Origin of the sequence: Nonomuraea fuscirosea, from assembly GCF_035917475.1 — a bacterium.
In the GTDB taxonomy this organism is placed as follows: Bacteria; Actinomycetota; Actinomycetes; order Streptosporangiales; family Streptosporangiaceae; genus Nonomuraea; species Nonomuraea fuscirosea.
This window is the reverse complement of the sequence record NZ_CP109074.1, coordinates 6,645,883-6,760,285: the sequence shown is the minus strand read 5'-3', so window position 1 is coordinate 6,760,285 and position 114,403 is coordinate 6,645,883. Positions and strand designations below refer to the sequence as shown.

Sequence of the window (114,403 nt, the reverse complement as noted above, 5' to 3'; positions counted from 1 at the left end):
GGACCGGGATGGGGTCCCCCGCGAACGTGGTGGTCGTCCGGGCGGCGTGGGCCACGCCGAGACCGGAACCGGCGAGTACGGATGCCATCACTGCGGCTGACACGAGCAGGCGTTCGAACATCGGAATCACTCCAGTGACGCGATGAGAACCATGGCAGATATCGGCTGAGCGGGCGTCGACGCGGCCCGTGAAACACCTCCAACGCTAGCGGAGCGGCACCGCGCGGTCTCTCCGCCTGAGGCAAAGCCTTCCCCAGCGCCCAGGTCAGCCGGTGATGCGGAACGTGGCGTCGGCCCGGTCGGTCGTGGTGCTGATCGGGTCGATGCGCAGCAGGTAGTCGGCGTGGCGCAGGTGGCGGTCGGGGAAGTTGTACGACTGGAACGACGTCGCCGACGCGTCCGCCAGCCCGGCCACCCGCCGGAACGTGGCGTCCGCCCGGAACGTGGCGCTGCCGTCGTTCCTGGCCAGCACGAGGTCGTAGTTCCAGTGCCGCAGGTAGTAGCCGGGGAAGTTCGCCGCCTCGAACGACACGTACGCACTGCCCGTGTCGGCCAGGCCCGGCACCACCCGCCACTGCGCGTCCGCCGCCGGACTCACGTCCGGGTCGATCCGCACGTCGTAGTCGGCATGCCGGACGTACCGGTCGGGGAAGTTGTACGACTGCAGCCGGCTGGCGGCGATCGACGGCGTGCCGACCCCGGCGCTCGTCTGCGTCACCCGGCCGATCGTGCCGTCGGCGTTGTAGGACAGGTACTCCATCGCGAGCGACCGCTTGTACGTGCCGCCCCCGGCGCGGGCGTTGCGGTGGTAGGCGATGTACCACCGGCCCTGGTACTCGGCGATCGCGTGGTGGTTGGTGTTGACGTTGACACTGTCGAGGATGACGCCGCGGTAGGTGAACGGGCCGAGCGGGCTGCTCGCCGTGGCGTAGGCGATCTGCCCGGGCCAGCCCGTGGAGTAGGAGAAGTAGTAGACGCCGTTCCGCTTGTGCATGAAGCCGGCCTCGGCGAAGCCGCTGCCGCCGTTGATCGTCACGTTCTGGACGGCGCCCGTGGTGGAGATCATGTCCGCGTTCAGCCGGACCACCTTCGGCGCGCGGGCGCCGCCGAAGTACAGGTACGCCTGCCCGTTGTCATCGACGAACGCCGCCGGGTCGATGGGCTCCTCACCGGTGTTGGCGTCCCGCCCCTTCTCGATCAGCGGGGTGCCGCGCGGATCGCTGAACCCGCCGGTGGGTGACGTGCTGCGGGCCACCCCGATCTTGGTCCGGTCGGTCGGCAGGTACAGGTAGTAGTAGCCGTTCCGCTGCGCCGCCGACGGCGCCCACGCGTACCGTGTCGCCCAGCGGAACCCGGTGACCGCGAACGGCGCGCCGTGGTCGGTCCAGTTCACCAGGTCGGCCGAGGAGTACACGCGCCACGCGCTGGAGTCCCAGTACGTGCCGCTGTTGCTCTCGTCGTCCGTGGCGTACACGTAGGCGCGGTTGCCGTAGACGTGCAGGGACGGATCGGCGGCGAACCGGTGCACCAGCGGGTTCGACGCGTGCGCGGGTGCGGCGATCAGCGCCGCCGCCAGCAGCGTGCACACCGCGAGCAGGTGCGCCGCGACCCGGCCCGGGACGGTGCGTGCGTGTCTGGTCATGGCATTCCTCTCGCCGATGCGGGCCGACGCGGCCGGTGCGGCCGGTGCTCGCGTCAGACCTGGGTACGGGACCACTGCTGGTTGGTGCCGGCGCCGCACGCGTACTGCTGGATGTCGGCCCCGTCGGCGGTGGAGGCGTTGACGACGTCCAGGCACTTGCCGCTGTGCCGGGCCCTGAGCTGGAAGTAACCGCCGGTGGCCACCCACTGCCACTGCTGGTTGGCGCCGCCGCCGCAGGTGTACTGGATGACGTTCGCCCCGTCGGCGGTCGAGGCGCTTGCGACGTCCAGGCACTTGCCGCTGGTCTGGTTGACCAGCCGGTAGTAGCCGCCGCCGGTGTCCTGGAACTGCCATCTCTGGTTCCCGCCGCCGTTCCACGGGTACTGCTTCACCTCGGCGTTGTTCGCCGTGGACGCGCCGACGACGTCCATCACCTTTCCGCTGCCGCGCGCGGTGATCCGGTAGTACGGGGAGGAGCCGCCGCCGGAGACGACGCCGGTGGCGGCGTCGACGGTGATCTCGGGGTACCAGGTCAGGCTCATGCTGGTGGCGGAGGGGAACGTGATCGGCAGCCAGACGTACTGGGAGTCGTTCACCGGACCGCCCCACGCCCCGGCCCAGCGATCGCCCATGTAGAGGTAACCCGTGGTGGACGAGCCCTGGATCGGCAGCACGTACGTCGGCTGGGAGCCGAACGTGGTGCCGTCGCCGACGTTCGTCCATCCGGTCCACGGCCCGGAGATGCTCGACGCGGTCGCGTAGCGTGCCTGGTTCGGATTCCAGCCCGTCGCCGCCGACGTCAGCAGGAAATAGACGTTTCCCCGTTTGAAGAGGGCCGGGGCTTCCCGGTGGGCGTCGTTCCAGAAATTGCCCACCAGCGTGCTGACGTTCAGATAATCGGCGGTGAGCCGGTAGATGTGCAGGTCGTAGTTCTCGTCCGCGGCCGAGATCATGTACGCGGTGCCGCTGTCGTTGTAGAGGGTGATGTCCCTCGACATGTGCTGCCCGAGCGGACGGAAACTGCCGTGGTAGGTGTAGTCGCCGTCCACGGTCGCGGAGGAGGCGACGGCGGCGCGGGCCTCGCTGTAGTTCGAGCCGTTCTCCTTGTGCATCCACATGACGAATCTGCCGGTGGAGCCGTTGTAGATGACCTTCGGCCGCTCGATGTTCGCGACGTCGAGCTCGGGATGGGACGACCGGGTGAGGACGTCGTTGCGAAATTCCCAGTTCTTCAGGTCCGTGGACCGGTAGACCGAGACCGCGCGGAAGGTGTTGTCGGGATTGCGGTTCTCGCCGAACCAGTAGTAGTGACCACCCTCGCGCAGGACGCCGCCGCCATGGGCGTGCAGCACGTTGCCGCTGGTGTCGCGGAACTGGGTGCCGTTCGCGATGGTCACCGGAGCCGCCTGAGCCGGAGCCGCCTGAGCCGGAGCCGCCTGACTGACGAAGGCGGCGGCGAGGAGGAGGGCGGCGGCGATCGAGTGGCGTAAGCGTAGCGGAAACACAGCAATCACCCTTCTATGCGGGAATGGCGAACAGAACGCGCGGCGGACCATCACCCCGATAATCTTCACAAGATCAATGTTTGCGTTAACATCACCGCCCTGGAGGTGATAGGCAGGTTTACGGGGTGTTTCGCAGATGGTTGACGCCGGCGGCCCGGATGTCAATACTTCGCCGCGAGTTGCTTCTGGTCACGCTGCCGCTGAAGCCCGGCAGAGCCGGCCCTGGCATCGCCTGCCACCTGCCCTTTCGGGCGATCCGGAGGCTCGCCGTATCGCCGTCTGCGGCTGTGAAACCAATCATGGGTATTGACCGGCCCGGCGTGAGTGCACACACTGATTTGACGCCGACGTAACCGCCCGCCTTCCCCCTGATTACGGGCCGCACGTTTGGCACGCCACCCACGATCAAAGGCTCACGCCCGCAGATCGGCCGCAAATGTTAGCGCTAACAGCTAATCGGCGAATGGACGGAGACATGACGCACTCGTACCGACCTCGCAGGTCATCGTGAAGGAATGGCCGGCCCGGCTCTGCCTCGTGGCGCTCACCGTCGCCACCACCGCGGTGGCCGTCGCCGCACCCGCACAGGCCGCTCCCGGCTACGTCTACACCACGTTCAAGGGAGACGCCGCCGCAGACCAGGAGCTCTGGGTCTACTCCTCGGCCGACGGCACGAACTTCGGCGTGCTGGCCGACACCGGCTACCGCGGCCCGTCCGGAGTGCTGCGCGACCCCAGCGTCATCCAGCACGGCGGGCTCTACTACGTCGCCCACACCGTCCAGTCATGGACCACGAACTCGACCTACTTCAACATCGCCTCCAGCCCCGACCTGGTCAACTGGACGCACGTGACCAGCGTGAACTCCGGCATCGCCGACACGCGCTTCACGTGGGCGCCCGAGTTCTACGTCGAGGGCGGCACCGTCCGGATCATCGTGAGCATCGCCCAGACGACGTGCTCCGACTGTTTCCGCCCCTACGTCTTCACCGCCCAGAACACGTCGCTGACCTCCTGGAGCGGACCGGCGCAACTGGGCGGCCTCGGCTTCAACCACATCGACACGTACGTGGTGAAGTCGGGGAGCACGTACCACGCGTTCACCAAGAACGAGACCTCCAAGTACATCGAGCACTGGACCAGCACCAGCCTCACCAGCGGGTGGAGCGACCAGGGCCGGTTGTGGAGCTCGGGTTACGAGGGGCCGGCCGTGCTGCGGATGGGCGACGGCTCCTGGCGCGTCTGGATCGACAAGTACACCAACGGCGGCATCTGGACCGCCACCAGCACGGACCTGAACTCCTGGTCGGGCCTGAGCCAGATCACCTGCCCCGGCTGCCGCCACGGCACGATCCTGCCGGTGGCCGACGTGCCCGGCCCGGCGCCGGCGTACCGCGTGACCAACCGGAACAGCGGCAAGGTGATGGACGTCGTGTCCGCATCCACCGCGAACAACGCCGAGATCAAACAGTGGACCTGGAACGGCGGCGGCAACCAGAAATGGGACTTCCAGGACACCGGCGGCGGCTACTTCCGCATCGTCAACCGCAACAGCGGCAAGTGCCTGGACGTGGCGAGCGGCTCCACCGGCGACGGAGCCAACATCATCCAGTACACCTGCGGCGGCGGCACCAACCAGCAATGGCAGTGGCAGGCCGCCGGCGGCTACTTCCGGCTCGTCGCACGGCACAGCGGCAAGTGCCTCGACGTCGTCGGCTCCGGCACCGGCGACGGCGCCGACATCCAGCAGTACGCCTGCGGCGGCGGCGTCAACCAGCAGTGGAGCCGCACCCAGGTCTGACCCACCGGCAACTGGTACTACCTGGCCACGACGTGGTCCTCGCGGATCGTCATGCGCAGGTCGTCCACCATGGCCGGCCTGAAGACGGCGGCGGAGCAGACGGTGTTCACCCGGGCCCCGGGCCCCTCCGGCGACTCGTGACACCCCTCGCAGTGGGCCGCCCGAGAACTCAGCTCCACGCTCCAGTGATGGGAAATCTCATGACACTGATCACCTCGTCCGACGGTCGCTCATCGTCGCGAAACACCCGGTCGCTGATCGCCCTGCTGGCGACCGCGCTCGTCGCGGCCGCCGGCCTCATCGTCTCGGCGCCACCGGCTCAGGCCGCCACCAGCCAGTTCCGCGGCATGAACTGGGCCGTCCTGGGCGACAACTTCAGCACCGGCACGCTCGTCGTCCAGGGCCTGAGCCAGTCCGACAGCAACGCGACCGTACGCGCCAAGGCCAACGCCCTCTATGACGACATGGCCTCCACCATGGGCGTCAACACCGTCCGGCTGCCCATCAACACGCACACCGTGGCCAACACCACCTGGTGGAACGCCTACCGCGGCGCCATCGACGCCGCCACCGCGCGCGGCTTCAAGGTCATCCTCGCCTACTGGGAGGACGGCGCCGCCTCCGGCGGCCGGATCACGAACCTCGCCGCGTGGAACACGATGTGGTCCAGCGTGACCAGCACGTACGGCTCCAACGGCAACGTCTACTTCGAGCCGATGAACGAGCCGCACGGCTACACCTCGGCGGAATGGCGCGACGTCGCGGCGAACTGGCTCGGCTACCACACCTCGGCCGTACCTGGCCGGGTGCTCATCGGTGGCACCGGCTACAGCCAGGACCTGCGCGACGTCTGCGCCGACAGCCGCTTCAACGCCACGCTGCTCTCCTTCCACCACTACGCCTTCTTCTACAGCGCGATGACGTACGACGCCTTCCGCACCCACATCCAGACCCGCCTCGGCAACTGCGCCTCCCGCGCGGTCGCGACCGAGTTCGGCGCGCCGATGGCCACCGGCCTCGACTACGGCGACGCGAACAGCACCGACAACTTCGTCCGCCACATCCGCGCCATGGCCCAGGTCATGCGGGACAACAACATGGGCGGCACCTACTGGCCCGCCCTCGGCGGCAAACCGACCGGAGGCCTCGGCTACGACCACTACTCGATGTACGCCCTGAGCGGCAGCGGCACCAGTCTCGACCTGACCGTGCGCAACCCCTCCGGCGCCGACCGGATCCGCTACGCCTGGGGCGACAGCATCGGCGACCCGACCCCGCCGGTCACGTACCGGATCAACGTGCGGCACAGCGGCAAGGCCATGGACGTCCAGCAGCCGAACACCGACAACGGCGCACGCGTCGGCCAGTACACCTACCTCGGCAACGCCTGGCAGCAGTGGCGCTTCCAGGACGCCGGCGGCGGCTACTGGCGTATCGTCAGCCGTCACAGCGGAAAGTGCCTCGACGTGGTGAGCGCCTCGACCGCCGACGGCGCCGAACTCGTCCAGTACACCTGCGGCACCGGCGCCAACCAGCAGTTCCAGCTGGTCGCGAACGGCGGCTACTTCCAGCTTCGGGCTCGCCACAGCGGCAAGTGCGTGGACGTGCCGTCCGCGTCGACCGCGGACGGCGCGATCCTCAAGCAGTACCCCTGCAACACCGGCACCAACCAGCAGTGGTCCCGCACGACCGTCTGACCACCGTCCCGCCCCTCGCGCTCCGCGCGAGTTCTCACCTGGATGCGCATCGGTCGCCGCCCTCGTCGTATCGCGCCCAGCCTTCGTCGAGCAGCCGGAACCCCGCGTCGACGGTCGGCTCCGGATCGGCCTCGTGGGTGGCGCTGAGCTGGATCTGCAGGGCGAAACGGACGTAGAACCGGATCTCTTCGGTCGGCTCCGTGAGCCCGAACTCCTCGACGATCGCGGCGACCAGAGCGTCCTCGTGGCGGAACCACATCTTCTCCGCGTAATCGATGAGGGCCGGCGTCTCCTCCATGAGAGCGAGGATCCGGCGTTGGGGCCCGGTCCTCATCGCGGCGATCTCGGCGAGATAGTGCGCCTTGAGCGCGTCGGAGATCGAACTCCCCGGCGGCCGGTCGCGGACCGCCGCCACGAGGCGCTCGTGCCGTTCGTCCTCGTCACCGAAGACGAGCGCCTCCTTCTGCGGAAAGTGCGTGAAGACCGTCTTGGGGGAGACGTCCGCCTGGTCGGCGATCTCGCGGACGCTGACCTCGTCGAAGCCGCGCTCGAGGAAGAGCGCCGTCGCCGCGTCGAGGATCGCCGCCCGCGTCGCCGCCTTCTTGCGTTCCCGCCGTCCCACGGCCATGCCGTCAACCATGGGCAGAGCCTACTACTGCCGGACTACAACTACATTGACGATAAAAGTAGTCTCGGTGTAGTAAGTGACCGAGTGAAGCTAGTGTGTCGGACGAACCCGTACCGACCACAGCGCCCACCACCGGAAGGAACCAGAATCATGGCCGGCGACACCAACCCGCCCCCGAGCCTCGAACAGGCCGGAGCCGCGAACGACGCAGCGCCCGAAGCGCTCACCCCCGACACGCGCCGGCCTCCACGGCAACAGCGCCGAACCGCGGGAGCCCTGCTCGCCGCGGGGCCGATGATCTTCCTGCTGACCGAGTTCATCGCCGCCGCGGCCTGGACGGATCCGCCCTACAGCTACACGTACCACTTCATCAGCAACCTCGGCGTCCACGGGCCCTCGACGCTGTTCGGGCAGTACATGTACTCACCGCTGGCCTGGGTGATGAACACCGGCTTCTTCCTGTTCGGGATCACGATCCTGGCCGGTGTGGCCGCGCTGCGCGGCCTGCCCGGCCGGCGCCGCTGGGCGGCGCTCGTGCCCGCGACGCTGCTGGCCGCCGGCGGTGTCCTGCTCGGCTTGTTCCCCGGATCCGGCGAGGCGATGAACGACGGCACCGGCGACTTCCACGCCTGGGGCGCCTTGGCGGGCTTCGTCGGCGGCAACGTCCTGGCCATCGCGCTCGGGAGCATGCACCGGCGCGCCGGGCTCTCGCCGAGACTCGGGCGGACGCTGGTCGCGGCCGGCGTGATCGGCCTGGTGTCGATGGTGGCCTACTTCGCCGACGTCATCTCCGGGGCCAACGTCCTCGTCGGCCTCGTCGAACGCGGCGCCACCCACCCGTTCCTGCTCACCCTCGCCTGCGCGGGAGTCGCCCTCTGGGGACCGCTGCGGGATCGCCCGGGGGCGGTGGCGACTCGGTAACATCACCCCAGAAGCAACAGAGGTCGAACGGCTCGGCACAGGACCTTGGGAGCGATCAATCATCGTGGGCGGAGACATTTCACGAGAAGCCGCCACGGATGACAGTGCCGAGCACCGATGAGCGACCGGTCCCCGTCGAGCGACGATCAGCGCCCTCCGGAAAGCAGCACCGCCGCTGAGGGAGACCGTTCCCTGGCCGTCGGCGGCGACCTCAACGGCATCGCGTCGACCGGCGAAGGCGCGACGAACGTGCTGATCCAGGCTGACCAGGCATCCGTGCTGCCGGCCGAGGCATTCATCCGGATGGCGGACCTCCCGCCACCGCCGCGGCTGACCAACGTGCCCTTGCACACAGGTCTGTTCGTGGGCCGCCTCCAGGCCCTGGCCCGCCTGGACGAGGCGCTGGAAGGACCGGGCGGGGCCGTCGTGCAGGCGGTGCACGGGCTGGGCGGGATCGGGAAGAGCACGCTCGCGGCGCAGTGGGCCGCCACCCGTGGCGCCGCCCGCCACTGCCCGATCTGGTGGATCACCGCCGACAACGCCGCCGGCATCGACGCCGGTCTGGCGAAGCTGGCCACCGCACTGCAGCCCGCGCTGTCCAACGTGCTTCCGCTGGAGGCGCTCAAGGAGCAGGCGCTGCAGTGGCTGGCCTCCCACGAGGGCTGGCTGGTCGTCCTCGACAACGTCGACAACCCCGCCGACGTCCAGCCACTGCTGGCCAGGGCGCCCCACGGCCGCTTCCTGATCACCAGCCGCCGTGCCACCGGCTGGCATCGTCTGGCCACACCCATCGCCTTGGACGTCCTCGACCAGGCGGAAGCGGTGGAACTGCTCAGCGGCATCCTCACCCACGGGGGCGAGCGAGACCTCACCGGGATCGACGAACTCTGCACGGAGCTGGGCGGCCTGCCGCTGGCCATCGAGCAGGCCGGCGCCTACATGACGCAGGCCGACCTCACCCCCGGTGAGTATGCGGCACTGCTCGCCGACCATCCGGGCACCATGTACCGGGGCAGAGCCGAAGGAACCGACCCCGCGCGCACCGTCGCCCGCGTGTGGCATGTGACCCTGGACCGCCTCGCCGACGACCCCCTGCCCGGCCGGATTCTGCGGATCCTGGCCTGGTACGCCCCCGACGACATTCCCCGCGCTCTCCTCGGACATCTCTTCAGCGGCCCGGAGCTGATCTCAGCAGTGGGCCGGCTCGCCGCGTACAGCATGATCACCGTGCGCCGGGACACCTTGGCGGTCCATCGCCTGGTCGGCGCCGTCGCCCGTACTCCTGACCCGGACGACCCGCACCGCCGGCCCGAGGACATCGCCGAGGCCCGCGAACAGGCCGCCACCGCCCTGACCAGGGCCCTTCCCGACCGGAAGGAGTTCGGCCTGTGGCCCGTCTGGAGGATTCTCCTTCCACACGTCGACGCGGTGACCCACCAGGCGGAGCCGCAACCGGGCAGCTTCCTGCATCTCCTGATGAAGGAAGCCCTGCTCCTTCGCATCACCTTGCATGCGGTGGCCGGCAAGATCGAAGATCGGCAACGAGCACTGTCCGAATCCGTACGCGATCTGGGCGAAGACCATCCGGACACTCTGACCGCCCGAGACGCCCTCGCCTACGGCTATGAGTACGTCGGCGAATGGGATCACTCGATTCCCCTGCACGAACGCAACCTCGAAGCACGCCTACGACTCCTCGGCCCCGACCACCCCGACACCGTCCGCTCCCGCCGCGACCTCACGGACGCTCGCCGGTGGCCCCAGACCTACGCATCCCTGCCCCGCTCGACTCAACAGCTCCTCGACATCTATCGCGGAATCCCGGGGAGCAGGGAGGACGGGTAGCGGCGGGGGTTCCCGCCGTAGAGTCACCAGTCCGCGGTGAGTGCGATCTTGCCGTGGCGCGGGCCCCGTGCGGCGGCCGAGTGGGCTGCCGTCGCCCTGGTCATCGGGTACGCCTCCCGTACGGGGACCTGGAACCGGCCCTCCCCGGACAGCGCCGCCGCGACGGCCAGGCCGTGCCGCCCGCCGGGCTCGCCGCCCAGTTCCCCGACCGAGACCCGGACCCCGAGCTCCGGCCCGGTGAAGTCGGCGAGGGTGAGCACGGAGGACGGCGTACCCGTGATCGAGGCGAGCTCCGGCAGTGAGCCCGCGCCCGCGATGTCGAGCGCCAGGTCGACCCGCTCGACGCCCAGCGCCCGCACCCGTTCCGGCAGCCCCGGACCATAGGCGACGGGGACCGCGCCGAGCCCGGTGAGGAAGGCCGCGCTTTCGGGGCGGCCCGTTCCGATCACCCGGGCGCCACGCGCGGCCGCGAGTTGCACGGCGACGCTGCCGACCCCGCCCGCCGCGCCGTCGATCAGCAGTGTCGTCCCCTCCCGCACGCCGAGCACGTCGAGCGCGCGGGTCGCGGTCTCGACGCTGGTGCCCGCCGCTCCGGCCTCCGTCCAGGACAGCGAGGGGGGTTTCGCGGCCCAGTACGCGAGCACGGCGAACTCGGCGCTCGCCCCGCCCAGCCGGGCCACCTCCACCACGCCGAACACCTCGTCGCCGACGGCCTGGCCGGTGACGCCCGTGCCGATCTCGTCGATCACCCCGGCGGCGTCCACCCCCGGGATGTGCGGCAGCGCGAGCCTTTCGCTGGAGGGGGAGCGGCCGGCGCGGAGCGCGAGGTCGACGGGGGAGACGCCGGCGGCCCGGACCCTGACGCGGACCTGGCCGGGGCCCGCGTGCGGCTCGGGCAGCGTACCGACCGTGAGCACATCGGGCGGACCGAAGCGGTCGAAGTGGACAGCGAACATCATCACCTTCCGGCATCAGATAGGGGGAAACGCGCACTACCGTAGCCATGAGGCCGGAGCCGGGGATCCGATCCGGGGCGAAGTGAGAGGCGTGCGCACGACGATGACTCGGAAACCGCGGGCCGACGCGGCGCACAACCGGCGGCACATCGTGACCGTCGCCCGGGACGCGTTCGCCGCCGACGGGGTGGACCTGACCATGCGGGAGATCGCCCGCCGCGCCGGCCTGGGCCCGGCGACGGTCCACCGGCACTTCCCCTCCCGTACGGACCTCGTCGCCGCGGTGCTCACCGAGCACGTCGCCCGCTGCCGCGCCGACATGCGGGCCGCGCTCGACGACCCCGACCCCTGGCGGGCGCTGCGCACCACCATCCGCCACTTCGCCGAACGCCAGCTCAGGGACCGCGGGCTGAACGAGGTGCTGTTCGGCCCGCGCGCGGCGCTGGGAACCACGTTCGCCGACGACCGGCTCGCCCAGGCGGAAGCGCTGGCCCAGCTCGTCCGGCGCGCCCGCCGCAGCGGCGCCGTACGCGCGGACGTGTCGGTCGAGGACGTCCGCGTGGGCCTGGCGGCGCTCTCGTCCTTCCGCTCGCTGCCTCGGGAACGGGCGCTCACGTCGATGCGGCGCCTGGAGCACCTCCTGCTCGCCGGCCTGTCCCCGCCTCCGAAGGACTAGTGGGCGCCCTCGCTGACCCAGCGCAGCGGGCGGGCGAAGGCGAGTCGCACCGCCCGGTCCGTCAGGAACCCGCACGCGCCCAGGCTGACCATCGCCGCGATCACGTAGTCGAAGCGAAACCGGTTGTAGGAGTCGATCAGCACGTACCCCAGCCCCGACCTGGCCCCCAGGATCACCGCGATCACCATGGTCGTCCAGGCGATGGCGGCGGCCACCCGCAGCCCGACCGCGATGGACGGCAGCGCGGCCGGGAGCACGACCCTGCGGATCACCTCGCCGCGCGTCGCGCCGAGCATGCGGGCGGCGCGGATCATCCGCTCCTCCACGTACCGCGTGCCGGACAGCGCGTTGACGTAGACGGGGAGGAAGGTGGCCAGCGCGGTGAGGAAGATCGCCGGCTGGTCGCCGATGCCGAACAGGACCAGCGCGAGCGGCACCCAGCCGGTGATCGAGATCGGCCGGACGGCGTTGATCGTCCGGTCGAAGGCGCGCCGGGCCAGGGCCGAGACGCCGCCGACCAGGCCGAGGACGACGGCGGGAACAGGCCGTCGGCGAGCAGCCGCTGCCGGCCGGCGTACTCCCAGATCGTGAGCGCGACCAGCGGCAGGACGACCGGTACGAGGGAGCGCGCGACCCGGGGTGTCAGGTCCGCTGCATGGTTTCTGGGGAATCCGGCGTGACCTGCGGCTCGACAAGTTAGTCCGGACGGGGGGCTCATGGCCGTCCGAACTAACTTGTCGGTTTCTGCTGTCCGTTCCCAGATGATCTGTTTCAGCTCCTGGCCCGCGCTCACAACGCGATGGGGCGATATTTGAGATCCGCTACCGGCACCTCGGGGCGATGTCCCCCGTCGATATGTCCGCGCGTCCGGGGGCACGGCCAGCGCGGCCAACGCGACTCCGAGCCGTCGTTCCGTCGCGAGGGAGCGGCCAACGTGCCAAGATAAATCACGTCAAGCCGTAACTCGCGTGGGCCGGTATCGCAGGGCGACCGCCCCCGACCGGAACTCACGGCGGTCCACGGGCTCGAGCTGGATGCGCTCGCGCAGACCGGCGAGCAACGTCGGCCCGTGTCCGGCAAGGACCGGCTGCACAAGGAACTCGTACTCGTCGATCAGTCCCAGATCTGCCAACGCCAGGGGGAGCGTCACGCCACCCACCCACAGGCCCTCGCCTGACTCCTGCTTGAGCCGCTGAACCGCTTGCCCGAAGTCGCCTCGCACCAGCTCGGCATTCCAATCGACCGCGCTCAGCGTGCTCGACACAACGTACTTCTCCGCCCGGTCGATGGTCTCGGCGAACGGGATCTGCCACTCATCCATCCAGTCAGGCCACGTGTCCGTGGCCGGCTTCCGCCACGCCGACTTCATCATCTCGTAGGTCACCCGGCCGAATAGCAGGGCATCGGCTCGCTCCATCTCAGCGGTCCAGTAACGCATCGACTCCTCGTCCGGGGGGAGCCCTGCCTCGTGATGGCAGCAGCCGTCGAGCGTGACGTTGATCGAGTATCGAAGTGGTCTCATCTCGTTGCTCTCCCTTGATGCGCGCAGCGCGTTTTCACCGGACATCTACTTAGACGACTGTCGGCGCCATTTCTCATCGGCGCCCGAGCTGTAAGTTCCGGCAGTGAATGGCCGGGAATCGTTTTCTGCTGGGATTGAGGAGTTCACGTGGTTTGAGGTGAATCCGCTTTCCCCGCTCCGGGTCGCACGTCTGGCCGCGCGGGACAAAGCCGATGTCGGCGTTCACCCCGAGGTCCTTCAGATCCTGTTCAAGCCGCTCGGACTCTCTGAGCTCCTCGAACTCCGTCGCTGACGTTCCACGAAAGCGAGCCGGCCATTGCCGGCTGTGAGTCAGGCGACAGATCCCTTGGACACAGTTCGGCCGGCAGCCGTGCGGACTTTGGCCGTCGGCTGCTTGGTCGTCGAAAACCTAGCGTCCCACTAGCGCGCTCCGAGTGGTCTGATTGGGATATACCTCCGCCATACCGCGTCTCCGTATGGTCTCACCTCGACGGAAAATCAACGGAGGGAACCCCTATGGAGATCATGCGTACCGCGGTCGTCGTCGGGGCCATGGGCGCCGTGGCCATGATGGGCGTGCCCGCGCATGCGTCGGCGTCGGTGACCGCGTCCGCCTCGGCGTCCGCGCCGGCGGCGTCGGTGACCACGTCGGCAGCCAAGGCCCTCGTCGCGACCTGTTCGAAGGGGTCCTACAGGCTGAAGGTGACCGTCACCTACATCAACACGACGTATGGGCACCGCTTCAGCCGTGTCCACTGGACGGCCTCCGGAGGCCCCACCACGGTCAAGGTCAGCCTCGTCCAGGATCGGGGCGGCCGTCCGGACGCCGAGTTCCTGGCGACCGTGATCACGGGCAACTCCGGCAGCAGGGCGATCTCGGCGACCCGGCCGATGGCGCATCGGGTCTTCGTGAAGCTGGCCGGTAGGAAGGGTGTCACGAGCTGCGTCGGGCAGAGCGGCGTCATCTGATCCGGACCGCTCGGTGCCCGCCGTCGCGAGAGACGGCGGGCACCGAGCGGTCAGGGCGAGGGGTGGGGGAGTTCGAGGTCGGCCACGATGGGGAAGTGGCCGGAGGCCTCGGTGCCGATGACGGCCACCAAGGTCGTTTTGATGTCGCGAGAGGTCATGACGTAGTCGATGCGCTGGTACGGCCTGCTCACGCTGTAGGTGAAGCCGTCGCCCCGTCGCCCGCACCTCCCCCACGTACGCGGCGACAGCCATTACCTCAGAACTCCGACATCCCATCCGACAGGTTCATCCGGACACCGACAGGCCACATGGACCGGACACGGGGGAGGGCGGCCGGCACCACGGAGCGGGTGATCACCGTCAGTCGCCGCATCTCACGCCTTCTCCAGCTACGCGGCCGTCCGCCCGGTGGCCTTCTCCAGGAACGTGTAGTCCAGCCGCTCCATCAGCTCCGCGGTGGTGTCCCGGGGGATCTCGCCCAGGCGTGCCAGCGTGCGCGGCACCTGCCGGATCTGCTGGGCGTCAAGGTTGGGGTACCAGAGCACGTGCCCGGCCTCCAGCGCCCGCGTCAGCGGCTCCGGATTCCCGCCCGCCGCCGCGTACTGCTGGAACTCGCGCACCCACGCGCCCTTGTCCGCGTCGAGCCTGGCGCCCTGCGCGAGGTAGGCGTCGATGACCTTCTGCACGTCCCCAAGCCGCTCCTTGATCAGCGTGTCCGTGGCGAGCACCCCACTGGCGACGAAGAACGACCCGTCGTACAGACCGGACAGGATGGCCGGCACGATCTCGCCGTACCCGCCGTCCACGGCCAGACCCGAGTTCGGCGGGAACGTGACCATCGCGTCGATGTCGCCGCGCTGGAGCGCCAGGTTCAGCTCGTTGAAGCTCTGGATGTTGACGAAGCCGGCGTCCTTGTTGAGGTCGAGGCCGTGGGCGGCCATGGCGGTGACGAGGTTCACGTATTGGGTGGAGCCGCGTACCGAACCGATGCGTTTGCCCTTCAGATCGGCCCAGCCGGTGACGTCCGCGTCCTTGCGGGCCACGAACACCGAGCCGTTGGCGCTGATCCCGCCCACGAACCGGGCCCGCAGCCGCTGCCCGGCCAGGATCGAGGTGACGTTGTTGTAGCCGGCCGTGTTGGTGGCGACCATGCCGCCGACCGACGGGCTGGAGCCCTGCGCTCCGAGGCCGTACGGGCCGACCGGCTCGAGGCCCGCCACTAGCTTCGTGGGAGGCACCTCATGCGCACATGGATCGCGTAACTGCTGGTGGCCGTGGGGCTGACCGCCTGCGGCTCGTCGGGCCCCACCGCCACCTATGCCGTACACCTGTCCGTGGACCGGCCGCGCACCGGCGCCAACACGTTCGACATCGAGGTCGAGGGCCGCAAGGGAGGCACGCTCACCGAGGTCGGCCTCGAACCCGTGATGCCCCAGATGGGACACGCGTACCCGCCTGTCACCGCCACACCGCTCGGGGCGGGCCGCTTCCGCGCGGCCGGCACCGTGCTGACCATGCCGGGCATGTGGCGGATCACCGTCACGGTACGCGGCGCGAACGGTGCGGAACAGGCTGTTTTCCCCCTGGTGGTGGGACGTACATGGACCTCACCGCGCCGGCCGCTCAGACGGCCGGGACGATCACGACCGAGCGGAAAGGGCTGACGGCGGCCGGCCTCCTGCTCGGCGGGACACTGCTGTCGCTGGCCGGGCTCGTCTGGGACATTCAGTGGCACTACAACGTCGGCGCCGACACCTTTTTCACGCTGCCGCACCTCCTGCTGTACGCGGGCAGCGCGGTGGCCGGAGTGACGAGCCTGGTCGTGGTGCTGTCGGCCACCGCCGCCGACCGGGCCGGACGCCCGGTAGACCCCGCCGTCGGCGGCCCCGCGGTCGGCGTGTTCGGCCGCACCTTCGCCGCCCCGCTCGGCTATCTGGTCTCGGGAGTCGGCGCCGCGCTGTTCCTGGTCTACGGCTTATGGGACCAGTGGTGGCACGGTTTGTACGGTTTTCGACGCGGTGCTGGAGTCGCCGCCGCACATGGGGTTCCTGCTCTCCATCACGCTGACCATGACCGGAGCCGTGATGGTGTCCTCGGCCGCCAAGGGCCGCGGGTGGAGCGTGCCCGTCACGATCGCCGGCCTGGCCGTGCTCCTCGGGTTCAGCACGGCGACCACGAACGGGCTCAGCGCGCTGGGCGGCGGCGTGGTCGATCTCCCGACGGCCGGAATGGCCTTCATGTCCGTGCTGACCGTGGTGATGGGCGCCCACGCGCTCGACCGGTGGGGGCGGCGCGCTCGCCGTCGCCGGGGTGCCGGCGGCGTGCCAGGCGTTCTTCTGGTGGTTCGCCCCGTGGGCCACCCGGCTGTACGCGGACTCGCTCGGGCTGCCGATGCGCGACTACGTCACCGGCGTACCGGTGATGCCGGCGATGATGCCGCTCTGCCTGGCGCTGGTCGCCGGGCGGTGGAGCTGCTATTCGCCCGTGCCTGGCGCCGCGGCCGGTCCCTCGCTCGCTCCGGCCTGGTGGCCGGGGGCATCGGTGGCCTCGCCTTCACGGTGACGGCGCCTTTGCAGGCGTTCCTGCTCCTGGGCGCTCCCGCCGGCGGCGAAGGCTTGGGCGGCGGGGACATGGGCGGCGGAACAGCCGTCGACCTGATCCTCACGGTGGTGTGCGCCGTGGCGGCGGGCGCGGCGGCCGGCTTCCTCGGTATCCGCTTCGGTGAGATGCTGCGGCACCTCGCGCCGGCGCGGGAAGGGCGGTGATGTCATGACCAGGACCGTCCAAGCACTGTTTCACCTCTTCGGCGTGATCGGCCTCGTCGCCGCGATGTCCGGCACGCCGGCGGCGGCGCAGCCGTACGAACGGGTGCAGGTCGTGCCCAGTGAGCAGCCGTACGAGCCGGTGAAGGTTGTGCCCAGCGAGCAGGTGCAGGCCGGGCCGTACCGGCTCGCCGTCGGTTTCAGCACCTGGCCGCTGAGAGCGATGCAGTCGCTCGACTTCTCCTTCCTCCCCGAGGGCGGCATCGGCGGCAAGAACGGGACGCTCACCCTGATCGCGCCCGACGGCGCCGAGCACCAGGGTCGGCTCGTCCGCCACCCCCGCAAGCGCGAGGTGTGGGGCCTGGACATCGTGGCCTTACCGGAACAAGGACGCTGGACCCTCCGCTTCGCCGTCAACGGCCCGGGAACGGGCGACGCGGTGATCAACGTGCCGGAGCAGCCGGGCCCGCCCCTGGGGATCAGCTGGGCGATCAGCTCCGTACCCGTGATCGGGCTCGTCGCCCTGATCGTCACCGCGTGGCGGCGGACCCGTCCGCGGCTGAGCCGTCCCTGACGTGAGCGCTCGTCCCCGGACGGCCGTTACGGCCGCCGTCAGGGGACGAGCCGTCCGCCGAGGGCCCCTGGTGCTGAGGCCCGTCAGTGGCGCTGGACGCCGGTTCAGGCGCGTGCCGCCTCGCGTTCGAGTGAGATGTCCCGGAGCAGCGCGGTGTCCTGGTAGAACGAGCGCTTTCTGGTGATCTTGCCGTGCACCACGTCGACCAGTTCGAGCACGGTCATCCGCCACGGGTTGCCGTGCAGGTCGGCGCCGCTGTTCGTGGCCACCACGACGACGCGGGTGGGACCGTCGGCGATGAGTTCGTCGATGGTGATGGCCGAGAGGTCCAGCCCGGTCAGCTCGTGCATCCGGTGCCGGGCCGGCCCGATGGCGGCTCCCCGGTGGACGCCGCTGTCGGGGTGACCCCAGTTCAGCTCGACCTCCTGCTCGTCGGTCAGCTCTTTGATCGTGGCGAAGTCCGGGCCACCGGGTGTCCGGAGGACGGCTTCGTAGAAGCGGCGGACCACTTCCTTGTTCAGCTCGGGCTGGGTCGGCATGGGGGTTCACGCTTTCTGAATCGGAACGGATCCGGCCCGCGGGGGCTGGTACGCCCGCCGCGTGCCGGTCGGCTTCTGCGGTGTTCGGTCAGGGTGTCGGGTCGCCGAGCCAGCGGGTCACGGCATCCCGGAACGCCTCGACGTCGGGGGAGTGGTCGTCGGCCCAGGCGACGATGCCGTCAGGGCGGATCAGCAGGGCGCCGAAGCCGAGGTCGTCCCGCACCGGTCCGGCCGCGTAGCGGAGCCTGCTCTTCCAGGTCGTCGCGGCGTCGTGCAGGCGCCCGCCAGCGGTGAAGTCGAGGGCGACACCGTGTCCTTCGCGGAGCAGGTCGCCGAGGCGGGTGCCGTCGGCGAGGCGGAAGTCCGGGGCGGTCCGGCCGACGAGCGGCCGATCGTCGCCCAGGTCGTAGCGGTGGGACAGCCCCGAGGTGCTCCGATACACGTGGGTGGTGCCCTCGCGGGTGCCGAGCAGGTGGTGCAGCAGCCGGCGCAGAGCCGGGGCGTTGGGGCCGGGGTTCATGGTCGCGACCTGGGCGCGGGACCAGTCGAGGACGGCCGCGCCGACGGGGTGACGTTCGGCGGTGTAGGTGTCGAGCAGGCCGTCCGGGGCGGTGCCGTGGACGGTGGCGGCGAGTTTCCAGCCGAGGTTCACGGCGTCGCCGATGCCGAGGTTGAGGCCCTGGCCGCCGAGCGGGGAGTGGATGTGGGCGGCGTCGCCGGCGAGCAGGATGCGGCCGTCGCGGTAGGTCGTGGCCTGCATCGCGCGGTCGGTGAAACTGGAGGCGCGATGGACCTCGGTGATCGTGGCGTCGGTGCCGGAGACGCGGCGCAGGACCGTCTGCAGGTGCTCACGGGTCAGCGGCTGAGAGCGGTCGAACGTACCTCCGTCGAAGTCCATCATGCCGAGGTGCCCCTCGAAGGGCGTGCGCAGGTACATGCCGGTCGGCGTCAGGTTGAAGCCCAGGCTCAGCTGCTGTGGATCGGCGAGCGTGACGTGGGCGGTGTAGCCGGTGAACAGCGGCTCGGTGCCGGTGAAGGTGAAGCCCGCCAGTTGCCGTACCGTGCTGCGTCCGCCGTCGCATCCCACGAGCCAGCGCGCCCGGTGCTCGCGCCCGCCGGCTCGGGCGACGACGGTGTCGCCTTCCTGGCTCACGGCTTCGACGGCGGCACCCCGCAGGATCTGTACGCCGAGCGCGGCCGCCCGCTCCGCCAGCACCGTCTCGACCGCGTCGAGGCTGGTCATGATGCCCTCCATCGCCGGGCTGGGCAGCCGGAACGGCAGGGCGGCGGTGTCGATGCCGGCCGGGTCGAGCCGCATGCCCGCGAAGTGGCTCACCCCACGAGGGGCCGGCGCTTCGTGCGCGCCGGGATCCGCGCCGACCGTCTTCCCGTCGGCGCGGGAGGCTTTCAGCAGCTCGTCCAGCATCCCCCGGCGGTAGAACGTCTCCATCGATCCGGCGTTCAGCCCCCGCAACCCCAGCGGGAGCGCCTTCCACGGCGAGCTCTTCTCCTGATCCCGCTCCAGCACCAGGACCGAGCAGCCCGCCAGCGCCAGCTCGCCGGCGAGGAACAGGCCCACGGGGCCCGCACCCACGATCACCACGTCGTTCACGTTGAGCCTCCTTCGATCACGACCGCCCGGTGAGACGCCAGGCAGCTTCTGGAGCACTGCTCCATGGATGGAACGGTACTCCATGTTGGACCACTGCTCCAAACCTGCGAGAATGACCGGCATGGCCCCACGGACACGTCAGTCAGAGCGACGCAGGCAGGTGCTCACCCGCGAACGCATCATCGAGACCGCTGTCGAGCTGCTCGACGCGGAGGGCGAGGACGCCCTGACGGTCCGGGCGCTGACCAGCCGGTTGGCCACCGGCTCAGGCGCGATCTACTGGCACATCGGCAACATGAGCGAACTGCTGGAAGCCGCGACCGACGCCGTCGTCGCCACCGCCCTGGACGCCCACCCCGCCGAAGCTGCCCTGGATGCGCACCCCGCCGAAACCACCTCGGACACGCGTCCTGCCGCAACCACCCGGGCGGGCGGGCCCGCCGGAATCGTCCGGGCGCGCGAAACCGCCGGCACGCCCCAGGACGACATCCGCGCCGTCGCGCTCGGCCTCTTCGACGCGGTCACCGCACACTCATGGCTCGCCGCCCAGCTCGCGACCCAGTTCACCCGCAACCCCTGGGGCCCGGTGACCCTGCGGATCTTCGAACGCATCGGCCGGCCGGTCCGCGCGCTCGGCGTACCGCGAGCCGACTGGTTCACCACGGCCTCGACGCTGGTCCACTACCTGCTCGGCGCCACCACCCAGACCCGCCAGAGCGACGACACCGCCCCCGCATCAGCAGCGGACCGCGCCGCGTTCCTCGACACCGCGTCCAGCGCCTGGCAGGAGCTCGACCCCGATGACTACCCGTTCATCCGGGCCATCGCGGAGCAGATGCGCGACCACGACGACCGCGAACAGTTCCTCACCGGCATCGACCTCGTCCTCACCGGCATCACCACCCTCCACCCCGCCCCCGCCGCGAAGCCCCGGTGAGCGCCTGCCCAGCCCCGGGTAGATCTCCGCCGGATCAGCCGCCCCGACGCTCCGCCGAGGTCAGCGGCGCCACCGCCGCGTACAGCTCGGCGGCGGCCTGGCCGACCAGCTCGGAGAAGACCGCGTCCGGGTCGGTCAGCCAGCGCGGGCGTCGGCCACACCCGTAAGCCCACCGCACGAACCGGAGTCCTGGATCAGGGAAGTCGGCGGGCAAGGCGTGGCCGTTGACCCGGCGCACCGGTCACCGTCATGTTTCCCGCTGACCGCGTCAACGTCGAGGTGCGCAACGCGCCGCCGCGGCGCAGCGCCGATCCCACGCTGATCGACGCCGGCCCCCGAATGTGCCTGACGGGGCTGCGCCGCCGGTGACCCCGCCCGGCGGCAGATTCAGCGCCGGGGAAGACGGCGGTCGCTGCCGGCTCGTCCTTCAGCGGCCATAGGCCTGCCACGTGCCGGAGTTGCTCGCGCGCGCCGGCCGCGTCCAGCCGTGTGGCGGGGTTCTTGTCGAGCAGGCCGGCGAGCACGGCCGCGAGCGGTCCAGCCCGCTGGAAGGGGTCCGGTGGGTCGGCGAGCACGGCGACGAGCGTATGAATCGTCGTGTCACGGCAGAAGGGGGGCCGCCCTTCGACGGCCATGAAAAGGGTGGCGCCCAGCGACCACAGGTCCGACTGCTGGCGAGTATCGCCGGTGACCCGCTCGGGAGCCAGGTAAGCCATGGTGCCCGTCAGCGTTCCGGCCGGGGTGAGGGAGGCATCGCCGTCCATCACGGCGATACCGAAGTCCGTCAGGACCACGCGGCCGTCATGAGCCAGCAGCACGTTGTCCGGCTTGACGTCCAGGTGCACGATCCCGGCCGCGTGAGCGGCGCACAACCCTCGCAGCAGCTCCAGCCCGATCTTCGCCACCGTGCGGGGAGACAGCGGCCCGTCCTGGGCCACCGTTTGACCGAGCGTTCGAGAACGCACCAGTTCCAGCACGATCCAGGGCTGACCGGACACCTCGACGACGTCGTACACGGCCGCGACATTGGGATGGCTGATGCGGGCCGTGACGCGTGCCTCCTGACGTGTGCGCTCGGCCACGATCGTCCGTTCGGGCCCGTCGGGCAGCGGCACTTCCTTGATCGCGACCTCGCGGGTCAGGAGCTCGTCATGACCGTGCCAGACCGTTCCCATGCCGCCCCGCCCAAGAGGTCGGAGCAGACGGTAGCGGTCGGCGAGAAGCGAGGCGTCCAACGGTGCATCGAGTCTGCGACAGCCATCTGCCGCATCGACGTGACACTTGGGCGCGAGGTCGAGGACAGGCCTCTTACGGCTGGGGACGCCGACACCGGTCATGAGCGCCATCCGATCGTGATCGCCGGTCGGTAGCGGCCTGGTCTCCGGCGCCTGGTCAGTCCTCGCCATGGCCGCCCTCCCGTCCGCTGGCCGGCGCTCGGGCGTCGCTGCCGACGCCCATCGCCCCAAGACGGGCAGCCAGACAGCCCCAGCCAATACCGCTGGCCGGCGGACAGCCACCGGCGCTCCGAGCAAAGCTCATCACCCTAGCTGATCACCGCTCAGATCCCTCCGGCAGGCCGATCCCTCCGGCAGGCCCATACCGGCGACGCCGGACGGAGCCGACCGATCCGGGCCGCCTGCCGTACCACCGCCGGACGGCTTCGACGTCGTGCCGCGGCCTCGGTGATCGGCTGTGCTGATGAACTCTTCCGGAATCGGCTGTGTCCGTACCGCACGTGGGGAGGTTGGCTCAAGAAGTACGGCTCCGACAGGCGGCCCGGCGAGTCCACGGGAGGCTGGCCCGCTGCTGCATCTCGTCTCCGGGAGGCAGACCTGACCGGCATGACCTGGTACCTGGTGATCCTGGCCAGCGCCTCCCATCGTCCTGCGACGAGGACCGCCCGCCACCAGCCGCCGGTGCCCGTGACCGCCACCCCACCTGCACGGCGACTCAAGAGAGCTGATCGCATGAACATGGGCGACGACGAAGAGCGTCTCGACGACGCCACCGCCGTACCTCCACCCCGGCCCGCGTCGGCCCGAGAACCCGACAGGCCGCTGTCCGTCACCTCTGATGAACTCGTCTTCGACCCGGCGGCCGAGCCCGCGCCGCCACAACACGGCTCGTTGCTCGGCAGCGACTCCAGCGATGTCCTGCAGCGCTGGCACGATCTCCAAGCGTTCTTCGTGGACGACCCGCGCGAAGCCGTCCAGCGAGCCGACGAGCTCGTGGACGAAGTGATGACCGCCGTCCACGAGACGCTGGAACGCCGCCTGGGTGAGCTCCGGGAGCCCTGGAAGAACACCGACCAGGACGCTACGGAGACCGAGCGGCTGAGGATGGCCCTGCGCGCCTACCGCAACGTCTTGCACAGGCTCATGCCGCTCGCCGCTGACCACGCGATGCGGTGAGGTCCCCGTCACGGCCATCGTCTTCGCGATCGGGTCCGCCACTCGACCAGTCCATCGCCACCCGCCCGGTCTTCCTCTGCACGAAGGCGGCCTTCAGCAGGTTGTGCGTGGCCTTCGCATCGAGGCCACGTCTTCCATGGAGGTAGGGACATGCGCCACGCAGCTGTGATCGTGAATCCCACCAAGGTGCCCGATCTGGACCTGCGCCGGGCTGAGGTGATCGCTGAGCTGGCCAAGCACGACTGGGCCGAGCCGCTCTGGTTCGAGACCACGATCGAGGACAACGGGCAGGGCCTGGCCCGGCGGGCCGTGGACGAACAGGTGGACCTGGTCTTCACCTGCGGGGGTGATGGCACCGTGCGGGCGGTCATTCACGGGCTGGTGGGCAGCGGGGTGCCGGTGGCAGTGCTCTCCGCCGGTACGGGCAATCTGCTGGCCCAGAACCTCGCCCTGGGCACGACGCTGGCCGAAGGCATCGCCACCGGTGTCACCGGACGCACTCGCGCCGTCGACCTGGGCGAGATCGACGGTGAGACGTTCGCGGTCATGGCAGGCATCGGGCTGGACGCGGCGATGCTGGAGAGCACCACGGAGACGTCCAAGAGCCGCTTTGGTGCCCTCGCCTACGTCTTCGGTGCGCTGTCGCGGCTGCGCGATCGGCCATTCCGGGTCACTCTGCGTCTGGACGACGGCCCGCCCTTCCGCCGGCGGGTCAGGATGGTGCTGGTCGGGAACGTCGGCCGGGTACAGGGTGGGCTGCATCTGTTCCCCGCCGCCGAACCGGACGACGGCCGCCTCGACGTCTTGGTGCTCTCCCCGTACGGTCTGCGGGACTGGCTGGGCGTCGCCGTCCGCCTTTTTACCCGATCGCGGCGCGAGGACCGCCGCATCGAGCGGTTCACCGCCCGGACGATCCGGGTGGACACCGCACGGCCCATGCCCAGGCAGTACGACGGAGACCTGATCAAGCCCGGCACCACCACCCGCATCGCGGTCGCCCCCGAGGCTCTGCTGATCCGCGTCCCGGCCAAGACGGCACAGTGAGTGCTCGACGCGGGAAAACACCGCGCCTGCCGAAACCAGGAAGTGCAGGAGTCAGTAACGGTGACGTTCGATGTGCCCTTCGAACAGCAGGCACGGCGCCGGCTCGTCCCCGTAGGGGGATCGGGGATCAGGATCGGGGTCGGCGCGTTCGGCCGGGCACGGCGGCAGCGTGACGAGTTCGCGGGCGCGGATGTCCCAGCGGATCCAGATGAACCTGTCGGGTCCGGGCAGCAGCTGGACGTGCGCCGCGTGGGCGCCCGTGTGGCCGGGCTGCAACTCGCACCCGTAGACGGCCTTGCGTTCGTGTCGGCCGTTCTCTGCCAGCGGTGCCCACTCGGCGTCGGTGAGTACGTTGTAGTGCGGGCAGTCCTGCTCGCCGGTGTGCCGTTGCAGCCCGGTGGCGAGTGCGCCCGCCAGCCCTGCCGCGGTGAAAACCTGATGGACGGCCTGGTGAACCAGCTCGACGTCATCGTCGCTCAGCTCCACCGCGCCGAGCTGGTCGGCCAACAACCGCACGTGGGTGGCGAAGTGCCGACAGGCGTCGACCAGCGCGGCAACCGGAGCCACCGCGTCGTGTGGCGGGTCGTTCGGCGTGTCTTGATGCGTCACCTTGATTACGCTACGCGAAGTCAATGCGGCGGGTGAGGTTGCTCTCGATGATGGGGTCGCCGACGTGCCGGCTCCGTACGGGCAGGCCTGGGGTGTCGTCTTCCTCCAGCTCGCCGCCGCGAACGACGGTCCATCGTGTGTCGCCGGCGAACACCCGTCGGCAGGCGTCCACCCGGTCATTCGGATCGACGTCAAGGCGAGTGCCAGGAAACCTCCGATGCGTACTGCGTGCAACACCGGGCAGGTATCTCTTGCGGATTCTGGCGAAGGGAGCCGGCCGTGTCCGAGAATGTCGTGCTGATCATTCGATTCCACCTGGTGGGCGGTGAAGACGTCTCCGTGACGAGCGGGGACTTCGACGGGGAGCCGGAGGCGGTGACGGCGATCGCTCGTGCTGTGGACGAGCGGCGCAGTCTGGTGTTGATGCGGGCGAGATACGACAGTGAGGCCGAGTTGCACGGCATGGTCGTCAACCTCGCCAACGTGGTGTCGGTGCGTGTATCGAAGACGGACAGCGCCGAGGCGGGCCAGTACCTGTAGCGGGTCAAGAAGCCTCAAACATCGCCTGACGCCGGCCGGCCGGACAGTGTCCTCGGCCAATTCCACGCCAAAAGAGGCCGGTGCTGGTTCAAGGCCGGGTACCGGCAGAAAGGAATCTGCTACGGGGGGACTGAATCAGTTATGACAGGACGTGCGCCGGGGAGCCCCAAAGGGGCCCGGCTTGTGGTGGACCGGTCGGAAGGTTTCGGCGAGCGGTTGCTGGGGCAATTGCTGGACCGGGCTCACACTATGCCGCCACAGCTCATCGCTCCGCTGGTCGCGGAGGAGGTACGCAAGATCGGTGGCTGGGATGTGTCGATCCTGCTGCAGGACTACGACCAGGTGATGTTGGTGCCGCTGCCGGGCAGGGGGCTCACGGGCGGCGATCCCTTGCCCATTGACGGGTCGTGGGCAGGTGAGGCCTTTGTCAGCGAGACGAGGGTGGAGCATCCGGTGAGCGACGGCATCCGGATGTTCCTGCCGCTCCTCGATGGCAGTGACGAGGTCGGGGTGATGGCGCTGACGCTCAGCACCGTCGACGACGACGACCGCCGATTGCTGCGACGGCTGGCCGGTCTGGTCGCCGACATGCTCGTCACCAAGAACAGTTATACGGATCAGTTCTTCATGGCACGGCGTCGCGAGCCGATGAGCGTGTCCGCGGAAATCCAATGGTCGCTGTTGCCCCCGTTGTCCATGGTGACCCCACAGGTCGCGGTCGCCGGCATCCTGGAGCCCGCCTATGACGTCGCCGGGGACAGCCTGGACTACGCCCTCAACGACGAAGTCCTGAACATGGCCGTCATCGACGCGATGGGCCATGGCATGAACGCGGCTGTGCTGGCGACCGTGGCCATCGGCGCCTATCGGCACGCCAGACGCGCTGATGTCGCACTTGCCGAACTGTACGAATTCATGGACGCGGCCATCAACGACCAGTTCGGCCCCGACCAGTTCGTCACGGCGCAGATGGCGCGTCTTGACATCGGGTCGGGCTACTTGGAATGGGTCAACGCAGGGCACCCGGCGCCGTTGCTGATCCGCGGCAACCGGGTCATCGAGGCGTTGGAGGGTGCGGGCACCCTACCGGTCGGCTTTGGCGGTGCCACCCCGCAGATCAACACGCGCCAGCTCGCGCGTCATGATCGGGTGCTGTTCTACACCGATGGTCTCGTCGAAGAGCACGAGACCGGCGGTGAGCAGTTCGGCGAAGAACGTCTGATCAAGTCCATCGAGCACGTCGGCCCCATGACGAAAACTGCGCAGCAGATGGTACGAAGCCTCTCTCACTCACTGATGCGCCAAAGGCAGGGGACGACAAGTGATGACGCGAGCCTCTTCCTGGTCGAATGGCGCGGCGGGAACGCCGACCACCTCGCCGAGGTCGACCTCTGACATGACTGAACGCGTTCCCGGCCACTTACGTGCTCCAGGAGAAGTGAGCCTCGACCGAAGAGCTGTACCCCGGCGGCGAACGAACGCGAGGACACCTCCGCGGCCGGGGCGGGTTCGCCAGCCCGGTCCGGGGCCGGCGACATGGCGAGACCCCGGACGGAGGCCGCATCGGGCCGTGAGAGCCTCCTGGCACAGCAGTCACCATTCACGGTGTGACCAGCGCAGATGGGCGATCGACCTGGCCTTCGCCACCAAGGGCGAACTGGCCATCGGCAGAAAGCGAGGGTGCGTGTCTAATCGACCATGACGAACGACGGCTGCTGCTGTTCTGTCGCTGCGACGACGATCAGAGCTACCGGCTAGCGGCCTTGGCGACACTCGCCCGTACGTGGCCGGGCCGGCGGGTGGAGTGGGCCTATGGCGGCCTTGAGCAGCTCAAGGTGGCTGCCGGCCTCGCCGCGACAGGCTCTGAGTCTCCACTGGCGGGCGAAGAACTCCTGCCCCGGCCAGGTCGTCGCCGGTGTCCACCTCGACTTCGACGACCAGATGCCAGGGCGGCGGGGATACCGGCCCGCCCGCACACGAACAACGCCTTCACCCACCGTCCCATGGACCTGTCCGGCGAGGAGAAGGCTTTGGTCCACGCCGCGATCGCCGATCTCATGGCGTGAGGACGTCGTTCGATACAGTGGCACCGTGTACGGTTCCATGCACACGACAGGGCGGAAAGCCGCTCGTATCGAGAATGCGAATAGGTTCCTGATCGTGTCGTCGTCCTTACCGCGAGACGATGACACGATCCAGAATTTCAGTGGGCTCGTGCTCACCCTGGACGACTTTCTCGCCAACGGGCCCGGCTTGAGCCAGAAGACCGTATACCTGTGCGGCGACATATCCAGAATCAGCGGTCATGAAATCGACGCGGCCGCGCGGGTGCTCGTCGTCCGGGACCTTTCGTACGGCTACGACGAGGAGGCCCACCGGCCGTGGCGACCGGTGGACCTCGGCCAGGTTCCCGTCGGTGTGCACGGCGTCGGCGTGTATTACCGCCGCTTCTTCGATCCCGGCTCCGACCACTTCACCCGCATCTGTTCGGAGCACGCCTTCCAGTCACTCACGGAGTCCACCAAACCGGGTACGGCCCATCGCACCGGAATCTATCTGACCCCCGTCACGCGAGACGGCGACGACCTGCACTTCCGCCTGCTGCGATGCTCCACGAACCTCTCGGGACCGACCGAGAACTTCTCCGCGACGGACACACGGATCGTCGAAGCCCTGAACGACGAGGCCGACGCTGTATTCCGGGACCACGCACCGCTGAATCACGTCCTCGCGCAGATCTACCACAACACCCCGGCCGACGCCGAGCGCAAGCAGGCCAAGGCCAGGATCTCGTCCCATGCCGACAAGACCAAGGACATGCCCGTCAACGGCATCATGGCCTTCTGCACCTTCTACGACCAGCTCGACAAACTGCGCCCCTTGGACGCCTTCGACCACGGTCTGAACGGTGTCAGCGGCCTGACCAAGCTCCACTTCCGCCTCAAAGAACCGGCCGCAGACCGCGCTCTTCCCCAGCAGTTCACCCTCACGCTCTATCCCGGCTCCGTCTTCTTCATGCCGCTGTCCACCAACCGCCTCTACACGCATGAAGTCCGGCCCTCGGCCCTGGACGCCGACCTGCTCCCGACCCGCCTGGGTTATGTGGTCCGCTGTTCTCACGCCGAAGCCGTGCACAAGAACGGCCAGACGTACCTCAAGAGAAGCGGCGGCCTGACAAAGCTGGAACCCCCTACTCCCGAGGGCAGGAACGAACTGCGCAAGCTGTACGCCGAGGAGAACAGGACCCAGTCCTTCATCGATTACGGCGACGGATTTCTCTTCAGCATGAACATGGGAGACTACCTTGCCCCCCGAGCGTAGGGCTCTGGAAGAGATCCGCTCGTACATCCTGCCGATTCAAGGCGATCTCTTCGCGGAGCTGAGCGCATCGACGTGCTTCGAGGACGTGGGAAAAGGACGGTCGGGAGCCGTCCTGGTCAAGGTGGACGAGACGGGTGGCGTACCTCTCGTACGCACCACCACCCGATACGACACGCCGGCACAACGTTTCCAGGCGGTGCACGAGCGACTGGCCCAGCAGATCGAACAATGCACGTCACCGGCGGCCGGATTCAACAACGCCCTCATCGAGATCTACACCGACGCCTACACGACCATGGGCAGCCATTCCGACCAGGCCCTCGATCTGGCGGACGAGTCGTCCATCGCCGTCTTCTCCTGCTACGAGCATCTCGAGGCGAATCCACCGAGAAAGCTGATCGTCGAATCGAAAGAGCCCGACGGCGACATCGTCGAGATTCCCTTGACTCACAACAGCGCCGTCGTCTTCTCCGTGGGCCTGAACCGCCGCCACAAACACAAAATCGTGTTGGACAAGTCCACCCACCCGGCCGAGAACCGCTGGCTGGGCGTGACCTTCCGAACCTCGAAAACCTTGGTGCGCTTTCGCGACGGCCAGCCTCGCTTCGCGGACGGCGCACGCCTCACCTCGGCCGACGACGACCAGAAGCGCGAGTTCTACCAACTACGGCGCCGCGAGAACCAAGAGACGGACTTCACCTACCCCGCGCTTACGTACACCATCAGCGATAGCGACTTGATGCCGCCCGTCTGACGGAGGCGGGTATCAAGGGTTCCACGCACCCATCGGGATGACGTATCGCGTGTGCTCGGCCCGCAGCCAGTCGGCGCTCAACTGCTCGCCGGTCACCCGGCCGATCAGAGCGAACGCGGCGTCCGAGATGGTGTCCGGGTCGTGGTCGGCTCCCAGCGCGAGCCCCTTCATGTGGGCGTTGAGGGCGTCCGGCTCGCGGCCGGCCCGCACGTCGGGGGCGACCAGGCAGACGGTGGTCGTCGGCCGGCCGTCGGCCACGTACTCAAGATCGTCCATACCTTCGGTCTCGTACAGGGGCCATCCGAGGTAGAGCAGCTCGCCGCCGTTCGCCGTCAGTGACTGTTGCGGCTCGGGAAGCGCCAAGTGGTAACCCTCGTAGGCGATGATCTGCACCCAGCCCGGTGCCTGCTCGCCGATCCAGACCACTCCTTCGCGCGGCGACGCCGGGTCAAGGCCGTCCTCGATGCGCTCCCAGGTGCATGGTGTGGCCGAAGCCAGGTCGGCCCGCAGTCGCGTCGCCGCCTCCGCCACGCTCAGTCCGCTGCACCACGCGCTGACGAGACTGTCGTCCATGCCGTAGGCGCGCAGCAGTTCCCAGCTCTCCTCGGAAAGGTTCATCGACGTCCGCTCCGGTCAGAGGCCGAGGTCGCGGCCGATGAGTTCCTTCATGATCTCGTTCGAGCCCGCCCAGATCTAGGTGACGCGGGCGTCGGTCCAGGCGGTACTCGGTCATGCAGCCGTACCCGCCGTGCAGTTGCACTCGCCGGCCGCGCGCCAGGCGGCCCGGCCGATGCGCCGTTCGGCGGCGAAACGTTCCTGGTGAGGCAGCAGCTCGCGCGCGGCGAACGCGGCCACTGAGGCCCTGAACAGGTCGTGCTCGTCGTCGAACAACAGTCGGTCCATAGGCGGATGGCCTTTCGGGCGAAACGTGGGGGTCTCTGCCGCTGCCTCGGCCGCGGGTCAGGAGTCGCGTTCGGCGCCGATCAGGACGTAGCACATCAGCGCCGGCCGGTCGCCGCGGTTGTGCCAGGCGTGGCGGGTGCCCTGCTGGACCACGACGGCGCCGGGGGTCAGCTTGACCTCCTGGCCGTCGTCGAGCTCCAGGTGCAGCTCGCCCTCCAGGCAGATGCCGTAGTCGACGGTGTCGGTGGTGTGCATGCCGGGGTTGTCGGGCTCGAACACGTCCATCAGGCCCGGCAGTTTCCCGGCGGCCTCGGCGGCCAGCTCGCCGGGGTCGCCGAGCTGCTCGGGGGCGGAGGAGTCGGGGGCCCAGCGCAGGAACAGGATGCGGGTGCCGCCGGCGCCGGGGAAGAACGGGAAGGTCGTCGGCTGCCGCGGCTTGGTGCCGACCGTGGCGGTGCCGTCCTCGGTGCCCCACATCAGGTAGAACTCCGAGCCGGGGATGGCGCCGACGGAGATCGGCTCGGCGGGCCGGTCGGTGACGAACACCGAGGTGCCGTCGGGCTCCCGGCCGGTGACGATGAGACGAGGCTGGATGGGCATGGTGGCTCACTCCTGTGGGGGGTTGTCGTCGGACCGGCGCTGCAGGCGGAGCTGTCGTTTGGAGAACTTCCCGGTCGCCGTCTTCGGGATCTCGGGGACGAAGTGCACCTCCTCGGGGATCCACCAGCGGGCGACGTGCGCGGTCAGATGCTCGCGTACGTCGTCGGCGGTGAGGTCGGCATCGGGCCGGCGGACCACGTACGCGACGGGCCGTTCCCCCCAGCGGGGGTGGGGCACGCCGATCACGGCCGCCTCGGCGACCCGGGGGTCGGCCATGATGGCGCCCTCCAGCTCGACCGAGGAGATCCACTCGCCTCCCGACTTCACCAGGTCCTTCGTCCGGTCGACGATGCGCACGTAGCCGTGGGCGTCGATGGTGGCCACGTCGCCGGTCCTGAGCCAGCCGTCGTCGGTGAACGCCGGGCCCGGCCGCTCCTCGCCCACGTACCGGGCGGCGATGGTGGGGCCGGACACCTGCAGCTCGCCCGGTGTGACACCGTCCCACGCGATCTCCGTGCCGTCGTCGGCGGCCAGCCGCAGCTCGGTGAGCGGGATCGCCGGGCCGGGCGTGCCGATGACCGCGCGCCGCGCGTCCGGGTCCAGGTCGTCGTGCACGGTGGACAGCCGCGCCACCGTCACCACCGGGCTGGTCTCCGTCATCCCCCAGGCGTTGGTGAGGGGGATCCCGATGGCCTCCTCGTACGAGCGCGACAGCGCTCCGTCCACCGCGCCGCCGCCGCAGATGATCGTCCGCAGGCTGGACAGGTCGTGCTCCTTCAGCAGCGGCTCCAGGCTGCGCCACACCGTGGGCACCGCGCCGGTGAAGGTGACGCGATGCCGTTCCATCTGCGCGATCAGCTCCACGGGCCGCATCGCCGGACCGGGCAGGACGAGGTCCGCGCCGCACAACATCGCCGCGTACGGGAGCCCCCAGGCGTTGACGTGGAACATCGGCACCACCGGCATCACCACGTCGCGCTCGTTGATCCCGAAGGTGTCGACCATGAGCAGCAGCAGGGAGTGCAGGACCATGGACCGGTGGCTGTAGAGGACGCCCTTCGGGTCGCCGGTGGTGCCGGAGGTGTAGCAGAGCGCCGCCGCGGTGTTCTCGTCTGCGATGGAGAAGTCGCCGGCGTGCGGCGTGACCTCGGCGAGCAACGTGTCGTAGTCGAGGATCCTCGGGTCGTCGGGCAGCGGGGCGTCGGCGCCGTCGTCCATGACCACGATGTGACGGGGGCCGGCCAGCTTCCCGACCGACGGCCACACCACGGGCAGCAGCGAACGGTCGACGAAGAGCACGTCGTCGGCGGCGTCGTCGACGATGTAGCGGATCTGCTCGTGGAAGAGCCGGTGGTTGATCGTGTGCAGGACCCGCCCGGCGCACGGCACCGCGAGATACAGCTCGACGTGCTGCCGGCTGTTCCAGCCGAACGTGCCGACCCGGGCGCCGATGGGGACGCCGAGCCGGTCCAGCGCCGCCGCCAGCCGCCGGGTGCGCGCGCAGATCTCGGCCCAGGTCGCGGTGGTCTCGCCGTCCACGCGGCCCGTCACCACCCGCTTGTGCCCGAATTGGCGCTCCACCCGGCGGAAGATCAGGGGGAGGGCCAGGGCGTGCTCCTGCATCAAGCCGTGCATCTCGTTCGGCAGCCTTTCTGGAGCCGGGCGGGACCTCATCGCTTACTGAGCGCATAGTTAGTAACGAGAGCGGTGCTTGTCAAGCACGAAGCGGGCGCTACGCGCTCGTGGGGCGACGGCCGCGGACGGCGGCGGTCATGTGGACGGCCAGGTCGGCGTAGAACGCGCCGAGCGAGGCCGGGGTGTCGGTGCCGCCCAGCCGGTACCAGCGGACCAGGTCGACCCCCAGCGACAGGATCGAGCGCGCCAGGCGGCTGACGTCGTCCTGGTCGGCCGTCGCGCCGTCGACGATCCGGCCGACCGCGTCCCTGAAGATGGCGTTGAACTGCCCGCGCAGGTCGAGGATCTCCGCGTAGTGCTCGGCCGAGAGCGGGGTCAGCTCGTACTGGCAGACCCGCGCCGTCGTGTGGTGCTCGGCGTGCCACTCCACGAACACCGCGACCACCTGCCGCAGGTGGGTCTCCGGGTCGTCGCCCGGCAGCGTCGCCCGCAGCGCCTCCAGGGCCCGGCGGTGACCGCTGCGCACGATCTCGAACAGCACCTCCTCCTTGGTGGAGAAGTGCACGTAAAGGGCGCCGGGGGTGAGCCCGACCTTGCCCGTGATGTCGCGGGTCGTCGTCGCCTGGAACCCCTTCTCGGCGAAGCAGAGGACCGCGGAGCCCAGCAGGGCCTTGGTCACGTCCGAGAGGTCTTCGTCCCAGAGATCGCTGGAGGGTTCGTCCAGCCAGACGAGCGGGGGATTGCCACCCCGCCGCGGACCGCGACGCTTCGCGACCATCCCCGATCCTCCCCGATGCCGACCTCGACGCGCTGACATTACCGTCCCGTCCTACGTTCACGCGCACATCTTGACACCTCTCGCGCTCGCAGTAACTATGCGCTCAGTAAGTAGGTCCTGGCTCGCAATCGAGGAGATGCGGCATGCGCAAGGGCATCGTGGTCACGGCCAAGCCAGGGGTGGAAGACCTGGCGGCCAAGGCGGAGGAACTCGGGTACGACAGCTTCTGGGTCTACGACACGCCCATGGTCAACGGGGATCCCTTCGTCGGCCTGGCCCTGTGCGCCAAGGCCACCAGCCGCATCCGGCTCGGCATCGGCGTCACCTCGCCCGCCCTGCGCTCGGCCCCCGCCTGCGCGGCGGCCCTCGCCAGCCTCAACGCCCTCGCGCCCGGCCGCGTCATCTGCGGCGTCGGCACCGGCAACACCGCCCGGCGCACCCTGGGCATGAAGCCCACCACGATGGCCACCCTGGAACGTTTCACCCGCCAGCTCCAGGACCTCACCGCGGGCCGCCCCACCGAGTACAGCGAGGGCGAGCGCACCCGTGACGTGCGCTTCCTGCACGTCGGCGACTACGTCGACACCACCGACCCGATCGAGTTCGTGGTGGCCGCCTTCGGGCTCAAGGCCGCGCGCATCGCCGGCCGCCGTGGCGCGGGCACCATCTCCTTCGGCCTGCTCGACCCGGCGGCCTGGCAGGCGTTCGGCGAGGCGCACCGGGCCGGGGCCGCCGAGGCCGGCGTGACCACGCCGACGACCTCGTACGTGATGACCTCGATGCACATCCTCGCCGACGGCGAGAACCCGCACGGCGACCTCGCCCGCGACTCCATGGGTCACGTCGCCATGGCGCTGCTCACCTTCGCCGCCGACAACCCCTCGTTCCTGGACGGGCTCGAACCCGACGAGGCCGACGCGGTGCGGCGGCTGCTCGACCGGCGCGGCACCACCGCCACCGCCGACGACCGCCACTTCGTCCTGTACGAGAACTACCTCGGCCGCATCTACCCCCAGGACCGTGACCTGATCGTCCCCTCCCTGGTCGACAAGCTCGGCCTCGTCGGAACCCCCGACGACCTGGTCAAACGCGTCGCCACCCTCGAAGCGTCCGGCATCGATGAGCTGCTCCTGCAGCCCGTGCTCGACCCCGACCAGGAGATGGCCGACTTCGCGCGGCTCCTGTGACCCCCGCGTCCTGACGACGGCGCGAGCCCTCACCCCCCATCACGCCGAAGGGTCGAAGGAGAACCATGTTCCGCACCAGATCCCTCGCCGCCGCCACACTCGGACTCACCCTGCTGATCGCGGCCTGCGGCGGTCAGCCCACCGCGCCGTCCCCGTCCGGCGGCGCCTCCGGGACGTCGCTGTCGGGCCGGACGATCGCCCTGGTCGGCTACGGGAACGGCAACCCGTGGGGCGCCTACTTCAACAAGGTCTTCACCGAACGCCTGGCGCCCACCGGCGTGCAGATCGGCGACATGACCACCATGGATCCGGGCACCCAGGTCCAGAAGTTCAACCAGGCCGTGGCGCAGAAGCCGGACCTCATCGTGGTCTCCATCCTCGACACCACGGCGATGGCGGTGCCGATCAAGAAGGCCGGGGCGGCCGGCGTCCCGGTGCTCGTCTTCGACGGCCCGCCCGACCCGTCGGTGGCGGACGCGGTGATGTCGGTGCTCTCGGACAACGAGAAGCTCGGCGAGTACGCCGCCCAGAACATCATCGAGGGACTCAAGGCCCAGGGCCGCGACTCCGGCGACATCATCGTCCTGACCGGCACCAAGTCCATGCTCGTGACCCAGCACCGGATGAAGGGCTTCAACAAGGTCCTGGCGACCGCGCCGCAGTACAAGGTCGTCGACGAGCAGGACGCCAACTGGGATCCGCAGCTGTCCGGCACCATCGCCCAGCAGCTCCTGGCCAAGCACGGCAAGGACGGGGTGCAGGCCGCGTACGGCATGGCCGACTACATGGCGCTGCCGATCATCCAGGCGGCCAAGCAGGCGGGCTTCACGATCGGCGGCAAGGACGGCCTGATCGTCACCAGCAGCAACTGCTTCAAGGCCGGCATCGACTCGATCAAGGCGGGCGAGCTGTACGGCACCGCCACCGAGGATCCGGGCACCATCGCCGAGCAGACCGCCGACTACGTCGTACGGTACCTGACCGGCAAGAACCCGCCGCGCAGCGAGACCGTCCAGGAGGAACGGGTCACCGCCGCGAACGTCGGCGAGTTCGCCGAGCAGTGCAGCCACGCATGAGCCCGCCGGAGCCACGCATGAGCCGGCCAGAGGGGAGCGGTCCGCTGCTCCGCGTGGAAGGGCTGGCCCACGCCTTCAACGGCGTCCCCGCGGTGCGGGCGGTCTCCTTCACCGTGGGCGCCGGCGAGATCCACGGCCTGTGCGGGCACAACGGCGCGGGCAAGAGCACGGTGGTGAAGATGTTGTCCGGGCAGCTCGTGCCCGACCGCGGCCGCATCGTGATCGGCGGCGAGACGGTCGAGCTGCGCGGCCGCCAGGCCGCCCAGCGCGCGGGCGTGGCGCTCGTGGACCAGGAGCTGAGCGTCGTACCGGCTCTGACCGTGCTCGACAACATGCTGCTCGGCGACATCGGCGTGCCGTTCGTCAACCGCCGGCGCGCGGCCGCGGCCCGGTGCCGGCGGATCCTGGACGACCTGGGCCTGGAGCGCATCGACCCGGACCAGCCGCTGTCGGCGCTCGGCATCGGCGAGCGGCAACTGGTCGAGATCGCCAAGGCGCTCGGCCAGAACGCCCGGCTGGTGATCCTCGACGAGCCCACCGCGACCCTCAGCGACGCCGAGAGCCGGCACGTGTTCGCCGCGATCCGGCGGGTCGCGGCCACGGGCTGCTCGGTCGTCTTCGTCTCCCACCGGCTGGCCGAGGTCCTCGACCTGTGCGACGTCGTGACCGTGCTGCGTGACGGCCGCGACGTCGCCACCGGTCCCGCCGCCGGCCTGACGGTGGACGAGCTGATCACCCGGATGCTCGGCGAGACCAGCCACCGGCCGTCCGCCGCGCGCGGGCCGGCCCAGGATCCGGCGCACGCGCTGCGGATCGAGAACCTGCGCGTGCCGGGACGGCTCGGCGGCTTCACCCTCACCGCCCCGGCGGGCCGCGTCCACGCGCTGGCCGGACAGCTCGGCAGCGGCGCCTCCGACGTCCTGCGCGCCCTGGCCGGCCTGCATCCCGGGGCGACGGGGACCGCCGAGCTGCGCGGGCGGCCGGTCCCGCTGCGCGACCCGGTGCGGGCCGCGCGCGGTGGGGTCGCCTTCGTCTCCGGCGACCGCAAGTCCGAGGGGCTGTTCCTCGGCAAGCCGACCGCGTGGAACCTCGTCGCGACCCGCCTGCCCGCGCTGGGGCGGGCCGGCGTCCTGCGGCCCGGCCACGAGCGGCGCGCCGCCCGGGCGCTCGCCGAGCGGTCGGGCCTGCCGCGGGAGCGGCTCGACGATCCGGTGGGGACGCTGAGCGGCGGCAACCAGCAGAAGGTCTTCGTCGGCCGCTGCCTGGAGAACGCGGACGTCCTCGCCCTGCTGCTGGACGAGCCGACCCGGGGAGTGGACGTCGGCGGGCGCGCGGCGATCCACCGGCTGCTGCGCCAGGCCGCCGATTCCGGACTTGTCGTGATATTTGCCTCCACCGAGCTGGAGGAACTGCTCGAACTGGGCGACGTGATCGTCACCATGCGCGACGGCCGGATGGTGGGCCGGTACGAGGGCGACGTGGACGGCGCGCTGCTGATGCGCGACATGACCGGCGGGGCGGAGCACGTATGACCGCCGAGACAGGGGCCGTTGCGGCGGACGGGTCGGCGCGCAGGTGGCCGCCGCGCGTCATCACGGCGGGTCTGGCCGTGATCCTCCTGGCGCTGCTGCTGGTCCCGGCCGTGACGACGCCCCGCTTCCTCACCCTCGACAACGCGCGCGCGATCCTCGCCTCGGCCGCCTTCGTGGGCATCACCTCGGTCGGCGCGACCATGGTGATGATCGCCGGGTCCGGCGTGTCGCTGGCCACCTCCCAGATCGCGACCGTCGTCGCCATGTTCTTCCTCGGCACCCAGCACCTCGGGCTCGGCGCCGCCCTGCTGATCGCGCTCGCGGCCGGCGTCGCGCTCAACGCCTTCCAGGGCGCGGTCATCGGCTACTGGAAGGCCGACCCGATCGTGCTCACCATCGCCGGCGGGTTCGCCATCGGCGGCGCGGCCACCTGGTTCAGCGGCGGCACCACGGTCTACCCCGGGGCGCGGGGGTTCGAGGTGCTCAACGCCACCCCACTGGGCCTGCCGCTGGCCGTGTACGTGCTGCTCGCGGTCACGGTGGTCGTCGAATGGACGCTGCGCCGCACGACGGCCGGCCAGCAGATGTACCTGGTGGGGGAGAACCGGGCCGCGGCCCGTGCGGCCGGCCTGCCCGGCGGCCGGGTGACCGTGCTCGCGTGGGCCGCCTCCGGCGCGTGCGTCGCCCTGACCGGGGTCTTTCTCGCCTCGTTCACCACCTCCGCCACCGTGACGCTCGGCGGCACTCTCACCCTCGACGCCATCGCGGCGGTCCTCGTGGGCGGCACCGCGATCTCCGGCGGCCACGGCTCGGCCGTGCGGACCCTCGGCGGCGCGGTGCTCATCTCCGTCATCTCCGACGTGCTGCTGCTGCGGGGTTACTCGACCGGCGTGCAGATCCTCGTGAAGGGAGTCCTCGTGCTCACGGTCGTCCTCGTCGTGCACGTACGCTCCGGCAGGGGCCGGCGATGACCGGCCAGATGACCCGCCGGGTGATCGGCCGGGTGATCGGCCGGTCGTGGGGCCGGCCGGAGCACGCGATGCCCGCGATCTCCCTGCTCCTCGTGCTGGCCGCGTTCGCCTGCTCGCCGCTGCTGAGCGGCCGGCCGCTGGAGGCGTTCGACGTCTACAACGCGTTGCAGGGCTTCGCCCAGCTCGGCCTGCTGGCCCTGGCGATCGGCATCACGATGATCGCCGGCGAGTTCGACCTGTCGGTCGCCGGGACGTACGCGCTCGGCGGCATGCTGGCCGTCCAGACCGGCACGCATTCGCCGGTCATGGGCGTGCTGGCCGCGGTGGCCGCCGGAGCCGCCGTCGGCGCGGTGCAGGGCGGGCTGATCGCCCGGTTGCGCGTCCCGTCGCTGCCGGTCACGCTCGCCACGTACATCGCGCTGCTGGGGCTGACGTACACGATGTCCGGCGGGCTGAGCGTGACCTACGCCAACGCCGACGCGACCCTCTGGGTGGACCAGCAGATCGCCGGCGTCCTGTCGCCGCGGAGCCTGCTGACGCTGGCCGCCTTCCTCCTCGCCGCCGTCGTGCTGGGCGGCACCAAGCTGGGACGCGAGCTGCGCGCCATCGGCGGCGACCGCCGGGCCAGCCGGGTCGCCGGCGTCGGCGTGGACCGGCGGATCGTCGGGATCTTCACGCTGTCGGGAACGCTGGCGGCGCTGGGCGGCGCCCTGCTCGGCTACAGCTACGCCTCGGCCAACCCGGACCCGGGGCTGCAGCCGCTGATCCTCGCCGTCGTGGCCGCGCTGCTCGGCGGCGTCTCCCTGGCCGGTGGCCGCGGCGCCCCGCTGGGGCTGCTGGCCGGAACCCTGTCGGTGGCCCTGCTCGCGCAGATCGTCGCGGTCACCGCCCTGCCCGACTTCTCCACCCAGCTCCTGTACGCGGCGCTGCTCGCCGTCATCGTCGCCGTCGAGAGCCCCGGCCTGCGCCAGGCGATCGAACGCCTGCGAGCCCGCCGTACCGGCAGCACCGCCATGACCCCATCGCAAGGAGGAAGACCATGACGGAGACCACCACCGTGGCCGAGGGCTTCAGCTTCCTGGAGGCGCCACGCTGGCGCGACGGGCGGCTCTGGTTCTCCGACTTCTACACCCACCGGGTGCGCTCCATCCGCGAGGACGGGTCGGACCTGCGCGAGGAGGCCCACGTCCCCGAGCAGCCCTCCGGCCTGGGCTGGCTGCCCGACGGACGGCTGCTCATCGTCTCCATGCGCGACCGCAAGCTCCTCCGCCGCGAGCAGGACGGGACCCTCTCGGTCCACGCCGACCTCGGCAAGCACGCCACCGGCCACCTCAACGACATGGTCGTGGACGGCCAGGGCCGCGTCTACGTGGGCAACTTCGGCTTCGACCTGATGGGCGGCGCGCCGCTGGAGCCGGCCTCGCTGCACCGGGTGGACCCCGACGGCCACGTCACCGAGGTGGCCGACGACCTCTGGTTCCCCAACGGCAGCGCCATCACCTCCGACGGCGTGCTCGTGGTCGTGGAGACGTTCGGGAACCGCGTCACCGCGTTCGACCTCACCGGCGACGGCGAGCTGGTCAACCGGCGGACGTGGGCGGAGTTCGGGCCGCTGCCCGCCGACCGCGGCATCGCCGAGGTGCTCGGGCAGTTGTCGGTGGCCGGCGACGGAGCCTGCCTCGACTCCGAGAACGCGCTGTGGATCGCGGACGCCATCGGCAGCCGCCTCGTGCGGGTGGTCGAGGGCGGCACGATCACCGATGAGCTCAGTCCCGGCTCACCGGTGTACGCGTGCGCCCTCGGCGGCGCGGACGGCACGACCCTGTTCGCCTGCGCCGCACCCGACTTCCACGAGCAGGCCCGCGCGGCGGCCCGCGAGGCCCGCATGCTCGCCATGCGCGTGACCGTCCCGGCGCCCTGACCCCCTCATCGCGCCGGACGAGGCAGCGTTCGCCGCAGGGCCCTTGACGCCAGGTACGGCGGATCCTCAGGCGGCCCCACCCCATGGTCCCGGAGACGCGGATCGCCGGCCCGCCGGGGTGAGGGCGTCGCCGGATCCGTCCGGCGGCTTGTCCGGCCCGCCGGCCTGGGCGTTCACCGCCCCCTGCGCACGTGGCCGGGCTTCTCCGGGGAGCCGGTCAGCCGAGGGCGACACCGTACATCGCCTCGATGATCCTGATGGGGATGTCCAAGGTCCTCGGCTCGATGTTGGCGTGGATGGCGACGCTTCGTCGGCCGTCGTCGGTGCTCAGCGCGAGGGTGAAGGATCCCGGGAGGGTGCCGCTGACGCCTCGCACGGTCTGACCGTCCATCGCCGCGCTGTCGAACTCGATCACGCCGAGGCCGTAGCGAGCGTGCGGCAGCCAGACGACGCTGTCGCCGCCGACCGTGGTCCACATCTCCTGGTGCTGGGCCGGGGGTAGCAGGCCGCCGGTCGCGATCGCCCGGAGAAAGCGGGTCAGGTCTTCGGTGGTGGAGACGACGCCGCCGGCCGCCCACCCCCATGAGGTGTTGAGCGCGGTGACGTCGACGGGGGGCTTGTCATAGTCGATCATCGACGCCCAGTTCTCCGCGGTGAGCGCCGCCGGGTCGACTCCGTCCTTGAGGGCGCCGGCGACATAGCCCGTGGGATGCGGGTGGGGATAGCCGGTGGCGTCGGCGGGACGTACGTAGGTGTGGGACAGTCCGAGCGGCCGGATGACGGTGCGTTCGACTTCGGTGGCGTAGGTGCCGCCGGTGACCTTCTCGATGATCGCGCCCGCGAGGTAGTAGCCGCCGTTGGAGTAGAGGAACTGCTCGCCCGGCTTGGCGACCGGCGGCTGGGACAGGGCGAGCTCGATCAGTTCGGAGGTGGTCCAGTTGCGGGTCGGCCGGGTGGCGATGCTGTTCTGCAGCTCTGGTGCGAGGCCGGTGAGGAAGAGGCCGCCCGTGTGGTTGAGCAGATGCCGGACGGTGATCCTGTCGCCGTCGTAGCCACCCGTCTCCAGGACGCCGGGCAGCCACGTGCTCACCGGATCCGCAAGGCTCAGCCTGCCCTCGGCCGCCAGGGCCAGCACGGTGGCGGCGGTGAAGGCCTTACCGGAACTGCCGATGTGCAGGAACTCCCCGGACTGACGCGGATGCCCGGTAGTGAGGTCGGCCACTCCCGCCGTGCCGAACCACGTTCCGTCGCCGTCGTGAACTTCGGCGACGATGCCGGGAACGCCGTCCTCGGCCACAGCCTGGGCCAGGATTTGCTGCACCTTTTCGTAGGTGTTTGTTGTCATTTTGTCGCCTTTCGGAGGAGGACGATGCAGAAGAGATCAAGCGGTGTGCGGGTACCCGGCCGTTCAGCGTCCTCGGCGCATGTAGGCGCGGAGCGACAGTGGGATGAACACCACCAGCAGCGCGGCCGACCAGAGCAGCACGGTGGCGGCTGGGTGCGTGAGCGGCCAGGCCACGTCTGCGTACGGGGCCCCCGGGTTGCCGAACCGTTGCCGGGTGGCGGCGGTGAGCGCGCTGATCGGGTTCCAGTCGGCGATGAACCGCAGCCAGGCGGGCATGCCGTCGGTCGGGACGAACGCGTTGGACAGCATCGTGATCGGCAGGAACAGCGGCGCCAGCTGGGCGGCGCTCCGCTCGTCCTTCACGGCCAGGCCCAGGTAGACGCCCACCCAGCTCAGCGCGTAGCGCAGCAGCATGATCAGCGTGAACGCCTCGGCGGTGGGCAGGAGGCCGTGGTGCGGCTGCCAGCCCACCAGCAAACCTGTGGTCACCATGGCGGCCAGGAGCAGCATGCCGATCAGAAGGTCGGCGCCGGTGTGCCCGAACGGCACCGCGAGCCGTGCCATCGGCATGGAGCGGAACCGGTCCATCACCCCTTGAGAGGCGTCGGCGGCCATGCGGCCCATGACCCCCTGCACGGCGGTGAAGGTCACCATGGCGAACAGGCCGGGCATGAGGAACTCGCGGTAGTCGCCGCCACCCGGCACCTGGATCGCGCTGCCGAGAACGTAGCCGAACAGCACCACCATGATGATCGGGAAGGCCAGCGCGGCGACGATCTGCCCGGGCTCCTGCCGCAGCCGCGCCAGCTCGCGGCCGACCAGGGTCAGCCCGTCGGTGAACGTCCAGCGCAGGCGGCTCAGGGGTGTGGTACGGCTGGTCAACGGACGGTCTTCTCGTCGTCGGTGAGGCGCAGGAACACCTCGTCGAGGGTGGGGCGGCGCAGGCTCACGTCGGCGGTGGCCACTCCGGCGTGGTCGAGTTTGCGCACGATGTCGGCGAGGCGGAGGCCGGCGGGGGGCAGGGCCACCGTGAGCCGACCGGAGTCGATCATCGTGGGTTCGGTGCCGGCCAGGGTCTTCAGGACGGTCGCGGCCTCGGCCAGCGCGGCGGGGTCTTCGAGGGTGACGTCGAGGTGGTCGCCGATCACGGCCTTCAGTTCCTCGGGCGTGCCGGTGGCGATCACCTGCCCCTGGTCGATGACGGCGATGTCGTCGGCCAGCTGATCGGCCTCGTCCAGGTACTGCGTGGTGAGCAGCACCGTGGTGCCCTCGGCCACCAGTTCGCGGACGCTGTTCCAGATCTCGCCGCGGCTGCGCGGGTCCAGGCCGGTGGTGGGCTCGTCCAGGAACAGCACGTCGGGGCGCAGGATGAGGCTGGTGATCAGGTCGAGACGGCGGCGCATGCCACCGGAGTAGCCGCTGACCGGGCGGTCGGCGGCGTCCGTCAGGCCGAAGCGCTCCAGTAGCTGGTCGGCCCGCCGGTGTGCCTCGCGCCGGGACAGGTGGGACAAGCGCCCGAACATGCGCAGGTTGCCGTGGCCGGTGAGCTTCTCGTCCACGGCGGCGTACTGGCCCGCGAGCCCGATCCGCTCGCGCACCATGCCGGCCTCGCGGACGACGTCGTATCCGGCGATGCGGGCGCGCCCGGCGTCGGGCTCGGACAGGGTCGCCAGGATGCGTACCGCAGTCGTCTTCCCGGCGCCGTTCGGCCCGAGTACGCCGCACACCGTTCCTCTGAGGACGCTCAGGTCCAGGCCTCGTAACGCAGGAATGCCGCCGAAGGACTTGCGCAGCCCTTCGGCGACCACGATCGGATCCGTCGTGATTCCTTTAGTGAGTACATTGTACGCGGTCATGGCGGCCAGATTAGGGGACCGGGTACCATGTACGCAACTAGGGGGTGTGGCAGTGACGGATGCCGAGTACGTGAGCATCTGGATGCGGCCCGAGCGCCCGGCCCGCGGGCCGAGACCGGCCTACAGCCGCGCGCAGATCACCGACGCGGCGATCCGGATCGCCGACGCCGAGGGGCTGGAGGCCGCCACCATGCGGCGGATCGCCGCGGAGATCGGCGCGGGCGCGATGTCCCTCTACCGGTACGTCCCCAGCCGCGACGACCTCGTCGAACTCGTCGCCGACCGGCTGCAGGGCGAGATCGACGTCGAGGGCATTCCCTCAGGCGACTGGCGTGCCGATCTGACCCGCTACGCCCACGAAGTGCGGGCGATGTGGCTGCGACACCCGTGGATCACCACCGCGCAGCGGTCACTGCCCAGCTTCGGCCCTAATCAGTTGCGCCTGATCGAACGAGTTATGGGCGTTCTGGAGGCATTGGTCCCCATCGACGAGAACCTCGGCCTGATGACCCTGCTGAACAGCTACGTCGAGGGCGCCGTTCGTGAGGAGATCAGCTCGGCCGGGGAGATCCGCCGCAGCGGGCTCAGTGAGTCGGAATGGATCGCACGGAGCGGCCCGTACTTCGAACACCTGGTGAAGGGCGGAAAGTATCCGATCTTCACCAGGATCGTGATGGAGGCGCGCCAGCCGCGCCTGAGCCGCGACGACCAGTTCCGGCATGGGCTGGAACGCGTCCTCGACTTCGTCGCCACGACCCTCACCCGGGCGGCCGAGCTGCCGGCGGAGGTCCGGCGCGACCGCTCCCCGATCGCGCCACCCCATCCGCCTGACAGCCCTTGTGACGAAACCTCGGCCACGGCCCCCAGCAGGACCGAGAAACGTGATGAAACGACGGGCGATCTCACCTCGGCCCCCGGCTGCACGGTGTGTGGCAACGTCATCCCTAGAACCGTCACCGGACGTCCTCGCCGATACTGCTCACGGGCGTGCCAGCAAAGCGCTTACCGCACGCGAACGCGGGCTTGACTCAAAGGCTGTTCGCCGTATGACGGGCCGCTTCCTTGATCGGGAAGAGCCGCAAAACTGATCCTGCCTGACCGCTCGGCCGTACGCCGGCACCAGTCCTGCTCTCCGTAGCGCCGGCCACCTCGACCGCGTTCGTCCTCACCGGAGCGGGCTCAGCCGAAGGTCGCGTCCTGGTCCAGCGGGAAGATCGGGCGCCGCAGGTTACGGTACGGCAACCGGTGCAGATCCTGGTCCACGCCCCCCGGCGTGAGCGCCAGCATCCACCCGGCCGCGGCCTCGAACAACTCCGGCTCCAAGTACCCGATCTTGACCGTGACCACGTCGGCGCCGGCGACGTCCACCCCCAGCCGCCGGTAGGACGAGAGCAGCCGGTACTGCATCCGCCGCGAGGTCAGGAACACGCTCAGCCCCCCGACTCGCACGCTCACCACCCGCCCGCCGTCGGGGTCGTCGGCCAGCGCCTCCAGCGTGCCCTCCAGCAGCAGCGGCCCCGGCTCCCGGGTGTCGAGCCGGCCGCCGGCGCGCACGCTGACCGGCGAGCCGACCGGCAGGTGCCCGACACGCGCCACCGCCTCGGGGTCGAACAGGGAGGCGTAGACGGCACGCGCCGAACCGTCGCGGATCTCGGGCCTGGCCAGCATCCGCTCAAGCGCGTAGGTGACGTCGTCGGCTCCGCCCGCGCCCGGGTTGTCGCCGGAGTCGCTGATGAAGTACGGCCGGGGCGAGCCCTCCTTCAGCGCCGTGTCCAGGCACTCGTCCATGGAGCCCGTGGGCGCGACGAAGGCGAAGTCGTCACGGGCGTCCCAGAACGCCTGCCCCAGCTGGCGCGCCGCCCGCTCGGTGGCGGCCGCGTCGGTGCCGGTGGCCACGACCGCCCCGGTGCAGCGCGGCTCGTCGGCCCAGGCGAAGCCGATCCAGATCGCCGCGTCGATCACCCCCGGCCTCGACTCGACCTCGGGAATGCGGGCGTACAGGCCACGGGCCGGCTCGACGCGGGTGCTGGTCATCTCGCCGGGCAGCAGGATCGGCACGTGGACCAGCGTCTTGTGCGGCCGGCCACCCGCTCCGAGCGCGGTGACGAGGTTGCGGGCGGCGCGCTCGCGGGTCTCCCAGACGTCCACGTGGGGCGCGGTGCGGTAGCAGGTCAGCAGGTCGCAGCCGTCGAACAGGGTCTCGGAGACGTTGCCGTGCAGGTCCATCGCCGCCGACACCAGCGGCTCGGGGCCGATGACCGAGCGGATCGCGGTGATCAGATCGCCCTCGGCGTCCTGGCGGCCCACGACGCTCATCGCGCCGTGGAAGTCCAGCAGCACGCCGTCGAACGGGCCCGCGGCCAGGCCCTCGACGATCTCGGCCCGCCAGGCGTCGTACGCGGCGGGCTCGACCGCTCCGCCCGGCAGGGCGCGGGCGTGGACCAGGGGCACCCACTCCACCCCGGCCGCCCAGTCGTCGCCGAGCCAGTCGTACCGGTCGAGCAGGGCCCGGCCGCGGGTGACCTCGAAGTCGGCGGTGCCGCTGAGGTGGGGTGAGAAGGTGCTGGACTCGATGTGGATGCCGCAGACGGCGATACGCAGGGACACTGCACAGGCTTTCTAGGAGGGACGGATGTCGGCGGTCTCGCGGAGGAGGTGGCCCAGGCCGATCAGGGCCGCGTCCGGGCCGGCCACGCTCGCCTCGATGGACAACGACTGGGTCAGCGGCGGCAGGCAGCGTTCGTAGAGCACGCCTTTCACGGCCGCCACGTAGACGTCCAGGGTCGACAGCACGCCGCCGAGCACGACCCGGTCGGGGTTGAGGAAGTTGACCAGGCCCGACACGGTCACGCCCAGCAGCCGGCCGGCCTGGCGGACGAGGGTCACGACGGCCGGGTCGGCGTTGTCGACGGCGTCGATGACGTCGCGGGTGCTGGACACGGGCAGGCCGCGCCCGGCCAGCTCGCGCACCAGCGCGGCGCCGCTGGCGACCGTCTCCAGGCAGCCGCGGCTGCCGCAGGAGCATTCGCGCTCGCCGCTGTCGGCCACGCGCACGTGGGTGACGTCGCCGCTCAGGCCGCGCCCGCCGCGGTAGATCTGGGCGCCGCTGATCAGGCAGCCGCCGATGCCGGTGCCGGCCTTGATGTAGATCATGTCGCCGCCCTCCCCCCGGGTGACGTGCTCGCCGATCGCCGCCGCCTTGGCGTCGTTGTCGACGACCGAGGTGACCTCGAAGCGCCGGCGCAGGTCGTTCTGGACGTCGTATCCGCTCCAGCCCGGCATGCGGGCCGGGCCGATGAGCCGGCCGTGCGGGAAGTCCACCGGTCCCGGCAGGGCCATGCCGACAGCCAGGAGCCGGCGGCCGGGCGCGTGGGAGTTCCTGACGGTGTCGAAGGCCGCGGTGACCGTGTCGAAGATCGCCTCGGGCCCCGCTCCTATGTCGACGGCGAACTCCTCGGCCGCCAGCAGGGCCCCGGAGGGGGAGCAGAGGCCGACGCGGGCGTGCCGGCCCCCGAGCTCGGCCACCGCGAACACGCCTCCGTCCTGGCGCAGCCGCAGGATCCGCGGGCGGCGGCCGCCGGTGGAGACGCCCACGCCCTCCTCGAGGATCGTGCCCTCCTCCAGCAGGCGGCGCACCACGCTGGAGACCGTCGAGGGAGCCACCTGGAGGGTCTCCACCAGATCCGCGCGGGAGGCGGCCTTGCCGCTGGCCAGCAGGCTCAGGGCCTGCTCACGCAGACTAGCGGGGTCGGACATGCCTCTCCTCCCAGACGAGCACCACGGATGCTCATCATCGAGCACCAAGACGATCATCGGAAGATGCCGCCGCTGCGGACTCTATCCCGAAATAAGTGTGCCGAACAAAGGTGATTTTTCGCATTGACTTACTACTTGTACCTCTATACATTCTCCGGACTGAAGGACAGAAGAGCCCCTTGGAGGGCACGTCCACGTCTCGACGAGGAGAACCATGGGGACGAGAACCCGCATCGTGTGCGGCGTGGTGGCCGTCGGGCTCGGATTGACCGCCTGCAGCGCGGGAGCCGGCGGCGGCTCGCCGCAGGGTGGCGCGCAGGCCAAGGACACCGTGACCGTGGCCCTCCGCACGCCGAACTGGATCCTGCCGATCTCGGCCCCCGGCTTCACCCAGGGCGAGAACGACATCTTCGGTACGGCCCTGTACCGAAAGCTGTACAGCTACCAGCTCGACGGATCCAGCCCCGACAACGTCAACCCGGAGCGCTCGCTGGCCGAGCCGCCCGAGGTCAGCGACGGCGGGAAGACGCTGACCATCACGCTCAAGGACAACACCTGGTCCGACGGCAAGCCGATCACCACGAAGGACGTCCAGTTCTGGTGGGACCTGGTGACCACGAACAAGGACAAGTGGGCCTCGTACAAGCCGGGCGGCTTCCCCGACAACATCGCCGCCTTCAAGGTCAAGGACGACAAGACCTTCTCCCTGACCACGAAGAAGGCGTACAACGCGGCCTGGTTCGTCGGCAACCAGCTCAACCGCATCGTGCCGCTGCCCCAGCACGCCTGGGACAAGGGCGGCGACGCCAAGAAGACCTTCGAGGAACTGACCGCCGCCTCCAAGGACCCCAAGTCGTACGCGACGAACCCGCTGTGGAAGACGACCAGCGGGCCGTGGAAGCTGGAGAGCTACGTGCCCAGCGGCGAGGTGGTCCTGGCCAAGCAGGACGCCTACTCGGGCCCCGACAAACCGAAGCTGAACAAGATCGTGCTGCGGCCGTTCACCGGCGACGACGCCGAGTTCAACGTGCTGCGCGCCGGGCAGATCGACTACGGCTACATCCCGCCCGCGAACCTGTCGCAGCAGTCCTACCTGGAGTCGAAGGGCTACAAGACCTCACCCTGGTACGGATGGTCGATCACCTACCTGCAGCTCAACTTCAACAACCCCAAGACCGGGGTGCTGTTCAAGCAGCCGTACCTGCGCCAGGCGCTGCAGATGCTCATCGACCAGCCCACCATCAGCAAGGTCATCTGGTCCGGCATGGCCGCGCCCACCTGCGGCCCGGTGCCCGCCAAGCAGGGCGCGCCGGCCGGTCAGGGCTGCGCCTACCCGTTCGACCCGGCCAAGGCCAAGCAACTGCTGGAGAGCCACGGTTGGACGGTGACCCCCGACGGGCAGACCTCCTGCGCCGACCCCGCCCTGTGCGGTGAGGGCATCGCCAAGGGCACGCCGCTCAGCTTCACCGTGACCAGCCAGTCGGGCTTCTCCGCCACCACCAAGATGTTCGCCGAGATCAAGTCGGCGATGGCGAAGGTCGGCGTGCAGCTCGCCATCAAGGAGGTGCCCGACTCCGTCGCGGTCACCCCGGCCTGCAAGCCCGACGAGTCCGCGTGCGACTGGGACATGTCGTTCTTCGGCTCCCAGGGCAGCTGGTACTACCCGGCCTTCGCCTCCGGCGAGCGCCTGTTCCAGACCGACGCCCCCGTCAACCTCGGCAGCTACAGCAACCCCGAGGCCGACAAGCTCATCGACAAGGCCCAGTTCTCCGCCGACGCCGGAGCGCTGCAGGAGTACAACGACTTCCTGGCCAAGGACCTGCCGGTGCTCTGGATGCCGAACCCCGTCTACCAGATCTCCTCGTACCGGTCCGAGCTGCAGGGCGTGGACCCGCAGGACCCGATGAACCTGATGTACTTCCAAGACTGGTCCTGGAAGAGCTGACCTTTGACCCGCTACCTCCTCGCCCGTCTGGGCCAGGCCCTGGTCATCGTGATCCTGGTGACGCTGATCACGTTCGTGATCCTGCACCTCCTGCCCGGGGGCGCGGCCAGGGCCATCCTGGGCAAGGAGGCGACGCTCCAGCAGATCGCCTCCTTCAACCACGAGATGGGGTACGACCGGCCGCTGTGGGAACAGTACGCGCTGTACCTGCGGCGGCTGGTCGGCGGCGACCTCGGCTACTCCTTCCAGCTCAACCAGTCGGTGGCCGAGGCGATCAACCAGCGCCTGCCCAAGACCATGCTGCTCTCGCTCGGCTCGACGCTGATCGCGGTCGTGGTGGCCGTCCCGCTGGGCGTCATCCAGGCCGTACGGCGTAACCGCTGGCCCGACTACACGATCAACGGGCTGTCGCTGCTGGCGTACGCCACGCCGATCTTCTTCATGGGTCTCATGATGATCATTCTGTTCTCCCAGGTGTGGCCGGTGCTGCCGCCCGAGGCCCCGCAGGGCTTCACGATGGCGGAGGTGCTGGCCGAGCCCGCCGGGCTCGTGCTGCCCACGCTCACGCTGGCGATCCTCACCGTCGCGGTCTACTCCCGCTACATCCGCTCGTCCATGGTCGACAACCTGAACGAGAACTACGTCCGCACGGCCCGCAGCAAGGGCCTGGCGGAGAGCCGCGTCATCGTCGGGCACACCCTGCGCAACGGCCTGTTCCCCGTCATCACCCTGCTCGGCATGTACCTGCCCGCGCTGTTCAGCGGCGCCCTCGTCGTCGAGCGGCTGTTCAACTACCCGGGCATGGGGCTGCTGTTCTGGCAGGCGGCGCTCAAGCGGGACTATCCGATCCTGCTCGGCGTCACCCTGCTCATCTCGGTGGCGACCGTGGCCGGCGCGCTGGTCGCCGACGTGCTCTACGCCGCGGTCGATCCGCGCGTACGGCTGAAGGCGGCCCGCTCATGAGCACCCAGGAAGAGGCGGAGCCCGTCCGCGGGATGTGGCGGCAGGGGCTGGAGGTTTTCAGCGAGAACCGGCTCGCCCTGGCCGGGGTGGGCCTGTTCGTCCTGCTGGCCGGCTTCAGCTTCCTCGGGCCGCTGTTCTACCAGACCGACCAGGTGCACACCGACCTGACCAAGGTCTTCCTGACCCCCGGCACGGACGGGCATCCGCTCGGCGCCGACGGCGTGGGCTACGACCAGCTCGGGCGGATGATGCTCGGCGGCCAGACCTCCATCGTCGTCGGGCTGGCCGCCGGCCTGCTGGCCACGGTCGTGGGGACGGTCTGGGGCGCCATCGCCGGGTTCGCCGGCGGCTGGGTCGACGCCGTCATGATGCGGGTGGTCGACGCGATGATGTCGATCCCCGCGCTGTTCCTGTTCATGCTCATGGCCTCGATCGTGACGCCGACCGTGCCGATGCTCATCGTCATCATCGGCGCCTTCGCCTGGCTCGGCCCGGCCCGGCTGGTCCGCGGCGAGGCACTCTCGCTGCGCACCCGCGAGTACGTGATGGCGATGCGCGGCATGGGCGGCACCGGCGGGCGGGCGGTGCGCAGGCACATCATCCCGAACGCCATCGGCACGGTGATCGTCAACGCGACGTTCCAGGTCGCCGACGCGATCCTGTACGTCGCCTACCTGTCGTTCCTCGGCCTGGGGGTGCCGCCGCCCGCGGCCAACTGGGGCGGCATGCTGTCCGACGGCCTGTCGGACACCTTCAGCGGCCACTGGTGGCTGCTGTACCCGCCGGGAATCGCCATCATCCTCATCGTCCTCGCCTTCAACTTCATCGGCGACGGGCTGAGGGATGTCTTCGAGGTCCGCCTCCGGCGGCGTTAGCAGGAGGAATCGTCCATGGAGGTACCAACCCAGCCGCTGCTGCGGCTGCGCGACCTCAGCACCGACATCGCGCTGCGGCGCGGCGCCGTGCACGCGCTCGACCACGTCAACCTCGAGGTACGGCAGGGCGAGACGCTCGGCATCGTGGGCGAGTCGGGCAGCGGCAAGACCATGACCGTACTGTCGATCATGGGCTTGCTGCCGACCGGCGGCCGCGTCGTCGGCGGGGAGATCCTCTTCGACGGCCGCGACCTGCGCGGCCTGGAGGCCCAGGAGCTGCGCCGGGTCCGCGGCGTCGAGATGGGCATGGTCTTCCAGGACCCGCTCACCTCGCTGAACCCCACCATGCGCATCGGCGCCCAGGTCGCCGAGCCGCTCCGGGTCCACCAGGGCGTCGGCAAGGCGGAGGCGCGCGAGCGGGCGATCGAGATCCTGCGCCGGGTCGGCATGCCCAGGCCCGACAAGATCGTCGACGACTACCCGCACCAGCTGTCCGGCGGCATGCGCCAGCGCGTGGTCATCGCCATGGCGCTCATCCGCTCGCCGCGGCTGCTCATCGCCGACGAGCCCACCACGGCCCTGGACGTCACCACCCAGCGCCAGATCCTCGAACTCATCGACGACCTGCGCGAAGAGTTCAAGATGGCGGTCATCCTGGTCACCCACGACCTCGGCGTGATCGCCGGCCGCGCCGACCGGGTCGCCGTCATGTACGCCGGCCGCGTCGTCGAAACCGCCACGACCGCCGAGCTGTTCCGCGCGCCGCGCCACCGCTACACCGAGGCGCTCATGCGCGCCCTGCCCGAGTCCGCCGAGAGCGGCCGGCTGTACAGCATCCCCGGCCTGCCGCCGGACCTGTCGCGGCCCCTGACCGGCTGCCGCTTCGCGCCCCGCTGCGGCTTCGCCACCGACGAATGCCGCACCACCGACGTCACCCTCACCGGGGACGCGCACGCGTTCGCCTGCCTGCACCCCGTCACCGACCGCGCCACGATCGCGCCGTCCGCCGCACGGGAGCCGAGCACGTCCGGCGCCGCCAAGCCGATCCTCACCGTGCGCGACCTGGTCAAGGAGTACGACGCCGGCGGCGCGGGCCTGCGCAGGACCGCCGCCAGGGTCAGCGCCGTCGCGGGCGTGTCCTTCGAGGTCAAGGCGGGGGAGACGCTCGGCATCGTGGGCGAGTCCGGATGCGGCAAGTCCACCGTCGGCCGCCTCGTCGCGGGTCTCGAACCGCCCACCAGCGGTGAGATCGTGGTGGACGGCGCCGACGTCACGACCCTCGACCGGGCCGCCCGCCACCGCATGCACCGGCAGGTGCAGCTCATGTTCCAGGACAGCTACGCGGCGATGAACCCGCGCATGCGGATCGACTCCATCCTCACCGAGCCGCTGGAGATCCAGCGGGTCGGCGACTCCGGCGCGCGCCGCGCCCGGGTGAGCGAGCTGCTCGACCAGGTGGGGCTGCCGCGGCGGTCGCTGGAGCGCTACCCGCACGAGTTCTCCGGCGGGCAGTTGCAGCGCATCGGGCTGGCCAGGTCGCTGGCGTTGCGGCCGCGGCTGATCGTGGCCGACGAGCCGGTCAGCGCCCTGGACGTGTCCGTCCAGGCCCAGGTGCTCAACCTCATGCGCGACCTGCAGCGCGACCTCGGCCTGTCGTACGTGTTCATCAGCCACGACCTGTCCGTGGTCGACTACATGGCCGACCGCATCGGCGTGATGTACCTCGGCAAGCTCGTCGAAGTGGGGCCCGCCCACCAGGTGGTCCGTGCCGCGCGGCACCCGTACACGCAGGCGCTGCTCGACGCCGTCCCCACGCCCGACCCCGGCCGCACCGCCGACGCGGGCTCGGCCATCCGGGGGGAGCTGCCGAGCGCGGTCAACCCGCCGTCCGGGTGCCGCTTCCGTACGCGCTGTCCCCTGGCGCAGGACGTCTGCGCCACTGAGCCGCCGCTCGCGGGCGGGACGCACCAGGTCGCCTGCCACTTCCCGCTCCGCCAGGAGGCGGCGGCGGGCTCCTGACCGTCCGGTGTCACCGCTGCGTGGGCTGGAGCAGGGGCGCAGCCATCCGTCGGCCGGGGTGGTGAACGCCATCGCCCGGGCGTTGCGGGTCGCACGGGCGGACTACGAGAGGACCTCGCGGCCGGCTCCGCCGCGCGGCGGAGCCGGCCGCGACCTACCGCAGTGAACTCCTGTGACCACCGCGCGCCCGGTGCCACGAGCCGGGCTCGATCACCGATCCCGTTCCCGAATGGCCTCCATGGCGTCGTCGAACTCGGGCAGGTCGTTGGCCGGGCCCTCGACCCTGGCCACGAGCGACGACTTGGGTGGCCTGATCGTGCCGCGCCGCCAGGAAAGGAACTCGGTCAAGGCCGATCCTTCGGCACGTGGCGGCTGGATGGGCTTGCCGGTGACCCAGGTGTCCCAGATCGATTGGAACCGGGTGGGCATGCCGTCCTTGTCGGTCCACAACCACCACCACACGAAAGCGGGAGCCAGAGCGGCCTCCGGCTTCTGCCCGGCGATCGCCCGGAAGGTGGGGGAGAGCGCGTACAGGTCGGCGAAGGTGATTTTCCCCTTGTACAACATCACGTTCTTGTGTTCCCGGCCGGTACTGTCCCGGTAACCCGCTCCCTTGATGAACTTCTTGGCATAGGTGTCGGACAGCAAGGTCTTGAGCGTCCGCGGCTCGAAGATATTGATGACCTGATCGGTGAAGGCGCCACCGTTCGCGACCGCGCCACGCAGGGCCCACGTCCTACCCGCGGGCAATGCGGGCTGGTAGAGGGGTCCGGTGGTGTAGAGCCTTCCGTTCACACCCACGGAACGATGGACCCGCGTCTGGATCTGGAGACTTTTCGCCGTCGGATCGCCGTCGGCGACATCCTGCTTCAGCAGGGCGGCGGAGTCTTCGCGCTCGAACCGGATGCGCCTGTCGAGGTCGGACGCGACCACCCCCTTCCGTCCGAGCTGGATCGAGCCCGCGCGCTTGAAGGTGTACCGGAATGACTGGGCCATGCGGTTGACCGACCGCGTGCGTGAACCCAGCTGCACGCCGCCTGCCTCCACCACCTTGGCGGTGAGCTGGGCGGACAGAAGCCGCCGGACCTGGCGTACCGGATCGCCGACGGCCGCTTCCGCCGAGGTGGGAGCGAGCAAGGCGCAGCTCAATGGTGCGACAGCTAAAACGGCAGTTGATCGTCTCATGCGAAGAACATCCTCACTCATGGCTGGGGGCGCGCACATCTTTGCATGATCTGGTGTGGCCGCGCCGCCGCTGGCGGCCACCGAATGGAGATCGCCGCGCCGGCGCCGGGGGCGTATGACGACACGCGGCCGCTCACCGTAGTGATCCCGCTCCGGCAGATCGGCTGGGTTCGCCCGGGCGACGGGTACGTGCCGGTTCCTGCACGAAGGGCTGCTTCGTTCCGGGGCACGGCACGTCCTGGAGGTGGCCCCGGTCACGCCCGCCCTGGGACGGTGATCGCCGGCCGCTCAGCCGATGTCGGCCGGTTCCTCCGCCGGTGACGGCCGGCCTCTCGGCCGGGGTGATGGAACGCTCAGTCGGTGATGGAGGCACGGAAGCGATAGCGGTCCCCCCGGTACACCTGGATCGTCAGTTCGAGCGGCCGGCCGTCCTGGTTGAAGGTGAGCTGCTCGGCGACCAGCACCGGGGTGCCGTCGTCGATCTCCAGCAGGTCGCGCTCGTGGGCCTGGGGCTGCCGTGCCTCCACGGAGTAGTCCGCGACCCGGGGGAACTGCGCCGGGTCGGCGCCGCGCAGGGTCGCGTACAAGGACGCGGCGGTGAAGTCGGTATCGGCCAGCGCGGGGCAGAGCGCCAGCGGCACCCGGTTGTGCTCCAGCACGACGACGAGACCGTCCAGATAGCGCAGGCGGCGCATCTCGAACAGCGCGGCGCCGGGGCCGATCCGCAGGGTCTCGGCCTCCTGCACGGTCGCCGGCCTGGCGCCCGACTCCAGCACCCGGCTGCGGGTCGGCAGGCCGTGCTTCAGCGCGTAGTCGGCGAAGCCCTCGACGGTGTGGCCACCGGTGGGGGTGGCGGCCTGCTCCTCTGCCCCGGTGACGAACCACCCGCGGGCGGCGGCGGGCTCCAGCAGACCCCGGCTCGCCAGCTCGGCCAGTGCGGCGCGCAGCGTGTCCCGGGACACCGCGTAGCGCGTGGCCAGGCTCCGCTCGGAGGGCAGCCGGTCTCCCGGCTTGGCGCCACTAGCGGTGATGTCACTCCAGAGCTGGGACGCGATCTGCACATAGCGCGGCAGGGCGTCGTCACTCAGCAGACCTTGCGGAAAAGAGGGAGGCATACCAGAAGCATACCAGTTGACGACCATTGACGGCCATAATCCGGGCCAGTAATATTCCAGTTAGTGGTCAGCTGGAAAGATCCAGCCGATGATCGACCGCTTCACCACAAGGGAGTACCTGTGACCGGCCTTCTCGGCAGCCTGGCTCACGAGACCGGGGCCGACGACACCGTCCGTGAGATCGCCCAGCAGCCCCGTGTCTGGCGGGAGATCGACGGCATCGTCACCGCCTCGCGGGCCGAGCTCGACGCCTTCCTGCGCCCGCCCGCCGCCCGCGTGGTGCTCACCGGCGCCGGCACGTCGAGCTACGCCGGCCAGGTGCTCGCCACCACGCTCACGCGGCGGCTCGGCCTGCGGGTCGACGCCGTGGCCACCACGGACATCGTGGCCGACCCGCGCGGCTGCTTCGCCGAGGACCTCCCCACCCTGCTCGTCTCCTTCGCCCGCTCCGGCGACAGCCCCGAGAGCGTCGCGGCCACCGAACTCGCCGGGCAGTGCCTGTCGGACGTGCGCCACCTGGTGATCACCTGCAACGCGAAGGGGCGGCTGGCCCAGGAGCACTCGGGCAGGGCCGGCTCGTACGTGCTGCTGATGCCGCCCGCCTCCAACGACCGCGGCTTCGCGATGACCTCCAGCTTCACCGGCATGACGCTCGCCGCCCTGCTCGCCCTCGGCGGCCCCGCCTACACCGAGGTCACCGGGCGGCTGGCCCGCGCGGCCGAGCGCATCATCGACGACGGCACCCTCGACCAGGGCATCGAGGCGCTCCTGGCCCGCGACCCCGAACGGATCGTCTACCTGGGCAGCGGCCCCCTGCGCGGGCTGGCCGCCGAGTCGGCGCTGAAGACGCTCGAACTCACCGGCGGGCAGATCGTCGCGCTCTCCGACTCCGCCCTCGGATTCCGCCACGGCCCCAAGGCCGTGCTGAACGAGCGCACGGTCGTGATCGTGTACGTGTCCAACGATCCGTACACCCGCAAGTACGACCAGGACATCCTCACGGAGCTCCGCGCCACCATGCCGCCCGGCAGCGTGATCGCGGTCGGCGGCGCGCCGGACGAGGGCAGCTGGCCGCTCGACGGCGTCGAGGACGTCGAGGACGCGGCGCTGGCCCTGCCCGCCGTCCTGTGCGCCCAGCTCATCGGCGTCAAGGCCGCCGTGCTCCGGGGCATCCGCCCTGACAACCCGTTCCCTTCCGGCGAGGTCAACCGCGTGGTGCACGGCGTCACCCTGCACCGGTTGCAGCACTGACAACGGACTGAGGTGACACCATGTTTCTCGGCGTCGACGGCGGCGGCACCAAGACCGCCTTCTGCCTGGTCGACCAGGACGGGACGGTAGCGGGGCGGGCGCGGACCGCCGGCAGCTACTACTTCTCCCAGGCGTCCGAAGGCATCGGCATCGTCGAGCGCGCCCTCAGACAGGGTGTCGAGGCGGTCTGCGCCGACGCGGGCATCGAACCGTCCGGCATCGCGTACGCCTTCTTCGGCCTGCCGGGCTACGGCGAGGCCCCTGGCGACCTGCCCGTCCTGGACGCGGCCCCGCGCGCCGTGCTCGGCCACGACCGTTACACCTGCGACAACGACACGGTGTGCGGGTGGGCCGGCTCCCTCGGGGCGGCGGACGGCATCAACGTGCTCAGCGGCACCGGCTCCATGACCTACGGCGAGCGGTCCGGCCGCGGCGTCCGGGTCGGCGGCTGGGGAGAGCTGTTCGGCGACGAGGGCTCGGCGTACTGGATCGCGGTCCGCGGCCTCAACGCGTTCACCCGGATGAGCGACGGACGCCTGCCGGAAGGCCCGCTCGCCGGGGTCCTGCGCCGCCACCTCTCCCTCGCCTCGGATCTCACCGTCATCGACGTCGTGTTCAACCGCTGGCGCGGCGACCGCGGGGAGATCGCGGCCCTTAGCCGGCGGGTCGTCGAGGCGGCCGGGCTGGGCGACGCGTGCGCCGCCGCCATCCTGGCCGAGGCCGGGCGCGAGCTGGCGCTCCTGGTGGACACCACCCGTGAACGGCTCGGCTTCGAGCCCGGCGAGCCCGTACCGGTCTCCTACTCCGGCGGCACGTTCACCGCCGAGGCGGTGCTCGAAGCCTTCACCCGCGAGCTGACATCCCTGCACGCCGGTTACGAGCTGCGCCGCCCGCTGTACGAACCGGTCGTCGGAGCCGCGCTCTACGCGGCGAAACTCGCCGGCACCCCCCTCGACCGGGCCGCGCTCGACCGCCTGCTGACCGCCGGACAAGGAGAAGGCGCATGATCAACGTCAAGAGAAGCTGGATACTCTACGCGACCCTGCTCGTCCTCTTCTGGGGCGTGTGGGGCGCCTTCTCCAGCCTCCCGACCAGCCTGTACGGCTATCCCGACGAGATGGTGTACGTCATCTGGGCGTTCACCATGCTGATCCCCGCCTTCTTCGCGCTGCGCGGCAACCGCTTCGACCGCCGGCCCGTCGCCGCCCTCTACGGCCTCATCGCCGGACTCACCGGCGCGGGCGGTCAGCTCCTGCTCTTCCAGGCCCTGTCCAACGGCCCCGCGTACCTGATCTTCCCGATCGTGTCCCTGTCGCCGGTGATCACCGTCCTCATGGCCATCGCCCTGCTCCGCGAACGCATCCAGTGGCTCGCCGTCGTCGGCGCGGTCGCCGCGCTGGCCGCGATCGTCCTGTTCAGCATCCCCGGCAGCAGCGACGACTCGAACACGACCGGCCCCTGGCTGCTGCTGGCCATCCTCATCTGCGTGGCCTGGGGCGCCCAGGCGTTCTTCATGCGCAAGGCCGCCCTGCTCGGCATCAACGACGCCACCACCTTCGGCTGGATGACGATCAGCGGCCTGCTGCTCATCCCGGTGGCGGTGCTGATGATGGGCGGGCTGCCCAGCGGCGCCCCCTGGCAGGCACCCGCCCTGACCGCGGTGACCCAGGTCCTCAACGCGGCCGGGGCGCTGTTCCTGGTGATGGCGCTCAGCCGGGGCAAGGCCGCGGTGGTGGCACCCATCACCAACGCACTCGCCCCCGTCCTGACGATCGTGCTGTCGCTGGCGGTCTACCAGACGCTCCCGTCGATCTACGGCGCCATCGGCATCGTCCTCGCCCTGGGCGGCTCGACCCTGATGGTGTACGCCGACGAGAAGCGCGGCGAAGACGTCACGGCGGGCGCGGTCTCACCGGAAGCGCCCGCCTCCTGACAGCCGGTCCCAGGGCAGCGTTGCGAGGGCGCGATCACGCCCGCAAGTGGCAGTGCCGTCCGAGCACGTCACCGGACCGTGGACACAGGAGGAGCAGGCGCTGTGGTCCGAGGACGGCGGCCACTGCATCATCGTACGGCTGGTGAGCGGGGACGAGGCTGCGCCCGGTAAGGTTCTGGCGGACTTTCCCCGACGTGGACGGAACGTGTGAACGAGGCCGATGAGCTGTTCAGCGCGGCGATGGACGCGCTGGCGCGCGAGGATCAGGCGGCCTTCGACTCCGCCGCCGCCTTCCTGGCCGACCGGGACGACGCCGACCGCGTGCTGATGGAGGCCGCGACACGGGCGATCTCAGGGGTGTGGCGGAACGGCTGGCAGCCCGCCGACGTGGTCAGGATCGCGGCCAGGCGGCTGAGCGACCGGCACGGGCGGGTGGCGGCCGATCTCATCGCCTGGGAGCTTCGGGCCTACGCGCGGGCCACGGTGGACGAGCGCTGGCGCGACCAGCTCGCCGATCTGGCGGCCACGGTGTGGTGGAAGGGCGGCTACCTGGCGGCGCGGCAGGCGCGCGACGGGGCCGGCCGGCTGGTGAGCGTCTCCTGCGTGCTGGAACTGCTGGGGCTGCTGACCGGGCTGCCCCGGCTGGAACTGCTGGGCCCGCCGCCCGGCGACGCTCGCCGTACGGTAACGGCACGCCCGCACGCGGTCAGCGAGAGGACGCTCACACGGGTACGGGGGCTGCTGGCCAAGGCGGAGTCGACGCCGTACGAGGCGGAGGCGCGAACGTTCACCTCGGCGGCGCAGAGCCTGATGGCGAAGTACAGCATCGACGCGGCGATGCTCGACGCGGCGGCGCTGGAGGCGCGGCCGGGCGGAGGCGCGGTGCCGGAGGGCGTCCGGGTCGGCATCGACGCGCCGTACGAGCAGCCCAAGGCCGTCCTGCTCGACCTCGTCGCCGAGGCCAACAGGTGCCGGGTGATCTGGTCGCGGGAACTGGGGTTCGCCACCGTGCTGGGGTTCCCGGCGGACCTGTCCTGGGTGGAGATGTTGTTCACCTCGCTGCTGGTGCAGGCCCAGACCGCGCTGGAGAACTCGGGCACCAAGAAGCACGGCGCCGGCCGGTCCAGGAGCAAGGCGTTCCGCCAGTCGTTCCTGTCGGCCTTCGCCTCCAGGATCGGCGAACGGCTCGCCGAGGCCACGGCGGCCGCGGTCGCGCAGGAGAGCGCCGGCCGGGGCGCCGACCTGGTGCCGGTGCTGGCGGCCCGGGAACAGGAGGTGGAACAGGCGGTCGAGCGCATGTTCCCGAACCTGGTCTCGCACCGGACGCGCACGTCCTGGGACCGGGAGGGCTGGGCGGCCGGCCGTACGGCCGCCGATCAGGCCGGCCTCGGCACGCGTGACCGGTAGGGCTCCCGGTGCCGCATCAGGGCCGCACCGATCATCACGGTCGTAGGCGCCGTTGCCGGGCGCGTCTGGGGACGCGGCGCCGGCAGTGGGCCGGGGTGTCCAGCACCCCGGCCCACCTGGGGATCAGCGGGTGGTGTAGCGGACGACGTCGGTGCGCATCACGTCGCCCGAAGCCTTGACCGCCTTGAAGGTGTGCTCCTGGTTCTTCAGTCCCGAGACGGTGAACGCGGTCTGCTGCGTTGCCCGTACGGCACTGTGGGTGTCGACCCGGCGGACGAGCTTGCCGTCGATGTAGACGTCGACGAGCCCCTGGTCGGGTGCGGTGGCGGTGATCCAGTCGAGGCCGGTGCCGGTGAACGTGTACGCGACGGAGTCGCCGTCGCGGGTCGTGGCGTGGACGTCGTCCAGATGGTCACCGCGGAAGGCGAAGTCCAGCTGCGCCGCCCCGAGCGGGAGGCCGGCGAGGTAGGCCGAGCGCAGGGTCACGGTCGAGCCGGACAGGGTGTAGTCCCGGTCCTTCTCCAGCGCGGTGCCGCCGCGCGAGACGCCGATGAACTCGCTGCCGTCGCGCAGCAGCTTCACCTGCACGTCCGCCGGCGCCTTCCGGTCGAACGACGCCGCGAACGGGTCGATCAGGCTCGGCTGGAGCACGTCGACGCGGTCGAGCAGCATGAAGGAGCCGGACTTCTTGACCGCCCTGAGCGTGTGGCTGCCGTCGGGCAGGTCGTTCACCGTGAAGACGGTCTGCTGGACGAGGCGGGGCTGGCCCTGCTCGCGTCCGGTGTGCACGGTCTTCACGAACCGGCCGTCGAGGTAGATGTCGACGTCGCCCTGGGATGTGTCCAGCTCGGTGACGTACGAGACGCCGGTGCCCTGGAACGTGTACTCGAACGCGTCGCCGTCGCGCTCGGTGTAGTGCACGTTGTCGTTGTAGTCGCCGAGCCCGCGGCCGGTGCTCTGCGACCAGTTCCCGACGTACGCGATGCCCGGGTCGGTGTCGTCGTGGACGACCGTGCGCACGGGGCCGGTCGACGGCGGGGCGGGGGTGCCGGTGTCGGTGACGTTCACGGTGAGCGGCTGGGAGGTGGCGGCTACTTCCTTGCCGCCGTTGCGGGTCCACTCGCCCTCGTACCGGACGCGCAGGGCGTCGTCGTTGACGGCGATCGCGGCACCGCGCTGTGGCGTCACCTTGAGCAGGCGTACGCCGTGGATCGGGACCGTGGCGGCGGTGAACTCGCCGTCGAAGCGACCGAGGTCCTTACGGGCCCACAGGTCGCGTACGGTGGCGGCGCCGGTCAGCCCGAGGTCCGACCAGCGGGCGGTGATGTCCTTGTCGGTACGGCCGAGGTTGAACAGCGCGACCGTGTAGCCGCCGTCGGCGTTGAGCGCGTACCAGACCTGCTGCTGCGCTGTCGTGGAGACCGGGCGGGCCGGGGTGCCGGCCTGGTCGGCCGCGATCACCTCCGGGTTGGTGAGCAGGCTCAGGCCGTACGCGTCCAGCTTGGTCAGGTCGTTGCCGGTGTAGAGCGGTGCGGCGGAGATCGCCCACAGCGTCATCGCGGTCCGCCGCTCGTCGCGGGTCAGGCCGTCCATGGTGCCGTTGCCGATGTCGAGCGAGTCGAGGTCGTTCCACCCGCCGTTCCCGCCGTGGCGCCACCAGGTCGACACGAGCGGGAAGAGCCGGGCGATGTTCTGCCACTGGGTGAGGGCCTCGCCGGCGCAGTAGCACTCGACGTCCCAGTCGATCCGCCAGCCGTTCGCCTTGGACCGCCAGTAGCCGGCGTACTTCGGGTCGAGCGCCCAGGACAGCTCGAACCAGATCTTGCGTGCCTTGAGCGCCGCCGACCAGGCGGCGACGTCGTCGCGGGCGTCGAGCGACAGGTCGCTCACGCCGGATCCGGGCGTGACGCTGTCGAACTTGACGAAGTCGACGCCCCACTGGGCGAGGAGGTCGGCGATCGAGTCGACGTACTTCTGGGCGCACGGATTCGAGAAGTCGATCCGGTAGCCGATGTTCCAGTAGTCGGAGGGCCGCAAGGGCTGGGCGGCGATGGCGCGCGTGGTGCAGCCGGGGGCGCCGGCGATCGGCAGGTTCGCGTTGTAGACGTCAGGGCCGATGCCGGGGATCAGGTAGAGCCCGAACTTCTGGCCGTTGGCGTGCACGTGGTCGATGACCTTCTGCAGGCCCTGCGGGTAGAGCGTGGCGCTGGGCTTAGGGCGGCCGTTGGCGTCGAAGCCGTCGTTCCATCCGGCATCGACGTTGATGTACTCGTAGCCGTACTTCTGCAGCTTGGCGCGCATCGCGTCGGACTGCTTGATGATCTGGTCGGCCGTGATCCACTTCCCGTTCCCGGAGTAGACCTGCATGCTGTAGCTGCTCCACCCCATGTACGGCCGCACGGCCCAGGGGTCGGCGGTCGAGGCGGCGGGCCCGTCGGCCACCGCGGTGGACGGGCCGGGTGCGGGCGTGGCGGCCCGCGCGCCCAGTGCCGGGCCTGGCTTGGGGCCGGTGGCGGCGGTCGGCCCGGCGCTCGGCTCGGGACCGGTGGCGGCGGTCGGCCCGGCGCTCGGCTCGGGGCCGGTGGTGGCGGACGCCGGCGGGGTGCTCGGCGACAGGAGCAGCGCGGCGGACAGTACGGCGGCGGCGGCGCGGGTTCGCCGACCGCCTAAGGGTGCGGCGATGCGTAGCGGTGACCTCACGGTCACACCTCCAGGTTGACGTACCGGTCCTCGAACGCGGGCGTCGGACGGACGGCGACCGCTGGGGTGCGGCACCCGAGGCCCGGCGCTCGAAGCCGGTGCGGATGGGCGGTTCGGGACGGGCACGAGACTCGGCGCCGCGGGTGACGAGCACGGAGTGCCGCCGAGCGTAGGGCCGATGCGGGCGGCAAATCAATACTTGACGAAGGAAATTATTGGGCTTACGTTTCGGCCATGTTTCTTGTCATCGGCGCTCGGCCGGGTGCCACCACCCCGTCCCGCATGGAGGAGGTGTGACTGTGAGGACACCGCCAGGTACCCCTCGACAGCTCGGCCTGCTCGTCGTCCCGCAGGCGGCCTGGTCGGCGTCCTTCGACCTGGGTGCCGTTCCGTCCGCCCGGAAGCGGGCGGCCTGATGCCGGTCACCACTCCGCGGACGACGCACTCGCCGAGCGCTGACGAGGCTTCGGCCCGGCGCCCGGCCGCCCCGGTGCGCCGGCGCAGCCGCTGGTCCGAGGCGCGGAAGTCGTGGCGCCTGTACTGGCAGCTGTACCTGCTGGCCAGCGTGCCGATCGCCTATTTCATCATCTTCAAGTACATCCCGATGGCCTTCAACGTCATCGCCTTCAAGGACTTCAGCCCCGTGCTGGGCCCGTGGGGCAGCGACTGGGTGGGGCTGCAGAACTTCGAGCGGCTGTTCAGCAACCCGGTCTTCCTCGACCTGCTGCAGAACACCCTCCTGCTCTCCTTCTACCTGGTGCTGGCGAGCTTCCCGATCCCGATCCTGCTGGCGCTGGCGTTGAACGAGATCGGCAACGGCTGGTTCAAGCGCACCGTGCAGATGGTCACCTACGCGCCGTACTTCATCTCCACCGTGGTCGTGGTCTCGATGACGATCCTGGTGCTCTCGCCCCGGATCGGCATCGTGAACGAGGGGCTCAAGCTGGTCGGTCTCGGCCCGATCGACTTCCTCGGTGAGCCGGGCCTCTTCCAGCACATCTACGTGTGGTCCGACGTCTGGCAGACCGCCGGTTACGCGGCCGTCATCTACCTGGCCGCGCTGGCCGGCATCGACCCGGCGTTGCACGAGTCGGCCAAGATCGACGGGGCCAGCCGGCTGCAGCGGATCCGGTACGTCGATCTGCCGGGGATCATGCCGACCGCGGTGATCATGCTGATCCTCGGCGTGGGCAACATGATGGCGATCGGGTTCGAGAAGGCGTATCTGCTGCAGAACAATCTGAACCTCGCGCAGTCGGAGATCATCCCGACCTATGTCTACAAGACCGGCCTGATCAACGCGGACTTCAGCATGGCCGCCGCCGTGGGCCTGTTCAACTCGGTGGTCAATCTCTGCCTGCTGCTGACGGTCAACTTCGCCGCCAGGCGCATCACCGGAAAAGGACTGTGGCGATGACGACGACCACGCTCGCGTCCAAGCTGCGGCGCACCCGCCCGGCCACGGCGAAGGTCCGCGAACCGTTCGCCGACCGGGTGTTCCTGCTCGTGGTCAAGATCCTGCTGGTGATCACGCTGGGGCTGGTGCTGCTGCCGCTGATCTACATCGTGGCCAGCTCGCTCAGCAGCCCGGCCGCGGTCAATGCCGGCCGGGTGCGGTTCTGGCCGGTCGAATTCTCCCTGGAGGCCTACCGGTCCGTCCTGAGCAATTCGGAGATCCTGCTGGGGTACTACAACTCGCTGATCTACGCCGTCGCCGGCACCGCGATCAGCGTCACGCTGACGGTGGCCATCGCCTATCCGCTGTCCCGCAGGACGTTCTTCGGCCGCAACGTGCTGATGACGCTGCTCATCTTCACGATGCTGTTCTCCGGCGGCCTCATTCCGACGTACATGGTGGTCCAGGACTTCGGGCTGCTCGACACGCGCTGGGCCCTGCTGCTGCCCAACGCGATCGGCGTCTGGCAGGTGATCATCGCCCGTACGTTCTTCGCCAACTCGATCCCCGAGGAGCTCCATGAGGCGTCGATGCTGGACGGGGCGAGCGCGCTGAGGACGCTGTGGTCGGTGGTGCTGCCGCTGTCGAAGCCGCTGCTGGCCGTCCTCGCGTTGATGTACACCGTCTATCAGTGGAACACCTATTTCGACGCGCTGGTCTATCTCAAGGATCCCGACCTGTTCCCGCTGCAGATCATTTTGCGCGACATCCTCATTCTCAACACCCCCAGAACGGGCGCCGCGGATCTGGCCCAGCAGATGCATCAGATACAGCTCGCCAACGTCCTCAGATATGCGCTCATCGTCGTTTCGAGCCTGCCCGTATTGATCCTCTACCCGTTTATCGCACGCCACTTCACCAAGGGCGCAATGGTGGGCGCGGTCAAGGGATGACGAAACTCAAGAAAAGGAACAATGCCATGAAGCCGCATTCTTCCCGAACCGGGATCGCCGCAGTCGTGGCCACCGCGGCGCTGGTCGCGGCGGGCTGCTCCTCCGGCGGCAGCACGGCCGGCGCCCCCCAGGCGAAGATGGAGGGCGACAAGGTCGTCATCTCGGTGATGGCGCCGGCCAATCCCGACATGGAGCTCAGCACGAACAAGGTCACGACCTTGCTCAGTGACAAGTTCAAGATCAAGTTCCAGTTCCAGAGCACCACGATGGACGGCGCGGCGGCCAAGGAGAAGCGCCAGATCGCGATCTCGAGCGGCGACTACCCGGACCTGTTCCTGCTGATTCCCTATGTCGACGCGTTCACCAAGACCGACCTGCAGAAGCTCGGCAAGCAGGGCGTCGCGGTGCCGCTGGAGGAGCTGATCAAGCAGCACGCGCCGAACATCCAGAAGGCGCTGGACTCCAACAGCGTGCTCAAGGCGATGTCGACCGCGCCGGACGGCCACATCTACGCCCTGCCGCAGTGGTCCGACTGCTACCACTGCACCTATCCCAACAAGTTGTGGATCAACTCGGCGTGGTTGAAGAAGCTCGACCTGTCGATGCCGAAGACGACCGAGGAGCTGCGCACGGTCCTGCGGGCGTTCAAGACGAAGGATCCGAACGGCAACGGCAAGGCCGACGAGATCCCGATGACCACCGACACGCAGGACAGCACCCTGATCGGCTACCTGATGGGAGCGTTCGCCTACGCGCCCTACGGCGCCACCAACGGCGTCCCGTCACTGCTCGAGCTCAACGGCGGCAAGGTGAGCACGCCCGTCGACAAGCCCGAGTGGCGCGAGGGCCTGAAGTACATCAAGTCGCTCTACCAGGAGGGCCTGATCGACCAGGCCTCCTTCACCCAGAACGCCGAGGCGCTGCAGGCCGTCGGCAACGACCCGGACGCCGTCAGGATCGGCTCCTCGCCCGTGCTGTGGCCCGGCATCTTCGTCCAGCTCTCCTCCAAGGACGGCCGGGACAAGCAGTACGACGCCACGCCGCCGCTGACCGGCCCCGGGGGCAAGAGCTACACCGGATACAACAACCCGACCTCTATCGGCTACACCTTCATGCTGACCAACAAGTCGAGCGAGGCGGCCCGGATCGCGGCGATCAAGATGCTCGACTACATCTACACCGATGAGGGACAGATCATCGCCAACTCCGGCCCTGAAGGGGTCGGCTGGGTCAAGCCCGGCGACGACGACGTGGCCCTCGACACGAAGGTGAAGCCCACCTGGAAGCCGTTGCCCTCCACCGAGATCGCGAAGAACATCGCCTGGTCGTCCATGGGGCAGTACAACGTCACGCTCGCTCTGCGCAACGCTCAGGCGGTGCCGATGGAGGTCTACTCCGAGGCCGGCCTCGAACGGCGGCTGTTCCAGGCGACGCAGCAGTACGAGCCGCACGTGGACAAGGCCCGGGTCTTCCCCGAGGCGCAGGTCTGGACCGACCCGAGCGTGGTCTCCGAGCTGGCCACGCTGAAGACCAACCTCGACAGCTACGTCAACCAGGGCCAGCTGGCCTTCATCACCGGGTCGAAGAACATCGACACCGAGTGGGACGCCTGGGTCAAGGGCCTGGACGGGCTCGGCATGAAGCGCTACCTCGAACTCAACCAGCAGGCGTACGACAAGGCTCGGCCCGGCAACTGACGTGAGGAGTCCCGGCCGGTCGGGGGAGACCGGCCGGGACTCGTGTCAGTCCTCGATCACCGACGGGTTCAGGCCCGGGTCGTAGTGGTTGCCCTCGATCACGATGCCGGAGCTGCCGTGGAAGACGAACAGCGGCGAGGTGTACGGCGGCCGGTCCGGCCCGTCCAGGCGGCGCACCACGTTGCCGGTGAAGCGGAATCCGCCGACGCTCCTGACGTCGGCCACGGTCACGTCGCCGACCTCGAACGTGTTGTCCTCGACCGAGATGCCGTGGTGCACCAGGCCGGGGATCTCGTCGGTGGGCTCGACGAAGACGACCGGACCGGCGGGCCTGGTGAAGGTGTTCCCGCGGATGGTCACGTCGGTGACCGCGCCGGACTCGTACCACGAGGAGGCGTCGGCGGAGATGAAGATATCGGCCATCGACATGCCGTCGAACCGGTTGCCGGTGATCAGCACGGGCTTCGGCGTGGTCACCAGCACGCCGCGGGTCGGCACGTTGCGGAAGACGTTGCCGGAGACGAGCACCTCGGGCGCGTACGTGAGGTTCTCCGTGACCGTGCCGCCGACCGCGACGCCTTCGGGCACCGGACGGTCGAACGTCACTGTCATCGTGGTCAGCGGCCGGGTGTGGTCCGTGCCGGTCGGCCCGTCCACCGCGGTGACCACCGCGGGCGAGCCGGTGAGCGGCGTCATCGTGCGCTTGTCGATGAACCGCACCTGGTCACCGGGATGAAACTGCGGGAATCCGGCCGTCTCAGGGTGCATGTAGGCGAGGGTGAGGGTGGCCGGCTCCGGCCTGCCGCTCACCTCCAGGTAGGTCCCGTGGACGTTGATCGGATCGTCGTGCGGCCCGTCGAAGGTGCAGCTGGTGATCGTGACGCTGCCCTTGACGCCCGACAGGTTGACATGGTCGGCGAATGACGACGATGATCGGCCGGAGGCGGGGTCCGGGGCGAAATTCACCCGGTCGATCGTGATGTCCTCGCTGAACTGCCCCACGACCCCGAACTCCTGGAGGTAATGGGCGTTCATCGAGCGCATGGTGACATTTCGCGACTCCCAGATGAACGCGCCCGGGTGCCCGCGCTCGATGAGCCGCATCTGGTAGACGAGGCCGGCGTCCTCGGGTGGCGTCGCGCTCGTGTAGTCGATGCGGATCCGGCCCTCGCCCAGGTCGGTGACCGCGGCGACGCCGGTGAACAGCGGATTGTCCCCACGCCAGGTCCGCCGGGCGGCGGGGTCGTGGATCTGCGTGTACTCCAGGCCGTCCACGCCCGACCAGTAGGGCCGCCCGCTCACCGGGCTGGTCTCGCCGAGCCAGGTGATGTGGGTGCCGTCGACGCGGTACGGGGTGCCGGCGGGAAGGGACAGGCGGCGCCAGGCCCGCCCGCCGGTGACGCCGGCCGCGGCGACCGTCGCGTCGATCACCTTCGGGGCGGCGTAGTCGACGGAGAAGTTCGTGAACGTCACGTTCGTGGAACGGATCGCCGCGAACGCCGTCTGCAGCCCGTGGTAGACCAGCCTGGCGCCGCGGCCGTCGACCGTGACGTCGCTCCTGTCCTCGACCAGCAGCCCGATCCTCTTGTCCCGGTAGCGCTGGTCGGCGCCGACGGTGTTGGACACGTACAGCTCACGGACCTCGGCCTGCTCGGGATAGAGCTGGTACGTGCCGCCGGCGAAGACGATCTCGACGGGACCGTGGAGGGTTCCGGCGTACCGCAGTGCCGCGGCGACCGCGGGGGCCGAGTCGGCCCGGCCGGTGGGGTCGGCGCCGAACGCGGTCACGTCCACCTGGGACGCGCCGCGCTCAGGCCGTGAAGTGGTGCTCCTCAAGCATGAATCCTTCCCCTGGACGGCAGGCGACGTCGATGACGGCGTCGCGATGGCGGACGCGGGTGCGCGCCGCCCGGTCGCAGTGGATCCGGGCCCGGTGCAGGCGCCCGTCGCGCCAGGCCACGTCGACCGTGAAGCCGCCGCGGGCGCGCAGCCCGCGGACCGAGCCGTCACGCCAGGACGAAGGCAGCGCCGGCAGCAGCTCGACCTCCTCGCCGTCGGACTGCAGCAGCATCTCGGCGAGCGCGGCGGTGCCGCCGGCGTTGCCGTCGAAGGAGTAGATGTTCTGCTCGGCGCCGGCGACCCCGCCGACGGAGTAGCTGAGCAGGTTCGCCTCGCTGGCTTCCGTGATCAGCTTGGTGAGGTGGGTCAGCGCCTTGTCGCCGTCGAGCAGACGGGCGTAGAAGGCGGCGAAATTGGCCTCCACCCACTCGGTCTGCTCCCAGCCCGGCGCCCGCTGCCGGCGTTCCAGGACCACCTCGGCGGCACGGGCGAGCTCAGGCGTGCGGCGCGGCGTGATCTGCCGCTCGGGGAACACCGCGCACAGGTGCGAGGTGTGCCGGTGGGCGGGGACCGCCTCCTCGGCGTCGTCCAGCCACTCCTGCAGCTGGCCGTGCCGGCCGATCAGGAACGGCGACAGCCGTTCCCGCGCGGCGGCGACGCGCTCGCGAAGGTCAGGATCGCAGTCGAGGATGGTGGCGGCCTGGCCACAGATCCGCAGGATCGCCTCGGCGAAGACGCGGTCCACGGTGTTGCCCATCGCGATCGAGCACGGGGTGCCGTCCGGCGCCAGGTACCAGTTCTCCGGCGAGTCGGACGGACCGGCCACGAGCCAGCCGTGGACCGGATGGGGCACCAGGTAGGAGAGCAGGAACAGCGCGGCGTCGCGGAGGACGGGGTAGGCCTCCTCGCGGAGGAACTCCTCGTCGGGCCGGTACTCGTAGTGCTCCCACAGCTGCAGGGCGAGCCAGGCGCCGCCGGTGACGTTCAGGCCCCAGCCCAGGCCGGCGCCGGGCGCGGTGTAGCCCCAGGCGTTGGTGACCGTGTGCGCGACCCAGCCGTCCGCGCCGTACATCCCCTTGGCGGTGGCCCGGCCGTGCTCGGCGAGCCGCTGGAGGAACCGGACCAGCGGGGTGTGGCACTCGGCGAGGTTGGCCGGTTCCGTGGCCCAGTAGTTCTGCTGGGTGTTGATGTCGAGGTGGAAGTCGTCGCTCCAGCCCGAGGTGCTGGCCAGCCCGTCGTTCCACACGCCCTGCAAGGCGAGCGGCAGGGGCGAGTCCTCCCGGGAGCCGGCGACGGTGAGGTAGCGGCCGTACTGGAAGTACAGGGCGAACAGGTCGTCGTCGCGCTCGCCGCGGGCGAGGCGGTCCCGGCGGACGTCGGTGGGCAGGTCGACCGGCTCGCCGAGGTCGATCGACACCCGGCCCATCAGGCGGCGGTGGTCCTCGGCGTGCGCGGCGCGTACCACGTCGTAGCCGGCCTCGGCGGCCGCGGCGATCAACCGCTCCGCCCGCTCGGCCGGGTCGTCGCCGGCCCAGTCCGTGCCGACCGCGACCAGCACGACGGCCGCGTCCGCGCCGATCACGGCGACCGTGCCGGCGTCGCGGCGCAGCGTCCCGCCCTCGGTCTCGATCCGGACCCGGATCTCGACGGCGGCGCCCCGGGTCCCGTCACTGTGCAGCGACTCGACCGCGCGGCCGCTGAACGCGAGACCGCAAGTGACGCCGGACGTGACGCCGGACGCGAGGCGGGACGTGACATCGGAGGCGAGGCCGGACGTGACGCCGGGCGCGGTGGTCGTGACCTCGCCGGGGAACACGCTGTCGTCCAGGCCGGCCGTGAAGCCGACCGCGCCGGGCCGATCGGCCGTCAGGCGCAGCGCGATGACCCCGTGAGGATGGGAGGCGAGCACCTCCCGTACGTGACGGACGCCGTCCTGTTCGAACTCGACCCGGACGATGCCGTCGTCGAGATCCAGCAGGCGACGGTAGCCGCGGAACCCTCCGCCGCCGAAGTCCAGCCGCAGCCGGGGGAGCGGCAGGTTGGTGCCGAACGAGGCCGGCCGGCCGAGCAGGTGCTCCTCGGCCAGCCGCTGGGCCTCGGCCGGCCGGCCGTCGAACAGCAGCCGCCGCACGGCCGGCAACGCGCCGAGCGCCGTGGGGCTCACGTCGGTGGCCGAGGGCGCCCCCGACCACGCGGTCGACTCGGACAGCCGGATGCTCTCGGCGCCCACACCGCCGTACACCATGCCGCCGAGCCGGCCGTTGCCGATCGGCAACGCGTCGAACCAGCGCTCGGCGGGCCGGTCGTAGCGGAGAACGGTGGAAGACATCGGACTCCTCATGCCAGCTGATCGCGCAGCCACGGAAGCTGGACCGGCGCCTGGAACGTCCCGCCGCCCTCGTGCCGGTTGTACGGCCAGACCTGCATTCGCTTCGGCCCCGCGTAGTGGTTGTAGGCGGCGAAGACCGTGGACGGCGGGCACACGTCGTCCATCAGGCCGACGGAGTACAACGCCGGCGCGGTGGCCCTGGCCGCGAAGTTCACGCCGTCGAAATAGCGCAGAGTGCGGAAGACCTGCTCGACGCGATTGCGGTTGGTCGCGCAGAAGACCGACAGCTCCTGGTACGGGTAGGAGTCGGTGATCTCGGTGGCCCGCCGGAAGCAGGTCAGGAACGGCACGTCGATCAGCGCGGCCCGGACCTGACGGTGCAGACCGGCCACCGCCTGCGCGATGCCGCCGCCCTGGCTCGCCCCGGCCACCACGATGCGGCCCGGGTCCACGGCGGGGAGGGTGGCCGCCAGGTCCACCGCCCGGACCGCGTCGGTGAACAGCCGGCGGTAGTAGTACTCCTCGGGGTCGAGCACGCCCCGGGTCATCAGGCCGGTGTGGTGCGGTGTGCCGTCGCCGGGCAGGTCGGGGGTGTCTCCGTCGCCCTGCCCGCGGGAGTCCACCACGAGCACGGCGTAGCCGGCGGCCGGCCAGAGCAGCCATTCGTGCGGACGCCCGCGCCCGCCGCCGTACCCGATGAACTGCACGACGCACGGCAGCGGCCGCTCGCCGATGACGGGCTCGATCAGCCAGGCGGCCACCCGCTGACCGTCGTGGCCGCTGAACCGCACGTCGAAGACGCGCACCCCGGGCAGCAGCGCGTCGCAGGGCGTCACCTCGGCCGCCAGGTCGTGCTCGCGGGCGGCGCTGAGCGTGCGGGACCAGAAGGCGTCGAAGTCGTCCGGCTGGTCGAGGGCCGGGCGGTAGTCGCGCAGCCGGTCGAGGGGAAGGTCGAACATGGCCATGGGTCAGTCCTCGATGCGGATGAGCTGGACGAGGGCGCTGGCGTGGTCGCCCTCGGGCAGGGAGAGGGGAAGGCCGGACCGCAGCAGGACGGCTCCTGAGTAGGTGGCGCCGGTGTCCGGATCCCGGTAGGTGGCGTCGGGGTCGAGTGCGGTCAGCCGCAGCGGGGCCGGTTGATGCCCGTACGGGCGCGACGGGCACCAGGCGAGCACCACGAACCGGTCCTCGTGCGCGAATCCCACCGCCGTCAGGGTGCCCTCCCCGGTCAGCCGGTACGCCGTGCCGTGCTGCACCGCCGGCCGGATGCGTTTGTACGTGGCGATCAGCTCGGTGGCCTCCTTGAGCTCGTCCTCGGTCCACGTGGCGAGGTCGCCGCCGACCCCCAGCGCCCCGGCCATGGCGACGTGGAACCGGAACCGCAACGGGGTCTGCCTGGCGGTGGCCACGTTCGGGCTGTCGGTCACCCACGCGCCCATGACCTGGGCCGGGAAGAGCTGGCTGAAGCCGTGCTGGATGGCGATCCGGTCGACGGGGTCGGTGTTGTCCGAGGTCCAGATCTGGTCGGTGCGGGCGAGGATGCCCAGGTCGGCGCGCCCGCCGCCGCCGGCGCACGCCTCGATGCGCAGACCGGGATGATCGGCGCGCAGCCGGTCCATGATCCGGTAGACCGCCCGCGTGTGCTCGATCCACAACCGGTCGGGGTCGTCGTGCCCGGGCCAGCCGGCCTCGGTGAACGGCCGGTTGGCGTCCCATTTGAGATAGTCGATGTCGTGCTCCGCCACCAGCCGGTCGAGCCAGGCGTGGGCCCAGGCGGCGGTGTCCGGCCGGGCCAGGTTGAGCACGAGCTGGTGCCGCAGCTCGGTACGTTCGCGGTTGGCCATGTGCATGACCCAGTCCGGATGCGCCCGGTAGAGGTCGCTGTCGGGGTTGACCATCTCCGGCTCGACCCACAGGCCGAAGCGCATGCCGAGCCGGTGCACCTCGGCGGAGAGCGACCGCAGGCCACGGGGGAAGCGGTCCGGGTTGGGCGTCCAGTCGCCGAGGCCGGCGTGGTCGCCGACGCGGCCGCCGAACCAGCCGTCGTCCACCACGAACAGCTCGACGCCGATCCGCGCGGCCTGCGCGGCCAGCGCCGTCTGGCCCGCCTCGTCGACGTCGAAGCCCGTCGCCTCCCACGAGTTGTAGAGCACCGGCCGCGGCTCTCCGGGGTGCGGAAGCACGTGCCGGGCGACGTACGCGTGCCAGGCCCGGCTGGCCGCTCCGAACCCGCCGGCGGTGAACAGGCCGGCGAAGACCGGCGTCCTGAGGGTCTCGCCGGGCGCGAGCGACCAGGTGAGCCCCTCGTGACCGTGGCCGCCGGTCCACGTCGTGCGGCCGGCCGGGTCGCGGTGCAGGGTGATCCGCCAGCTGCCGCTCCAGGCCAGCGCGGTGCTCCACACCTCACCGTGCTCCTCGCCGGCCGTGCCGTCGTCGAAGGCCAGCCAGGGGTTGGCGTGGTGGCTGGTCAGGCCGCGCCGGCTGGTGAAGACCGTCTCGGCGGTGGCGACGTCGCCCCGGCGCAGCCGGAACTCGCTGTTCCAGCCGCCGACCAGGTGGCTCACCCGGTAGCCGTCCCGGCTCGGCAGGGTCCACGCCGCGCTGTCGCAGCGTCGCAGCGTGATCGGGAGCCGATCGTCGCGGTTCTCGACGGTGGTCCACCGCTCGATCACGTCGCTGTCCTCGTGCACCCGGTAGTGCAGGGTGAGCCGCAGCGGGTAGTGCCGGTCGTCCAGGTGGATGCTCAGATAGCCGTCGTCGGCGTCGTGGCCGGCGTAGCGCCACTCGACGGCGCGGGTGCCGTCGGCGAAGCGCACCTGCAGGCCGGGCGGCCCGAAGCGGGCGCCGCCCTCCACGGCCAGCTCCTCCGCCCCGCCTACGGCGTCGAAGCTGCTGCCCGCCGCCGGGGTGCGCTCGGCCAGCTCTCCGGCCTGCTCCAGGGTCAGGGCCGCACCCCAGTGCACGTGCCGCACGGTGTCGTCCTCGTCGATCCGGACGGCGTACGACGTGGACGGGGTACGCAACAGCCACAGGCGCCGGCGGGGCTCGAACAGCGGAGGGGACATCTGGCTCCTTGGTGGTGATCGTGGGAGCGTGGGCGGTGAGTGCAGTGAGCGTAGGTCCGCGCTCGCGGCCAAATCAATACTTGACGAAGGAAATTATTGTGCCTAGATTTCAGTCATGTTTCCCGAGGCTGACGCCGTAGCCCCCGCGGTCACGGCGGTCTTCACCACCGTGCTGACCGAGGGCCCGCTCAGCCGCGTCGCCCTCGCCCGCCGGCTCGGCCTGTCCTCCGCCGCCGTCACCAAGGCCGCGCGTCCGCTCATCGAGCTGGGCTATCTGGAGGAGCTGGCCGCGACCGAGCGGACCGGGCCGGGCGCCGGGCGTCCGGCCAGCCCGCTGGCCATCCGGGCCGACCGCGAGTTCTTCGTCGGCGTGAAGATCACCGGTGACGAGCTGATCGGCGTGGTCTGCGACCTTCGCGCCGAGGTGCGCACCTCGGCCCACCGGCGGCTGTCGGCGCCCGACGTGGACCACGTCCTCACCGAGCTGGGCGAGCTCGTCGGCGAACTGCTCGACCGTCCCGGCGGCTACCGGGCCCGTACCCGCCGGCTCGGGCTGGCCGTCTCCGGCGACGTCGACCGCTCCACCGGTCTGGTGCGGTACTCGCCGTTCCTGCGCTGGCACGACCTGCCCCTGCGGGAACAGGCGGAGAAGATCACCGGCCTCACCGTCACCGTGGAGAACGATGTCAAGGCGCTGACCACCGCCGAGCACTGGTTCGGCGAGGGCGTCGGCGCCGAGTCGTTCGCCCTCGTGACCGTCGGCGCGGGCATAGGCTGCGGCCTGGTCGTCGGCGGACGCCTCGTCTCCGGCTCACACGGCGTGGCCGGCGAGATCGGCCATGTCGGCGTCGACGTGAACGGCCCGGCCTGCCACTGCGGGAGCCGCGGCTGCGTCGAGGCGATCGCCGGCGCCGACGCCATCGTCCGGCAGGCCCGGTCGGCCGCCGGCCGGCCGGAGCTGACCTTCGAGGACGCGGTGGCGCTGGCCCGGGCCGGTGACGCCCCGGCCGGCGCCGTCTTCGCCCGGGCCGGCGACGCGATCGGCTCCGGCATCGCCGCGGTCGCGAACCTGGTCGGCCCGGCCCGGATCGTGGTCTCCGGCGAGGGCTTGGCGGCCTACGACCTGTTCGAGCCGCACATCAGGGCCGGCTTCCAGCGCCAGGCGTTCGGCGCCGCCGCCGACTGCCCGCTCTCCATCCGCCCCCTGCCGTTCGAGGAGTGGGCGCGCGGGGCGGCCACCGTCAGCATCCAGGCTCTCGTGGCCTCCTGACGTTCCCGGGGGCCTTCCGCCGGGGTCTCTCCCCGAGATCCTGAGCGCCGCGGTTCGACGGTGATCTTTGCTGACTTTCTCTGACAAGGTCAGTACAGTTGTCGCACCGATGCGCAGAGCAACCCCTCGACCGCCATCAGGAGCGCCCGGCTGTGTGCGATCCGCCACCGGGCTGACGCCGGACCCTCGATCCGTGTCGCCGGGCGCAGTGCCGAAGACGTTTTTCCACCCCCCAGCTGAAGATCCACAGGAGGTAGAGCCGTGAGCTCTGGCAAGAAGATCTGGTCGGCGGCCTTACTCGCCACAGCCATGCTGACGGTCACCGCGGCCTGCGGCGGCGAGAGCGCCGGGGGCGAGATCAAGCTGCGCTTCTCCTACTGGGGTGGCGACGCGCGCCAGAAGATGACCGAGGCGGCGATCGCGAAGTTCGAGGCGAAGAACCCGGGCATCGACGTCGAGGCCGAGGTCTCCGACTTCCCCAGCTACTACGAACGGCTGTCCACGCAGGTCGCGGGCAGGGACGCGCCCGACGTCATGACCCTGGAGATCCGTGGCCTGCGCGAATACGCCGAACGCGGCACACTGGCCGAACTGGCCTCCAAGGTCGACACCGCCGACATCGACGGCAAGGTGCTGGCCACCGGCGTCGTCGACGGCAAGCAGTACGCCATCCCCTCCGGGGTCAACGCCTACTCCATGGTGATCAACCCGGCCCTGGTCGAGGGCGCCAAGGTCGCACTGCCCGACGACACCTCGTGGACCTGGAAGGACTTCGTCGAGCTGAGCTCCAAGGTCACCTCCGGCAGCGGCGGCAAGGTCACGGGTACGCAGCTGAACTGGAACCCCGCGTACCTGCAGATCTACGCCGCGCAGAAGGGCGAGCGGTTCTACGACGGCAACAAGCTCGGCGTGTCCCCGCAGACGGTCAAGGACTGGATGGCCATCGCGCAGGACCTGATCAAGACGAAGGGCTCGCCCGCCGCCGCCAAGAGCTCCGAACTGTACGACGTCGGCATCGAACAGACGCTGATCGGCACCAACACCGGCGCGTCGATGATGATGTGGAGCAACGTTCTCGGCGCGGCCGCCAAGGCCTCGGGCCAGAACCTCGAACTGCGGCGGATGCCGAAGGCCGAGGGTGCCACGACCGGCGGCATGTTCCTGCAGCCGGCCATGCTCTACACCGCCTCCTCCGGCTCGAAGCACGCGGCCGAGGCCGCGAAGTTCATCGACTTCATGGTCAACGACAGCGAGGCCGGTCAGATCATCCTCAGCGACCGCGGCCTGCCGGCCAATGCCAAGGTGCTGGCGGCGGTCAGCGCCAAACTGCCGCCCGCGGACCTGAAGACGATGGAGTTCGTGAACGAGATCCGTGACGAGCTGACCGACCCGCCCGCCGCCCCGCCGAGGGGCTCCAGCGCGATGGAGGACGTCATCAGGCGCTACGGCGAAGAGGTCGTCTTCGGCCGGATGACCCCCGACGAGGCCGCGCAGAAACTCATCACCGAGGCCAACGCCCTGCTCGCGGGCTGAGCGCCACACCCTCAGTGGCGGCCGGATGCCGCCGTCGGCATCGTCGTGAACGCGGCGGCCCCCGGAGCACGCGCCCGGCGACGCACCGGGCCTACGGGGTGTCGTCCCGGGCGGCGCGGCGGCGCTCGGTGAGCCGCCGGGCCTTCGCCGTGTTGCCGCAGTCGGCCATGCGGCACCAGCGGCGGGAGCCGTTGCGGCTCTGGTCGAGGAACAGCCACCCGCAGCCGCCCTCGTGTGTGGGGCAGCGGCGTACCCGAGTCAGGTCGGCCGTGCGCAGGACGTCGAGTGCGGCCTCGGCGGCCCGGTCGGGTATCAGCATGGCGGGTATCGTGCCGTAGGTGAGCCGCACCCGCGGCGGGTCGCCTCTGTCGAGCACCAGTGCGGCTCTGGCGGCCGCCCCGGCCCATCGCTCGTGCAGTGCGACCAGCGCGGCCCCGGCCGCGACCGGGTCCCCCTCGGCCGGGCCGCTCGCGTCGCCATCGGGCCCGCCGCCGGCGGGCCGGATCGTCGCGAGCACCACGACGTGCAGCCCTTCCCGGATGTCCCGTACCGCGGCCAGCCCCGCCCGCGCCGACGCGGGATCGTCGCGCCACGCCCGGCCGGCCCGATCGTGCTCCGCGTCGCTGATCAGGCCCGCCCTGGCCGCCCAGCGCAGCAGCGCGGAGGTGTCGGACAGGGAATCGTGGGGCGGCCCGCCGTCGAGCGGTGACCCTCGTTCGAGCGTGTTGACCAGATCGAGCGCGGGGTGCCCGCCGACCAGGGGAAGGTGTCCCACGTCGAGTGACATGCCGTCGAGGCTACCACTCAAACCGGTCAAGGGGGTTGCACGGTTCGATGCGTCGGGCATCGGGTCACCTGACCCGGGCGCTCTCGGGCAGGGGGTCGCCGGTCGTGGCCCGCGTGATCTTCCGGCGGCTGGACACGGCCGGTTCGGCCAGCACGATGGCGAACGCCACCAAGCTGAGCAGCGCCCCGGCCAGTGCCGTGCTGCGCACGCCGGGACCGGGCAGGAGCACGCTGCCGAGGAACGCGCCCGCGGTGATTCCCACATTGAACGCCGTGGAGGTGGCGGCGCTCGCCATGACCGACTCGCCCGGCGCGTACACGAGCACCCGCGACCCCAGTACGGCGGTCAGGCCCGCGAGCGTGAAGCCGGACAAGGAGATCGCGATGACGGCCCCGGCCGGGGAGGCGCCGACCGCGTACTGCCCGGCGAGCGCCAGCGTCTGCAGGCCGACGAGCCCCGTCATGGTGATCCAGCCGTGGCGGTCGACGAGGTAGCCCACCACGAACACGCCGGCCAGGCCCGCGATGCCTCGTGCCAGCAGAAGCGGGCCGATCGACGACTCGGTGAAGCCGCTGACGTCACTCAGGAACGGGCTGATGTAGGTGAACGCCGCGAACGCGCCGGTGACCGCGACCGCCGTCGTGGCCACGATGGACAGGTACCGGCCGCGGTCGGGCGCGCTGCCCCGGTCGGCCGCGCCCTGCCCGGGGGGCGTGTCGGGCAGGACGGCCGCGATCGTGGCGAGGACGAGCAGGGCCAGGCCGCTGAGCGCGAGGAAAGCGACCCGCCAGTTGGTCTGCTGGCCGAGCCATGTGCCGGCCGGGATGCCGGTCAGCGCGGCGCTGGAGGCGCCGGCGTACAGGATGGACAGGGCCCGGCCGCGCACCTCGGCCCGGAAGAGGCCGGCGGCGGCCGGCGTCACGATGGCCCAGAACAGCGCCTGGCTCAGCGCGGTCACCATCCGGGCGCCCATGAGCAGCCAGTAGTCTCCCGCCAGGGCCGACAGGCAGGTCGCCACGACGAAGACGCCTAACAGGACGCACAGCAGCCGCCGCCGGGGCAGCCGGCGGGTCAGCCGCGTGAGCGGCAGGGACACCAGCACGATGATCAGACCGTATCCGGTGACCAGGAGCCCGACCGCCGACGGGCTGGTGCCGAGATCCTGGGCGATCTGGGGGAGCAGGCCGATGGGCAGCGACTCGGTGGTCACGTAGATGAACACGGCCAGGGTCAGGGCGGTCAGCGCGACGATCGCCGACTTGCTTCCGAAGCGTTCTTGCACGCGGTCTCCTCAGCTGGTTCACCATCGTCCGGCATGACGAAGGTAGCTTTCTCATGGCTAGCATGAGCGTAGACATGAATCTGCTACCGGTCAATGCGCTTTAGGCGGTACGATAACGACAGAGTAGGAGTCCGAGCGAGGGGCGGCTCCAGGCGGGTGAGCCGATCGGGGCGTCGGCTGGCAGCACCGTCCGGCTCTGGCCGAACGCCGCGCCGTCATGCGCGTGGGCTTGGAGGAGCGAGGCGGGGAGAGGAGTGGTCCGGCGTTCAACTGCCGAGGGCGCGCTTTTGTGGGTGGATCGTCTCGCCACGGGCGAGCATGTCAACGAACTGAGTGATACGGCGGGCTCGGGTCTCGGCGCGTTTGGCGTTCGTGATCCGATCCAGCCGTGGCATATGCCTGCACGGTGCACGTCAGCCACACCACCCTGATCACCTGTCACCCATGTCGTGGGACAGAAGCGTCAGGCATCTCATGGGTAGACACCAAGGTGGTGATGGTCGTACCTAGTCGCTGTGGTGGCGTGGTGGGCTGAGCAGGGGGATACGCGCGACGAAACATGCGCCTTGGTGGGAATCGTCGATGGTGAGCGTGCCACCGTGATGGTGGGCGATCTCCCGGGCGATCGGCAGGCCGAGCCCGGAGCCTCCGGCGTCCTTGGCCCGGGCGGCGGCAAGCCGGGCGAAGCGCTGGAAAACCACCTCACGCTGGTCGGCTGGGACCCCCGAGCCATCATCGTGCACCGTCAGTACGGCGTGATCGTTTTCGCAGCGCAGGGTGACGCGGATGGTGGAGACGGCATGGCGTTCGGCGTTGTCCAGAAGGTTGGTGAGCATCCGGTGGAGCTGTCCACGGTCGCCACGGACGAGGGCAGGCCGACAGTCGGTGACGAGGGTCTTGCCTTGGAGGCGGCGCGCGAGTTCGCGCATGATGAGCTCGTTCAGGTCGACGGGTATCATCGGCGCGCCCGCGTCAGCGTCAAGGCGGCGAAGCTCCATCAGATCGGCAACGATGACGTGCAGTCGTTCGACGCCGGCGAGCAGGGTTCGGGCGGTGGCGGGCCAGTCGGCGTCGTCGGGGTGCAACAGCGCCTCTTCGATTTGGGTGCGTATGGCGGTGACGGGGCTGCGCAGGTCGTGTGAGGCGTCGGCGGTGAACCGGCGTTCCCGGTTGATGGCGCCATCCAGCATGTCGAGGGTGTGGTTGACGGTGCGGGCCAGGTCGTGAATCTCGTCGTGAGGTTGGGGGACCGGTACACGATGCCCGAGGTCGGTCGTGGTGATCTTGGAGAGTTGCGCCCGGATGGCCTCGACGGGCTTGAGGGAGGTGATGACGATGCGGCGCGTGCCAAGGGCTGTAAGGGCGATGGCCAGCGCGGAGGCCGCCAGCAGGGGCGTGAGAAGCTGACCGCTGACATACCAGGGGTAGGCAGGGGCGGCGGCGTAGATCATCCAGTCGCCACCGGGCCTGGGGGCGCGCTGGACCGAGACGATCATGCACCTGTCGTCGAAGCCGGGCATCTGGCACACGGTGTGGTACGCGCCTAGGACTCCGGGTGGAGGGGTGAAGGAGGCCATGGGTGGACGGCTCACCATGGTGGGGCTCGCGGAGACGATCCGGCCGCTGGGATCGATGACCTGAAGGGCGGCGACCGAGGGATCGACGTGGACCGGGGGAAGGTCATCACGCCGAAGCAAGGTAGTGGCGCGCATGGCCGCGTCGTGATTGAGGCGATTGCGTACCGTGGTGCGGTCGTCATGAACCTTCATGAGGATCAGCGCGCTGATGCTCAGGCACAGGACGGTCATCACGGCTGCCGTGATGAAGGTCATCCGCCGTCGTATCGGCCACCGATGGCACGCTTCTTTCAATACGTCGCCTCCCGCGACCAGGCTAAATGCGGCGATCCGCCCGCAGGTCGGTGAAGGGAATGCAGAGGGCCAACTGGCCGCCAAATCTCTCCCACGCTGGATGAGTCGCTTCAGCGGTGGGGCCTTTGACATAGGCCGCTCGCCGGCGGCTATGCCGTAGCGGTAGGGCATCGAGGCCAAGGACGTCGCCACGAAGAAGGCGAAGGTGACCGAGGACGGTCAGCCGGTCATGGTGGTGAAGCTGCTGGCGATGGACGGCACCGACTCCACGACGATCAAGTTCAACCTGCCGGGCAGCGTCGATGAGCAGCAGGCCACTGACCAGATCCGAGCGCAGGGCAGTGGTGATCCGCGTGAGCGCAGCAGGCATGAAGGAACGTCTCCCGAGATGGTGGGAAGGGTGAAAGCCGACTGCGGCGAGGCGGAAGCCTCAACCGATGTGCCTCCGCCGAGCGGTGGGCTCAGGCGTCCTTCGGTGGGCAGACGGGCCCGGCAGGGGTCGCCCGCCCGCGCGACTTTTCATGCGCATGCTGCTCAACGCCCTGCCCCGCCCGAGGTGGGCGGTGTTCACAGCCAGTCGCGGCGTTTGAAGATCGCATACAGGCTGAGGCACGTCAGCATCATCAGGCCGAGGGCGAAGGGGTAGCCGTAGGTCCAGCGCAGCTCCGGCATGCCGGGCGCCTCGAAGTTCATGCCGTAGACGGTGCCGATCAGGGTGGGCGCGAACAGAATGGCCGCCCAGGAGGAGATTTTCTTGATCTCTTCGTTCTGCGCGAGGCTGGCCTGGGTCATGTGCTTGATCTCTTCGTTCTGCGCCTGGCTGACGAGGGTGGCGTTGACGGTGAGGATGTCGGCGAGCATCTGGCGGAAGCCATCCACGCGTTCGGCCACGGTGGTGGCGTGATCGGCGACATCGCGCAGGTAGCGCTGCAACTCCTCCTCGGTGCCGTACTTGGCGAAGCCGGCGGTCAGGCCGTCCAGCATGGCCAGCAGCGGGCGGGTCGCGCGCTGGAACTCGATCACCTCACGCGACAGCTCGTAGATGCGGCGCGAGACGCCGGGGTCGCCCCCGAACACCTGAGTCTCGATCTCGTCGATGTCGTTCTGTAGCCCGGCGATCACGGGGGCGTAGCCGTCCACGACGTGGTCGAGCACCGCGTACAGGACGGCTTCGGGGCCGCGGGCCAGCAACTCGGGGTCGGCTTCCATGCGCTCGCGCACCGGGTGCAGCGGGGGCGCCTGGCCGTGGCGGACGGTGAGCACGAAGTCCGGGCCGGTGAACAGGTGGATCTCGCCGAACTCGACCTGCTCGGCGTCGTCGTCGTAGTGGGCCGCGCGCAGCACGACGAACAGGGTCTCGCCGTAGCGCTCCAGCTTGGGCCGCTGGTGGGCGACGACGGCGTCCTCGATGGCCAGCTCGTGCAGGCCGAACTCGCGGCCGAGCGCGGCCAAGTGCGCCTCGTCGGGCTGATACAGCCCGATCCAGCCCATGGTGCCGTTCTCCCGCCGGCGCAGCCGGGCGCGCACCTGGTCGGGGCTGGCGGGGCTGTCGATGCGCGTGCCGCGCTGGTAGAGGGCCGCGTCCACGACCTGGCCTTCGGCCGGGCGGGCGGGGCGGCGGCCGCGGGGGTCCATCGACTCCTCGGGCGAGGGGTCTCGCTCGGCGTGAGCGGCAGGTAGGGCGGCACGACGGGAGGGGCGCAGGACACGTGAACGCCAGTCGGACATGGGGAACCTCCGGAAGACCAGCAGCAAGGCCACCCGGCACGACAATGCCGGCGCGCGAAAAGGGAAACGCGGGCCGTAGCGCGTGCGCGGGTGGAGAGGGAAGAGAGGAAGGGCGGTCAGCGGGTGCGACTAGGAGGTTGACTGCTCATGCAGCCTCACCTCCTCGCCCTCGGGCCGATCCCGGCGTCATCCGGAAGAACCTGTCCAAGGTAGCGCACGTGCCCCTGACAGCGGCCATAACGGGGCACCGATCAGGCGTGCGTTCAGACCGCCATGGGTAGGTCCGAGGTGCCCGCCCAAGGAGTACGCCAGGCCGCAGCCGGGCGGGGGGGTATCTGCCCGGAGCTGCCGGTCCCGCCCAACGCCCAGACGCTGCAGACGCTGGTCGACGGCGCCGGCGGGCGCGCCTACGACGCCCCAGAGCGCCACCTCACTGGACGCGGTGTATGAGAGCATCGGCAGCTCGCTCGGCACCATGACCAAGACCCAGGACATCAGCGTCCAGGTGCTGCGCTGGGCCCTGCTGCCGGCCTTCGCGCTGGCCGCCCTGTCGCTGCTGACATCGATCAGGCTGGCGCGGCCACGCCGCACCATGCCGCGTCAGGGCAGGCCCCTGAGCGCCGCCGCTCCCTGCACCCCGCCGGCGATCACCAAGGTCGGCTTGCCGTGCGAACCTCCCTCACGGCATCGGACCGGCAGCACGCGGGTCGAGCAGAATGAGCACGCTCAGCAAGACGATCCACGCGACGACGGTGGCCACCAGCAGCCTGGCCGTGGAGTAGCGGCGGCGCAGCCTGTCGAAGGAGTTCTTGAAGGGGTTCACAGCCATCCGCTCCTGCGCAGCAGCCGGTGCACGATGAGCACGGCGACGACCATGACGGTCAGGCTGAGCGGGTAGCCCAGCAGCCAGTGCAGCTCGGGCATGTAGTCGAAGTTCATGCCGTAGATGCCGGCGATCATCGTCGGCACCGCGATGAGGGCCGCCCAGGAGGAGATCTTGCGCATGTCGGCGTTCTGCTGCATCGCCGCCTGGCTCTGCTCCCGCCCCACCAGCGCCAGGTGCGCGCTCAGTACGCTGGTCAGCAACTCGTTGCGCTCATCCACCGCCGCGTCCACCCGCAGCAGGTGGTCCAGCACGTCGCGGAACTGCTCGCGGTTGACCGAGCACAGCTCCACCCGGCCCTTCACGATCTCCTCCAGCACCGGAATCAGCGGATCTTGGGCGGTGCGGAACTCCAGGACCTCGCGCTTGAGCTGGTAGATGTCCTCGGTGACGTCGGCGTGTTCGCCGCTGAACACCCGCTGTTCCAGTGCGATCAGGTCGCCCTCGATCTCGTGGCTGATGCGCCCGTAGGTGTCGACGACCTCATCGCAGATCGCGTACAGCACTCCAGCCGGGCCGCAGGCCAGCAGCTCGGGATCGGCTTCGATGCGGCGGCGCACCGCGGCCAGCGGCGCCGCCTGGCCGTGCCGGACGCTGATGACGAAATCCTCGCTGAGGAACAGGTTGATCTCGCCGACCTCGATGTCGGAGCTCTCCTTGGCGTACAGCAGCGGCTTGAGCACCACGAACAGGGTGTCGTCGTAACGCTCCAGCTTGGCCCGCTGGTGGGCGTGGATCGCATCCTCCACCGCCAGTGGGTGCAGCTTGACCTCACTGGTGATCAGGTCGAACTCCTCCTGGGTGGGCTCGTGCAGGCCGATCCATAAGAAGCAGTCGCCCCGGGCCCGCGCAGCGCCGAACGCGTCGCTGATATCGCCGGTGATCGTCTCACGTACACCGTTGCAGTAGATCGCCTGGTCCACAATCACAAGCAGCATTGTCGCGCACGCGGCCCCATCGGCCGATCGCTCCTTCGGGCGCCGCCCGGGGTCCGCGGCCGGGCGCTCCGGCGATGAGGCCCTGGCCGCGTCGGCCCCCGCCGGCGGACCTGCGCGACTGGGTGGCCGACGTCGAGCCCGACCTGATCGCCGCCGCCCGCCACGCCGGCGTCACCTGGGAGGCCCTCGCGCGGGTGCCGCGTGCCGGCGACCGCCGCGGCTCAACCCAGGTAGAAGTCCCTGCGAGCAGCCACGAACGCCTCGATCGTCTGGGCGGGTACGCCCGTCACGCGTTCGACGTCGTCGGACGCGCCGTCATAGCGGTTCTCCTCGTGCAGCCGGATCAAGATGGTGGCGAGGTGCTGTTCAACGTGCGGCGGCAGGCCCGCCTTGGCGAGCACCTCCGCCCGCCACCGGTCCAGCGGCACATCCACATAGGACACCGGACGCTCCAATGCCCGTGAGAACTCCTCCGCCATCTCGGTCATGTCGACCATGCGTGGCGCGGCCGGCTCGTACGCGTGCCCGACGTGCGGAGCCGGGTCGCGGAGCACGGTGGTGACCACCCGGGCGACGTCGTCCATGGCGACCGGTGCCGTGCGTCCGGTGCCGCATGGCAGCGCGATCGTGCCGGTCTCCCGGATCGACCGGGCGGTCAGCGTGGTGAACAGCGGATTTTCCATGAACACCGTCGGCCGGATGTGCACCACTGGCAGGCCAGACCAATCGAGTACCTGCTCAGCCAGCCAGTGCAGCCGCTGCTGATGCGACTCCGCCCCGCCGGCGCCGGTGGCGGTCATCTCCGACACCACCATCTGTGACATACCCACCAGAACGTTCAGCTCCCCACCTTCCCGCGCCACGGTGGCCACCACGGTCGCCGCCAGCAAATGGTCCGGTGACACGGGCATCGAGAAGTACATCCGCCCTACGCCCTCCAGCGCGGCCGCGACGTTATCGGGCCGGGTCAGGTCCCCGACGACGACGTCCGCCCCGAGGGCACGCAACGTGGCCGCACGCTCGTCGTCGCGGCGGACCATCGCGCGCACTGGCACGCCCTGCGCCCGCAGCTGGTCGAGCACCGCTCGGCCCGTGCCACCTGCGCCGGCGATGAGAACAAGGTTGCCGGCAACCATCGGTCGCTCGCCCTACACGTCGGTGCTGTGCCCGCACCCGCCCGAGCACTCGTGGACGCCACTCTGCGGCACCTTCGTCCCTGGGCGGAAGAACGGTCCTCCATCGGCCATCTCAGTCATGTCGGGATGCCTACCCTTTCTCGGCATGGCGGTCGGCAAAGGCGGTGGCCGGAAAGGGCAAGCCGTCTGCACGGCTGCGAGCAGGGCGAAGCGACGTTGACAGGGCTGTCCGCCCCGCCGAGCGAGACGCGCAGCGGGTGCCGGCGGCCGTGTTCGGGGAAGCGCGCCAGTCTGGGCCGTGCATCGGGACGTGCCGCGAGCCCCGGAGCATTTCAGAGCGGCGGTCAGTGGCATCGTCTGTTCAGGATCGGGCGCAGGACCTTCTCGTACGCGTTGGCGTACGTCATCATGCCGAGGTCGCTCGGGTGCGAGCCGTCCACCAGTTCCTCGGGCCCGGGGAGTTGGCCGTCCCCGTACCGGCGGTCCTCGACCATCAGAATGGGCGTGTCGGGCGGGCCGCGCGCGTCGCGGACGGCGAGCGCTCGACCTTCCGCCCGAGAACAACACGCCGGAGCCCAGGACCGCCGTCGGATTCTCCGCCGACGGGAGCAAGATGCGGCTGGTCGCGGTGGACGGCCGGCAGCCCGAGTTCTCCCGCGGCATCGGGCTGGACGAGCTGGGCGAGATGATGGTGCCGGCCCCGCGGGCCGGCCGCCGGCTGCGCTGAAGGCGTCCGCGGCGCCTGGGCTGTCGTGAGCGATCTCGTCAGGTCGCCGGACGCAGCCGCCGTATCTTCGCGGGACCGTCGATGACGCCGCGGCTGATCCGGCTCGCGAGCTCTTCGAGCCGTTCCCTGGTCGTCCGATCCTCCGGCTGGTACACGACGATTCGGGTGCGGGGGTTCGCCTGGAGCTGCATCGTGATGGTGCGCAGGGACAGCGTGCCGACGTGCAGCGACCGGATCCCCTTCACCCGGTCGGGATCGCCCGACACGTCCGCCTGGTCCCACAGGCGCACGAACAGCGGTGACTCCTCGCGGAGCCGGCCGAGCAGCGGTCCCCAGGCGGGATCGGTGACCGACTCGCCGTAGTACGCACGCAGCCTGGCCACGATGCCCGCGCACTCCTGCTCGTGGTCGGAGTGCCCGGCGATCCAGTCGGGGTGGGTGAAGTGCAGGTAGGCGCAGTTGCGGTCGGCCGCCGGCAGCGCCTCCACGTCGTCGATCATGAACCGGAACGGCGCGTTGTAGGCCAAGGGCTCGAACCACGGGTTCATCGCCACCGCCGGATGCGGGGAGAGGCTGTCCAGCAGCCCCTGCAACTGGCCGCCGACCTCCTCGAAGCCCGAAGGTTCTGTCACGTCCGCGTGCCCGCCGAGGAGCAGCAGGTGACGGCGTTCGCCGGGTGAGAGCCGCAACGCGTCCGCGATCGCCGTCAGTACCTCGACACTCGGTTGTACGTCACGTCCCTGTTCGAGCCACGTGTACCAGGTCGACCCGACGTTCGCGAGGACCGCGACCTCCTCCCGGCGCAGCCCCTTGACCCGGCGCCGGCCGCCGCCACCGGGCAGGCCCACGTCGGCGGGCGCGAGCCGGTCACGCCGAGCGCGCAGGTAGGCGCCGAGCTCACGAGAACGTATGTCCGCCATGGCAACGAGCATGCCACGGCGGGGCCGGGCCAAGGTGGTGCTCCGACCACCAGCGTCACGGCACTCTGGAGGGCCGCCCGCCAGGGGCGCAGGGTGGACGTCATGCAACGGACATGGCCGGTTCTCGTGGCGGCATTCGGAGCGACGTACACGTTCAGCATCGGCAACGTGACCGCCCCACGTCTCGGACCGGATCTGGGTGCCGATCGTGGGGAGGTCGCGCTCGTGCTCGCCGCCTTCGCGGTCACGTTCGCGGCCGGGCTGATCCCCGCGGGACGCCTCGGCGACCGGTACGGACGCCGGCGGCTGCTGGCTCTCGGGCTTCTCGCGGTCGCGCTGACCTCGGCGCTGGCCGCGGCGGCTCCCGGACTCTGGTGGCTGGTCGCCGCGCGGGTCCTGCAAGGTGCGGCCTCGGCGATGGTGATGCCACAGACGCTGGCGATCATTCAGACGTCGGCCGGCCGGGGCGCCCAGGTGCGCGGGGTCGCGGCGTTCACCGCGAGTTCCGGGGTCGGCACCGTGGCGGGGCAGATCGCCGGTGGCCTCGTGATGGGGCTGAGCCTGCCGTGGGCGGGATGGCGAGGGGCGGTCCTGACCTCCGCGATCCCCGCCGTGGTCGCGTTGCTGGGCGTGCGCCGGCTCCGGGTCGCCCCGCCGAACAGCACAGAACGGCCCGACCTCGGCGGCGCGCTCCGGGCGGCGATCCCGCTGCTGGCCCTGGTCGCCGGCCTGTCACTCGGCCCGGCGACAGGCCGGCCCTGGTGGACACTCGCGCTGGTGGCGCTCGGGTTGCTGGGGTTGTACGGGTTCTGGCTCAACCAGCGACGGCGCGAGCCGGCGGGCCGTCCGGTTCTCGTCGCCCCCTCCAGCCTGCGGCCCCCCGCGCTGCGGATCGGGCTGCTGATGACCGTGCTGCTCTTCGCCGGGTACGGCGCGTTCAGCTACGAGTACTCGATGTTCACCCAGGTCGGCCTCGGGTTGACGCCGGTCGCGTCCGGGCTCGGACTGGCCGCGTTCGCGGGGGCCTTCGTCCTCGCGGGACTTCGCATGCCGCGCATCACCGCGCGGTTCGGCGACCGCACGATGGAGGTGGCCGCCGTCCTGCTGGCCGCCGGTCTGGTCGTGCTCGGCCTGGCCTCGTGGTTCAACCAGGGCGAGGGCGCGGCGGTCTGGATCGGCTGCTTCCAGGTGATCGGCATGCTCCTCGGCGCGGCGCAGGCGAGTCAGTACGGCCCCCTCGTCGCGACGGTCATGGCAGCGGTGCCCCATCGAGTCGCGGGCCTGGCCGGAGGCCTGTTCACCACCGCGCAACAGGCTGCGCTCGCGCTCGGCATCGCCACGATCGGCGGCATCCCCGGGACGCTCGCCCCGTCGCTCGGCTGGGAGCGCGCCTTCGCGGCGGGGCTGGGCGTCCAGGTGGTCACGACCGTGCTGTTCTGGGCCCTCGCCCGGCGGCTGCGCGGCTCCGGCACCCGCCGTGCCCCGGACGGAAACGACCCTTCGACCACGTCACTTTCCTTGTCAGAAAACAATCAGTAGAGGATGGGAATTCACTCATGATCAAGATGATCATCACGCTGAAGCGCCGCGAAGGCATGACGCACGACGAGTTCAAGCACTACCAGCAGAACATCCACCGACCGCTGCTCATGTCGATCCCGGAGTCGGAGCAGTACATCCGCCGGTTCGTCGTGTCGTACCCGGTGCCGGCGCCCCGGTACCCGGCATCGGAGTACGACTCGGTGGTCGAGGCCTGGTTCGACGACATGGCCGGCCTCGAAGCCCTGTTCTTCAGCGAGAACTTCCTGAAGATCGTCGACCCCGATCACGAGAACTTCATCGACCTGGCGACGTTCGGGCGCATCATCTGCGAAGAGGACGTCGTCATCGATCGCGGTTAGCGCCGTAACCGCCCGAACCCTGGACCTCGGTGGCCGCTGTCATGCATGAGCGACACGTACAGGCGCCCGCTACGGTGCGGTGCCGTGGAGCTCCCGGACGAGGGAGCCCGGCACCGGCGTGCCGAGCATGTGACAGACGGCCACCTTCTGGGCGGCGAACTCCGCGTTGGTCCAGCGGGTGATCCCGTCGTTGGGCGCGAGGTCGCCGGCCTTGCCGGTGCTGTCGCTGATGGCGGTCCGGCGGCCGTCGTCGGAGACCGCGGTCGTGCTGTGGTGGCCCTGGGTGTCGCCGCCGTGGCCCCATGCCGTCCCGCAGGGCGTATCGAACTTGATCAGTCCGAGGCCGTAGCGGCCCTTGACGGGGAACTCGGGCGGCAGGGCGACGGTGGTCTTCATCTGGCGGAGCTGGGCTCGGGAGAACAGTTCGGCTTTGAGCAGGGCGGAGTAGAAGCGTGACAGGTCGCCGGCGGTGGAGATGACCGCTCCGGCGGCGCCGGCCCAGCCGCCGATGTTCGCCCCGGTGTGATCGGTGTACTTCGGGGTGCCGCCGGCGAAGATGATGGCGTATCCGTGAGCGTATCCCGGGCCGGTATGGGTGGCCCGCGGGTTGGCGTAGTAGGTGTGCTTGAGGCCCAGCGGGCGGGCGATGCGCCGGCGTACGAGGTCGGCGAGACTCGAGCGGGTCAGCTTCTGCGCGATCATTCCGAGCAGGGTGTAGTTCGTGTTCGAGTACGACCAGCCCTTGCCGGGGGCGAATGTCGGCGGGTGGGCGAAGGCGGCGTCGAGCAGCTCTCGCTCGGTCCAGTCGTGGTGCGGGTCGTTCTGCATGAGAGCCAGCACCTTGGGGTCGCCGGTGTAGTTGAACAGGCCGCTCGTGTGGTTGAGCAGCATGCGCACGGTGATGTTGTCGCCGTTGGGGACGACGCCGGGCAGGTACGTCGAAACGGGTGCGTCGAGTGTGACGGCCTTCTTGTCGACCAGTTGCAGGATCAGCGTCGCGGTGAAGGTCTTGGTGTTGCTGCCGATCTCGAACTGGTCGTCCGCACGCAGCGCCCGGCCCGTGGCCATGTCGGCGACTCCGGCGACGGTGGTGGAAACGCGCCGGCCGTCGTTGATCCGTGCCAGGTAACCAGGGTTGCCGATGGCCAGCATCTGCTGTGCGACGTCACGCATGGAGCCGCCGGCCGGTGGGGCCGGGTGGGGAGTGGCGGCAGCGGGAGTGGCGACGGCGACGACCGAAGTGGCCAGTATCGCCGCCGCGGTCATGGCGACACCCGCGGTGCGCCGGATGGTGTGGTGCCTCGTCGTCGAGGCGGTCGGGGAGGTGGGGTTCATGGTCTTGTCTCCTTGATCGACGACGCGAGGTTCGGGACTGCCTCACCGCTGGTGGTGGGGATGGGTGAGGACAGATCTCTCCCGAGAAGCGCCGCGACTGTCGCGTCTGTTCTATTAGATGTATATCAGATAGAACCTCTAGCGTGTAGCCGCCGCGAACTGACCCACCGAACGCAGCAGGCCCGCCGTTGCACGGCGGGCCTGCGTCATCGCCCTCGACGCCGCGCGGTCGCGGCATCGCGGCATCGCGGCGATCATTCATCTGCTGATGGAAGGCCGGATCAAGCGCCGCGAAGCACTCGGATGCTCGGACGGGTGATCGCGGTGCAGGAAGCGGCCCGCCCAGCCGCGGGCACATGGCCACCGCGAGATCGCCTTCCTGGCCGGCCCGCAGGACATCGGCCCCCGTGGGGCGCCGACGAGATCGATCGCGGCCCTGGTCAGGAGACGCAGTCTCGGCTGCGAGGAGGGCTGAACCTTCCGCCGGAACGCCTCAGGACCGCATGGGCCTCAGGGCCGGTCGCCGATGGGGGTCGCGCGGGATGGCGTCGGGCCTTGCGACTGCCGCCAACCTCACCGTTCCCGGCTGAGGAAGCACGACAGGAGCCGCCTGAAGTCGTGCGGGTGTTCGAGCGCCGGCACGTGCCCGCATCGGCCGAGGACGTGCAGGCGGACGTCGGCCAGGTGTTCGAGCAGGGGCAGGGCTGCCGTCCCGAGCGGGGTGACGCGGTCGTCGGCGCCGTGGACGAGCAGCACGGGCGCGCGGATTCCTGCCAGCGTCCGCGCCGAGAGGCTGAGGTCGTCGGCCCAGCGTGCCCTGGGCGGAGGGAACAGCGACGCGTATGCGGCCGCCCCCGCGCGCATCGCGGCCGTACGGGCGGCGACGGCGGACTCGGTCACGAGCGCCTGGTCGAGGACGAGGCGGCTCAGCATGTCCCGTGCCCCGAGCGGGCCGGGGGCGGCGGCCCAGATCGCGTCGAGGTCGGCGGACAGCGGCGCCCCGGGGGCGCCCATCGTCGAAACCGCCACGACCCGGGTGACCTGCTGGGGACGCGCGGCCGCCAGCGCCAGCGCCACGGCGCCGCCCATGGAGTGGCCCACCACGGCGTAGTGCTCGGCACCGAGAGCATCCATCAGGCCCGCGGCCTGCTCCGTCCACAGCCGGAGCCCACCCCTGGAGCCCGCCGGGATCGGGGTACGGCCGAACCCCGCCTGGTCAGGAGCCACCAGGTGCCAGGACGTGCCCAGCGCCTGGGCCGTCGTCGCCCAGGCGCCGGATCCGGTCGTGCCGGGTCCGGAGCCGTGCAGCATCAGCACCGCGGGCCCGGTGCCGCTCTCCAGGACGTGGAGGGGGGAGCCGCCGACGGTGACGGTCCGAAGTACCGTCACCGGGACAGGCCGGGCGTGCTCATGCCGATGCGGAGTTGACGGACTTCGAGAAGACCTCCATCATCGCCCTGCCGAACTGCGGCATGTCGGGCCACCCCCGGCAGGAGACGAGGTTGCCGTCCACGACGTCGGGAGCGTCGATGACCGTCGCGCCCGCGTTCTCCATGTCACCGGTGATGGGCGGGAAGCACGCCGTCTTCCGCCCCTTCAGCAGCCCGTAGACGGCCGGCACCTGCGCGCCGTGGCACACCAGCGCGATCGGGAGGTTGCGCGCGAAGAAGTGCTCGGTGATGCGCCTGACGTCGGCGTCGACCCGGATCCACTCGGGAGCGCGTCCCCCGGGGATGATGAGGGCGTCATAGCGCTCGACGTCGACCTCGGCCCAGGGCACGTCCACCGGCAGCTTTCGGCCGTTCTTCTCCACGTAGGCGTCGGAGTTGGGGTCGAACTCGTGGATGACCAGCTGAACGTCACGCATCGTCCGTGACGAGACGTCGACGTCCCAGCCGCCCTCCTGCACGCGATAGTAGGGATACATGGTGTCGAGCTCCTCGGCGGCGTCGCCGGTCAGGAGCAGCGCTCTGGGCACCTGCTTCTCCTCGCATCTGGAGCGGGTGAGGCGGATCCAATCCGATCCGATCGGATTGAGCTAGCATTTCTCGACCCGGCCCGCTCGTCAAGCCTCCGCCGCCATTCCGCCCGCGCTCTCGGCCTCGTCGAACAGGCGCCGGAACCGCTCGCCGGACAGCAGGATGTGCCGGCGCATGGCGTAGGCGGCGGCGTCGGGGTCGCGCGCGGCGATCGCGGCCAGGACCTCCTCGTGCTCGGCCATGGCCAGGTGAGTGACCTGGGCGTCGCGGTGCAGCCGGAACAGGTGCACGTGCGTGTGCAGGCGGGCGAGCGCTTCGCGGATGACCTGGTTCTCCGCGCTCAGGGCGACGAGATCGTGAAAAGCGGCGTCGCGCAGCCCGAAGGCGCCGTAGGCCATGGGTCCCTTGCCCCCCTCCAGCTCCACCATGTCCTCCAGCATGCGCCGCATGCCGGCCACCTGCTCCGAGGACGCGCGCTCGGCGGATCTGCGCGCCGCCGCCGGTTCGAGGAGCAGGCGGACCTCCAGCATGTCCTCGAATCGGTGCCGGGTGATCTGGGGGGGAATGTGATAGCCGGCATGGGGCACCCGCACGACCAGGCCCTCGGCCTCCATGCGGTTCAGAGCGTCTCGGATCGGCGTCTGCGAGACCCCCAGCTCCCGCGCCAGGACATCGATCGTGACGCGGGAGCCGGGCTCGATCCGGAGCGACATCATCTGTCCGAGCAGCGTGTCGTACACCTCGTCGGCGAGCCGGCCGCGAGATCTCGGCGGCGGCGTTCCGTCCGTCATGGCCTCACGGCGCCGCGCGATCACCGCTTCGTCGTCCATCGTCACGTGAGGTCCTTTCCTGCGTCTCCGGGAACCTGTTGACATCGGTCGCCCTACTGCGGGATGTTGACGCTCCCCACCGGATCGTATAGGAAAGGTGGCGGATGCCAGCCATCCTCACCTATCGGGGAACCGTCCGCCATCGCTCCGCTTCGATCAGTTGGAGCTTCCAAGAGCATGCTCGACGTCCTGCTCGGTTCGCCACCGGACCGTACAAGGACAGAATTCCCGACTGCTTGAAGCCCCACCACGTCGCGGCGCATGCGTGACTCCGGTCCGCGGGTCAGCCCCGCGCCGGCCGGTGACACGCCTGAACAAGCCGGCAACCGCTCGGCGAAGCACGCAGCAAGGCTCCAGAAGTCCCCGCCCAGAAAGCAGGCGAGAAGATGCGGTATCCCCAGCGAAGAGGACGACTGTCCGTTCCCGGGCGAAAAGTGCGGCTGGCGACGGCGGCCATGGTGGTGGCCACGACCATGGCGGCCTGCGGCGGCCAGAACGACAGCGCACCCAAGGCGCCGGCGACCATTCCGGAACTCACCAAGGATCCGCTGACCCTCAGCTTCATCTGGTTCGACTGGCCCCCCGCCCACGCGCTGGAGACCTTCGCGAACGCGGAGTACACCAAGCTGCGGCCGAACGTGACCATCAAGGTCAAGACCGTGCCGAACGCGAACTGGCACGACGCGATGTTCACCCAGTTCGCCGCGCACAAGACCGACTTCGACATCCCGATCCTGGACTCACAACACATCGGCGAGGCCGTGACGAACGGCAACATCCTCGACATCACCGACTTCGTCAAGAAGAACATCGACGTCAAGGCCTACAACCCGTACCTCCTGGCGGCCTACGGCCAGTTCCCCCAGGCGGAGACCGGCAAGCGCGACGAGAACGCCAGCCTGTACGGACTGCCGCTGCTCGGCGACACCTGGACGATGATCTACCGCAAGGACCTGATCGGCGACAAGCCACCGCAGACCTGGGACGAGATGATCTCGGTCGCCGAGAAGTGCCAGGCGGACAACCCCGGCGTCAGCGGGCTGGCTTTCCACCAGGCCAACGGCTCCGACGCCGCGGCCGTCACCTACAACACGGTCAACGGCGTCTACGGCGGCAACCTCTGGAACCCGAAGACGCGCAAGATCAACGGCGTCATCAACGACGCCGCGGGCCAGGAGGCGATGGACGTCCTGGTCAACAAGATGAAGCCGCTGACCGCCAAGGGCTCAGGCAACTGGTTCATCGACGAGGTGAACGCGGCGGTCGCCCAGGGCAAGGCCTGCATCGCGTTCAACTGGATCGCCGCGAGCGGCGGCCTGCTCGACCCGAAGCAGTCGACGCTCGGCACCACGCGGGAGCAGATTCTCGACAAGCTGGGTTTCGCCACCCTGCCGAGCCAGAAGACGAACCTGGTGCCTCTCGGCGGCATGGGGATGCACGTGTCGGCCTATTCCCCCGAGGCGAACCAGGCTGAGGCCCTGAGCTTCATGAAGTGGTTCGAGCAGGCCGACATCCAGAAGAAGTGGGCCGCGGCCGGTGGCGTGCCCTCGCGTACGGACGCCCTGGAGTCGCCCGAGTTCCTCGACGCCGCGCCGTTCAACCAGGTGTACACCGACTCGGTTCCGCGGATGCGGGACATGTGGAACGTACCCGAGTACGCGCGCCTCGTCGACATCGAGAACACCAACGTGAACGCGGCTCTCAACGGCGCGAAGACGCCGAAGGAGGCGCTCGACGACATCGCCAAGGAGCAGCAGAGCGTGCTCGACGCCGCCGGAGGCAAGGGCGGCGGCGGACTGTGAGCGACTCCGCCCCCCTGACGACCGACCAGCCCGGGCAGGTGGCGTCCGCGACGCCGCCCGCACCGGGCCGGTCCCGCCGCTTGAGCGACCGCGGGCTGGCCGTGGCCTTCACCTCGCCCGCGCTGCTGCTGTTGCTCGCCATGTCGGTGTTCCCGTTGCTGTGGGCGTTGTACCTGTCCTTCACCGACTACTCGGCCACCCGCGGGGGGCCGGCCCAGTTCGTCGGGTTCGGGAACTACACCGCCATCCTGGCTTCGGAGCAGGTCCACCTGAGGGCCTTGACGACGTTGGTCTACGTGGTCGGCGCGGTCACCCTGCAGACCGTGCTCGGTTTCGCCATCGCCTACCTGATCTCACGGCGCACGCACGGGCGAGGACTGCTGACCACGCTGTTCCTGGTGCCGATGATGCTGTCGCCGGTCGTGGTGGGGCTGTTCTGGCGATTCATGCTCGACGCGCAGTTCGGCGTGGTCAACAGCATGCTCGGCTCGATCGGCCTGGGGCAGGTGGAGTGGCTCACCGGGCAGCGAACGGCACTGATCTCCCTGATCCTGGTCGACACCTGGCAGTGGACGCCGTTCATCATGCTCATCGCACTCGCGGGCCTCACCGCGGTTCCCCGGTACCTGTACGAGGCCGCCTCGATCGATCGGGCGTCCGAGTGGTTCCGGTTCCGCACCATCACCCTTCCCCTGGTGTGGCCACTGCTCCTCATCGCCGTGTTGTTCAGGGCCATCGAGGCCTTCCGGCTGTTCGACCTCGTCTACATCCTCACCAGCGGAGGTCCGGGGGTCTCCACCGAGACGTTGTCGTTCCACGTCTACAAGGTCGCGTTCCTGGGCTTCAACACCGGGACCGCCTCGGCGTACGGGATCCTGATGATCCTCGTCGTCATCATCCTCACGCAGCTCTACCTGCGCTACCTGAACAAGCTCAAGGAGGACTGATGGCCGTCTCCGTCGACGAGGCCGTGTCCACACGTCCTGCCCGGGATCGCGGGTCCCCCGCGCGCCGCTTCGGCGGCCGGGGCCGCTCCGCGCTGGAGGTCGCGCTGCTGACCGTGCTGGCCGCCGTGATGCTCTTCCCGGTGCTGTGGATGATCGAGACGTCCATCAAGGAGAACCGGGACGTCTACGCCATCCCGGCCAAGTTCTTCGACTTCAAGGTCACCATGGACCATTACAAGGACGTGTTCGTCGCCTCCGGCAGCGGTCGTTCGACCCTGTCCGCCGCGTTTCTCAACTCCGTCGTGGTCGCCGGGGCCTCCACGGCACTGGCCACCGTACTGGGGGTGCCGGCGGCCTGGGCCTACTCACGCTTCGCGATGAAGGCCAAGAAGGACCAGCTGTTCTTCATCCTGTCCACCCGCTTCATGCCGCCCGTGGTGGTCGTGATCCCGATCTTCCTCATGTACCGCCAGGTCGGACTCATCGACAGCAAGCTCGGCCTGATCCTCATCTACGCCGCGTTCAACGTCCCGTTCACGATCTGGATGATGAAGGGGTTCGTCGACGAGGTGCCCGCGGAGTACGAGGACGCCGCCATGCTCGACGGCTACACCCGCTTGCAGGCGTTCTGGCGATACACCCTGCCCCTGCTCCTGCCCGGCATCGCCGCGACGGCGGTCTTCGCCCTCATCTTCTCGTGGAACGAGTTCGTGTTCGCCATCTTCCTCACCTCCAGCGACAGCGTGCGGACGGCCCCACCCGCCATCGCCGGCCTCATCGGCGGAACCACCGTGGACTGGGGTCTGGTGGCCGCCGCCTCCGTGGTGTTCGCCCTGCCGGTGCTCGTCTTCGCCTACCTGGTGCGCAAGCACCTCGTCGCCGGTGTGACGCTCGGGGCGGTGCGACGCTGATGGCGGGCATCGAGGTGACCGCCCTGCACAAGCGCTACCCGGACGGGACGGTCGCGGTCGATCACGTGGACCTGTCCATCCGCGACGGCGAGCTGTTCGTGATGCTCGGCCCTTCGGGTTGCGGCAAGACGACCACACTGCGGGCCGTAGCCGGCCTGGAGCGGCAGACGACGGGCGACATCCGCATCGGCGACACGCTGGTCAACGACCTGCCGCCGGCCGAGCGCGACATCGCCATGGTGTTCCAGTTCTACGCTCTCTACCCGCATCTGCGAACCCGCGACAACCTGGCCTTCCCCCTGCGGGCCGAGGGACTGCCCAAGGCGGAGGTGCGCGCGCGGGTCGACGAGGCCGCCCGGCTGATGCGGCTCGGTCCGCTCCTGGACCGGCGGCCGCGCCGGCTGTCCGGCGGGGAGCAGCAGCGCGTCGCGCTCGCCCGCGCCCTGGTGCGACGGCCGCGCGCGTTCCTCATGGACGAACCTCTCACCAATCTGGACGCGGAGCTGAGGGCGGACATGCGCACGGAGATCAAGCACCTGCAGGGGGAGCTGGGGACGACGATGGTCTACGTCACCCACGACCAGGTCGAGGCCATGTCGCTCGGCCACAGGATCGCCATACTCAACAAGGGCCGCGTCGAGCAGATCGGCACGCCGCTGGAGGTCTACGACCGTCCCGCGAGTCTCTTCTGCGCCGCATTCATCGGCTCCCCGCCGATGAACCTGATCGAGGTGGAGGTGGCCGACGGGAAGCTGCGCGGTCAGGGCGGACTGGTCCTCACGCCACCGCCGGGCCTGCCGCGCGACCGCCGCCTGGTCGCGGGCGTCCGGCCGGAGGCGCTGGAAGTCACCGAACCGCGGGCGGAACGTTCGGTCCCGGCCCGCGTGGTCTCGGCGGAGTGGCTCGGCGACGAGATCATCTACGTGGTCGACCACGGCGGCCAGCGGGACGTACGGGTGCGGATGCCGCCGACTGTCCGTTTCGCCGCTGACGCGCCGGTCGGGTTGCGGCACACCGGCGGGACCCCGGCGGTCTACGACGTGAACACGGAAGAGCTGGTGGCCTGATGGGAACCGTGGCGGTGCGCGGGCTGCGCAAGTCCTTCGGAAAAGTCCAGGCCCTGGACGGGGTGACGCTGGACGTTCCGGACGGATCGTTCTTCGTCGTCCTTGGACCCTCCGGGGCGGGCAAGACGACGACCCTGCGCGCGATCGCCGGCCTGGACAAGCTCGACGCCGGGTCGGTGCATCTGGACGGGAGGGACGCGACCGGTGACGCCCCGGCCGCACGCGACCTGGCCATGGTGTTCCAGAACTACGCCCTCTACCCGCGGCACACGGCGTACGAGAACATCGCTTCGCCGCTGCGGGCACGCCGCTGTTCCGCGAGCGAGATCGCCGCCGCCGTCGAGCGGATCTCGAGCCTGCTGCACATCGAACGTCTGCTGCAGCGTCGTCCGGCGCAGTTGTCGGGCGGTGAGATGCAGCGTGTCGCCCTGGCCCGGGCACTGGTACGCCGCCCACGCGCGTTCCTCATGGACGAGCCGCTGACGAACCTCGATCTCAAGCTCCGCGTCGAGATGCGCACCGAGCTCACCCGCATCCACCGCAGTCTCGGAGCGACCTTCGTCTACGTGACCAACGACCAGGTCGAGGCCCTGTCCATGGCCGACCAGGTCGCGGTGCTCAAGGAGGGGAAGGTGCAACAGATCGGAACGCCGGCCGAGGTGTACGAGCGTCCGGCCAACCAGTGGGTCGCGGGATTCGTCGGGAGCCCGCCGATCAGCCTGCTCGCCTGCCACGCCGAGGGAGATCGCCTGGTCGGGGCGGAAGGCTGGACGCTGCCGCGGCCCCGCTGGACCACGGCCGAGGACGGTCGTCCGCTGCTGCTGGGCGTGCGCGCGGAGGACCTGTCCGTCGAGCGGCGTGGGGACGCGTCGTTGCCGGGTGAGCTCTACGGCCTTGAGCCGCTCGGTGACCGGACGGTGGTCGACGTCCGGGTGGGGACGGAGATCCTCAAGGTCAAGGCACGGACCACCGTCACCGGTACGCCGGGCGAGCGGCTGCTCGTCACGGTCGACCTGGACCGCGCGCACCTGTTCGATGCGGGCACCGGGCTGGCGCTGTCCGAAGCCGGAAGGTGATCGGTGGCGGCATCGAGAACATCACAGGAGGCGGCGCGATGAGTGACCCGATGAACGTCCTGGCCCCCGAGCACCGGCGGCTCCGGATCGGCGACGCCTGGCGCGACGCCGCCGGCGGAGCCACCTTCGCCGTCGAGGACCCGGCTACCGGCAAGACCATCGCCGAGGTGGCGGACGCCGGCGTCGCCGACGGGCTCGCCGCCCTGGACGTGGCGAGCGAGGCGATGGCGGAGTGGGCGGCGACCCCGCCGCGACGACGGTCGGAGTTGCTGACCGCGACGTACCGGGCACTGATCGGGCGATCCGAGGAGGTCGCCCGGCTGATCACGCTCGAGATGGGCAAGCCGCTCGCCGAGGCCAGGGGAGAGGTGGCCTACGGCGCCGAGTTCTTCCGCTGGTTCGCCGAGGAGGCGGTGCGCGTCGAGGGGCGCTACAACACCGCGCCCGCCGGCGGATATCGCATCCTCACCGTGCCGAAGCCGGTCGGACCGTGCGTCTTCGTGACGCCCTGGAACTTTCCGCTGGCGATGGGTGCCCGCAAGATCGCTCCCGCGCTGGCGGCGGGCTGCACGACGATCACCAAGCCGGCCGCCCAGACGCCGCTCACCATGCTGTTCCTGGCCCGCATCATGGAGGAGGCCGGCGTTCCCCCGGGCGTCGTCAACGTCGTGACCACCGAGCGGGCCGGCGAGGTGGTCTCAGCACTGCTGGCCGACCGCCGGACCCGCAAGCTGTCGTTCACCGGGTCGACCGAGGTCGGGCGCGTGCTGCTCCGGCAGGCGGCGGACAACGTGCTGCGCACCTCCATGGAACTGGGCGGCAACGCGGCCCTGATCGTGTGTGCCGACGCGGACCTGGACGTCGCGCTCGACGGCGCCATGGTGGCCAAGATGCGCAACATCGGGGAGTCCTGCATCGCGGCCAACCGGATCTACGTCGAGGAGCCGGTGCGCGAGGAGTTCACGGCGCGCTTCACCGAGCGGATGGGCGCGCTCTCGGTGGGCCATGGTCTCGACGACGGCGTGGACGTCGGGGCGTTGATCGACGAGGCGTCGGTCACCAAGATCGACGAGCTCGTCGCCGACGCGGTCGATCGCGGCGCCCGTGTCCTGGTGGGCGGCGAGCGTCCGGACGGGCCGGGCCACTTCTACCCGCCCACGGTCCTCGTCGACGTGCCCGAAGACGCGCGGATGCTGCGGACGGAGATCTTCGGCCCGGTGGCGCCGATCATCTCGTTCACGTCCGACGAGGAGGTGATGGCGAAGGCCAACGACACCGAGCACGGCCTGGCCGGATACGTCTTCACCCGTGACCTCCAGCGGGCGCTCCGGTACGCCGAGGGGCTGGAGACGGGGATGGTCGGCGTCAACCGTGGCCTGATCTCGGACCCGTCGGCTCCGTTCGGAGGCGTGAAGCAGTCCGGGATCGGTAAGGAGGGGTCGCACGAGGGCATCCTCGAGTACCTCGACGTCACCTACGCGGCGATCGACCTGCCGTGACCGGCACGGATCCGCCGGCACCCGGGGGTCCAGCAATCACCGCCGACGTTTCAGAGAGGCACTGACATGCTTGAGACCGTCCGCGGACCACGCCAGCTGATCGTGGGCGAAGGGGTCGCGCAGAACATTCCACGCGTGGTGGCCGAGTGCGGCTCGCGCGTCCTCATCGTGACCGACCGGGTTCTTCTGGGGCAGCCGGGCGTGGCCGAGATCGTGGCCGCCGTGCGGGAGAAGGTCGACGTCGTCGGGGTGTTCGCCGACGCGACTCCGGACGTGCCTCTCGCCGACGTCGCTCTGGCCGTCTCGGCCGCCGCGGAAGTGGACGCCGACGTGATCCTCGCCATCGGGGGTGGCACGGTGATCGACCTCGCCAAGATCGTCGGCGTCATCCGGTGCCACGGTGGGACGCCGCGCGACTTCTACGGCGAGTCGAAGGTGCCGGGGCCGACGATTCCTCTCGTCGCGATCCCGACGACGTCGGGCACCGGCTCCGAGCTCACGCCCGTCTCGGTGCTGACCGACCCGGACCGCGAGCTGAAGGTGGGGGTCTCCAGCGTCCACATCGTGCCCGACTTCGCCATCGTCGACCCCGAGCTCACCTACACCTGCCCGGCGACCGTCACCGCCCACTCCGGCATCGACGCGTTCTGTCACGCGGTGGAGAGCTACACCGCGCGACCCCGGTCCCACGGGCCGCGCGACCCGGTGGAGCAGGTCTTCCTCGGCCGCAACCCGATCACCGATCACTACGCGCTCCTGGCCGCGGAGCGGATCGCCCGCAGCCTGCCCCGTGTCGTCAGGGACGGAGGCGACAAGGACGCGCGCGCGGACATGTCTTATGGGTCCATGCTGGCCGGGCTCGCTTTTTCCCACGCGGGCAACGCGGCTCCGCACGCACTCCAGTACCCCATCGGCGCAGCCACCCACACACCGCACGGCCTGGGCGTCGGGCTGCTGCTGCCCTACGCGCTGGACGCGGCCAGGGACGCCATCGGCGACCGGCTGGCCATCCTCGCCGGGGTGTGCGGGCTCGACGTGACCGACGCCTCGGAGGCCGAGGCGGCGGAGACGTTCCTCACCTGGCTCGACGGGCTCCTCGCCGGCATCGGCATCCCCGCTACCCTGGCGGACATCGGCGTGGCACGCGCCGACCTCCCGCGCTTCGCGGAGATGGCCGGCGGTGTCACCCGCCTGATCCAGAACCATCCGGGCCCGACCGACACCGCCAGCCTGACCGCGATCCTCGAAGCGGCCTGGCTCGGGGACCGGACCCGGCGCGTCCTGACTCCGAAGCAGAGATGGTGACGGCCTTTCACCTGCCGGAAATCGTCTGGATGTCGTTCACGGGCTGGTGCAGGTGTATCCGGATGGCAGGGCCGTGTCGCCGCCGGGACGGCCGGCCTGGAAGCCGAGGCTGGTGGTGCCGGCTCCGGGGGCCAGCGTGCCGTTGAAGCTCATGCTCCTGGCCGTGACGGTCTGCCCGCTGGTGGTGACGGTGGCGTTCCACGAGCCGGTCAGCGTGTGCCCGGCCGGGAGCGTGAAGGTGACCGTCCAACCGGTGATCGTCGAGGTACTGGTGTTGGTGATCGTCAGCGGCTGGATCACATAGCCGGTACTCCACTGGGTCTGCACGGTCGGCGTGGCCGTGCAGGCTCCGGTGGTGCCGCCGCCGCTGGTGGTGACCTGGACCGTGCCGGACACCGGCGAGAGGTTGCCGGCGGCGTCCCGCGCGCGGACCTGGTAACGGTAGGTGGTGCTCGGGGTCAGGCCCGTGTCGCTGAACGAGGTCGTGGCCGAGGTGCCGGCCTGGGTGAAGGTGCCGCCGGTGGCCCCGGGCGCGCGCAGGATGTCATAGCCGCTCACCCCGACGTCGTCAGTGGAGGCGGTCCAGGACAGGTTGGTGCCGCCGGCGGTGGTGCCGGAGGCCGTCAGCCCGGCCGGGGCGGTGGGTGGTGTGGTGTCGTTCGTGCCCCCCTGGAACTGGTTGAAGAAGTTCCACACCACTGCCTTGGTCCAGGTCCGTGCGCCGTCGTCGGCGGTGGACCCGTCCACTGGACCGGGGCCATGACCCCCGTCGAACGCCGCCCATACGACCGGGTACCCGGATCGGCATCCCGAGTAGGCGGTGACGATGTGAGTCACGCTGCCCTGTGCCGGCTCGGGAGGGTTCTGAGGAGTGCAACCGTTGTTCCTGACGAACGTGTCGCGCAGAGACCGGCCAAGCGAGATGTTGAGTACGTTGTCCCTGAGGCCGTGCAGCCCGATGTAGGCGACAGGTTGGGTGCCGCCGCCGCATCCGCTGAGCTGTGCGCCGGAGTAGACGGCGACCGCGCGGAAGACCGTCGCCCGGGCGCAGGCCAGGGCGTAGCTCATGCCGCCGCCGTAGCTGAAACCTCCGGCGAACCGCTGCGTGGTGTCGACACACAGGTCCGCTTCGATCAGCCTGATCATGTCGTCGACGAAGGTCAGGTCTTCGCCGCCGGAATTGGCCCAGCCGTTGTTCAGGCCCTGGGGAGCGACGAAGATCGCGGTGTTGTTCGCCAGTTGCCTGAGCCCGTAGTAAGACCAGGTGAATCCGCTGGTCCCGCCCGAGTCGACGTCGTTGGCGGTGCCGCCTCTCCAGTGGAACCCGAAGATCAACCGGTAGGGATTGTCGTTGTTGTAGTTGTCGGGAATTCTCAAGATGAAGGAGCGAGTCCGGCCACCGCTCTGAATCGACTGCGTGCCGCTCCTGAGCGTCGGAGTCTTGCCGCAGCCCTGCGTCGCCGCGGCGGCGCTCGCCGCGCGTGACGTGGTTGCGCTGCTGCTCAGCGCCGTACCACCGGTGGCCGTCACGAGAAGCGCCGCGACCGTGACAGCGGCGAAGATGGACCTACCCCGTAACATCACTCACCTGCCTGTGGCTTCGCCGAGAGCGGCGGTGCCAGGGCCTCGGATAGCGTCGACATGAGGTTGATCAGTCCTCTCATCCGTGCGGACCGGGTGGCAGTCGGAAGGCGTGACGGGCCATCTTGTTATCGCTAACATGGCTCTCGCGTCTGTCCTCCGCCGATGGGTGGTGGTGCGACGGAGCAAATCCGAGGCGGGCAGGTGCCGTCAAGGCGTGGCCCGCTCCTCTGTTCCGGACAAGCGGCGACCCATGCCCGTCTTGCTGGCAGGTGTCGCAACGTTCGCCCGGAAACAGACTGAAACTTTCAGGCGTGCTACACCTGGCCTACGCCGAGGCTCCTGGCGCCGCCCGTAGCCGATCGTCAGCGCCGGGAACCGGTCGATCTCCTGTCTTTCCGGATGGCGTGCGGTGCTGCGAGCGCTGGTTGAGCGTGCCGTACTGGCCGCCTCGTACCCGCGCCGGGTCGAACAGGTCCGCCAGGAAGGCGAGGTCGTCCGCGCTGAGCGGCACGGACGTTGCGGCGATGTTCTGACGCGCGTACGCCGCCCGCTTCGTGCCGGGAATGGGGGCGATGTCATACGGCTGGGCCAGCAGCCAGGCCAGGGCGACCTGCCCCGGCGCGTATCCCCGTTCACCGGCGAACGTCTTGAGCCCCTCGATGAGGCGGAGGTTGTGCGCGAAGTTCTCCTCCTCGAACTTCGGCAGGCTGGAGCGGAAGTCGTCGGCGGACAACGACGTGCCGGTGGAGAAGCGGCCGGCGAGTGCGGCTCGCCCCAGCGGGCTGTAGGGGACGAAGGTGATGCCCAGCTCGCGGCAGGTGGGCAGCACTTCCTGCTCCACCTCGCGGGCCCACAGTGAGTATTCGCTCTGGAGGGCTGAGAGGGGCGCCACGGCGGACGCCCGGTGAAGCACGTCCGGCCCGACCGCGCTGAGCCCGATCGCGCGCACCTTGCCCGATCAGCCTGCGCGAGCTCGCGCGGCGGCTGGGCGTGTCCAAGACGCACGTGGTGCGCTACTTCGAGACCCGCGATGGCGTCTTCCTGGGGCTTCTCGAACGGATGCGGCTCGCCTGGATCGAGGACCTGGCCGGTGAATGGCCCGTTCCTCCCTGCGAGCCGGGACAGGTCATGCGGGCCTGGGCCGACTCCCTCGCCGCCCGGCCGGTCCTGTGCCAGCTGTGGAGCCTGCTGCCGAGCGTCCTGGAGCGGAACGTCTCGGCCGAGGCCGTGCACACGTACAAGCTCTCCTACCAGGAACACCGCGCCAGGCTGGCGAAGGCGGTTGGCGAGCGGGTGCCGGCCCTTCGCGAGGAGGACGCGATCAGGCTGACGGACTACGCCGTCGTCGTGCTGGTGGGTCTGTGGCCATTCGGCGATCCGCCCCCGGCCGTCGTCGAGGCCACGGCCGATCCCCGGCTCGCGAGCTCACGGGTGGACTTCGCCTCCATGTACGGCGAGGTGCTGGGGACCATGCTCGCGGGGCTGCTCGCCCGAAGGCACGCAGACGACACGCGGTCGCCGAGGGAGATGGCCGACGAGGGCCGGTAAGCCGGTGCAGGCGTCCGCCGGCGCACAACCTGCGGCCGGCGATCATGTGCAGCGAGGCAGTGCCGTGGCGGTGCCACCGCCGGCTGCCATTGTCGCCGACGTGCCGGGTGATCTACGTGGCGGCCAGCTCCCGTGCGTAGTCGCGGGGCCGGTCCCGCAGGTCGAGCAGGCGCCGGTGCATCCGCGCGAGCGGTTCCAGCGAGAAGCCGGTGTCCCGCCACGTCTCGAACGTGATGCCGATCCCCAGATCGACGCAGAACCGCACGTTGCGATCCTCGTGCTCGCCATACCCCTCCAGGCCGATGATCGGCGTCGCCGCGGTGAACGCGTCGAGGATCGTGCCTCCGCCCAGCTTGGCCATGACCGCCACGGCGCGCCGGGTCAGGTCGAGTGCCTGGTGGTGGTCCTCGGCCTGCTCATAGACGGGCGGCGCGGCGGCGACGATCTCGCCGAAGGGCGGGAAGCCGTCGTCGTGCCAGGGGTTCCAGGAGGGGTCCATCATGAAGCGGCGCGACCCGGGAACCAGGTCGGGGGCCTCGCCGGCGTCGCGCACCACGAGGTCGAGCGGCAGCCCCGCGGCGCTCAGCTCCGCGGCCCGCTCCAGGTACGTGCCCATCGACCAGCCGCCGCCGTGCGCCAGGACGCGCCTGTCCCGCTCCTCCCAGCGCAGCGGCGGCTCGGTGGTGGCCCGGATCGTCCAGGGGATGTCGTTGCCGGCGGAGTCGAACAGCCACACCTCCCGATGCCTGTCCAGCGACCCGGCCCGGCGGGCGAAGGACGGCGAGTTGGCCGAGTCGGCGTGGCACACGTCAACGGGCACCGCCCCGAACTCCTCCGCGTAACGCTCCACGACGGGCAGCCAGAGACCGCTGAAGACGACGAAACGGCGGACCCCGTCGTCATGCCAGCGCTTCTTCACCGATTCGATCAGCATCGGGTCGAAGGCGTCCGACAGGTTGCGGAAGAGGCGCTGGCCGACCCGGGCGAGACGGAAGTCGCGCTGGTACGCCTCCTTGCTGGCGGAGATCCTTTCGCGCCGTTCCGGCTGCCAGAACGCCTCCGCCAGGAAGACCTCGCCGGTGGCCCCGAGCTCCTTCAGCCGTCGCCTGAGCAGCAGGCCGGTGACGTGGGCGCCCAGCCCCGGGCCGCCGGTCAGGATCGCGATCACGCGAGGGCGTTGACGTGCGACAGGACGAAACCGCAGAAGGCGCGGATGGAGTAGAGCCCCTCGATGTCCAGCCGGTCGAAGTCGAGCTCCACGTCGAACCTGTCCTCGACCATGAACAGGAAGTTGATCAACTGGATGGAGTCCATGCCCAGCTCGCGGATGATGTCCGCGTCGTCGCCGAGCTCCTCCGCGGCCCGGTCGTCGCCCAGGGCCTCGGCCAGCATCGACTTGATCTGCGGCAGGAGGTCGTCCATCTCGTTCAGACTCCGTTCTCGTAGAGCGATGAGCACTTGGAGCAGACGGGCATCAGGCCCGTGGCGCGCAGTGTGGTGCGCACCCGGCGGAAGGCGGGGCTGTGCCAGACCTCCGCCAGCGTCCCGTCCCTGATGTCCCCGACGATGAACTCGGGGAAGAACTTGCACGAGCTGACCTTGCCGTCGGCGTGCACCTCCAACCGGCTGGAGACCGCCAGGCAGGTGGACTTGCCCGCGACCAGCCGGCTGCGGCCGAGGGCGAAGTCGGTGACGTCGTCGAGCGTCACCTCGGGCGTGTAGCGGATCCAGGGCCGCCACACGCGTCCGGCGAGTTTCCTCATCGACTCCCGCAGGACGGGGATGTTGTCCGGTTCGAGGTGGTAGGTGTAGGAGTGCCAGGTGGCCTGGCCGGGCGGGGGCGGCGGGTTGAGCCAGGCGAAGTCGCGCGCGTACACCTCGTCCATCCGCGCGGCGGCCTCGGGAGTGATCCACCAGGGCAGCTGGAAGAAGACCGAGTGGAGTTCGAGCTCCTCGGCCCACTCCATGAACTCGTACAGGCGGCCCGCCGTCGCGTTGCTGACCATGGAGTTGACGGTGACCTCGCCTCGATACTCTCCGCTCCTGCGCAGGTCGAGCAGGGTCTTGAGGTTGCGTTCCGTCCTGGAGAACGACCTCGGTCCGCGCAGCGCCTCGTGGTCGGCTTCGAGCCCGTCGAGGCTGACCGTCAGGTTGAGGTTGCTGCCGAGCTTGAGCAGATGCTCCAGGTTGCGCTCGATGAGCAGGCCGTTCGTGCAGATGTTGACCTTGCGCGGGTAGCGGAGCAGGAGCTCGACCAGTTCGGGCAGGCGGCGGTACATCAGTGGCTCGCCGCCCCACAGCCAGGTCTTGGGCCTGGTCTCGTCCGTCTCGCGGAGCAGCCGTTCCAGCACCTCGATGTCCAGCTCGGCGGTGACCCGGTCTCTGCTGTAGTCGCGCAGGAAGCCCTGGTCGTTCCACTGGAAACAGTGGTCGCAGCGCAGGTTGCAGGAGTAGGTGAGCTGCAGGCTGAGCTCACCGGGCAGATCGGTGGCGTAGCCGGGATCGGCTCCGACCCCTCTCTTGGTCTGCGACCGCACCGTGAGCTTGCGCCGGACGTCGGCGAACTCGGTCGGGGTCAGCGTCCGGCTGGATCGATTCTCCGTCAGCTTTCTGTCCACCTTGGTCATCTCCCTGCGTGGTTTCAGCGGATCAGCTGTTCGAGGAGCCCTTTCACGACGCGGTCATGGCGGTCGGCGTCATCGAATCCCCGGGGCTTCTCCTCGATGATCATGATCAGATAGAGGTAGGTCCGGTAGAGGGCGAGCCGGGTGAGCGCGCCCTCGGTGAGCTCCAGGCGCCCGCCGGCCTGCCGGTAGCCCCGCAGCAGGTCCGGGTCGTGCTCGGCCCTGCCGTACACGTCGAGGGAGACGAAGTCGGCCAGCGGATCCCCCCAGAACGCGCGTTCGTGGTCGATCAGCGCCGCGATGCGCGGCGGCCGGCGGCCGAGGTCCAGCAGGATGTTGCCGGGCCACAGGTCGAAGTGGACCAGGGCCGGCTCGGTGACCTCGTCGAGCGCGCCGGCGCCGGCGCGTACGGCACGCGCGATCTCGCCGGCCGGCCAGGGCAGGTCGGCGTCGAACCGGACGGCGTCGGCGAGGAGGCCGTCGACCATGGTCAGGAAGGCCTCCTTCCAGGTGGCGGCCCTCATCCCGGGCAGGTGCGGATAGCCGAACTCGGTCCCCTTGACGCGATGGAGCGCGGCGACGTACTGCCCGAGCGTGGCGCGCAGCTGCCGCGACTCCTCCTCGGCCAGCCGTTCGGCCGCCTCCGGCCACGGGATTCCCTCGACCGCGGTCATGATCAGGTGCGGTACGGGCCCGTCGAGGCAGGCGTGCAGCAACCGGGGCTGCGGCACACCGGTCCCCTCGGCGAGGGGGTAGAACATCGCCTCCGTCCGGATGATGTCCCGCTCGTAGGCGAGGAGCGTGGCATCGGCGGGAGGGCTCAGCTTGACGACCACCTCGCGGCCGTCGTCCAGCCGGACCCGCCACAGCGCGGCGAACGTGCCCGCTCCCAGCTCCCGCGCGGCGACGGCGCGCCGCCCCAGCGCTCGGTGGACGAGCCCGTTGACCTCGGCCTCGGGCAGGCGCCTCTTGGTGTGCGCGTCCATCAGCGATCACCTCTGTCCAGCAGCCTGCCCAGCTGGTCCAGGCTCCCGAGGACCGCGGACGTCTCCAGGCCGAAGTCGATGAGGCAGGCGATCTCGTCCACCCCGATCGCGGCCAGCCGGCGGACGCGTTCCGCCGCGACGTCCAGTTCGCCCAGCAGGCCCGCCTCGTCGAAGAACCGTTTGACCGCTCTGCGCGTCATGAACTCGACGCCCTTGCGCCCGAGCGCGGCGGGGTCGACGTCGCGCGCCGAGCCCGCGCTCGAACCGAGGTGCAGGCCGACCGAGCTCCGGACGTACGCCGTCAGCGCCTCCCGCACCGCGTCCGTCGTCGGCCCGAGGTGGGTGTGCAGCATCACCACGACGTCGCCGCGCCGGCCGGCGAGTCCCGCACGGTATTCCTTGATCTTGAGTGCCAGCTCGTCGACGCTCTGGCTGAGCAGGTTGGTCAGGACGCCGACGCCGAGGGCGCCGGCCGTACGGAACGTCTCGACGCTGCCGGAGCTCGTCAGCCAGACCGGGAGCTCCGGCTGGACGGGCGGCGGGAAGATGCGGACCCGTTGCTCCTCGCCCACCCCGGTGACGACGCTCACCTCCTCGCCCCGCCACAGCCGGCGGACCTGTTGCAGCGTCTCGACGGTGATACGGGTCCTGTCGGCGTACCCGCCGGGGTTGAAGGCGAAGTCCACCGCGTGCCACCCGGAGGCGAAGGACACGCCCACCCGCCCGCCGGACAGGTTGTCGACCACGGCCCAGTCCTCCGCGATGCGGATCGGGTGATGCAGCGGGGCGACCACGCTGCCGGCGCGGACGGCCACGCGTTCGGTGACCGCGGCGACGGCCGCGCCGGTCACCGCCGAGTTCGGATAAAGCCCGCCGAAGGCGTGGAAGTGGCGCTCCGGCGTCCACACGGCCGTGAAGCCGTGCGCGTCCGCGTAGCGTGCTCCCTCCAGGAGCAGCTCGTAGCGGTCGGCGGAAGGCTGCGTGCTGTCGTCGGCGAAGTAGAACAGGCTAAAACGCATCGGCTCTTTCTCTTCCGCGGGGCTTGTCCGGAGGCTGGGGCAGGCGGGGGCGGTCGACCTTCCCGCTCAAGGTCCGTGGCAGCTCGTCGAGCCAGACGAACACGGCGGGGATGACGCCGGGCGGGAGCTGCTCGCGCAGATGGCGCAGCACCCGCTGCTCGTGCCGGCCGTCCTCGGCGACCACGTACGCGCAGAGCTTCTCACCCGTGAGGACGACGTGGGCGTCGTGGACCCCGGGACAGCGCATGAGCACGTTCGCCACGTCGTCGAGCTCGACGCGCACGCCGTTCACCTTGACCTGCCGGTCGCGTCTGCCCAGCAGCTCCAGGGAGCCGTCCGGCCGGAACCGCCCGAGATCGCCCGTCCGGAACCGGTGCGGATCGGACGGATCGAAGCCGCCCTGCCGTTCCCCGAGGTAGCCGTGGAGCGGGAAGGGCGTGCGCAGCTCGACCTCGCCCGACTCCAGGAGCCGCACCGCCACGCCGGGGAGCGGCCGGCCGACGGGGACCGCGTCCGCGGTCGCGTCCGCGGCGGTCATGCGGTGGAAGAGCTTGGTCATCGTGGTCTCGGTGGGGCCGTAGAGGTTGATCAGCTCCTTCTCCGTCCCGAAGAGCTCCTGCCAGGAGCGGACGTCGGAGGGGCGTACCGGCTCTCCTGCCAGCAGGACGGCGCGCAGCTCCGGCAGCGACCCGGATGTCAGGCCCGCCGCCCGGAGAGTGCGGAACACCGTGGGAACGCAGTGCAGGATCTGGACGCGATTGCTCTCCAGCCAGCGGGCGAGCCCCTGGCCACCGCGGGCGCTGCGCGGGGCCACGACCATCGTCCCGCCTGAGCACAGCGGGACGAAGGCGTCGCGCAGGAAGGCATCGAATCCGGCGGAGGTGAGCGAGGAGACGCGCGTGCCCCTGCCCGCGCCCAAGAGATCGATCTCCCAGGTGACGAAGTGCGTGATCGCCGGGAGGCTGCCGACGACCCCCTTCGGGCGGCCCGTGGTTCCCGAGGTGAAATAGACATAGCCGGGGCCGTCCGGCTCGCCGCGGTGCCATCGTGCCGGATCCACCGCGTGGTCCCTTACGTCCCGGGCGTCCAGGGTCCTGAACCCCTCCCTGCCGGTTGCGGCCAGGACCGGCGATCCGGACCGGTCGACGACGACCGCTCCCGGCCGCAGGTCGTCGATGGCCATGGCCAGCCGCGCGGGCGGCGTTCGTACGTCCACGGGGGCGAACACGCGCCCGCAGGCCATGGCCGCGAGCATCGCGGCGACGGTCTCCACCGGATCGGCGCACACGATGAGCACGGGATCGCCGCCCGGGACGGCGTCGAGTTCCGCCAGGTGCCCCGATGCCCGGGTGGCGAGGTCGTGGTAGGTGGCGACCCGGCTCCTGCCGTGGATCGCGACGTCTCCGGGATGAGTCTGTACGTGGCGCATCCACCGGCCGGCGACGCCGGTCATCCCGGGTGCCCCGTCGTACGGCCCGCGCCCTCCGCCACCACGGGCCGGCTCAGCCAGGCGTCCAGGTCGGTCACGTCGTCCGGGGCGTGATCGCAGAGCACGTAGCGGCGGGGTGTCATCGCGGTGGGCCGGCGGGACAGGCCCTCCATGCAGAGCGTGTGCGCCTCCTCGGCGGATCGGACCCGCGGGCCGCGGGCGAGGAAGGCCACCAGCGGCTCGCCCCGGACTTCGGGGAAGACCCGGGCGCTCAGCGGCGCGAGCACCTCGTCCAGGAGCCGCTGCACGTCGCCGACCTGGATCCAGCACGAGTCGACCAGCAGCCAGTCGCCGTCCCGTGGGAGCGGGTCCAGCCCGGTGACCTCGTCCATCCTCGGACGGCTCAGATCCTCCGAGGCCGCCGACAGCAGGAGGTTCTCGATCGCCGGCAGGATCCGTTCGAGCTCGTCCCTGGGGACCCGGTCCAGGTGACCGGTCCACAGCCGCAGGCGGAGCGTCTCCTCCGCGGCGAACAGGTCGAACCTGAGCATGACGTCGGTCTCCACCATCGGTGTCCAGGCCAGGGTGGTCCCGGCCGGTGCTTCCTGAGGTGGGGAGTCGATCCGGCCCACCACGAGATTGTTGAACAAGGGCTCGAAGCAGAAGCGGACACCTCGCCGATGCTCGGCCTGCGCGGCCAGGCGCGAACGTTTCTCGACGTCGTAGATCCCGTGCCTGCCCGCCTTCACGGTCGCCAGCCAGGCCTGGTGGACACAGCCGTCGAAACTCATGGCCGCCGTGTCGACGCGCATGGGGGCCGACTGGACGAGGGTCCCGAGGTAGTCCGCCGACCGGCTGTCGTACCGGTTGCTGGAGAGTGTCAGGAAGTCACCGGCACTCTGGCCGGTGCGCTGGGAGAGCACGACGCAGATCGCGGCCAGGACGATCGCCGGCCGGCCGGACCCGGTGCGCGCCTCTATCGCGGCCAGGGCCGTCGCCGCGGCCGGCGAGCACAGCTCGGCGGCGACCGAGTCGCGCGGCGCGCCCGTGGAGGCGGCCGTGTAGAGGTGGTGCGGCGCCCGGTTCAGCACGCTCTCCCACAGCGTCAGAGCGCTCGCCGTACGGCGTGCCAGCGGCGCACGCCGCTCGGCCCAGGCCTGGTCCAGCGGCTGATGGCGGGCCTGCCCGACCTCGCGGTCCGCGGGGTGACGCACCAGGTGCGCGAACTCGCGGCCGAAGACGGCCAGGCCGAGGAAGTCCGCGGTCAGGTGGGAGAGGTCCATGACGACGGCGAGGACCTTGCCGCCACGCGTGGCCAGGGCGACGCGCAGCGGATGCGTCTTGGGACTGTGCGGCGCGCGCGTGTCCAGGAGGTGCCCGAGCTCCGCCGCCTCGACCGGTCGTGTGCCGGCGTCGAAGCGGTGGATGACCAGCTCGCCTGCCGCGGCGACCCGCTGGGCCGGGGGAGGGCCGGCCGCGTAGGTGGAGCGCAGCCCCTCATGGCGGGCCAGCAGCACGGCGAAGGTCTCGGTGACGTCGTCCAGATCGGTGCCCTCGGGCAGCTCCAGCGCCCATCGCATCCAGCCGTGCGAGTCGGGGAAAGCGTCCAGCCAGCGGAGGATGTTGAGCTGGCCGAGGGTCAGGGGCCCGTCACCGGCGCGATCGCCCTGGAAGGGAACGACGATCGGTTCGCACTCCGTCAGCGTGAGCTCGTTAGCGAGCGCGGTGGAGACGTTCGGCATCGACGCAGATCACCCTCGCAGACGCGTGCTTCGCGTGGACTGAAGGACCTTGCTGACGTGCATTCAGCCCATCGCGGAGCCCAACTGCCGAAAGTTTCGGACTGCCCCCGATAAGCTAGCCGGAGCGTATGTGAGCACTTTCTGGTCGTCAAGAGCAGTGTTATGCGGCGCACGGGGGCGCCTGCGGCCGGTAGAAGCTGTATTGACCGATGCGCAGAACCGGACATACGCTGCGCAAGATTTCGCGAGGGAATGGAAAGTTTTCGTCGGCCTTGCCTGAGGGATGCCCATGCGAGAAAGGCTGGACCTGCTGGGGCTCTTCCGCCATGCGGGCCCGGCGGTGACCATCGCGTTGACCGCGATGGTCCTCATCGACGCGGTGGTGCCCGCGGGCATCGCGATCGCCGTTCAGGAGCTGGTGGCGGCGGACGGCCGATCCGCGCTCGCGCCGGTGCTGCTCATGAGCGGCGTGGTATTGGCCGGGCAGCTGGCGCTGGCCTTCCGGTTCCCCGTGGGACGGCTGGCGGCCGACCGCATCGACGGCGCGCACCGTACGCGGATCGCCGCCCTGGTGATGGGCGTGCCGACTGTGGACGTGGCCGAGCGGCAGGACGTCCAGGACCGGGTGAAGACCACCACGGCGGAGCCGCGGGACTGGGTCGACAGGACCTCGGGCGACGGCGCCGTGAGCCAGCTGGAGCTGGTGGGCCACGCCGTCGCGCTGGTGTCGTCCTCGGTGGTGCTGTCCTGGTGGTCGTGGTGGCTGGTGCCGGCGACGGTCATCCCGGCGGTCTTCTTCCGCACGGTGCACGGCCGCCAGTGGGTCCGGCATTTCCGGATCTGGGTGGAAGGAGTCCTGTACCACCGGCGGTGGAAGTACTGGGGCGAGATCGCCACCACGCCGGCGGCAGGCCGGGAACTGCGCGTCTTCGGAGCGGGCGAATGGCTGCTCGGGCACTACACGCGTGACATGCGCACCCACGTGGACCCCGTGTGGGAGGACGACCGGCGGGTGCTGCGCGGGCTGTGGCTGGCGCTGCTCCTCCCGCTGGCCGGATGCACCGTGGCCTTCACCTGGGTGGCCCTCGGCACGGCGGCCGGCCAGGGCACCATCGCGCTGGAGGTGGCCGTGGTGACCGCGGCCTGGTCGGTGTTCAGCGTGGCCATCAGGACCGACGACGTGATCTCCCTCGAAGGAGCCCGGCCGGTCAGGCGGGCCGCCGGCGAGCTGGAGCGGATCAACCCCGCGCCGCTCCCGCTGCGCGCCCACGCCGGGACGGCCACGGCCGCACCGCCGCTGGTGCGCTTCGAGAACGTGTGCTTCAGCTATCCGGGCCGGCCGGTGCTCAACGGCGTCGACCTGGAGATCAGGCCGGGGGAGTCGCTGGCGCTGGTCGGGCTCAACGGCGCGGGCAAGTCGACGCTGACCAAGCTCCTGGCCGGGCTGTACCGGCCCGACGCGGGCAGGATCCTCGCCGACGGGACGGACATCGCCGACATCCCCGGCTGGCAGTCCCGGCTGAGCGTGGTGTTCCAGGACTTCCTGAAATACCCCCTCTCCCTGCGCGACAACATCGCCCTCGGAGCCGACGACCCCGACCTGCTCACGGGCGTCGTCCGGGACGCCGGGCTGGCCCCCGTGGTGAGCCGGCTGCCCGGCGGGTACGACACGCCGCTGTCGCGCAGCCGTACCGCGGGGGTGGACCTGTCGGGCGGGCAGTGGCAGCAGGTCGCGCTCGCCCGCGCCCTCTACGCCACCCGCCGGGGCGCCAGGATCCTGGTGCTGGACGAACCCACCGCCCACCTGGACGTCCGTACCGAGCACGACCTCTTCCAGCGGCTGCCGGACATCACCGAGGAGATCAGCGTGGTGCTGATCTCGCACCGCCTCTCGACGGTACGGCAGGCGGACCGGATCGTGCTGCTCGACGGCGGCCGGATCACCGAGTCCGGGACGCACGAGGAGCTCATGGCCGGGGGCGGGCAGTACGCCACCATGTACACGCTTCAAGCCCGGCGCTTCAGCCAGGGATACGAGGACCGGCTGGACGAAGGAGACCTCGCGTGAGGGAGTACGCGCGCCTGTGGCGCGAGCTGATCGCGCTGTGCCTGCGGCGCCATCCCGGGTCGACCGCCTTCCTGATCGGCTGGCACGTGGTCTCGACGGTCATGTTCGCGGCGGTGGGGCTCACGCTGCGCGCGCTGGTGGAGGCCACCCAGGCGGGCACCGTCACCGCGATACTGGTGG

The 114,403-nt window shown here is 70.2% G+C and carries 104 protein-coding genes and 1 pseudogene (1 of these 105 cut by a window edge); 49 read left to right on the top strand and 56 right to left on the bottom strand.

The features are described from left to right. Nucleotides 1-265: 265 nt before the first annotated feature. Both OIE67_RS30955 and OIE67_RS30950 read right to left on the bottom strand, forming a co-directional pair. Nucleotides 266-1,642: an AbfB domain-containing protein gene (locus OIE67_RS30955; protein WP_326627054.1), complete on the bottom strand. Its 1,377-nt coding sequence runs from the start codon at nt 1,640-1,642 to the stop codon at nt 266-268. Nucleotides 1,643-1,695: 53 nt separating this feature from the next. Then, complete coding sequence (locus tag OIE67_RS30950) at nt 1,696-3,147, bottom strand: RICIN domain-containing protein (protein WP_326627052.1); 1,452 nt, start codon at nt 3,145-3,147, stop codon at nt 1,696-1,698. A 507-nt stretch (nt 3,148-3,654) separates the two neighbouring features. Here OIE67_RS30950 and OIE67_RS30945 point away from each other — a divergent pair. Further along, a complete protein-coding gene (locus OIE67_RS30945) occupies nt 3,655-4,947 on the top strand; it encodes an RICIN domain-containing protein (RefSeq protein ID WP_326627050.1) in 1,293 nt (430 codons plus the stop codon). 17 nt (nt 4,948-4,964) lie between these two features. Here OIE67_RS30945 and OIE67_RS30940 read toward each other — a convergent pair whose 3' ends face one another. Then, complete coding sequence (locus OIE67_RS30940; protein WP_326627048.1) at nt 4,965-5,126, bottom strand: hypothetical protein; 162 nt, start codon at nt 5,124-5,126, stop codon at nt 4,965-4,967. Between the two features lie 21 nt (nt 5,127-5,147). On the opposite strand from OIE67_RS30940, the gene OIE67_RS30935 reads away from it, so the two are divergent. After that, entirely contained in the window at nt 5,148-6,644 is a 1,497-nt protein-coding gene (locus OIE67_RS30935; RefSeq protein ID WP_326627046.1) for an RICIN domain-containing protein, read from the top strand. Nucleotides 6,645-6,678: 34 nt separating this feature from the next. Here the strand turns inward: OIE67_RS30935 and OIE67_RS30930 are convergent, their stop codons facing one another. Further along, entirely contained in the window at nt 6,679-7,284 is a 606-nt protein-coding gene (locus tag OIE67_RS30930) for a TetR/AcrR family transcriptional regulator (protein ID WP_326627045.1), read from the bottom strand. Nucleotides 7,285-7,422: 138 nt separating this feature from the next. On the opposite strand from OIE67_RS30930, the gene OIE67_RS30925 reads away from it, so the two are divergent. Then, nucleotides 7,423-8,193: a DUF998 domain-containing protein gene (locus tag OIE67_RS30925; RefSeq protein ID WP_326627043.1), complete on the top strand. Its 771-nt coding sequence runs from the start codon at nt 7,423-7,425 to the stop codon at nt 8,191-8,193. A 117-nt stretch (nt 8,194-8,310) separates the two neighbouring features. Next, a complete protein-coding gene (locus OIE67_RS30920; protein WP_326627040.1) occupies nt 8,311-10,038 on the top strand; it encodes a tetratricopeptide repeat protein in 1,728 nt (575 codons plus the stop codon). 23 nt (nt 10,039-10,061) lie between these two features. On the opposite strand, the gene OIE67_RS30915 is transcribed toward OIE67_RS30920, so the two are convergent. Beyond that, on the bottom strand, nt 10,062-10,994 hold the full coding sequence (locus OIE67_RS30915) for an NADP-dependent oxidoreductase (RefSeq protein WP_407674915.1): 933 nt from the start codon (nt 10,992-10,994) through the stop codon (nt 10,062-10,064). Nucleotides 10,995-11,097: 103 nt separating this feature from the next. On the opposite strand from OIE67_RS30915, the gene OIE67_RS30910 reads away from it, so the two are divergent. Continuing rightward, on the top strand, nt 11,098-11,670 hold the full coding sequence (locus OIE67_RS30910; RefSeq protein WP_326627036.1) for a TetR/AcrR family transcriptional regulator: 573 nt from the start codon (nt 11,098-11,100) through the stop codon (nt 11,668-11,670). Here the strand turns inward: OIE67_RS30910 and OIE67_RS30905 are convergent. Together OIE67_RS30905 and OIE67_RS30900 are read right to left on the bottom strand one after the other, a co-directional pair. Continuing rightward, nucleotides 11,667-12,365 carry an ABC transporter permease gene (locus tag OIE67_RS30905; protein WP_326627034.1) on the bottom strand — a complete coding sequence of 233 codons (699 nt, stop codon included), beginning with the start codon at nt 12,363-12,365 and terminating at the stop codon, nt 11,667-11,669. The two genes, OIE67_RS30910 and OIE67_RS30905, sit on opposite strands and share 4 nt — an antisense overlap. 257 nt (nt 12,366-12,622) lie before the next feature. Beyond that, nucleotides 12,623-13,237: a dihydrofolate reductase family protein gene (locus OIE67_RS30900; protein ID WP_326627032.1), complete on the bottom strand. Its 615-nt coding sequence runs from the start codon at nt 13,235-13,237 to the stop codon at nt 12,623-12,625. 471 nt (nt 13,238-13,708) lie between these two features. Between OIE67_RS30900 and OIE67_RS30895 the strand changes: the two genes are divergently transcribed. Continuing rightward, nucleotides 13,709-14,161, top strand: coding sequence for a hypothetical protein (locus OIE67_RS30895; RefSeq protein WP_326627031.1), 453 nt, complete (start codon nt 13,709-13,711; stop codon nt 14,159-14,161). A gap of 50 nt (nt 14,162-14,211) precedes the next feature. Here OIE67_RS30895 and OIE67_RS30890 read toward each other — a convergent pair whose 3' ends face one another. Together OIE67_RS30890 and OIE67_RS30885 are read right to left on the bottom strand one after the other, a co-directional pair. Continuing rightward, complete coding sequence (locus OIE67_RS30890) at nt 14,212-14,352, bottom strand: endonuclease/exonuclease/phosphatase family protein (protein WP_326627028.1); 141 nt, start codon at nt 14,350-14,352, stop codon at nt 14,212-14,214. 198 nt (nt 14,353-14,550) lie between these two features. Then, entirely contained in the window at nt 14,551-15,381 is an 831-nt protein-coding gene (locus OIE67_RS30885; RefSeq protein ID WP_326627026.1) for an ABC transporter substrate-binding protein, read from the bottom strand. A gap of 48 nt (nt 15,382-15,429) precedes the next feature. Between OIE67_RS30885 and OIE67_RS30880 the strand changes: the two genes are divergently transcribed. The 3 genes from OIE67_RS30880 to OIE67_RS30870 all read left to right on the top strand — a co-directional run bounded on the left by OIE67_RS30880 (nt 15,430) and on the right by OIE67_RS30870 (nt 17,497). Further along, nucleotides 15,430-15,825 carry a FixH family protein gene (locus OIE67_RS30880; RefSeq protein ID WP_326627024.1) on the top strand — a complete coding sequence of 132 codons (396 nt, stop codon included), beginning with the start codon at nt 15,430-15,432 and terminating at the stop codon, nt 15,823-15,825. Between the two features lie 354 nt (nt 15,826-16,179). Beyond that, a complete protein-coding gene (locus OIE67_RS30875) occupies nt 16,180-16,926 on the top strand; it encodes a hypothetical protein (protein WP_326627022.1) in 747 nt (248 codons plus the stop codon). Between the two features lie 4 nt (nt 16,927-16,930). Continuing rightward, the gene (locus OIE67_RS30870; protein WP_326627020.1) at nt 16,931-17,497 is read left to right on the top strand and encodes a hypothetical protein; all 567 of its coding nucleotides are present in this window, start codon (nt 16,931-16,933) and stop codon (nt 17,495-17,497) included. A gap of 104 nt (nt 17,498-17,601) precedes the next feature. On the opposite strand, the gene OIE67_RS30865 is transcribed toward OIE67_RS30870, so the two are convergent. Together OIE67_RS30865 and OIE67_RS30860 are read right to left on the bottom strand one after the other, a co-directional pair. Further along, nucleotides 17,602-18,036 (bottom strand): nuclear transport factor 2 family protein, encoded by a 435-nt coding sequence (locus OIE67_RS30865; RefSeq protein ID WP_326627018.1) that lies wholly within the window; start codon nt 18,034-18,036, stop codon nt 17,602-17,604. An 88-nt stretch (nt 18,037-18,124) separates the two neighbouring features. Beyond that, nucleotides 18,125-19,648 (bottom strand): FAD-dependent oxidoreductase, encoded by a 1,524-nt coding sequence (locus tag OIE67_RS30860; protein ID WP_326627016.1) that lies wholly within the window; start codon nt 19,646-19,648, stop codon nt 18,125-18,127. Between the two features lie 121 nt (nt 19,649-19,769). Here OIE67_RS30860 and OIE67_RS30855 point away from each other — a divergent pair, with 121 nt between their 5' ends. Continuing rightward, nucleotides 19,770-20,585 carry a TetR/AcrR family transcriptional regulator gene (locus OIE67_RS30855; protein WP_326627014.1) on the top strand — a complete coding sequence of 272 codons (816 nt, stop codon included), beginning with the start codon at nt 19,770-19,772 and terminating at the stop codon, nt 20,583-20,585. Nucleotides 20,586-20,619: 34 nt separating this feature from the next. Here OIE67_RS30855 and OIE67_RS30850 read toward each other — a convergent pair whose 3' ends face one another. Further along, nucleotides 20,620-20,763, bottom strand: a complete 144-nt coding sequence (locus OIE67_RS30850; RefSeq protein WP_326627012.1) for a hypothetical protein — start codon at nt 20,761-20,763, stop codon at nt 20,620-20,622. Between the two features lie 16 nt (nt 20,764-20,779). Next, nucleotides 20,780-21,922 (bottom strand): serine/threonine-protein kinase, encoded by a 1,143-nt coding sequence (locus tag OIE67_RS30845; protein ID WP_326645522.1) that lies wholly within the window; start codon nt 21,920-21,922, stop codon nt 20,780-20,782. Between the two features lie 504 nt (nt 21,923-22,426). On the opposite strand from OIE67_RS30845, the gene OIE67_RS30840 reads away from it, so the two are divergent. After that, nucleotides 22,427-22,996 carry a hypothetical protein gene (locus tag OIE67_RS30840; protein ID WP_326627010.1) on the top strand — a complete coding sequence of 190 codons (570 nt, stop codon included), beginning with the start codon at nt 22,427-22,429 and terminating at the stop codon, nt 22,994-22,996. Between the two features lie 150 nt (nt 22,997-23,146). Then, nucleotides 23,147-24,040 (top strand): diacylglycerol/lipid kinase family protein, encoded by an 894-nt coding sequence (locus OIE67_RS30835; protein WP_326627009.1) that lies wholly within the window; start codon nt 23,147-23,149, stop codon nt 24,038-24,040. A gap of 51 nt (nt 24,041-24,091) precedes the next feature. Here the strand turns inward: OIE67_RS30835 and OIE67_RS30830 are convergent, their stop codons facing one another. Together OIE67_RS30830 and OIE67_RS30825 are read right to left on the bottom strand one after the other, a co-directional pair. Then, entirely contained in the window at nt 24,092-24,649 is a 558-nt protein-coding gene (locus OIE67_RS30830; RefSeq protein ID WP_326627007.1) for a hypothetical protein, read from the bottom strand. 10 nt (nt 24,650-24,659) lie between these two features. Continuing rightward, a complete protein-coding gene (locus tag OIE67_RS30825; protein WP_326627005.1) occupies nt 24,660-24,821 on the bottom strand; it encodes a hypothetical protein in 162 nt (53 codons plus the stop codon). Between the two features lie 107 nt (nt 24,822-24,928). Here OIE67_RS30825 and OIE67_RS30820 point away from each other — a divergent pair, with 107 nt between their 5' ends. The 4 genes from OIE67_RS30820 to OIE67_RS30805 all read left to right on the top strand — a co-directional run bounded on the left by OIE67_RS30820 (nt 24,929) and on the right by OIE67_RS30805 (nt 29,264). After that, nucleotides 24,929-25,189 carry a hypothetical protein gene (locus OIE67_RS30820; RefSeq protein ID WP_326627003.1) on the top strand — a complete coding sequence of 87 codons (261 nt, stop codon included), beginning with the start codon at nt 24,929-24,931 and terminating at the stop codon, nt 25,187-25,189. 186 nt (nt 25,190-25,375) lie between these two features. Continuing rightward, nucleotides 25,376-26,584 carry a PP2C family protein-serine/threonine phosphatase gene (locus OIE67_RS30815; RefSeq protein WP_326627002.1) on the top strand — a complete coding sequence of 403 codons (1,209 nt, stop codon included), beginning with the start codon at nt 25,376-25,378 and terminating at the stop codon, nt 26,582-26,584. A gap of 696 nt (nt 26,585-27,280) precedes the next feature. Beyond that, on the top strand, nt 27,281-28,510 hold the full coding sequence (locus OIE67_RS30810) for a hypothetical protein (protein WP_326627000.1): 1,230 nt from the start codon (nt 27,281-27,283) through the stop codon (nt 28,508-28,510). Next, a complete protein-coding gene (locus OIE67_RS30805; RefSeq protein ID WP_326626998.1) occupies nt 28,494-29,264 on the top strand; it encodes an alpha-ketoglutarate-dependent dioxygenase AlkB in 771 nt (256 codons plus the stop codon). Before OIE67_RS30810 ends, OIE67_RS30805 begins: the two co-directional genes overlap by 17 nt. 12 nt (nt 29,265-29,276) lie before the next feature. Here OIE67_RS30805 and OIE67_RS30800 read toward each other — a convergent pair whose 3' ends face one another. The 5 genes from OIE67_RS30800 to OIE67_RS30780 form a co-directional block, all read right to left on the bottom strand. Next, nucleotides 29,277-29,882, bottom strand: coding sequence for a DUF6461 domain-containing protein (locus OIE67_RS30800; RefSeq protein WP_326626996.1), 606 nt, complete (start codon nt 29,880-29,882; stop codon nt 29,277-29,279). Between the two features lie 111 nt (nt 29,883-29,993). Beyond that, nucleotides 29,994-30,167 (bottom strand): acyl-CoA dehydrogenase family protein, encoded by a 174-nt coding sequence (locus tag OIE67_RS55570; RefSeq protein ID WP_397020915.1) that lies wholly within the window; start codon nt 30,165-30,167, stop codon nt 29,994-29,996. 57 nt (nt 30,168-30,224) lie between these two features. Then, entirely contained in the window at nt 30,225-30,767 is a 543-nt protein-coding gene (locus OIE67_RS30790) for a cupin domain-containing protein (protein ID WP_326626994.1), read from the bottom strand. Nucleotides 30,768-30,773: 6 nt separating this feature from the next. Continuing rightward, a complete protein-coding gene (locus tag OIE67_RS30785) occupies nt 30,774-32,390 on the bottom strand; it encodes a long-chain fatty acid--CoA ligase (protein WP_326645521.1) in 1,617 nt (538 codons plus the stop codon). Nucleotides 32,391-32,499: 109 nt separating this feature from the next. Then, a complete protein-coding gene (locus OIE67_RS30780; protein WP_326626992.1) occupies nt 32,500-33,180 on the bottom strand; it encodes a TetR/AcrR family transcriptional regulator in 681 nt (226 codons plus the stop codon). Between the two features lie 143 nt (nt 33,181-33,323). On the opposite strand from OIE67_RS30780, the gene OIE67_RS30775 reads away from it, so the two are divergent. From OIE67_RS30775 to OIE67_RS30750, 6 genes are all read left to right on the top strand, one after another. Then, on the top strand, nt 33,324-34,367 hold the full coding sequence (locus OIE67_RS30775) for an LLM class flavin-dependent oxidoreductase (protein ID WP_326626990.1): 1,044 nt from the start codon (nt 33,324-33,326) through the stop codon (nt 34,365-34,367). Nucleotides 34,368-34,432: 65 nt separating this feature from the next. Beyond that, entirely contained in the window at nt 34,433-35,443 is a 1,011-nt protein-coding gene (locus OIE67_RS30770; protein ID WP_326626988.1) for a sugar ABC transporter substrate-binding protein, read from the top strand. Between the two features lie 17 nt (nt 35,444-35,460). Beyond that, nucleotides 35,461-36,975: a sugar ABC transporter ATP-binding protein gene (locus OIE67_RS30765; protein WP_326626986.1), complete on the top strand. Its 1,515-nt coding sequence runs from the start codon at nt 35,461-35,463 to the stop codon at nt 36,973-36,975. After that, nucleotides 36,972-37,946, top strand: a complete 975-nt coding sequence (locus OIE67_RS30760) for an ABC transporter permease (protein ID WP_326626984.1) — start codon at nt 36,972-36,974, stop codon at nt 37,944-37,946. The genes OIE67_RS30765 and OIE67_RS30760 overlap by 4 nt, the downstream gene beginning before the upstream one ends. Further along, a complete protein-coding gene (locus OIE67_RS30755) occupies nt 37,943-38,989 on the top strand; it encodes an ABC transporter permease subunit (protein ID WP_326626982.1) in 1,047 nt (348 codons plus the stop codon). Before OIE67_RS30760 ends, OIE67_RS30755 begins: the two co-directional genes overlap by 4 nt. Then, nucleotides 38,986-39,867 carry an SMP-30/gluconolactonase/LRE family protein gene (locus tag OIE67_RS30750; protein ID WP_326626980.1) on the top strand — a complete coding sequence of 294 codons (882 nt, stop codon included), beginning with the start codon at nt 38,986-38,988 and terminating at the stop codon, nt 39,865-39,867. Before OIE67_RS30755 ends, OIE67_RS30750 begins: the two co-directional genes overlap by 4 nt. 217 nt (nt 39,868-40,084) lie before the next feature. On the opposite strand, the gene OIE67_RS30745 is transcribed toward OIE67_RS30750, so the two are convergent. From OIE67_RS30745 to OIE67_RS30735, 3 genes are all read right to left on the bottom strand, one after another. After that, nucleotides 40,085-41,212, bottom strand: coding sequence for a serine hydrolase domain-containing protein (locus OIE67_RS30745; protein WP_326626978.1), 1,128 nt, complete (start codon nt 41,210-41,212; stop codon nt 40,085-40,087). Between the two features lie 63 nt (nt 41,213-41,275). Beyond that, nucleotides 41,276-42,094 (bottom strand): ABC transporter permease, encoded by an 819-nt coding sequence (locus tag OIE67_RS30740; protein ID WP_326626976.1) that lies wholly within the window; start codon nt 42,092-42,094, stop codon nt 41,276-41,278. Next, complete coding sequence (locus tag OIE67_RS30735) at nt 42,091-43,068, bottom strand: ATP-binding cassette domain-containing protein (protein WP_326626975.1); 978 nt, start codon at nt 43,066-43,068, stop codon at nt 42,091-42,093. The genes OIE67_RS30740 and OIE67_RS30735 overlap by 4 nt, the downstream gene beginning before the upstream one ends. A 52-nt stretch (nt 43,069-43,120) precedes the next feature. Between OIE67_RS30735 and OIE67_RS30730 the strand changes: the two genes are divergently transcribed. Then, entirely contained in the window at nt 43,121-44,095 is a 975-nt protein-coding gene (locus tag OIE67_RS30730) for a TetR/AcrR family transcriptional regulator (protein WP_326626973.1), read from the top strand. Between the two features lie 152 nt (nt 44,096-44,247). On the opposite strand, the gene OIE67_RS30725 is transcribed toward OIE67_RS30730, so the two are convergent. Both OIE67_RS30725 and OIE67_RS30720 read right to left on the bottom strand, forming a co-directional pair. Then, the gene (locus tag OIE67_RS30725) at nt 44,248-45,675 is read right to left on the bottom strand and encodes a M81 family metallopeptidase (protein WP_326626971.1); all 1,428 of its coding nucleotides are present in this window, start codon (nt 45,673-45,675) and stop codon (nt 44,248-44,250) included. 12 nt (nt 45,676-45,687) lie between these two features. Continuing rightward, nucleotides 45,688-46,824 carry an ROK family transcriptional regulator gene (locus OIE67_RS30720; protein ID WP_326626970.1) on the bottom strand — a complete coding sequence of 379 codons (1,137 nt, stop codon included), beginning with the start codon at nt 46,822-46,824 and terminating at the stop codon, nt 45,688-45,690. A 214-nt stretch (nt 46,825-47,038) separates the two neighbouring features. Here OIE67_RS30720 and OIE67_RS30715 point away from each other — a divergent pair, with 214 nt between their 5' ends. From OIE67_RS30715 to OIE67_RS30700, 4 genes are read left to right on the top strand one after another with little or no spacing between them, the layout of a single operon-like run. After that, nucleotides 47,039-48,769, top strand: a complete 1,731-nt coding sequence (locus OIE67_RS30715; protein WP_326626968.1) for a peptide ABC transporter substrate-binding protein — start codon at nt 47,039-47,041, stop codon at nt 48,767-48,769. 3 nt (nt 48,770-48,772) lie between these two features. Further along, nucleotides 48,773-49,732, top strand: coding sequence for an ABC transporter permease (locus tag OIE67_RS30710; RefSeq protein ID WP_106242154.1), 960 nt, complete (start codon nt 48,773-48,775; stop codon nt 49,730-49,732). Continuing rightward, complete coding sequence (locus tag OIE67_RS30705) at nt 49,729-50,607, top strand: ABC transporter permease (RefSeq protein ID WP_326626965.1); 879 nt, start codon at nt 49,729-49,731, stop codon at nt 50,605-50,607. Before OIE67_RS30710 ends, OIE67_RS30705 begins: the two co-directional genes overlap by 4 nt. 15 nt (nt 50,608-50,622) lie before the next feature. Further along, a complete protein-coding gene (locus tag OIE67_RS30700; RefSeq protein WP_326626963.1) occupies nt 50,623-52,626 on the top strand; it encodes an ABC transporter ATP-binding protein in 2,004 nt (667 codons plus the stop codon). A gap of 210 nt (nt 52,627-52,836) precedes the next feature. Here OIE67_RS30700 and OIE67_RS30695 read toward each other — a convergent pair whose 3' ends face one another. Next, entirely contained in the window at nt 52,837-53,763 is a 927-nt protein-coding gene (locus OIE67_RS30695; RefSeq protein ID WP_326626961.1) for a hypothetical protein, read from the bottom strand. Between the two features lie 401 nt (nt 53,764-54,164). Further along, a complete protein-coding gene (locus tag OIE67_RS30690) occupies nt 54,165-54,926 on the bottom strand; it encodes a GntR family transcriptional regulator (RefSeq protein WP_326626959.1) in 762 nt (253 codons plus the stop codon). 120 nt (nt 54,927-55,046) lie between these two features. Between OIE67_RS30690 and OIE67_RS30685 the strand changes: the two genes are divergently transcribed. From OIE67_RS30685 to OIE67_RS30670, 4 genes are all read left to right on the top strand, one after another. Then, nucleotides 55,047-56,177 carry an SIS domain-containing protein gene (locus OIE67_RS30685; RefSeq protein WP_326626957.1) on the top strand — a complete coding sequence of 377 codons (1,131 nt, stop codon included), beginning with the start codon at nt 55,047-55,049 and terminating at the stop codon, nt 56,175-56,177. 20 nt (nt 56,178-56,197) lie between these two features. Next, nucleotides 56,198-57,184, top strand: coding sequence for an N-acetylglucosamine kinase (locus OIE67_RS30680; protein WP_326626955.1), 987 nt, complete (start codon nt 56,198-56,200; stop codon nt 57,182-57,184). Next, nucleotides 57,181-58,110: a DMT family transporter gene (locus tag OIE67_RS30675; protein WP_326626953.1), complete on the top strand. Its 930-nt coding sequence runs from the start codon at nt 57,181-57,183 to the stop codon at nt 58,108-58,110. Before OIE67_RS30680 ends, OIE67_RS30675 begins: the two co-directional genes overlap by 4 nt. 207 nt (nt 58,111-58,317) lie before the next feature. Beyond that, nucleotides 58,318-59,517: a DUF2786 domain-containing protein gene (locus tag OIE67_RS30670; RefSeq protein ID WP_326626951.1), complete on the top strand. Its 1,200-nt coding sequence runs from the start codon at nt 58,318-58,320 to the stop codon at nt 59,515-59,517. 123 nt (nt 59,518-59,640) lie between these two features. Here OIE67_RS30670 and OIE67_RS30665 read toward each other — a convergent pair whose 3' ends face one another. Then, nucleotides 59,641-62,217, bottom strand: coding sequence for a X2-like carbohydrate binding domain-containing protein (locus tag OIE67_RS30665; protein WP_326626949.1), 2,577 nt, complete (start codon nt 62,215-62,217; stop codon nt 59,641-59,643). Nucleotides 62,218-62,632: 415 nt separating this feature from the next. Between OIE67_RS30665 and OIE67_RS30660 the strand changes: the two genes are divergently transcribed. From OIE67_RS30660 to OIE67_RS30650, 3 genes are read left to right on the top strand one after another with little or no spacing between them, the layout of a single operon-like run. Next, nucleotides 62,633-63,634: an ABC transporter permease gene (locus OIE67_RS30660; protein ID WP_326626947.1), complete on the top strand. Its 1,002-nt coding sequence runs from the start codon at nt 62,633-62,635 to the stop codon at nt 63,632-63,634. Beyond that, on the top strand, nt 63,631-64,566 hold the full coding sequence (locus tag OIE67_RS30655; RefSeq protein WP_326626946.1) for a carbohydrate ABC transporter permease: 936 nt from the start codon (nt 63,631-63,633) through the stop codon (nt 64,564-64,566). Before OIE67_RS30660 ends, OIE67_RS30655 begins: the two co-directional genes overlap by 4 nt. Nucleotides 64,567-64,592: 26 nt before the next feature. Then, on the top strand, nt 64,593-66,263 hold the full coding sequence (locus OIE67_RS30650; RefSeq protein WP_326626944.1) for a type 2 periplasmic-binding domain-containing protein: 1,671 nt from the start codon (nt 64,593-64,595) through the stop codon (nt 66,261-66,263). A gap of 45 nt (nt 66,264-66,308) precedes the next feature. On the opposite strand, the gene OIE67_RS30645 is transcribed toward OIE67_RS30650, so the two are convergent. From OIE67_RS30645 to OIE67_RS30630, 4 genes are read right to left on the bottom strand one after another with little or no spacing between them, the layout of a single operon-like run. After that, a complete protein-coding gene (locus OIE67_RS30645; protein WP_326626942.1) occupies nt 66,309-68,099 on the bottom strand; it encodes an alpha-1,3-galactosidase-related protein in 1,791 nt (596 codons plus the stop codon). Then, nucleotides 68,074-70,431, bottom strand: coding sequence for a glycoside hydrolase family 95 protein (locus OIE67_RS30640; protein ID WP_326626940.1), 2,358 nt, complete (start codon nt 70,429-70,431; stop codon nt 68,074-68,076). The genes OIE67_RS30645 and OIE67_RS30640 overlap by 26 nt, the downstream gene beginning before the upstream one ends. 8 nt (nt 70,432-70,439) lie before the next feature. After that, nucleotides 70,440-71,396 carry an acetylxylan esterase gene (locus OIE67_RS30635; RefSeq protein WP_326626938.1) on the bottom strand — a complete coding sequence of 319 codons (957 nt, stop codon included), beginning with the start codon at nt 71,394-71,396 and terminating at the stop codon, nt 70,440-70,442. Between the two features lie 3 nt (nt 71,397-71,399). Continuing rightward, nucleotides 71,400-73,496: an alpha-galactosidase gene (locus OIE67_RS30630; protein WP_326626936.1), complete on the bottom strand. Its 2,097-nt coding sequence runs from the start codon at nt 73,494-73,496 to the stop codon at nt 71,400-71,402. Nucleotides 73,497-73,611: 115 nt separating this feature from the next. Between OIE67_RS30630 and OIE67_RS30625 the strand changes: the two genes are divergently transcribed. Together OIE67_RS30625 and OIE67_RS30620 are read left to right on the top strand one after the other, a co-directional pair. Continuing rightward, nucleotides 73,612-74,766 (top strand): ROK family protein, encoded by a 1,155-nt coding sequence (locus OIE67_RS30625; protein WP_326626934.1) that lies wholly within the window; start codon nt 73,612-73,614, stop codon nt 74,764-74,766. Nucleotides 74,767-75,027: 261 nt separating this feature from the next. Next, the gene (locus OIE67_RS30620) at nt 75,028-76,299 is read left to right on the top strand and encodes an ABC transporter substrate-binding protein (RefSeq protein ID WP_326626932.1); all 1,272 of its coding nucleotides are present in this window, start codon (nt 75,028-75,030) and stop codon (nt 76,297-76,299) included. Between the two features lie 91 nt (nt 76,300-76,390). Here the strand turns inward: OIE67_RS30620 and OIE67_RS30615 are convergent, their stop codons facing one another. The 10 genes from OIE67_RS30615 to OIE67_RS30575 form a co-directional block, all read right to left on the bottom strand. Continuing rightward, complete coding sequence (locus OIE67_RS30615; RefSeq protein WP_326626930.1) at nt 76,391-77,086, bottom strand: CGNR zinc finger domain-containing protein; 696 nt, start codon at nt 77,084-77,086, stop codon at nt 76,391-76,393. A 64-nt stretch (nt 77,087-77,150) separates the two neighbouring features. Then, nucleotides 77,151-78,368, bottom strand: coding sequence for an MFS transporter (locus tag OIE67_RS30610; protein WP_326626928.1), 1,218 nt, complete (start codon nt 78,366-78,368; stop codon nt 77,151-77,153). A 266-nt stretch (nt 78,369-78,634) separates the two neighbouring features. Then, complete coding sequence (locus OIE67_RS55565; protein ID WP_407674762.1) at nt 78,635-78,763, bottom strand: YdeI/OmpD-associated family protein; 129 nt, start codon at nt 78,761-78,763, stop codon at nt 78,635-78,637. Between the two features lie 111 nt (nt 78,764-78,874). Beyond that, complete coding sequence (locus OIE67_RS30605) at nt 78,875-80,200, bottom strand: sensor histidine kinase (protein ID WP_326626926.1); 1,326 nt, start codon at nt 80,198-80,200, stop codon at nt 78,875-78,877. 61 nt (nt 80,201-80,261) lie between these two features. Beyond that, nucleotides 80,262-80,609, bottom strand: a complete 348-nt coding sequence (locus OIE67_RS30600) for a hypothetical protein (RefSeq protein WP_326626924.1) — start codon at nt 80,607-80,609, stop codon at nt 80,262-80,264. Nucleotides 80,610-80,806: 197 nt separating this feature from the next. After that, nucleotides 80,807-81,967, bottom strand: a complete 1,161-nt coding sequence (locus OIE67_RS30595; RefSeq protein ID WP_407674761.1) for a magnesium and cobalt transport protein CorA — start codon at nt 81,965-81,967, stop codon at nt 80,807-80,809. A gap of 679 nt (nt 81,968-82,646) precedes the next feature. Further along, a complete protein-coding gene (locus OIE67_RS30590; RefSeq protein ID WP_326626920.1) occupies nt 82,647-82,796 on the bottom strand; it encodes a hypothetical protein in 150 nt (49 codons plus the stop codon). Next, on the bottom strand, nt 82,787-83,788 hold the full coding sequence (locus OIE67_RS30585) for a magnesium and cobalt transport protein CorA (protein WP_326626918.1): 1,002 nt from the start codon (nt 83,786-83,788) through the stop codon (nt 82,787-82,789). The genes OIE67_RS30590 and OIE67_RS30585 overlap by 10 nt, the downstream gene beginning before the upstream one ends. Nucleotides 83,789-84,009: 221 nt before the next feature. After that, nucleotides 84,010-84,924 carry an NmrA family NAD(P)-binding protein gene (locus OIE67_RS30580; protein ID WP_326626916.1) on the bottom strand — a complete coding sequence of 305 codons (915 nt, stop codon included), beginning with the start codon at nt 84,922-84,924 and terminating at the stop codon, nt 84,010-84,012. A 344-nt stretch (nt 84,925-85,268) separates the two neighbouring features. Further along, nucleotides 85,269-85,418 carry an SGNH/GDSL hydrolase family protein gene (locus OIE67_RS30575; RefSeq protein ID WP_326645821.1) on the bottom strand — a complete coding sequence of 50 codons (150 nt, stop codon included), beginning with the start codon at nt 85,416-85,418 and terminating at the stop codon, nt 85,269-85,271. A gap of 83 nt (nt 85,419-85,501) precedes the next feature. Here OIE67_RS30575 and OIE67_RS30570 point away from each other — a divergent pair. Continuing rightward, nucleotides 85,502-85,651: pseudogene (locus tag OIE67_RS30570) on the top strand (phosphodiester glycosidase family protein); the annotation flags it as partial. Nucleotides 85,652-85,689: 38 nt separating this feature from the next. On the opposite strand, the gene OIE67_RS30565 reads toward OIE67_RS30570, so the two are convergent. Continuing rightward, complete coding sequence (locus tag OIE67_RS30565; RefSeq protein WP_326626914.1) at nt 85,690-86,571, bottom strand: helix-turn-helix transcriptional regulator; 882 nt, start codon at nt 86,569-86,571, stop codon at nt 85,690-85,692. 102 nt (nt 86,572-86,673) lie between these two features. Between OIE67_RS30565 and OIE67_RS30560 the strand changes: the two genes are divergently transcribed. Both OIE67_RS30560 and OIE67_RS30555 read left to right on the top strand, forming a co-directional pair. Beyond that, nucleotides 86,674-88,110: an MFS transporter gene (locus OIE67_RS30560; RefSeq protein WP_326626912.1), complete on the top strand. Its 1,437-nt coding sequence runs from the start codon at nt 86,674-86,676 to the stop codon at nt 88,108-88,110. A gap of 17 nt (nt 88,111-88,127) precedes the next feature. Continuing rightward, nucleotides 88,128-88,472 carry an EthD domain-containing protein gene (locus tag OIE67_RS30555; protein ID WP_106242220.1) on the top strand — a complete coding sequence of 115 codons (345 nt, stop codon included), beginning with the start codon at nt 88,128-88,130 and terminating at the stop codon, nt 88,470-88,472. Nucleotides 88,473-88,541: 69 nt separating this feature from the next. On the opposite strand, the gene OIE67_RS30550 is transcribed toward OIE67_RS30555, so the two are convergent. The 4 genes from OIE67_RS30550 to OIE67_RS30535 all read right to left on the bottom strand — a co-directional run bounded on the left by OIE67_RS30550 (nt 88,542) and on the right by OIE67_RS30535 (nt 92,616). Next, nucleotides 88,542-89,807, bottom strand: a complete 1,266-nt coding sequence (locus tag OIE67_RS30550) for a serine hydrolase domain-containing protein (protein WP_326626909.1) — start codon at nt 89,805-89,807, stop codon at nt 88,542-88,544. 573 nt (nt 89,808-90,380) lie between these two features. Beyond that, complete coding sequence (locus OIE67_RS30545) at nt 90,381-91,196, bottom strand: alpha/beta fold hydrolase (protein WP_326626907.1); 816 nt, start codon at nt 91,194-91,196, stop codon at nt 90,381-90,383. 19 nt (nt 91,197-91,215) lie between these two features. Continuing rightward, nucleotides 91,216-91,785, bottom strand: coding sequence for a DJ-1/PfpI family protein (locus OIE67_RS30540; protein WP_106242228.1), 570 nt, complete (start codon nt 91,783-91,785; stop codon nt 91,216-91,218). A gap of 87 nt (nt 91,786-91,872) precedes the next feature. Beyond that, complete coding sequence (locus tag OIE67_RS30535) at nt 91,873-92,616, bottom strand: GntR family transcriptional regulator (protein ID WP_106242231.1); 744 nt, start codon at nt 92,614-92,616, stop codon at nt 91,873-91,875. 434 nt (nt 92,617-93,050) lie between these two features. Between OIE67_RS30535 and OIE67_RS30530 the strand changes: the two genes are divergently transcribed. The 7 genes from OIE67_RS30530 (at nt 93,051) to OIE67_RS30500 (ending at nt 101,223) form a co-directional block, all read left to right on the top strand. Next, on the top strand, nt 93,051-94,418 hold the full coding sequence (locus tag OIE67_RS30530; RefSeq protein WP_326626903.1) for an extracellular solute-binding protein: 1,368 nt from the start codon (nt 93,051-93,053) through the stop codon (nt 94,416-94,418). Next, on the top strand, nt 94,415-95,365 hold the full coding sequence (locus tag OIE67_RS30525) for a carbohydrate ABC transporter permease (protein ID WP_326626900.1): 951 nt from the start codon (nt 94,415-94,417) through the stop codon (nt 95,363-95,365). The genes OIE67_RS30530 and OIE67_RS30525 overlap by 4 nt, the downstream gene beginning before the upstream one ends. Further along, nucleotides 95,365-96,276, top strand: a complete 912-nt coding sequence (locus OIE67_RS30520) for a carbohydrate ABC transporter permease (protein ID WP_326626898.1) — start codon at nt 95,365-95,367, stop codon at nt 96,274-96,276. Before OIE67_RS30525 ends, OIE67_RS30520 begins: the two co-directional genes overlap by 1 nt. Then, nucleotides 96,276-97,343: an ABC transporter ATP-binding protein gene (locus OIE67_RS30515; RefSeq protein ID WP_326626895.1), complete on the top strand. Its 1,068-nt coding sequence runs from the start codon at nt 96,276-96,278 to the stop codon at nt 97,341-97,343. The genes OIE67_RS30520 and OIE67_RS30515 overlap by 1 nt, the downstream gene beginning before the upstream one ends. Continuing rightward, a complete protein-coding gene (locus tag OIE67_RS30510; protein ID WP_326626893.1) occupies nt 97,343-98,419 on the top strand; it encodes an ABC transporter ATP-binding protein in 1,077 nt (358 codons plus the stop codon). Before OIE67_RS30515 ends, OIE67_RS30510 begins: the two co-directional genes overlap by 1 nt. Before the next feature lie 38 nt (nt 98,420-98,457). Further along, complete coding sequence (locus OIE67_RS30505; protein ID WP_326626890.1) at nt 98,458-99,918, top strand: NAD-dependent succinate-semialdehyde dehydrogenase; 1,461 nt, start codon at nt 98,458-98,460, stop codon at nt 99,916-99,918. A 66-nt stretch (nt 99,919-99,984) separates the two neighbouring features. Continuing rightward, nucleotides 99,985-101,223 carry an iron-containing alcohol dehydrogenase gene (locus tag OIE67_RS30500; protein WP_326626888.1) on the top strand — a complete coding sequence of 413 codons (1,239 nt, stop codon included), beginning with the start codon at nt 99,985-99,987 and terminating at the stop codon, nt 101,221-101,223. A gap of 36 nt (nt 101,224-101,259) precedes the next feature. Here OIE67_RS30500 and OIE67_RS30495 read toward each other — a convergent pair whose 3' ends face one another. Together OIE67_RS30495 and OIE67_RS30490 are read right to left on the bottom strand one after the other, a co-directional pair. After that, nucleotides 101,260-102,600, bottom strand: coding sequence for a cellulose binding domain-containing protein (locus tag OIE67_RS30495; RefSeq protein ID WP_326626886.1), 1,341 nt, complete (start codon nt 102,598-102,600; stop codon nt 101,260-101,262). Between the two features lie 532 nt (nt 102,601-103,132). Next, nucleotides 103,133-103,756 (bottom strand): aldo/keto reductase, encoded by a 624-nt coding sequence (locus OIE67_RS30490; protein WP_326626884.1) that lies wholly within the window; start codon nt 103,754-103,756, stop codon nt 103,133-103,135. Nucleotides 103,757-103,797: 41 nt separating this feature from the next. Here OIE67_RS30490 and OIE67_RS30485 point away from each other — a divergent pair, with 41 nt between their 5' ends. Beyond that, the gene (locus OIE67_RS30485) at nt 103,798-104,355 is read left to right on the top strand and encodes a hypothetical protein (RefSeq protein WP_326626883.1); all 558 of its coding nucleotides are present in this window, start codon (nt 103,798-103,800) and stop codon (nt 104,353-104,355) included. Between the two features lie 112 nt (nt 104,356-104,467). Here OIE67_RS30485 and OIE67_RS30480 read toward each other — a convergent pair whose 3' ends face one another. From OIE67_RS30480 to OIE67_RS30450, 7 genes are read right to left on the bottom strand one after another with little or no spacing between them, the layout of a single operon-like run. Beyond that, nucleotides 104,468-105,523 (bottom strand): hypothetical protein, encoded by a 1,056-nt coding sequence (locus tag OIE67_RS30480; RefSeq protein WP_326626881.1) that lies wholly within the window; start codon nt 105,521-105,523, stop codon nt 104,468-104,470. Continuing rightward, complete coding sequence (locus tag OIE67_RS30475; protein WP_326626879.1) at nt 105,520-105,777, bottom strand: acyl carrier protein; 258 nt, start codon at nt 105,775-105,777, stop codon at nt 105,520-105,522. The genes OIE67_RS30480 and OIE67_RS30475 overlap by 4 nt, the downstream gene beginning before the upstream one ends. A 5-nt stretch (nt 105,778-105,782) precedes the next feature. Further along, nucleotides 105,783-106,973 carry a radical SAM protein gene (locus tag OIE67_RS30470; RefSeq protein WP_326626877.1) on the bottom strand — a complete coding sequence of 397 codons (1,191 nt, stop codon included), beginning with the start codon at nt 106,971-106,973 and terminating at the stop codon, nt 105,783-105,785. Nucleotides 106,974-106,996: 23 nt separating this feature from the next. Further along, nucleotides 106,997-107,965 (bottom strand): phosphotransferase family protein, encoded by a 969-nt coding sequence (locus tag OIE67_RS30465; RefSeq protein WP_106242256.1) that lies wholly within the window; start codon nt 107,963-107,965, stop codon nt 106,997-106,999. Continuing rightward, a complete protein-coding gene (locus OIE67_RS30460; protein WP_326626873.1) occupies nt 107,965-108,984 on the bottom strand; it encodes a MupA/Atu3671 family FMN-dependent luciferase-like monooxygenase in 1,020 nt (339 codons plus the stop codon). The genes OIE67_RS30465 and OIE67_RS30460 overlap by 1 nt, the downstream gene beginning before the upstream one ends. After that, the gene (locus tag OIE67_RS30455) at nt 108,974-110,437 is read right to left on the bottom strand and encodes an AMP-binding protein (RefSeq protein WP_326626871.1); all 1,464 of its coding nucleotides are present in this window, start codon (nt 110,435-110,437) and stop codon (nt 108,974-108,976) included. The genes OIE67_RS30460 and OIE67_RS30455 overlap by 11 nt, the downstream gene beginning before the upstream one ends. Next, the gene (locus tag OIE67_RS30450) at nt 110,434-112,155 is read right to left on the bottom strand and encodes a condensation domain-containing protein (RefSeq protein ID WP_326626869.1); all 1,722 of its coding nucleotides are present in this window, start codon (nt 112,153-112,155) and stop codon (nt 110,434-110,436) included. The genes OIE67_RS30455 and OIE67_RS30450 overlap by 4 nt, the downstream gene beginning before the upstream one ends. Before the next feature lie 289 nt (nt 112,156-112,444). Between OIE67_RS30450 and OIE67_RS30445 the strand changes: the two genes are divergently transcribed. Beyond that, on the top strand, nt 112,445-114,223 hold the full coding sequence (locus tag OIE67_RS30445; RefSeq protein ID WP_326626867.1) for an ABC transporter ATP-binding protein: 1,779 nt from the start codon (nt 112,445-112,447) through the stop codon (nt 114,221-114,223). Further along, nucleotides 114,220-114,403, top strand: the 5' portion of a protein-coding gene (locus tag OIE67_RS30440; RefSeq protein ID WP_326626865.1) for an ABC transporter ATP-binding protein. It continues 1,568 nt past the right edge of the window; 184 of the gene's 1,752 nt are visible here — the first part of the coding sequence; its start codon is at nt 114,220-114,222; its stop codon lies beyond the right edge, outside the window. Before OIE67_RS30445 ends, OIE67_RS30440 begins: the two co-directional genes overlap by 4 nt.

Coding starts and splice junctions, on each gene's coding strand:
- OIE67_RS30605 (WP_326626926.1), bottom strand. CDS start 80,200: ATGACCTTCATCACGGCAGCCGTGATGACCGTCCTGTGCCTGAGCATC.
- OIE67_RS30550 (WP_326626909.1), bottom strand. CDS start 89,807: ATGAACCCCACCTCCCCGACCGCCTCGACGACGAGGCACCACACCATC.
- OIE67_RS30655 (WP_326626946.1), top strand. CDS start 63,631: ATGACGACGACCACGCTCGCGTCCAAGCTGCGGCGCACCCGCCCGGCC.
- OIE67_RS30455 (WP_326626871.1), bottom strand. CDS start 110,437: ATGACCGGCGTCGCCGGCCGGTGGATGCGCCACGTACAGACTCATCCC.
- OIE67_RS30535 (WP_106242231.1), bottom strand. CDS start 92,616: ATGGACGACGAAGCGGTGATCGCGCGGCGCCGTGAGGCCATGACGGAC.
- OIE67_RS30450 (WP_326626869.1), bottom strand. CDS start 112,155: ATGCCGAACGTCTCCACCGCGCTCGCTAACGAGCTCACGCTGACGGAG.
- OIE67_RS30505 (WP_326626890.1), top strand. CDS start 98,458: ATGAGTGACCCGATGAACGTCCTGGCCCCCGAGCACCGGCGGCTCCGG.
- OIE67_RS30555 (WP_106242220.1), top strand. CDS start 88,128: ATGATCAAGATGATCATCACGCTGAAGCGCCGCGAAGGCATGACGCAC.
- OIE67_RS30895 (WP_326627031.1), top strand. CDS start 13,709: ATGGAGATCATGCGTACCGCGGTCGTCGTCGGGGCCATGGGCGCCGTG.
- OIE67_RS30955 (WP_326627054.1), bottom strand. CDS start 1,642: ATGACCAGACACGCACGCACCGTCCCGGGCCGGGTCGCGGCGCACCTG.
- OIE67_RS30580 (WP_326626916.1), bottom strand. CDS start 84,924: ATGGTTGCCGGCAACCTTGTTCTCATCGCCGGCGCAGGTGGCACGGGC.
- OIE67_RS30680 (WP_326626955.1), top strand. CDS start 56,198: ATGTTTCTCGGCGTCGACGGCGGCGGCACCAAGACCGCCTTCTGCCTG.
- OIE67_RS30755 (WP_326626982.1), top strand. CDS start 37,943: ATGACCGGCCAGATGACCCGCCGGGTGATCGGCCGGGTGATCGGCCGG.
- OIE67_RS30845 (WP_326645522.1), bottom strand. CDS start 21,922: ATGACCGGTGTCGGCGTCCCCAGCCGTAAGAGGCCTGTCCTCGACCTC.
- OIE67_RS30840 (WP_326627010.1), top strand. CDS start 22,427: ATGACCTGGTACCTGGTGATCCTGGCCAGCGCCTCCCATCGTCCTGCG.
- OIE67_RS30720 (WP_326626970.1), bottom strand. CDS start 46,824: ATGTCCGACCCCGCTAGTCTGCGTGAGCAGGCCCTGAGCCTGCTGGCC.
- OIE67_RS30700 (WP_326626963.1), top strand. CDS start 50,623: ATGGAGGTACCAACCCAGCCGCTGCTGCGGCTGCGCGACCTCAGCACC.
- OIE67_RS30630 (WP_326626936.1), bottom strand. CDS start 73,496: ATGTCCCCTCCGCTGTTCGAGCCCCGCCGGCGCCTGTGGCTGTTGCGT.
- OIE67_RS30770 (WP_326626988.1), top strand. CDS start 34,433: ATGTTCCGCACCAGATCCCTCGCCGCCGCCACACTCGGACTCACCCTG.
- OIE67_RS30465 (WP_106242256.1), bottom strand. CDS start 107,965: ATGGACGCGCACACCAAGAGGCGCCTGCCCGAGGCCGAGGTCAACGGG.
- OIE67_RS30765 (WP_326626986.1), top strand. CDS start 35,461: ATGAGCCGGCCAGAGGGGAGCGGTCCGCTGCTCCGCGTGGAAGGGCTG.
- OIE67_RS30560 (WP_326626912.1), top strand. CDS start 86,674: ATGCAACGGACATGGCCGGTTCTCGTGGCGGCATTCGGAGCGACGTAC.
- OIE67_RS30920 (WP_326627040.1), top strand. CDS start 8,311: ATGAGCGACCGGTCCCCGTCGAGCGACGATCAGCGCCCTCCGGAAAGC.
- OIE67_RS30500 (WP_326626888.1), top strand. CDS start 99,985: ATGCTTGAGACCGTCCGCGGACCACGCCAGCTGATCGTGGGCGAAGGG.
- OIE67_RS30565 (WP_326626914.1), bottom strand. CDS start 86,571: ATGGCGGACATACGTTCTCGTGAGCTCGGCGCCTACCTGCGCGCTCGG.
- OIE67_RS30800 (WP_326626996.1), bottom strand. CDS start 29,882: ATGAACCTTTCCGAGGAGAGCTGGGAACTGCTGCGCGCCTACGGCATG.
- OIE67_RS30745 (WP_326626978.1), bottom strand. CDS start 41,212: ATGACAACAAACACCTACGAAAAGGTGCAGCAAATCCTGGCCCAGGCT.
- OIE67_RS30735 (WP_326626975.1), bottom strand. CDS start 43,068: ATGACCGCGTACAATGTACTCACTAAAGGAATCACGACGGATCCGATC.
- OIE67_RS30625 (WP_326626934.1), top strand. CDS start 73,612: ATGTTTCCCGAGGCTGACGCCGTAGCCCCCGCGGTCACGGCGGTCTTC.
- OIE67_RS30705 (WP_326626965.1), top strand. CDS start 49,729: ATGAGCACCCAGGAAGAGGCGGAGCCCGTCCGCGGGATGTGGCGGCAG.
- OIE67_RS30475 (WP_326626879.1), bottom strand. CDS start 105,777: ATGGACGACCTCCTGCCGCAGATCAAGTCGATGCTGGCCGAGGCCCTG.
- OIE67_RS30835 (WP_326627009.1), top strand. CDS start 23,147: ATGCGCCACGCAGCTGTGATCGTGAATCCCACCAAGGTGCCCGATCTG.
- OIE67_RS30790 (WP_326626994.1), bottom strand. CDS start 30,767: ATGCCCATCCAGCCTCGTCTCATCGTCACCGGCCGGGAGCCCGACGGC.
- OIE67_RS30715 (WP_326626968.1), top strand. CDS start 47,039: ATGGGGACGAGAACCCGCATCGTGTGCGGCGTGGTGGCCGTCGGGCTC.
- OIE67_RS30600 (WP_326626924.1), bottom strand. CDS start 80,609: ATGCCTGCTGCGCTCACGCGGATCACCACTGCCCTGCGCTCGGATCTG.
- OIE67_RS30515 (WP_326626895.1), top strand. CDS start 96,276: ATGGCGGGCATCGAGGTGACCGCCCTGCACAAGCGCTACCCGGACGGG.
- OIE67_RS30675 (WP_326626953.1), top strand. CDS start 57,181: ATGATCAACGTCAAGAGAAGCTGGATACTCTACGCGACCCTGCTCGTC.
- OIE67_RS30870 (WP_326627020.1), top strand. CDS start 16,931: ATGACCAGGACCGTCCAAGCACTGTTTCACCTCTTCGGCGTGATCGGC.
- OIE67_RS30775 (WP_326626990.1), top strand. CDS start 33,324: ATGCGCAAGGGCATCGTGGTCACGGCCAAGCCAGGGGTGGAAGACCTG.
- OIE67_RS30935 (WP_326627046.1), top strand. CDS start 5,148: ATGACACTGATCACCTCGTCCGACGGTCGCTCATCGTCGCGAAACACC.
- OIE67_RS30910 (WP_326627036.1), top strand. CDS start 11,098: ATGACTCGGAAACCGCGGGCCGACGCGGCGCACAACCGGCGGCACATC.
- OIE67_RS30780 (WP_326626992.1), bottom strand. CDS start 33,180: ATGGTCGCGAAGCGTCGCGGTCCGCGGCGGGGTGGCAATCCCCCGCTC.
- OIE67_RS55570 (WP_397020915.1), bottom strand. CDS start 30,167: ATGGACCGACTGTTGTTCGACGACGAGCACGACCTGTTCAGGGCCTCA.
- OIE67_RS30865 (WP_326627018.1), bottom strand. CDS start 18,036: ATGCCGACCCAGCCCGAGCTGAACAAGGAAGTGGTCCGCCGCTTCTAC.
- OIE67_RS30520 (WP_326626898.1), top strand. CDS start 95,365: ATGGCCGTCTCCGTCGACGAGGCCGTGTCCACACGTCCTGCCCGGGAT.
- OIE67_RS30650 (WP_326626944.1), top strand. CDS start 64,593: ATGAAGCCGCATTCTTCCCGAACCGGGATCGCCGCAGTCGTGGCCACC.
- OIE67_RS30915 (WP_407674915.1), bottom strand. CDS start 10,994: ATGTTCGCTGTCCACTTCGACCGCTTCGGTCCGCCCGATGTGCTCACG.
- OIE67_RS30635 (WP_326626938.1), bottom strand. CDS start 71,396: ATGGCCATGTTCGACCTTCCCCTCGACCGGCTGCGCGACTACCGCCCG.
- OIE67_RS30510 (WP_326626893.1), top strand. CDS start 97,343: ATGGGAACCGTGGCGGTGCGCGGGCTGCGCAAGTCCTTCGGAAAAGTC.
- OIE67_RS30590 (WP_326626920.1), bottom strand. CDS start 82,796: ATGGCTGTGAACCCCTTCAAGAACTCCTTCGACAGGCTGCGCCGCCGC.
- OIE67_RS30585 (WP_326626918.1), bottom strand. CDS start 83,788: ATGCTGCTTGTGATTGTGGACCAGGCGATCTACTGCAACGGTGTACGT.
- OIE67_RS30855 (WP_326627014.1), top strand. CDS start 19,770: ATGGCCCCACGGACACGTCAGTCAGAGCGACGCAGGCAGGTGCTCACC.
- OIE67_RS30930 (WP_326627045.1), bottom strand. CDS start 7,284: ATGGTTGACGGCATGGCCGTGGGACGGCGGGAACGCAAGAAGGCGGCG.
- OIE67_RS30660 (WP_326626947.1), top strand. CDS start 62,633: ATGCCGGTCACCACTCCGCGGACGACGCACTCGCCGAGCGCTGACGAG.
- OIE67_RS30750 (WP_326626980.1), top strand. CDS start 38,986: ATGACGGAGACCACCACCGTGGCCGAGGGCTTCAGCTTCCTGGAGGCG.
- OIE67_RS30575 (WP_326645821.1), bottom strand. CDS start 85,418: ATGGTCGAGGACCGCCGGTACGGGGACGGCCAACTCCCCGGGCCCGAG.
- OIE67_RS30445 (WP_326626867.1), top strand. CDS start 112,445: ATGCGAGAAAGGCTGGACCTGCTGGGGCTCTTCCGCCATGCGGGCCCG.
- OIE67_RS30460 (WP_326626873.1), bottom strand. CDS start 108,984: ATGCGTTTTAGCCTGTTCTACTTCGCCGACGACAGCACGCAGCCTTCC.
- OIE67_RS30595 (WP_407674761.1), bottom strand. CDS start 81,967: ATGTCCGACTGGCGTTCACGTGTCCTGCGCCCCTCCCGTCGTGCCGCC.
- OIE67_RS30900 (WP_326627032.1), bottom strand. CDS start 13,237: ATGTCCGGTGAAAACGCGCTGCGCGCATCAAGGGAGAGCAACGAGATG.
- OIE67_RS30760 (WP_326626984.1), top strand. CDS start 36,972: ATGACCGCCGAGACAGGGGCCGTTGCGGCGGACGGGTCGGCGCGCAGG.
- OIE67_RS55565 (WP_407674762.1), bottom strand. CDS start 78,763: ATGCCACGGCTGGATCGGATCACGAACGCCAAACGCGCCGAGACCCGA.
- OIE67_RS30690 (WP_326626959.1), bottom strand. CDS start 54,926: ATGCCTCCCTCTTTTCCGCAAGGTCTGCTGAGTGACGACGCCCTGCCG.
- OIE67_RS30640 (WP_326626940.1), bottom strand. CDS start 70,431: ATGTCTTCCACCGTTCTCCGCTACGACCGGCCCGCCGAGCGCTGGTTC.
- OIE67_RS30785 (WP_326645521.1), bottom strand. CDS start 32,390: ATGCAGGAGCACGCCCTGGCCCTCCCCCTGATCTTCCGCCGGGTGGAG.
- OIE67_RS30925 (WP_326627043.1), top strand. CDS start 7,423: ATGGCCGGCGACACCAACCCGCCCCCGAGCCTCGAACAGGCCGGAGCC.
- OIE67_RS30615 (WP_326626930.1), bottom strand. CDS start 77,086: ATGTCACTCGACGTGGGACACCTTCCCCTGGTCGGCGGGCACCCCGCG.